The following is a 115343-nucleotide window of genomic DNA, read 5'->3' on the forward strand; positions in this document are numbered from 1 at the left end:
TGGTAACATGCTCCAAAGTTGGGAGAAGGTTCCAGCTCAATGCCACTCGTACTGGCTGAGTTGTCGCTTTTTCTAGGTAAGCGACGGCTTTTGCCGGGTAAGCAATTAAGCGGTAAGGATACAGAGGCAAGTAACAGACTGATACAAAAGCCTTTACTAATCCGTTAAAGCCTGCCATTCACCCCATAAATACTGCAACTGGCAGGATATGACTTGAGAAAACCAGGCTAATCCTGTACGTTCGATGTACACATACCTGACTCTATATAACACCTGCTGTATGAACAGGCTACTTGCGCGGTTTATTGGTTTAGTGACGCTACTACTGACAGGAGACCCAATGCCCAGCGAAGTCTGGGCTCAGGTGGTTGTGCCTGATCAGTCCTTAGCTGGCCGAATTGTTCCTGCCAATAAATTATCAGCCAATAATCTGGATTTGCGTCCATTTGCCACAATATGGATTGATACAGCCTCAATCGCGCGTTATCCTACGATTACTCAGCTAGCCCAATTGTCTCCTTTTCCGACTGGCACACTCAAAGCGTATGGAAAAAAACCGACCATTTGGCTGCGATTTCGTATCCAGAATCCACACCCAACAGACACCTTACATCGGTTGTTTTTTGGGGGCTATCACCATTCATGGGGAATCAGCCAATTCGACGCGCAAAACCGGCTGGTCGTTGCTCAGGAAAATGGCCTATTGTTCAGACAATCTGCGGAGGGCAGTGCTGATCCATTTACACTACCGTTACTAGTGCCGCCTAATCAAACCCGAACCATCTGGTTTCAAACAACTGGCTATAGCCTGTTCAGTAGTATTACGCCCCGGCTGTTTACGCGCATTGGCTATGAGCAATTCCGGAATTCTCGTTTGATGACCCAGCGTAATCATTTCGGATACTGTTGCTCCATAATTGGCATATGCCTGTTTCTGAGCATATTCGCTGGAATTCAGGGGACATACTCCCGCGATGTTACGTATGGTTACTGGTCGCTTTATCTGGCTGTCACAGGTTTCTTTTTTGTGCTTCTTCTCGATTTAGGTTTCAATCTGCAGGTCGTTGGGCCAACGGTAGCTGCTCTTTATGAGCCTATGAAATACCTGATCGAGCTAACATACCTGCTTTTTTTACTATCGTTTCTAAAACTGAATCAATACACTCCCCGATTGAACCGGTTGATTCTTGTCATGGTATGGTGCCTACCTATCGTATTTGGGCTTAATTTCTGGGGTATACTTACGCATACTATTCCGGTCATTAACTTTTTCTCCATCGTATTCATTCTGTCTCAAATTCTGATACTTTTTATTTTCGTAGTAATTAGCCGGGCCAAAGTACCGAATCGGCATTTAGTTATTACGGGCTCGCTGGGTCTAATCGTGATGGCTGGCGTGGCAACAGGACTGAATAAGGCCGAGCTAACAGATTTCGATTATTTCTGGACCGATCCAAGCGTTTGGTTTAGCCTGGGAGTTGTGTTTGAGTTGATTTTTTTTAACCTCGCTCTTAGTCAGCGGGGGCGATTGGCAGAACGTGCGAAGCAACGACTCGAGCACGAAAAAGCACTTGAAAATCAGCGTATTCATCTCATTACCGAACAATTTCAGCAGCGCATTGCTGAAACTGAAATGGCAGCCCTGCGTTCGCAGATGAATCCTCATTTCATCTTCAATTGCCTGAACTCCATCCAGTTTTTTACGGCTCAGAATGACTCCGAAAAAGCCTCTGATTACCTCACCAAGTTCTCCAGGCTTATCCGGCTCGTGCTCGAGAATTCTAAATCCGAGAAAGTTACTCTTGCCAACGAGCTGGAAACACTCCGACTTTACATCGAAATGGAAGCCATGCGTTTTGGGCAAAAAGTGCAGTATAGTATCCTGGTCAATGACCAGATTGATACCGAATTGATCCAGATTCCACCGCTATTACTGCAACCTTTTGTCGAAAACGCTATTTGGCATGGGTTGATGCACAAATCCGAAGGGGGTACTATTCAGATACACGTTGAGCAACCCCAGCCAAGCTTGCTTCATATTGAGATTAGTGATGATGGAGTTGGCCGAAAACAAGCTGCCGAGTACAAAAGCAAATCGGCTACCAAAAATAAATCGTTCGGCATGAAACTCACCGCCGATCGTATCGAACTCATCAACCAGCTGTACCAGACTCAGACCCAGGTTGACATTTTGGATTTGATGGATCAACAGGGCGATCCTTCCGGCACAAAAATCATTGTAGATATACCCATTTAACTACCTGACCACACACCTCTTTCCCCTATTCCACCCAGTTCATGACACGTGCCATTATCATTGACGACGAACCGAATGCTGTTGGGTTACTAGCTCTGCGGCTTTCGCAACACTGCCCACAGGTAGAGGTTGTTGCCTCCTGTACCGATAGTCATAAAGGAGTACAGGCCATCATTGATTATTATCCCGATGTGGTTTTTCTGGATATCGAAATGCCACAACTAAACGGTTTTCAGGTATTGGAAGCCGTTGCAGGCATTTCGTTTTCGCTGGTTTTCGTAACGGCTTACGACAAATTCGCACTCAAAGCTTTTCGCTATAGCGCCGTTGATTATCTGCTTAAACCTATTGACACGCAGGAATTGATCCAGGCAGTTCAACGGGTAGAAAAACACAAAAGAATAGGTCCTGAACAACTTGAGCACCTTAAACAACAGTTTAGTAATCCTAACAAACCCTTCCCCGATCGTATTGCACTTCCTTATCAGAATGGAGTAACGTTTGTGAATATGAAGGATATTCTTTACTGTGAATCAGACGATAACTACACTAAATTTCACTTAAGCGATAGTCAACATTACCTGGCAACCAAATCGCTACGAGAGATTCAGGATTTACTGGAAGAACGGGATTTTCTACGCGTTCATCGCCAATATTTAATCAACCTGAGTCACATCAAAAAATTCGTTAAGGGTGAGGGTAGTTACATTGTTATGTCGAATCAGCAAACTATTCCAGTATCACGTGCTCAAAAAGACCGCCTGATGGAACGCTTTGGTTGGCTATAATCGTGGTGCATGCAACGCGACTGTCCTCAATAGCTATGTTCCTCTAGTTTCACTTTCCCTCGAAAAGTCCAGAACATGAATACAGTATAGGTAGCAACGAGTGGCATCCCAATAGCGGCAAACAGGAGCATCGTCCGTAATGAGCCATCCGACGAAGCGGCTTCGTAGATACTGATGCTGCCTTTCGGATCAATAGTCGACAGCACTAAGTTTGGATACAGGCCCATCGCAAACAGGATCAGCAATAAGGCTGTGGTAACGGAAGAGGAGATAAAACCACGCCGATATTGCCGTTTTTCGATGCTCCGGCGGATGTTCAGTACAATTAGCACGGCGGCAATTCCCAGCGCAAACAGTTCTGGATATTCCTTGAAAATGGCCGTCATGTGCGGCACGTAAATAAGCGTCGCCATGGACGTAGCCATAAAACACAGAATGAAAAACTTGCTGGTGTTATTAGCAATGATCGTCAGTTTGGCATATAACCGATCCTCGGTTTTCATGAGCAGGTACATGGCTCCGTGCATCATAAACAACGACAATACAGTAACGGCAATCAGGATGGCATAGGGATTGAAAAAATCGCGCAGTCGCCCAACAAATTCGTGGTTGGCGTTGAGAGGAATACCCTGAATCAGATTTCCCAGAACCAGCCCCAGCAAGAGCGAAATGACTGTACTAGACACACAGTAGCTAATATCCCAAAGCTGGTGCCACCACTTCATTTTCTCCTTACTCCGAAATTCAATCGAGATCCCCCGGAAGATAATGGCTACCAGAAACAGCATGAACGGCAAATAAAACACCGACAGAATGGTGCCGTACACGAGCGGGAAAGCCGCAAACAGCGAACCAGCGCCAATCACGAGCCAGACTTCGTTACCATCCCAAACTGGCCCAATGGCGTTGAGCGCAATCCGGCGGCTCTGCTCTTTTCGAAAAAACAGATGTAACGCCCCCGCACCTAAATCGAAGCCATCTAAAATACCATACCCGCTGATGAGCGCGCCAATCAACAAAAACCACCAGGTGGGAAGATCTATTCCGAGAACTGTATCCATGAGTAATGGGAAAAAGAGTGAAAGAGTTAATGAGTGAAAGAGCGCATATTGCTGCCGGATGGTAACCGCTTTTTCGCTCATTAACTCTTTCACTCATTAAAAATCGGCGACATTGACGGGTTCATGCGGGACGAGGTTTCATCATCTGAAATCACATCGGGGCCGTGCTGGATTTTTTTGTTGAGCAAGTACAGAAACAAGACAAACAGCATCACATAAATGAGGGTAAACATGATAAGCGATGCCAGAACGTGCTCGGCTTTAACGGCCTGAGAAAGCGCGTCCGATGTGCGCAGCAACCCGTACACTACCCACGGTTGTCGGCCGACTTCGGCGGTATACCAGCCAACCTGATTACCGATCTGGGGCAGCAGAACCGAGAACACAAAAACGCCCATCAGCCAACGCGTTTGGAACAGTTTTTTTCGGTAGAGCATAAATAGCCCAAGAAGCGTTAACCCGATCAATGTCATACCAATAGCAATCATTGCGTGGTAGGTCTGGAACACGAAGTTGACTGCCGTTGGCCGATTTTCAGGTTTGATGCTGTTCAGTCCGGGAATAGGGGCATTAACGTCATGATGCACCAGAAAGGACAAGCCACCGGGAATTTTAAGACCGATTGTTTTCTGTTCTTTAGCATTTACCCAACCCATTAGGTACATATCGCCAGGTGCCGATTTCTCGAAGTGACCTTCCATAGCCGCCAGCTTCGCCGGTTGGTATTTCGTAACGACTTCCGCCGATTTACTACCCGTAAATAACTGTGCCAAAGCCGATATAGCTGCTACCCAAAGCGCAATTCGGAAGGCGGCTTCGGCGTGAGCGATGTACTTCTTTTTCAGAATATACCACGCACTTACGCTCAGTACCAGAAACGAACCGGCCAGCAAAGCCCCAATCAACACGTGCGAATACCGCTCGATTGACGACGGATTGAAGACCATTGCCCAGAAATCGGTAACGATGGCGCGGGCTTGCATACCTGTGCCTTCAATACGGTAACCAGAAGGCGTTTGCTGCCACGAGTTTGCCACCACAATCCAGAGCGCGGAGAAAATAGAGCCGAGTGCCACCAAGATGGTCGCCATGAAATGCACGCGTGGGCTTACCTTGTTCCAGCCGAACAAGAGAATTCCCAAAAATGCCGATTCCAGGGCAAAGGCAAAAATACCTTCGGCCGCTAGTGCCGAGCCGAAAATATCGCCAACGTAACGTGAGTAAGTGGCCCAGTTGGTACCAAACTCAAACTCCATAACAATGCCCGTAGCGACACCAATGCCGAAAATAAGGGCAAAAATCCGAACCCAGAAACGGGTCAATTCTTCATAAACTTTGTCTTTTGTTTTCAGATACAATCCTTCCATGATCACCAGGCAAACGCCTAAACCAATACTCAGGGGCGGGTAGATGTAGTGAAACGCAATAGTGAAAGCGAACTGAATCCGGGAGAGCAACTCAACATTGTCCATAACCAGCAGGATAGTCGGAAGGGGTCGCCGAGATCGCAGACAGGCAGTGCGATAAAGGGGCGAACCAGGCGAGGAAACTATCGCCCGAAAGGTACAACCAGATACTTATAAGGCGGATCGTATTTCAGTAATTTTTAGCGAAAAGCCGTGCCACGGTTTTATTGAGCATTACCAGTAACCGTGGCGCGGCTTTTCGCTAAAAATTACTCTTGTTTTAACAACCGATATGGCATAAAGAATTACATTCAACAAATTGACGGATTAATCCAGTTTCCTGTGCAGCCCATTGCCCCTCCCACCGTTTCACGACAAATCAGGAATTATGTTATCGCGTTCTACCAAACTCAGCGTAAAGCATTTCTGATCATCATTACACTGCTTATCGCGTTGTATGTCCTTACTGTTCCCGATCAGGCCGACGACATGATCAATGCCGTAACCGACGATGGTATTTTTAGCCGTTTGTTTCAGTTCATTCTGCTCAGCACCTTTATCTGGAGCTGGGTGGTTTATGGCTGTACTCGCATGATCCTGCACATTTCGCCCGTTGGTTTACGACTGAATCAGGAATGCGACTTGCTACTTCGGTGGTTGCCCAAGATCGGCGGTATGATTCCGGCGTTGATTCTGGCTTACGCCTTCTGGAAACCTGATCACTGGCAACCGTACCTGCTGCTACTTGAAAGTGCTCTGATGCTGACCGTCTTTCTGCTGGTGGAGCAATATGTACCAGTTTTTGCACTCCCCGCTCGCTGGAAATTTTCGGAGCGCTATACCAATTTCACACAGGATGTACGGGCGCTTTGGCGAAATACCCTCGGCCGGGTCGTCACAACGGGTGGGCTTGTCTTAAGCATTAGCCTGATTGCCCTCTTCAGTTTGCCCGTTGAGTGGGGAATTGCCCGAAGCTTTCGCCCGACTGCTATTATCATTTTTGGCATCACGCTCTACACATTCGTCGGTAGCCTCATCATTTATTTCAATGATTATCGCTATCGACCACTGATGCTAATCGTCCTGATCTACTTAATTGTCATCAGCGCCTTTAATGACAACACGACCGTTCGACAGGCAAGCAAGCCACCTGTTCGACCCGTTTCACAACGACCAACAATTCAGGCACATTTTGCGCAATGGGTAACTGCTCGCCGACAGGAAGAAGGAGACACGATTCCGTTAGTACTGGTAGCTGCCGAAGGTGGGGGCATTCGGGCGCTGAACTGGACCGCCGAAACGCTTATTCGACTTGATTCCATTATTCCGGGATTTAGCCGTCACGTTTATGCGCTCAGTGGCGTATCGGGCGGGGGCGTTGGAACGGTTTTCTACACGGCCTTTCTGCGCGATGTGGCCGAAACAGAGCGCACAGGCCAGTTTGAACAATTTCGAAAAGTAATTCGCGATGATTATTTGTCAGCGGTGTCAGCCGCCTTGTTATTTCCAGAGTCGATCCAGCGACTGGCCCCAACGCCATTACCAAACTTTGAGCGAGCAAAATGGCTCGAGGATTCCTGGGCCGACTCGTACAACGATAATCTGGGACTGCACACGCTCGATTCGTCGCTGACGCAATTGTATCAAACACCAACGGGCTATAATTATGATCTTCCTTCACTCCTGCTCAATGGCACCCTCGCCGAATCGGGCCAGAAAATAATCACGTCTAACCTACAACTCGACCCCGGTTATTTCAAAAACGTGGTATCTACGCTCGATGTGCTTGGTACCGATGTGCCGCTGAAAACAGCCGCGTCGTTGTGTAGCCGCTTCCCAATCCTGACCAACGGTGGTCTGATTCAGAAGGATACAACCCTCGGCAATGGTCGTAAAAAGCGATACGGCGGGCATATTGTCGATGGGGGTTATTTTGATAACTCGGGGGTTGAAACCTGCATCCAGCTTCTGAATAATCTCGTTCCATTTATTCGACAATTCGATACTACTCAGCGCGTCACCATTATTCCGTATATTCTCTTCATTCAGAATAGCCACACTATCGGCAAACTCCCCCAAAAGAAATCAATCGTACAGGCAATTCAGATACCGTTGCTGGGCTTTTTCAACGCCTGGGACAATGGCTCTTCTACCCGCGACAATATGTTCAGTTCGTTTATGAACCGCTTCGATAACCCAAAAACGAATTACCTCACCTTGCGGCTGGCCTATAATGACAAGTACCCATTAGGCTGGTTTCTGTCCGACAGCGTAGCTCGAAGCCTAAGCCAACAGGCTAAAGATTCGATTAGTCTGAAGAATAAAGAGTTAGTAAAATTGAAAGGAGCGTTCGGGAAGATGAACGTGACACGGGTCGCCAATTAATTTATCGTTGTACTTTAGCTGCCAGAAAAAATTCTGCTTCTGGTATGAATCTTCGCATCAATGGCCGCATCTGGCTGGAAACCCTATCTGACGATTCATCTGAACGATTTATGGGTATTGGTCGACTGGAATTGCTTGGACATATCCAGCGAACAGGCTCCATCAATCAGGCAGCCAAGGCAATGAATATGTCGTATAAGCGGGCCTGGGAGATGGTGCATTCTATGAATACACAAGCCGATTCTCCACTCGTAATCACCCAGACTGGGGGCGAAAAAGGTGGCGGAACGATTGTGACAAAAGAAGGAGAGAAATACCTTGCCTACTACCAGGGCTTGCAGGAACGATTTCAAAAATTCCTGTCCGATGAACTGGCTAAATTGTCTTGATACTATTTGTACGCAAATGCGTGCTGCTTAAATTTAAAAATCTGATTGTCAGTTGATTGACATATGCCATATCTTGGAGATATGGCATATGTCAATCAACTGACAATCAGATTTTTACTTTACTTCTTTGCGGTATACGTAACTCGCCAAACTTTCCCCTTCACGGAGTCACTAATGTAAAGCGAGCCATCGGGGCCTTGTGCCAATCCTACGGGTCGGGCCACAGCATCGCCGGGACTGGCGAGATCAAGTTTACCAGCATTGACGTCGGTGCCGGGCTTACCCAGTTCAGATACACCCGCAAAATTCTCAGCAAACACTTCGTACTTACCCGACGGACGGCCGTCTTTTCCGAACGGAATGAATGCCACAAAATAACCGCCCTGTTTCAACGGAGCGCGGTTCCAGGAACCGTGGAAGCAGACAAATGCGCCGTTTTTGTAGCGAGCGGGGAAGCTATTGCCCGTGTAAAACAACAGGTCATTAGGGGCCCAGTGGCCAGGAAATGCCATAATCGGTTTGTCTTTTCCAGCGCATCGGTCTACTTTGGTGCCATCGCCACCATATTCAGGGGCCAGGAATTTCTGGTTTTTCTCATGGTTGTTATAGCAATACGGCCAGCCAAAGTCCGACCCTTCTTTTACCATCAGGAACTCTTCAGAAGGTAACTCTGCACTTACCTCATCGGTAAAGACACCACCCCAGTTATTGAGGTTATCGCGACCATGTTGCAAAGCATAAAGTGTATTAGTTGCCGTGTTCCAGTCAAGAGCAACAGCATTACGGATACCGGTTGCATAGCGCTTGCCATCGGCTTTGTGCTGATTCAGTTTGTTTGCATCAAAAACCCAGATGCCGCCGTACTCTTCCAGAATCGGACAGGGGTCCATACCCTTCGAGCCTTTTTGCCGGTCTTTCTCCTGACAGGCATTGGAGGGCGCCCCAAAGTTCACAAACAATTTCCCATCGGGCGAGATCGCTAGTGATTTACTGGCATGCTGGCGTTGAAGGGTTAAACCCGTAATAATTGGTTCGGCAGGTGTTGTTTCCAGGATCTTCCCGTTGGTCAATTTATAGCGGTAAACAGAGGTATCCGATGAGGCATAGAGGTAGTCGTTATAAATGCCCATCCCCGTACCAGTATTGTTGCCAAACATAACCGTCTGATCGGCTTTTCCGTCTCCGTTGCTGTCCATCAACTCAACAATACCTTTACCATCATTAAGTTTTTCCAATTTAACGAACACTGTACCAACTTTATCGACAGCCATGTGCCGGGCTTTTCCGAGGTTATCGGCAAAAACCGACGCCTGAAAGCCATTCGCGAGTTTGATACCCCCGTTGTCAGGCGGGCTGACCGTACGGTTAGTAACTGGAGTAGGGCGTAATTTTGTAGGTTTTTGGGGTCCTGCAACAGCTACGGTTATAGCTGTCAGTAAAAGCAGAGCTGCTTTCATAATGAACGTGATTGGGTTTGCGGTATGGTTAGCTAAACGGGTGATTTGCGCTAAAAGTTTTTTAATGAAATCTGCAAACCGTTCTATTTCGGTAATTTTGGTGGGTATCTCTAGTTGCTTTGTTTCTTTTCCAGGCATATGAATAAACTTGTTACATTAATCGCTCGACAGCTAACAGCTTTATCGCTAGGTTGGCTACTGTCGGTACCTATATACGCCCAGAGTGATTTACCCCCGTTATCACTTTCTCAACTAACTAAGCCAGCTGGCTGGCAATTAGTAGGCTCCGTATCGCCCAATGCAGACGGTACATCGATGCAACCTAAACCTGGTGCTAATGTGCTGATGGGTTCCAGTGAACCCTTAACGCTCCTGACCCCATCTGCCGATTTCCGCCTGCGTTTCGACGTGCTAATGACACCAAACGCTGATGTCATGCTAACACTACCAAATGGGCAGCCAATTAGTCTGGCCCATTCGCAGGAAATTTCCCGTTTACTGAAAGCACCTGGCTTATGGCAAACCATTGATCTATGGTACAAAATTGGAAGTGGAAAGTTGCCTTCCATACTCGAAAAGCTCGCCATCAATGGAGTTACCGTTCGCGAAGGACAGACATTGGCGGGTAAGGCAAGTAGTACGCCAGGTCCCCTTACTATCATGACTAAAACAGGGACGGTAGCGATTCGTAATGTTGGGTATCGGGTTATGACGCCCCGTATCGTAGCTCAATGGAGCGGCCCTTTGAACTATACCATTGTTGAAGGTGGCTATATTCAGAATCCAGAAGATGCTGCCAAGAAGAAAGTTCTGAAACAGGACACGACCAGCCAACTGAATTATGAAGTATCGTATGGTCAATCCCGCCAATACACCATCTTTTTTTCGGGGAAATTAAATGCACTGCAAGCAGGTGATTACCGCTTCGAGCTTAACCAGGGTGGACTGGCCGCTTTGTGGATTGACGGTAAAGAAGTGCTGCCAATTAGTCACCTTGAATTGGGAATGCCGAATTCGAATACCATTCCACTAACGGCAGGTCCGCATGACGTAAAGGTGTACTTCTCCCGCTCCTGGTTCCGGCCGGGTCTGGGTCTTTATGTGTCGCAGGCCGGTACTCGGCCCCAACCGCTGCACGCGCCAACATCGCTCCCCGAACCAGACCCCGTTGCTGTTGTGAGTGTAAATCCAGACTTTGGTGATGCGGGGAATCAGGTACAGCGTATCCGCTCGTTTGTGCAACTTCCCGGCGAGAAAACGAAACGTACGCATAGCCTGTCGGTAGGTTCACCAGTTGGTATTCACTACACGGTCGACCTAAACCAGATGGCACTGATGCAGGTCTGGAAAGGCGATTTCGCGAATACTACCGAAATGTGGTACGAGCGGGGTGAACCTCAATTGCTCGCACCGCTGGGAGCGCCCGTTTACTTGCCCGCCCAAACACCACTGATGGTACTGACAAATGACACAACTAGTTGGCCCGACAGTGTTGGCGAAAACAACCTTCAATACAAAGGCCTGACGATTGATAAACAGGGAGTTCCTACGCTTACATATATGCTGGCCGGTGCTACGGTTACGGATGCAACTCGTGCAGAAGGAAATGCTCTTATTCGGACGTTGACGCTGGCAGGTTCGCCCGATGGAACGCCCTATTGCCGGTTAGCTGCCGGAACAACACTGGAAGAAGTAGGCAAAGGTTTGTATGCTGTCAACGACCGCAGTTATTACATTCGCTTCGACCCAAAAGCTAAAGTGAAGGTGCGTCAGAGCAATGGAAAACAGGAGTTACTGCTACCTATTGATATGAAAAATGGAGCAGGTTCAGTGCAGTATTCGATTGTATTTTAAGACTGGTCAATTGGTGTAGTGAGTGAAATAGATGTAGGAGTAGCTGGAATATCCACTACATCTACTTCACTCACTACACTTCCTAACCCTCCTCTGACTATGAATGACCAAATCACCTGGACAGACTTCGAGAAAGTGGAAATCCGCACGGGTACGATCATTGCGGCCGAAGCCTTTCCACAGGCTCGCAAACCAGCCTACAAATTGACAATCGATTTTGGCGAATTGGGTACTAAACGGACATCGGCCCAGCTCACCAAACTATATCAATCAGATGAATTGGTCGGCAAGCAGGTGGTGGCGGTGGTCAATTTTCCACCCAAACAAATCGCCACATTTATGAGCGAATGCCTGGTTCTGGGTGCTGTTGCTGATGATGGTACTGTAACCCTGCTTCAAACCGAACGACCAATCCAAAACGGATTACGAATTGCCTAATTTTTGACCTGTCATTCCGGCGAAAACATCGGACAAGCAATAAAAACATGAAGAAGCTATTCTTTTATATTTTCACTCTTTCACTTATTAACTCATTCACCTTCGCCCAGCGTCCGGCGAGTGAGGAAGATTATTACCGGATCGTTACGCTGCCAATTCCCGAAGACATCAAACTCGAAGTGGGTGGCCTTGCTCCATTACCCGATGGTCGTCTGGCGGTTTGTACACGCCGGGGCGAAGTCTGGATCATCAGTAACCCTTATATGCAGGGTAGCCGGGTGGCAACGTTCAAAAAATTTGCGTCGGGCTTGCACGAACCGTTAGGTCTGATGTGGCATCCAAAAGGTTATTTCCTGTGTACACAACGGGGCGAAGTCACGAAGCTGGTCGATAAAGATGGCGATGATGTAGCCGACGAGTATAGCTCATTCTATAAATGGCCGCTATCGGGAAATTATCATGAATATAGCTATGGCCCGCTGCTGTTGCCTGACGGTGACATGGTTATCACGCTCAACCTCGACTGGATTGGCTACGGAGCCAGTCTGGCCAAATGGCGCGGCTGGATGCTCAAACTGACCGAGAAAGGTGAAATGACGCCCTGGGCAACGGGCCTTCGCTCACCAGCAGGTTTCGGTATTCTGCGCGATGGCAGCATTCTATATACCGAAAACCAGGGTGACTGGGTAGGATCAGGCCGGATGACGCACCTTACTAAAGGCGCGTTTGCTGGTAACCCAGCCGGTCTTCGCTGGTCAGGTGAACCGGGTTCTCCCTTAGCGTTGAAGCCCGAAGACGTACCCAGCACAGGCAAGCCTATGTTTGAGGTGGCCAAAACGATCAAAGAATTGAAAGTTCCGGCTGTGTGGTTCCCTCACACACTCATGGGCATTTCAACTTCGGACTTCAAACAGGACACGACCAATGGCGCCTTTGGTCCTTTCACAGATCAGTTATTTGTTGGCGATCAGGGACATAGCAAAATCATGCGGGTAGCGCTCGAAAAAGTAAACGGTGAGTGGCAGGGTGCTTGTTTCCCCTTCCGCGAAGGCTTCGAATCGGGTATTATCCGTACCGTTTGGGGACAGGATGGTTCCATGTTCGTGGGCATGACGAGCCGGGGTTGGGCAGCCACAGGAAAAGAGCCCTATGGTATTCAACGGTTGGTCTGGACGGGCAAAACGCCTTTCGAAATGAAAACCATTACCTCCAAACCCGATGGTTTCGAAGTAACATTTACCCTACCCGTTGACCGCAAGACCGCCGAAAACCCTGAAAGCTACAGCCTGAACAGTTTCACCTATCGCTATCACAGAACCTACGGAAGCCCAATCGAAGATGCCAGGCCGGTGCCGATTCGAGGGGTTGTCGTTGCGCCCGATGGCCTGAGTGCCCGCATTGTTGCTGATACCGTTCTTCGCGAGGGATACATTCACGAAGTCAAAGCAGAAGGTGTTCGGTCGGCTTCGGGGAGTACACCATTGCTACATGCAACGGGCTACTATACCCTCAATGCCATTGCACCGGGCGAGAAATTGACGCTGCCAGCACGGGCTGTTGCCATTGCAAAGCATGAACATGCCGACATGGTGGCAACTGAGAAAAAAGCTGCGGTAACAGCGAATAAAAATGTAAAAGCGGTGAACGCCAAACGTACTATCGCCATGCCTGCCGACTGGACCAACGGCCCCGATCAATCCCTTACAATTGGCACCAAGCCAGGATTGAAATTCGATGTCGACAAGCTGGAAGTGAAAGCGGGCAGCAAGATCAAACTCGTGTTCAACAACAACGATGACATGCTGCACAACTGCGTTATCACGAAACCCGGTGCCGCCAATGCCGTTGGTGATGCCGCCCTAAAACTGAACCTGAACGGCCCAAAAATGAACTATGTCCCAAACTCGCCAAACGTATTGTTTCATACTAATATCCTTCAACCCGAAACGTCCGAAACAATCTATTTCCTGGCTCCTACCGAACCCGGCGATTACCAGTTCGTCTGTTCCTTCCCCGGTCACTCGTCGCTGATGCAGGGAACGTTAAAAGTCGTTAAATAGGGCTGCACTTAGCGCGCGCTCTTTCCGCTTATCATTAACTAATGACGCTTTCTATGGGAGCGTCATTATTTTTACGTCACGCTGTAGCCCAAGTGTGCATTTTTCCGTTCTATCCCTATGCGAACTGTTTCACTGCTCACCATATTCTTCTTGATATCGTTAACAATCCACGCCCAGCAACGCCGACGTGATGACGACACCTCCCATTACCGATCTGTACCCGTTCCAGCGCATTTGCTGCCTATCGAACGTGCCTTTGGATCATCGTCGCTGGGGAGTTTGTATTTCTACGGAGGTAAAAAACTCTCTTCGCCCTATTCGCTGGAGATTCCATTCTATGAACTGAATGACCCAGATGTATCCCACCATTTCCAGGCATTTCGCACCCTGACGACCTTAAGCCGTTTAACGGCAATTGCCCCACTAGCTTATATTTTATTGACCAGCAACCGAACCAATGGCACATATTGGTCGGTCTATGGTGGCTCTATAGCCGCTTCCCTGACACTCTCAATTATCGGTAATGGTCAGGTTAACAAAGCCGTTACGCGTTACAACGAAATGCTTCGACAGCCGCGCGTGAGTATATCGGCAGCGCGTATACCCATCACAGGTCAGGTTTCTATGGGCGCTGGATTAGTCTGGTCATTCTGAAAACCGTCTCTATCATTTCTATGAGAGCGCAGGCCAATGGTTTGCGCTTTTTTGTTAGCTTCGCTGAGATAATCAGCAAACACATGCAAACCAGAACGTTACTTCCTTTTTTTATTTCATTCTTTCTTCTTTCTCCCCTACTCAACGCCCAAACAATCCTAAACCGAGACCCTCAAATCGCCGATCTGGTCAGCCAGGTTTCGGCCGATAGTCTGCGTGCGCATATCAATGGACTTGTAAGTTTTGGGACCCGTCACACATTGAGCGTACCCGCCGATGCAAATGCGCAGGTTGGTAAAAAAGGGCTTGGAGCTGCTCGTCAGTGGATTCTTGGAAAGTTCAATCAATACGCCAAACAATCGGGTGGACGCATGACCGCAACGCTCGATACCTGGACGCTCCAGCCCGACGGCAAGCGTGTGGATAAGCCCGCTAACATGGGAAACGTGATGGCAACGCTCAAAGGTACTGATCCCAACGACGACCGGGTTTTCATCGTGCAGGGCCATATGGACAGCCGGGTTACCAACGTAATGAACCGCGAATCGGACGCACCGGGCGCTAATGACGATGGGTCTGGTACAGCCGCCGTAATCGAGCTTTGCCGAGTAATGAGTAAGTCTTCATTTCCGGCTACAGTCATCTTTGTCACGCTGACAGGCGAAGAACAGGGTTTATTGGGAGCCGAGCATTTGTCAGAACGGGCCGTTAAGGAGAAATGGAATCTGGAAGCCGTGCTGAACAACGACATTATGGGCAGCAATAACAGCAGCGATACGCGCATTATCGATAATACCCGACTGCGCGTTTTCAGTGAGGGGTTACCTGCTAGCTTATTAAAAGACACGACCGGACGTATCGGTCAGATTCAGCGGTTTGGGAATGAAAACGATGGAAAGGCCCGCACACTAGCCCGTTACCTGAAAGAAATTGGTGAACGCTACGTCGAAAATCTGGAAGTGGTGATGGTGTACCGCAACGACCGCTATCTGCGTGGGGGCGATCATACGCCATATGTGCAACGCGGATTTGCCGCTGTGCGGATGACGGAAATGAACGAAAACTACGAACACCAGCACCAGGATTTGCGCACCGAGAACGGTACAGAGTTTGGCGATTATCCTAAGTTCATGGATTTTGAGTACCTGCGAAAAAACACGGCGGTCAATCTGGCGACACTTGCCAATTTGGCTAAAGCTCCAATGGTACCTCAGAAAGTAACCGTCGATGTTCGGAACCTGACCAACGCAACGGTTCTGTATTGGCAGGCTCCTCAGGCAGGCAAGGTAAAAGGTTATTACGTGTTGATGCGCGAAACCTACTGGCCATTCTGGCAGAAGAAATTCTTTACGAACAAACTCGGTATGACACTGCCTTTCTCAAAAGACAATTATTATTTCGCCGTACAGGCCGTTAGCGAAGATGGAAATGAGAGCTTACCAGTGCTGCCTGTCCCGAATTTGCGGTAAAATTTATTAAACACAGAGGCACAGAGGTTAAAATTCTTTTTCTCTGTGTTTCTGTAATTAATAAAATATCATAGTAAGCGAAGAACAATCTCCTCTAAATTATTCAGTTCCCATGACCTCCCTCTCCAAACGGCAATTTCTAAAATCCCTCATCGGAACAACAGCCCTGTCGACCTGGGCGGGTCTGGAAGAGACGTTGGCCAATGTGACGCATATGTCGGCCACTACACTGGCCAATCAGGAAGAATTCTGGATTAAAATTCGAACTGCTTACCCCGTAACGAACGACTTCATTCAGCTCGAAAACGGCTACTATTCCCTGGCTGCGCAACCAGTGATGGATGGCTATCTGAAGCATATTCAGGATGTAAACTCCGTGTCGTCCTATTACATGCGGACGCGTCAGTTTAGTGATAAGCGGGAGTCCCAATCCCAATTGGCAAAGTTGTTAGGTTGCTCGCCCGATGAGCTGATCATCACCCGAAACACTACCGAATCGTTGGACACGGTTATCGGAGGTCTGAACTGGAAAGCAGGCGACGAAGCCATCATGGCTTTGCAGGATTACGGCGCTATGCTCGATATGTTCAAACTTCAGGCTCGACGGCATGGCATTGTCAATCGGACGGTTTCACTCCCCAATCATCCTAAGTCCGACGAGGAAATTGTGAACCTGTACGAAAAAGCCATCACGCCCAGAACCCGCTTGCTGATGGTGTGCCATATGGTAAATATCACTGGCCAGATTCTGCCGATTCGCCAGATTACAGAAATGGCCCATAAGCATAATGTGGAGGTGATGGTGGATGGCGCGCATGCATTCGGGCAGTTGAACTTTAAAATGGACGACCTCGGCGGGTGCGATTATTATGCCAGTAGTTTACACAAATGGCTGGGCACTCCGTTAGGCGCGGGCATTCTTTACGTACGCAAGGATAAGATAGCCCCCCTATGGCCGATGTTCGCCGATAGCAGCGTTCCTGACGACGATATTCGAAAGCTGAACCATACCGGCACACACCCTGTGGCCACCGATCTGGCGATTCAGGATGCCATCAAATTCCAGGAATCCATTGGTATTGAGCGAAAAGAAGCGCGACTTCGGTACCTGCAACATTACTGGACTGATCAGGTGCGCCACCACCCAAACATCGTACTGAATACATCCGAAGTCCCAGCTCGTTCTTGTGCCATTGCCAATGTGGGCATAGCTGGCAAACCGCCCGCCGAGCTGGCTAAATCCCTGTTTTCGACATACAAAATCTTCACCGTCGCTATTGATAACCCGAATGCCGGGGTGCAGGGTGTACGCGTAACTCCTCATCTATACACGACGACTGCCGAGCTGGATACGTTTGTGAAAGCGTTGAAAGAATTGGCGGGTTAATGTACCCATGGGCTTCAGCCCGTGTATGAGTTAGAATAAATCACGGGCTAAAGCCCGTAGGTACACACCTCATAACCGTTTATTATTCACCAACATGAACCGCATACTTCTTTTTCTCCTCATCTTCCCGACGCTAGTCAGTATGGCGCAGACACCGGCAAAAAAACGACCGATGGCGTCAAAGGATATGTACCGGCTGCAAACCGTCAGCGATCCACAGGTTTCGCCCGATGGTAAATGGGTCACCTACGGCCTGTCGACTGTCGATACAACAAAAGACAAGCGAAACTCGGATTTGTGGATGGTGAGTTGGGACGGTAAAGAATCCGTTCAGCTCACCAACAGTCCGGATGGAGAATCAAGAGCGCGGTTTAGCCCAGACGGGAAGTATATTTCGTTTGTATCGGCACGACAAGGCGCTACTAAAGGCCAAATCTGGTTGATGGATCGTCGAGGTGGCGAAGCGAAAAAACTAACTGATCTAAAAACCGATCTGGAAGATTATATCTGGTCGCCCGATGGCAAAAAGATCGCTATGACGCTGCGCGATCCCGACTATGCCGATTCAGCCAAAACTAAAGTCAGAAAACCCTACGTGCTTGACCGCTACCACTTTAAGGCGGATATAAAAGGTTATCTGGAAAAAGGTTCTGTCCACTTGTATGTCTATGATATAGCGACGAAAAAGCTCGATACGCTAACGACGGGACTCTACGACGAAACGTCGCCTGTTTGGTCGCCTGATGGATTGCAGCTGGCGTTTGTGAGCAATCGCAGCGATGATCCCGACCGAAATGAAAACACAGACATTTACGTGATGGATGCCCATAAAGGGGGTACAATGAAGCAGTTAACGACCTGGGCTGGCATAGATAATAGTCCTGTCTGGAGCCCTGACGGGAAACAAATAGCGTACCTTCGGTCAACGGCTTCGAGTAATTTCATCATGTACGATCAGTCCATTTTGGCCGTTATCAGCCGGGATGGCGGAGAACCTACGCTCCTCTCGAAAGCATTGGATCGTCCCGTTCGAAATCCTAAATGGGCAAAAGATGGGCAAACAATTGCAGTGTTAGTACAGGATGATCGCCAGACCTACGTTGGTCGATACATCTTTCCCGAAGGCAAATTTGCCGGACTAACGGGCGGTAACCGCGTATTCAGCAATCTGGAATCGGCGCCAGAGGGCAACTGGGTAGCCATGATGAGTGATCCACAAACGCCCGGCGAATTATACGCCATTGAAAACGGAAACCCCCGTCGGCTCACGCGCGTACATGACGATTTCCTCACTCCACTCGAACTGGCTACCGTAGAAGGGTTCACATCGAAGAGCAAAGACGGAACACAGGTTTCAAATGTACTCTATCGCCCGGCGAACACACCAGTCGGCAAAAAGCTTCCGACTATTTTCTACATTCACGGTGGTCCGGTATCCCAGGATGAATTTTCCTTCGACCTTACCCGGCAATTACTCGCAGCTGGCGGTTATGCCGTAGTCGCCGTCAATTACCGGGGTAGTAACGGTCGTGGCCTCGACTACAGCAAAGCGATCTATGCCGATTGGGGTAACAAAGAAGTGCTGGATATTCTGGGAGCCGCCGACTACGTTGTTGAGAAAGGCATTGCTGACCCCGATCGACTCGGTATTGGTGGCTGGAGTTACGGTGGCATTCTGACCAACTACACCATCGCCACCGACACTCGCTTTAAGGCAGCCGCCAGCGGGGCCGGGAGTTCGCTGCAACTGACTATGTACGGAATAGACCAGTACACAAATCAGTACGAAAACGAGTTAGGAGCGCCCTGGAAAAACACCGACAAATGGTTAAAATTGTCCTATCCGTTCCTAAAAGCCGACCGAATTAAAACACCAACGTTGTTTATGGCGGGTGAAAAAGACTTCAATGTTCCCTCCGCAGGTAGCGAGCAGATGTTTCAGGCACTACGCTCATTAGGTATTCCAACCCAGCTGATCATTTATCCCGGTCAATATCATGGCATTACAGTACCCAGCTATCAGAAGGATCGGGTCGATCGGTACCTGCAATGGTTTGACAAATATTTAAAACCTAAAACCCTGTAAAACAGAATTTTATTCCAGGTTAATCTATATAGACAATGACTATTATACCCTGGTGTTGCATCGAAAAGTCAGTTTTCGGCGTACTAGAGATATTGTTTTATTCGTTTTTTCCGTAGTTTACACGCTCATATCCATTTATATACTCAATCGGCTAAAGTTCACCTGATTATGAAACAGTTTATATTATTTTTCAGTCTCCTGACGGCATCTGTCGTACTGAACTCCTGCTCTAAAAGCAGCGACCCCGCACCAGACCCAGTAGTTGGATCATGGAAATTAGATCGAATTCGCACAAGTGGATTTGTAGCCCCCTATACAAGTTATAATGCTGATAATGACCCTTCTCTATTTGATTATCAGGATAGCTTCATAACCAAAACCGATAAAACGTTTACCGGAACAGTTCGCACGAGCGGTCGGGTAATCGACTATAGTGGCAACTGGGAATCAACCACTAGCTCGCTGACGCTGAAAGACACGCAGGGTAATTCAGACGTGTATACACTGGATGCAACAAAGACGCCAAACCAGCTTCTTGGCGCCGTGATTGCTACCAGCGATTCGCTCACGAATCCGACAACAAGCAAAGTAGAATTGGTTAAGTATAATATTCAACTTGTTTATACCAAGCAGTAATACTCAATTTGCCTGGCATAAAAAATGGTCACTGAATACTCAGTGACCATTTTTTATGTGGTCAAACTGAACGACTTTACTTTTCTTTAATTTACTGAAAATTACTCGTTTATCCGGCTATAAGTCATACAGCCTATTTGTTATGTACCGCCATCTCCAGCTATGGAAAGATTTACTAGCGATAGGGTCAGAGTTGGAATTTATCCAGCTACATTGAGCACCATTTACTAAATGCTCTTCAAAAATGACACAATTAAGAAATTAACATTTTTTATTTTGAGAATACCGAATTCTACTCATATAAATTTTGATCAATATATAATTAACAAAATAATTTAAAGGCGTTTTCTAGTCGAAGACGCTTTTTTATTGGCATTAATTCGTACTTTCACAAAACCCTATCTACTAAGGAGTTATATTTGTCTTTACTCTTATTTTATCCGGAATTAATACAAAAAACCATGTCATCACAACTAACTCGCCGGGATTGGCTACGTGCCAGCGGCCTTTTAACAGCCGGTCTCGGCTTGAGCCGATTTACACCCGCCGAGGCTGCTCGGCCCAACGCGCCATTGGTTTCAGGGTTCACCAATGAGTTTGCTTTTGCCGATGACCCTTTCGCCAACATGCCCAAACTTCGGGCGCGGTTGTTTGCCAACGAAAATCCACTAGGTATTTCTGCCAGTGCTAAAGACGCCATTGTGAAGGCTACTGAAATTGGCAACCGATACGCCTGGATGGAGTTCGGACAATTGAAAACGCTAATAGCAACAGACGACGGCGTAAAACCTGCCAACATCATGATGGCCCCTGGTTCGTCGGATATTTTGATGGCTGCAGCTGATCATTTCGCCAAAAGTGGTGGTACCATCCTGACCAGCACCATGACCTACGACGATCTGCTTCAGCGAGCCGAGAAATTCGGCGCAAAGATCAAGGCGTTACCGATGACGAAAGAATATAAATTTGACCTCAATGCGATTAAGGCGAACATTACGCCTGATGTGAAATTGGTCTATATCGTCAACCCGAATAACCCAACTGGAACTACCATCCCAACACCTGAGCTGGAAGCATTCATTCGGGAGGTAGCGCCTAAAGTGCCGGTGTTCATCGATGAAGCCTATATCGACTTCTATGAGCCTGCCGACCGTCCTAAACTTGGGAAACTGGTTGCCGAAGGCTTAAATGTGATCCTGGCCCGGACATTCTCAAAAATTCATGGATTTGCCGGATTACGTCTGGGTTATGCCATCGCACAGCCCGATACGCTGAAAATTCTGCATGCTTATACCAATGGCGATTTTGCAGTAAGTATCACGACACTTATGGCTGGTATTGCCAGCTACAAAGATATTGACTGGCAGAACCACTGTCGGGCCGAAAACGCCAAAGCCCGCGCCTACACGACCAAAGCACTGGCCGATCTGGGTTATGAAGTGATTCCGTCGGCTACAAATTTCATTCTGTTCCCGATCCGTATGAAAACCAAAACGTTTGAAGGGCAAATGTTCGGACAAGGCATTGGCATCCAAACCCGCGACTTTAACGGACAACCGTACTGCCGTGTTAGCGTTGGAACAATGGATGAAATGGCCATTTTCATAGATGGCTTTAAGAAGGTAGTAGGGTAACATATAGTTAGCAAGCTGATAAGTTAATAAGTAGTAAGTGGCTGTTGCAAGTTTGATTCCCGCGTCAGCCACTTACTTAACTTACTACTTATCAACTTACTAACTCACTGACTAATTTATGACGCGACGCGACTTCATCAATTCAACAAGTGCCAGTTATGCCAGTATGCTGGCGTGGGGAATGCTACAACCCGCACCAGTATCGGCAATTGATTTACCCGCCAACGGACTGAAAAGTGACGGTAAAGGCCGAAAGGTGATTATTTTAGGGGCGGGCCTGGCTGGTATGACAACCGCTTATGAACTCGGCAAATTAGGCTACGATTGCACTGTACTGGAGGCCCGTGCCCGCTCGGGTGGACGCGTCTGGACTGTTCGGGGTGGTACTAAAGAGACGGAGTTAGCTGGCGGAACCGCGCAAACCTGTTCCTTCGAAGATGGCCAATATTTTAACGGAGGAGCGGCTCGAATTCCGCACCATCACCAGATAACCCTACACTATTGTCGTGAACTGGGTGTACCGTTGCAAATCTTCAACGGGGCAAATGAGTCGGCTTATCTTTACAATGATGGGGGAACCGGTGATTTTGCCAATCGACGTATGCGCATCAGCGATTATCATCACGATATGCGCGGTTATACCTCCGAATTACTCGCCAAAGCGCTGGACCAATCGTCTCTGGATCAGCAATTAACTAAAGAAGATGTTGAGAAGTTAATTGACTTTCTGAAAAATGAAGGGGATTTAAATACGGCACATCTCTACAAAGGCACTAACCGCAGGGGGTACAAAAGTAAAAGTGATCCCGGTGCTGGTCACACTCCTGGCGCACTTACAGACCCCTACGGTCTCACTGATTTGCTACGGTCTGGCTTTATGCAACCGGTTTTCTATAATGTAGGCGATTATGCTTATGAACAGCAGTCTACGTTATTGCAACCCGTTGGCGGTATGGATGCCATTCCGAAAGCACTGGAGAAAAAACTGATGGGCAAGATTGTCTTCAATGCCCCTGTCAGTGAGCTTCGTAAAACCGAAAATGGCGTTCGGGTTGTTTACCAAAAAGATGGCAAACCGGTTGAGATTACGGGCGAATTCTGCGTGTGTACCTTGCCGTTACCCATGCTTAAAAACCTCGAATCTGATCTATCGGGAACCGTAAAGCGAGCAGCCGATTTTGTTCCATATATGAAGACTGGCAAAATTGGGTTGCAATTTAAACGACGTTTCTGGGAAGAAGATGATGGTATCTATGGCGGTATTTCGCGTACCAATATGGATATTAACCAGATATGGTACCCGTCGTTTGGCCTGCAGGGCAAGAAAGGCGTTCTGATTGGCTACTACAATTTTTACAGTCGGGCCGAAGCAGTAGGCGCTATGTCTGTTGCTGAACGCGAAAAAATGGCGTTGGCGCAAGGGAGCAAAATTCACCCGCAGTATCCTGCCGAATTTGACAATTCGTTTTCGCTCGCCTGGCACCGCATACCCTATAGCGGGGGTGGCTGGGCTGTGTATGACGATACAACCCGCAAGAAATATTACCCGTCTCTGCTGGAGCCCGATGGTAATATTTATTTTGCCGGAGAACACACAACATACCTGACCGCCTGGATGGCCGGAGCGTTCACCTCCGCTCGCCGAACAGTCGAAGCACTTCATGCCCGAGTGGGTGAGTACACGAAAAAGTAAACTGGAACTATGAAAAACAACCTACTTTCTCTCCTTATTTTCCTTGTTTGCGCCGTAACTACCCAGTTACTCAGTCAGCGCGTTTGGGCTCAGACAGCTTCGGCCTCTATGACCCTGGAGCAACTAAAAGCCATCAAAGCGATTAAAGTCGCCAACCTCGACAAAGACACTTATTTTAAATCGGGCGGTTTTATTCTGGATCGCTACGAGGAACGTCCTGCTTATGTGTTCACTTATAGCGATGGCATTACACGAAAAATTTACCTCTACAAAGTGTTCACCGCCGAAGACACCAAAGAACTTGGCTTACTGGCGATTTACCAGAACACCAAAACCAATGAGGTAAAACCCTTCGTTATTCCGGGTGCATCGGCCGACCGTAAAGCCTGGGACGCATACATTGATGATCTCAAATACGTTGGTGAAAAAGAACCTGGCTTAATGTCGACGCTAACGTTTGTATTGTCGCGCGAAATGGCCAGCCTGATGTCGGGTGGTGGCGCAAAAACTGAAGAAGGCAGTGGCAAGAAAAAAGAAGAATACAACTTCTGCTTTGCACCCGATGCGCCGGTAACGATGGCCGATGGCTCGTCGAAAAACATTAGCGACTTAGCTGTAGGTGATATTATTCTGGGTTACGATGCGAAAACGAAAACCCTAACGCCAACCCACGTTACACGTGTGGATGCACACCAGAGCACCGAGCCGTCAGGCGATTTCGCGCTGGCTGGCGTATGGCTTTCTTCGGTTAACGAACTCACGGCCGACAATCGCAACGCCTTGACTGCTCCAACTTTAGTGGAAGCAACGGCTAATCACCCCGTACTGACGGCTACTGGTCGTAAGGCATTTGGCGAGGTGAAAGCGGGTGACGTTATGTATCGTTATGATGCAGCGACTAAGAGTGTGATTGCCTATAAAGTTGTACAAACGGAGAAAAGCGTTCGTTCTGTAAAAAGCGTTTATAATTTAATTACCGAGTCTGGCGCTTACTTAATTGGCGAAACAGTCGTTCTGGATAAGTAATCGTACTTCCCGATATACAAAAGCCTGCTTTTATCCTGACGGAATAAAAGCAGGCTTTTGTATATCGTGTCAGTTGTGCATTTGGTGTTAAGCTAAAGTTCAGCTCCTCTACGAGACTAGCCATACATCCTATATCATACATCATACAGCCTAAATATTGTCCCATTCAGGTTTTGCGCGTACTTTTGTTTGATTGAAAACCGTATGCACGCATACTAATTTCGCACTAACAAAATCATGGCCGAAGCCTTCATTTATGATGCCGTCAGAACACCTCGTGGACGAGGTAAAAGCGACGGTTCGCTGCATGATGTGCAGCCCGTTCAACTCCTCACCAGCGTTTTACGCGAACTCCGCGACCGTAATCAGCTCGACACATCGCTTGTCGATGATGTGATTATGGGGTGCGTAACCCCGATTGGCGAACAAGGGGCTGACATTGCTCGTACGGCGGCTCTCGAAGCAGGATATGACGAATCGGTAGCGGGTGTGCAATTGAATCGCTTTTGCTCCTCTGGTCTGGAAGCCATCAACATGGCTGGGGCTTATGTGATGTCTGGGCAGGTTGATGCTATTGTAGCAGGAGGAGTAGAGTCGATGTCGCGGGTGCCGATGGGGTCTGATGGCGGTGCGCTGTTTATGAATCCGCAGATTGTAGCCCGTCATAACATTGTACCACAGGGTATTTCGGCTGATTTAATCGCGACTAAATACGGGTACTCTCGTTCGGATGTAGACAGTTTTGCGGCCGAATCATACCGTAGGGCGGTGGAAGCCCAGGCTGCCAATCGGTTTGCCAGAACGCTTGTACCACTCAAAGATGAAATTGGTGTAACGCTGCTCAACCGCGATGAAGGCGTTCGACCCGGCACAACGACCGAGAGCCTAAGCAAACTCAAACCTGCTTTTGAGAGTCTGGGCCAGATGGGATTAGATTCCCTTGCATTGCTTAAATATGCCCAGTTCGACAAAATCAATCACGTTCACCATGCTGGTAACTCGTCGCAAATTGTTGATGGTGCAGCTGGTGTATTGGTGGGTAATAAGGAATTTGGCGAAAAAACCGGGCTGAAACCGCGCGCCCGGATTAAAGCCTTCGCCATTGTCGGATCCGAACCGACAATCATGTTGACAGGTCCTATTCCGGCCACACGCAAAGTACTCAAACGGGCAGGCATGAGCATTAGCGATATTGATTTGTTCGAAGTCAATGAGGCTTTTGCAGCCATCCCCATGTTGTTTATGGATGAATTTGGTGTAGATCACGGGAAACTGAATGTCAACGGGGGCGCCATTGCCCTCGGCCATCCATTGGGTGCAACAGGAGCCATTATTTCGGCCACACTCATTGATGAACTCGAACGTACCGGCAAGCAATTTGGCCTCTCAACCCTCTGCATTGGGGGCGGCATGGGCATCGCAACTATTTTCGAATTGGTTAATTAAAAATGTATGATGTATGATATAGGATATATGCTGCTTGTTCAAGCTATATCTTATATCATACATCCTATATCATACATCTAATGATCACTTACACTCTCGACCAAGACATAGCCATCATCTCGTGGGAGATGACGTCGGCGCCCATGAACGTCCTTAACGACGAATCCATTCCTCAATTTGAAGCGGCTTTACAACAGGCTTTTGCAGATGATTCGGTGAAAGGGCTGATTATTACCTCGGCCAAACCTGAGTTTGTGGCCGGTGCCGATCTGAAAATGATTCTGCGTAACAACGACAAAGATCCCGCCGAGATGCTAAAAGTTTCGTCGGAGTTGAACCGTATATTTCGCAGCATTGAAACATCGGGGAAGCCAACCGTTGCAGCTATTAACGGAACGGCTCTCGGCGGCGGTTACGAAATCTGCCTGGCCTGCCATCATCGGGTAGCCCTCAATAATCCAAAGACCGTCATTGGTCTGGTTGAAGTCACTATCGGTCTGTTGCCAGGCGCAGGCGGTACTCAGCGATTACCCCGCATGATTGGCATTCAGACCGCCTTACCGCTGATTCTGGAAGGCAAGAAAGTGAGCGTTCAGGAAGCGAAGAGTCTGGGGATGATCGACGATATTGCCGATAGCCCCGCCGAGATGATGGACAAAGCCCGTGCCTGGATAGCCGCTAATCCGAAGCCACTCAAGCCGTGGGATGAGGTAGATCGGAAAACCGGAAAAATTGTTGGTAAGGATAATTTCAAGGTTCCGGGTGGCAACATTCAGAGTGTTGTCGGAGCGCAAACGTTCGGGGCTGGAACGGCGATGCTGATGGATAAAACCAAAGGTAACTACCCCGCTCCGCTCGAAATTATGGCGTGTGTCTACGAAGGCTTGCAGGTCAATATTGATCGGGGTCTCGTTATCGAAGCCAGACACTTTGTGAAAGTAGCGACCTCAAAAGTGGCCAAAAATCTGATCCAGACTATGTTTCTGGGAATGAATGAAGCCAACAAAGGTGCCAGCCGGCCAAAAGATCAACCTAAAACCGACGTGAAGAAACTCGGTATTCTGGGTGCGGGCTTAATGGGTGCGGGCATTGCCTATGTGTCAGCACAGGCGGGTATTGAGGTTGTTCTGAAAGATGTATCGGTCGAAGCAGCCGAAAAAGGAAAAGACTACTCCCGGCAGTTGCTTCAAAAAGGCGTTGAGAGGGGCAAATTTGATCCTGGTAAAGTAGACGGGATTCTTAACCTAATCAAACCAACAGCTACCGCTAAGGATTTGCAGGATTGCGACCTGATTATCGAAGCCGTTTTTGAAAATCGCGAGCTAAAAGCGCAGGTAACGAAAGAAGCCGAGCCCATGCTGGCCACCGATGGATTAAGTGTTTTCGGTTCTAACACTTCTACCCTACCCATCAGCGGGCTGGCGCAGGCATCGGCCAAACCCGAAAACTTTATCGGTATTCACTTCTTCTCTCCCGTCGATAAGATGATGCTGGTAGAGATCATTATGGGCAAACAAACGTCGGATTATGCGCTGGCTGTGGCCATTGATTTTACCCGCAAGATTCGCAAAACGCCTATTGTAGTCAACGACTCGCGCGGATTCTACACCTCGCGCTGTTTTGGCACGTACTCAGCCGAAGGGATGGAATTACTGAAAGACGGCGTGAATCCTATTCTGATTGAAAATGGCGGAAAAGACGCCGGAATGCCAGTTGGTCCATTGGCCGTAACCGACGAGGTAGCGTTGGATTTAGTCTATAAAATTGCGGGACAGGGCATTAAAGATGGAGCCATTCGCGAAGACGACACTAGCTATCAAGTCGCCAAACAATTCGTGGATCTCGGACGATTGGGTAAGAAATCGAAAGCGGGTTTCTACGACTACGCTGAGGACCGAAGTAAGAAACTCTGGCCAGGTTTACAGGATCTCTTTCCCCAGGCGACTCAACAACCCTCACTCGATGAAGTAAAAACGCGCTTGCTCTACCGGCAGGCCATTGAAGCCGTTCGATGTTTTGAGGAGAACGTTGTACGTACAAAACTAGACGCGGACCTCGGCTCTATTCTGGCCTGGGGATTTCCTGCCTACACGGGTGGAGCTTTATCGTTCGTGGATTTCGTTGGCCTCGAAACCTTCATCAACACCTGTGACCGACTCGCTGATACCTACGGCGAACGCTTCCGCCCAACGGAGAAACTGCGGGAACAGGCTAATAAAAAGGAGTTGGCTTAGGGTATTCTTGGTGTGATGTCAGTTTCTTAAAACTGACAGGTGAGGTTTCTCAAAACCTTTATTTCTATTTAAGTAGGTTTTGAGAAACCTTATTTGTCGGATTTAAGAATCCGACACCACGAAGCCTGATAGATGCTCTTTCTGATAACTCACGGGTGTGGTTCCTGTCCACCGACGGAAAGCCCTATTGAAGGCACTTAACTCATTGTATCCTAAGATACACGACACTTCTTTTATGGGATATTGGCCTGCCTGCAGGTAATGTAACGCTAAGGATTTCCGAATTGAATCGGTTAGTTGCTGATACGTCACACCTTCTTCCTGCAACTTTCGTTGCAAACTGCGACTGCTCACATTCAGATTAGACGCAATGGCATCGAGAGTAGGAACGCCCAGATACGCATTGGCCAGGAGGAAATTGTTAATCCGCTCACGTAACGATTTCGCATTGCTGTAAGCTTCATCCAACACGCTTACTTTCCGCAACAACACTGCCTGTAAGTCATAATCAGCGGCCAGAATAGGCTCGTCCCAGTATCGACCGTCGAATTCCATCACATAATCCGTGGCATTCTGAATAGAAGAACAGCGCAATACGCGCTCATATTCAGGCAGGTTTATGGGTTCTATCGGAATTCTCACGGTTGTAGGTTGTATTTTTTGCAGAATAAGACCGTCAGCCTCGTGCAAGGTAAATGCCATAAAAAAGTCCATCATCTGACGAAATATCAGCGGTGACCCGTTCCGGCTCGCGGTAGCAGGAATGAATTGAATGGTGAAGGTTTGTCCGCTACGGTTCACCTCCATCGTTAACACATCTGTAATCAAATGGGAAAAAGCCGCAGCATGGGTCAGTGCCTCGCCAATGGTGCGACTATGCCGAATCAGCTCCCCCACAACACCCAGTGCAGCCACTTGCAATGACTCACCAAAATGAAGGCCGAATAAAGAATCATGGCTTAATTCGGTCGCGTTCAGCCATAGTGCGTTGATTTGTTGCGTTGTCAGGCCAGGGCTCGACTCGCTCTTCAGTTCCGCCAACTCGACTCCCGAAAGGCTACATAATTGCGCCAGATCAGTATTTTTCTGGACAGCATAGGCCAGTAAATTCAATGCCAAGCGTTTCTGATAGTCTTGCATAAGGCAAAGCTACAGAAATAGAGATCGTCGTTTTTCTCCTGGCGTGAAATGGTAATAGGTTGGCGTGTAAAACGTGCTGTCGCGAGTATTTAAACCCCAAACTTCCGAAGGTTATAAACAAAGCTCACCAGAAAGTAGCGCGTTAATACCCGACTTTGTATGTCTTCTACATACGAGTCTCCCGTATTCCGTATTACGCTCCGGTTCTGATTCAGCAAATCGAACGCCTGCACGCGGAATTCGCCCTGTTTTGCTTTCAGAAATTGCCAGGCGAGAGCCGCATTCCAGAGGGTAAACTGCTGATTGTATCCTGCCGCCCTGCCCGTTGTCGCGGTATAAGTCAAATCGCTGGTGAGTACGAAATTGAACGGAAGCTGCCAGTGTAGGTCAGCGGTTGCGTATTGCGACCAGAAAGCGGTATTCTGCTTTGACAAGAGCGAGTACGTGGCCGTCTGGTAACTAACCGTGCCGCTAATGCCGTAATCTAACTTGCCATTATAAGCTGATTGCAACCGAAATCCCTGCCCTAGGATGACATTTCTGGCTTCGTTTGTCTGGTCGTTGATCAGGCTAATGGCCCGACTAAAACTGGCATTCGTTATCAAGCTTATACCCAGTTTGGTTGGCTGAAGCGTTCGGCCGATTGACAGCGATCCATTTGCCGACAAATACCCGCCAGTGTTAATCGGTTGAGTCGTTTGTGCGCCAGCGCTGTTGACAATTGTCGTTGTGCTGATGCGGTTATCGCTCTGATTTAGACTGGCAAACACGAACAGGCTTTTGTTTCCTGTCCCGCTGGAGCCGTTGTAGGTAAGCGTAACAGTATTGTAATATTCTGGCCGAAGCGCAGGATTCCCAAGTCGGATATTGAGCGGGTTGGTGTTGTCCACAACCGGTTGCAACTGCGTTACCGATGGCGGACTCAGCCTTGTTCGGTATTGAATTCGAAGACTACGGTTCCTCGAAAACGTATAATTGAAAAGGGCATTAGGAAGCACATTCAGGTATCGGCGACTCATACTTGTATCGACAGAACGATTATCGACCTCTAATTGAGCCTGTTGTAAATCGAAACCCAGCGCGTAGCTATACCGCAATCGGCGGGTTTGAAGCGTTGTACCCACACGGTGCGTCGCGAAAAGGCTACCAAAATTGTTGCTTAGGCTTGCATTCGGGCGGTCGTATTGGCCTGTTGCTTCATTGGCGTCGACTACATCTCGCTCGGCTCGGTTGCGATTGGTGGCGTAGGCATACCTAACTTCCAACTTTTGAGTGAGTGACAGTGGGTCCGTAAATGAGAATGTCAAGGTATTCTGAAGCGAGTAGCTATCCTGCCGATTACGTTGGTTGAGCCGGGTTGTACTCAGTGGATTTATTCCGGTTGAATCATAAAATAGATTGGTCGACTGGTTGAGTGCATTCGTCAAACCGGTTGTCAGCACTGAATTTAGATTCACAGAAAGCGTTCGTCCTTCCTTACGAAATTTCCGCATGAGCAGCAGATTATTATAGCCGTTGAGTCCATCGCCGGTTGAGCCGTAGCGGGTATCGCCATCGTTGAGCGACTGACCCGTTGGCAAATACGATCGGCTGGTTATTCGACTATCGTAGCCAGTAGTTTGCCAGGAAACGTTTGGTGTTATACGCAGACTTGTGAGTGAATCAAGCTGCCAGTCGAGTCGCCCATTGAAGCGATGGTTTGTCTGGCGATTTTGCGAATAACTATGCAGATCGGTCAGGAACGACCGATCTGGTAGTACATTCTCACGTCGGCTCTGTTGATCGGTAGTGGTGATGGCCTGATTCAAAAAATAACTCGACGATAATTCAGCACGTTTGCCCAGTTTATCCCGGTAATTTAGACCACCCGCTTTTACTTCAATGATGTTCGTAGGCGATTGATTCACTGTGGGTTCTGGGCCGCTCGGCCCACCAACACTCACAGGTCCACCCACGCCACCGCCTAACGTAAAGTTCTGTTGATTAAGGTTATTGGCTTGCCCAATAAGGGAAAGTTGACGACCATTGTTGAAGCGATTCACGTTCAGGCGCCCCTGATAGCGCGCATCAGTACCAACCCCTACTGAATTCTGTCCGAAATAGCCTTTCTGCTTGTTTCGCTTAATCGTGAGATTAATCGTGCGTTCGCGGTTACCGTCGTCGATACCCGAAAACTGCGACTGATCCGACGACTGATCATAGAGTTGGACCTTATCAATAATGTCGGCGGGGAGATTGCGGGTCGCCATCTTGGGATCATTACCGAAAAAGGGTTTTCCATTCACTAATACTCGGCTAACTGCCTGTCCCTGCGCTTTTATCGTACCATCCCGCGCCACTTCTACACCGGGCAATTTGCGAAGCAATTCCTCCACCTGCGCATTGGGTTGGGTTTTAAATGAGTTGGCATTAAACTCCACCGTATCCCCCTTGACTGCAATGGGAGCCCGTTCTTGCTTAACAACCACTTCGTTGAGCGTATTGGCCTGCTCGGTCATTCGCAATACGCCAACATCAACGGGTGTCTCACGCCCAACTGTCACCCAGAAAGAAGCATTTCGATAGCCCAGAAACGTCACCAAAAGTCGGAATCGGCCCGTACCTACATTACGTAGCCGAAACTGACCATCCCCGTTTGTGATCGTGGCATCGATATAAGCTGAATCTTTATCGGTGATTAACGAAACGGAAGCCAGTCGCAGCGGTTTGCCACTCACCGAATCGATCACGGAACCTATGATTTCGGCTTTTCCTGCCACCTTTTGGGCAAGCAAAGGTCTGCTTCCGGCTAATAGCAGGAGGATAAAAAGAGAGAAGAATTTCATGTTGTATTCAGGATATGATAGCGGGCGATCAGGGGCGTTCGCCCATCATCATTTGCTGCTGAAAATCAGCCATGGCCTTCTGGCGGAGGTCGTTTAATTGCTCTGGTGTGACGGTTTGAGCCTCTGTAGAAGGCTGAACATCTTTAGCGCTGATAGCCGACAGATTGACCTTCGTAGCCCGGAATTGCTCACGGCTACTTTCGACCAGCAGTACCACGCCTGCTTCGGGGGTCAGTTCACGAATAGGGGAATAGGTAATCGGTAACTCGGTCGTGAACCAAACGGTGTAGGTTTCTTTTTTGAACGGTACGGTGGCTTTTCGGCAGGTATAGCCCGCGATTTTTTTGGTCTGATCGGTCAGTTGCCAATCCGTTGCGCGTTGAATGGGTGCTTCAGCACGATACGCTTTAGCGTCTTTGTCTTTCCCGACAGTCAGCAACGTAACTGTCTTCTGATTAGTCAGATCAACAAATGTCTTCTCTTCAAATGGAGGGCTAAAATTTGTAGTTCGGGGTACACCACCACCACCACCCGGTCCCATTGCCTGAATGGTAATACCTGGCCGCCCATCCCGACTTTCTTTGACATAATTATTGGCAAACAGAGCATTCTGACCAAAGGTGCGTGTATCGGGAATATCAGTCGGGAAGTTAGGATCGCCGGGTTTGACTTGCTCACCGTTGATGATAATTCGTATGCCAGCTGGGTCTACTTTACGAACAACTTCGTAACTGATTTGCCCCGATGTTTGCGCCAGCATAGGGCGTGCGGCTGCCAGGAGTAGTGAAAGAATGAGGGCTAAAATACTATGCGTTTTCATAGACAATCGCTTATTTGAGTTGACCACTCAAAGGTCAGGCGATGCTTTGTAACGCACTGCTATATAGTGTTAAACAGTGTTAACGGGTGCGCAAAGGCCACTTTGACAACGTAGATTTGTTCATGAACCGGCGCATACGTTCGATTTTCTGGTTAATGACAGCCTGCATTGTGGGCATCAATGCTTTTCAGGGCTATTGGCTCTGGACGACCTACCAGCTCAACCGGGAGCAATTTGCCCATTCGGTTCAGGATGCGCTGTTTCAGGTATTGGAACATCAACAGGTAGCTGCTGCGAAGCAATTGATGAATAAACGACCATCGGGGAGTTCGACAACAGAAGCCCGTATGTCGACAGGTTCGAAGACACAAATTATTGTAAGTCGCTTCGATAAACCAGGTGAATCTTCCCATAGAGGAGAGACCCGAATTTTTATCCAAAGTGACAGCCTGCACGCAACCAAATTGCCCGAGCGACTTGTCGTCACCTACAATGCAGGTCGACCAGCTACGAAATCCGTTTCAGTACGCGCCGATACCCTCGCCCGCCGAATCTCTAAGCTGGTTTTGCTCGATTGGGCAGCTGGCGTTGATGTTAACCTCCACAAATTGACATCGGCCTACGAAAACGAACTTCGCCGACGCGCGATTGACGCCAATTTTAAGCTCGACACACTTACCATCCGATCGCAACAAACTCAGCAGCAATCCAAGAATAATGTTTTTGTCGTTCGTAAGCTATCGACACCTCAGTCCAACAAAAACGACAACATTCTGCGAACAATGCCGGAGCCACTGAATCCCGTCAAAAATCTGTTTGTACAGGCTTCATTTGATACACCAACATTTTACTTACTCCGGCGGATGGGTTGGTTACTAGGCAGTTCTGTATTTTTATTAATCCTGACAACAGGCTGTTTTCTATTTATGCTCGCCACGATTCTGCGCCAGAAGAAACTGTCGGAGGTTAAAAACGACTTCATCAATAATATGACGCACGAGCTGAAAACGCCCATTGCAACGGTGACGGCAGCCATCGAAGCGCTCCAGAATTTCGGTGCGTTGAACGATCCGAAGAAGACCCAGACTTACCTGACTATTTCGCAAAATAACCTGCAACGACTGTCGGATCTGGTCGAAAAAGTATTGAATCTGGCCATCGAAGAAAAGCGCGATCTGGTGTTGCACCCCGAACCCACTAAACTCGCTGATCTGGCCAATGATCTGATTACCAACCATCAACTTCGGGCCACCAAACCACTTCACGTTACGCTACATATACCAACCGAAACCACTGTTTCGGTCGATCACGTCCATTTTAGTAATGCCCTAAATAACCTGATCGACAATGCAATAAATTACTCTTATGATCAGGTTGATATTAGTCTTACGTTTCAGCAGAAGGCCAATGATGGCTGGAAGCTGACCGTAGCCGATAATGGCATAGGTATTCCAAAGGCATATCAGTCTGCGATTTTTGACCGTTTCTTCCGGGTACCAACCGGCGACTTACATCCCGTAAAAGGGTTCGGTTTGGGGCTGGCCTACGTTCAGCAGGTGATCGAGCGACACGGCGGCCGTATCCGTGTGCACAGCGAACCCGGAAAAGGCAGCGAGTTTATTCTAGAATTTTGAGAGATGCCGACCGTTCTACTGATTGAAGATGAACCTGCTCTGGGTATGATCGTTCGCGATAGCCTCGAAGTGCGTGGCTTTACGGTTCTGTACGCCAGCGAAGGCAATGAGGGTCTGGCACTATTTCAACAACATCAGCCCGACATTGTGGTAGCCGACGTCATGATGCCCCAAATGGACGGTTTTACATTGGCAGAACACATTCGTCAGGAGAACGCCGATGTGCCAATTATGTTTCTGACCGCTCGCTCACAAACCGCCGATGTCGTCCGCGGCTTTGAACTGGGCGGCAACGATTACCTCAAAAAACCCTTTAGTCTGGATGAGTTAATCGTTCGAATCAATGCACTACTACGCCGGAAATCAGTTCCTCAAACAACACCCACTCCACTACTGACCATCGGCCGTTATCAATTCGATCCCTCCAAACAAAAACTCCTGCTGGGTGGTCAGGCCGTACTCCTGTCGCACCGGGAAGCCGAACTGCTCCGACGACTTTACGAACAACGCAATCAGGTACTCGAACGCAGTGCCGTGTTAACTGAACTTTGGGGCGACGATTCGTTTTTCAATGGCCGAAGTCTGGATGTGTTCATTACCAAACTTCGGCGACACCTGCGCGACGACGCACAAATTCAGATTATCAACATTCGGGGTATTGGCTATAAGCTGATTGTTTGAAAAGTAGCGCCGACCGTCCCGGTCGGCAGAGAAGTGATTGGCTGCACAACCGACCGGGACGGTCGGCACTACAGTGGCGTCAAATGGTAATTGAGTGGCGGTTGAGGGTAAGAATCAGCCACCAGGTACCCTGTACTTTTGTCAAAAAAACGCCATGGAAACAGTCATAATCGCCCTCCTGCTGGTTCTGAACCAGCCTACATTATCCAATCAGCAATCACATAAACAACCCAACACAACCACTATGGAAACGCAATCAATGCAAGTCGTTCGTAACTTTTTAACCGCTGTTCAACAGGGAGATCAGGCAAAACTAGCGTCTCTTATTCATCCGGCCATTGAATGGAGTCAGCCGGGGAGCAATCGGTTTTCAGGAACCAAAAAATCAAGTACCGAAGTCTTTCAAATGGTGGGCGGTATGTTTCAGGCAACAGACAATAGCCTGGCATTGACCGACATAAAAGTACTCACCGCCAATGGAAACAGCGTAGCCTGCCTGGTTCACTGGAAAGCAGTACAACCCAATGGTGGCATCCTTGATGTCGATAATATTGATGTTTATACCGTAGACAACGGTCAGATTGTGAAGGCGAAAGTGTACTCTGCTGATGTGGCGCAGGAAGATAATTTCTGGCTGAAGTAAAAGATAAAACTCACTGTTTTCTGTCATCTCGACGCAAGGAGAGATCTCAAGGTGACGATGTTAAGATCTCTCCTGACGTCGAGATGACAGAAAATAACAGATGAAGTCCTGAACACCTTCACAGCAACCGAAAACTCATCCGATGATACTTCGTTGGGCCGAATTGACGGATGGCTTCCCGGTGAATGAGCGTTGGATAGCCTACGTTTTGTGCCCAACCGTAAGCCGGGAACTCCAGCCCAAGTTGCGTCATTAAATCATCCCGATATGTTTTGGCCAGAACTGACGCTGCTGCGATAGACAAATAATGTGCATCGCCTTTAATGATGCAGGTGTGCGGAATCATCGGGTATGGCACAAACCGATTACCATCCACTAATAGATGTTCTGGCCTGATTATCAAGGCATCTACCGCCCGGTGCATTGCCAGAAAGCTAGCTTTCAGAATATTGATTTTATCAATATCAGTATGTGACACTTCGGCTACAGCCCAAGCCAGGGCATCTCGTTCTATATCTTTTTTCAGTACTTCCCGCTGCCGATGCGATAACTGTTTCGAATCATTAAGGATCGGATGTGTGTAGTTTTTCGGAAGGATAACCGCAGCCGCCACCACTGGGCCTGCCAGACAGCCTCGGCCTACTTCGTCTAAACCGGCTTCAATTGCGTCAGCGTTGTAATATGATTTCAACATAATTACTTCTGGCTTTGTGTTTCAGGTCCAATGTTTCAGGTTTCAAATTAGTAGTCTCGGGGAGCTTGAAACCTGGAACATTGAACCTGAAACAAATTTTAATCTTCCAGTACATTACCAAAAATTGTATTCTTTAACAGCAGGGCCACTAGTAGAAACGCGATGCCCCAGTAAAGATAAACGCGGTAAAAATCCTGTACATCTTCGTAAATCCGTACATGTATGGGTGATTTTTCCAGGCGGTTAATCTGGGCAAATACAGACTGTAGTCGTCGGGTATCCGTAGCTCGAAAGAAACTCCCGTTGCCAATGGTCGCAATTGTTTTGAGAATACCTTCATCAACAGTAACCGCCTGCGATGACGACACAACTGGTCGGCCAACGGCAATCGTATAGAGTTTAATACTAAATGCCTTTGCCAGTCGGGCGGCCGTAACCGGGTCCAGATTTCCAGCGGTATTATCACCGTCGCTCAATAAAATAATTAGCTTACTTCGTTTCTGATTATCCAGGTTAGTTTCAGCCTGTGTTGTGTCTGTTGACAATGGTACTCGCTCCCGCATCCGATTTATACAGCGAGCCAGGGCATCGCCAATCGCCGTTCCTGAGGTACGAATCATTTGGCTATCTAACTCGCTCAGGTATTGCTTTAGCAAATCGTAGTCTGTTGTAAGCGGGCAGAGCGAGAACGCTTCCCCCGCAAAAACTACCAAACCGATTCGGTCATTTTTTCGGCTATTCACAAATAGCTGAGCCACTCGGCGCGCAGCTGCCAGACGATTAGGTGGCAAGTCGGTTTCGCTCATCGACTCCGATACATCTATAGCCAGCATAATATCAATGCCTTCTGATTGTTCATCGCGTTGTGTTCGCACAATTTGTGGACGAGACAGCGCTACTAACAGGAAACTGATCCCGATAAATACACTCAACGGCAACAAATACCGCAATAAACTAAGCCACGACCGTCGAGATTGAATACGTCCAGCACCAGCATAAAGCTGACCCGTCGATATATTCAGCCGTTGCTGTGCCTTTCGGTTCAGGTAATAACGAATCAAAAACAAGACCGGAACAGCCGGAATCAACGATAAAGCCAACGGGTATGCCACATGAAACTGCTGCCATTGCGCCGGACTTAACCAGTGAGGTGAATACCAGGGTTCCATTTGATCAGGAGATAGAAGGGGGTTCGGTGGTCGGGTCGATCTTCGTCTGTAAACTGGCTCGACTATTATGGTAGGCGTTTGTCGCCAATTCGCCCAATAGTCTCAAAGCAGGCAGGGATTCAGGAGAATAAGTCCCTCCATAAATTATTAGATCGGCTTCGCGAAGTGCATTTGCAACTCGTTCGTCGTTCATCTGAACAGCCAATTCAGGTGTTGTTAAGGACGTATAAGGTTGCTTATCAAGTCGCTCTAAGTAAGATTTCCATAAGATGACGGCCTGGTTCGCAATTTCAGCAGCTGTATATGAATTAATCGTCCGGGTAAGTCGGTTGTACTCGTTTAGAAAAGCCAGATGTCGGCGTTTTAGTTGATACAGTCGCCATTGCCGCCTGATGGTTCGGCCAAACAGTCCATACAACAGGAAAGCCGCCAAAGCAATTGATAAAAAACCCAAGGCTAATGCCCAATAATTAAACTGCTGTTGAAGCGTGACCAGCGTTGTATCAGTAGCTAGTTTTGGTAGTACCGATCGCAACGAATCTAACCTGGTTACCGGTAACTTCGATCGTAAAAATACCGTGTCGGTCAGCGTCCATTGCGCAGTACAGTCAACCTCATTTATGATTCGGATGGGCACGCGAAGTAACTGTATAGAATCTGTCTCAAACGAAACCAGGGTATATACCGCGCTATCACGGCTGATGGCATCAAATCCGATCCCGGTGGTTTGCGTGGCAAAAACAGTTACTTTTTGCACTCGATAAGGGGCAAAGTGATGTGCCGTATCTGGAAACAGCACATCAATGATAGGCGCATGTCGATAGGTCAACGCATACTGAAATGGGCGTCCTATTTCGACGCTATCCGTCAGGAAATAACCCCGTAATGGAGATTGTCGCAATGAAAGTTGCTGCGACGAAGATTGCCGTAATAGCGATTGTGGTACGGTAGGCCGTATCGGTTCATTCGCCCGGATTGACAGGGGCAATACGAACAGGAAAAAGAAAAGTCGTATGGCGTACGTCACAACTGCGTTATTTCCTCACTCTAAATAATTCGACAAGTTTCGGCACAAAGTCCTCCTGCGAATCGAGCGCCAGATAATTGGCGTTATACTGTTTACAAAGCCGTTCTAATCGAACCTGATTCTGGCGAAATGTATCCTGCAACCCATTTCGAAAGGATGGCGAGGATGTATTGACCCATACCGTGCGGCCCGACTCGGTATCATGCACCGGAATAATACCTAATCTTGGCAGATTCACCTCTCGCTGATCGTACAAATGAATAACGACCAGGTCGTGTTTTTTTGCCAACGCCTTGAGATTATGTTCGTAGTTGGTATCAATAAAGTCGGAGAGCAGGATCACCACACTCCGTCGCTTAAGTGCATTGAGTGTAAACAACAGCGCATCAGCAATACTCGTCTGGCCCGATTCTGGCTGTAATTTATACAGGCTCATAATCAGTTGATAACCTGTTTTCAGTCCGTTACCTGGCTTTATATAGCGCTCTTTCTGATTCGAAAAACAGTACATACCCACATGACTGGCTTCACGAATAGCCGACATCGCTAATACTCCGCACACCTCTTTGGTAGCCGCTAATTTATCGCGGTGGCGCGGGCCAACCTGCTGCGACGCACTCACATCGACAACAAAAAACACCGTCTGATCTTTCTCTTCCCGAAATACTTTCACGAACGTACCATGCCCTTTCGACGAAACGTTCCAGTCAATAGCGCGCACATCATCGCCGTACTGGTACGTCCTCAAATCACTGAATTCCAACCCAGTACCTTTAAAAATAGATCGAAAACTTCCGCGCATCTGCGAGTTAACCGCCTTACGGATGCGAATATCGAAATTACGAAGCCTGGCCAAGAACTCGTCCATACGAAACAGGCGTTATACTTTTTTAACAAGCAATCCCGAACTTTGCCTATAGGGATTAGCTTACAAAGCTATCGATTTAAACGTATGCATCTAAACCGATTTCGCCATCATCTGTGGAGTCTGCTTCTTAGTGGGTGGCTCGTTGTGGCCTGTACAGCGCCAGAAGATGAGAAACCTGACAACTTGGTTGGGATTGATAAAATGGCGGATATTCTGACCGAAGTTCACATGGCCGAATCCCGCGTGAGTCGCCTGGGCCTGGCCTCGATTGACTCCTCCAACATTGCCTATAAGCACCTGGAAACCAGCCTTTTTAAAAAATTCAACATAGATACTGCCACGTATCGTACAAGTTACATTTTCTATTCGTCGCACCCTCAGGATATGGAAGTTATCTATAAACGGGTTACCGAGAATTTACAGAAAAAGATTAGCGCGAAAAACGCGAAACAAGCGAAAGGTTCATGACGATTGGTATTATTGGCGCAGGTATTTCGGGCTTAACGCTGGCCTATGAATTACAACAACGTGGTATACCATATCATCTTTGGGAGGCTGCCAATCAACCAGGAGGCTATATCCAGTCGCGATGGGAATCGCCAGAGAAACCGGAAGGAGCAACAAATGGGCCTTACCTGCTCGAACTAGGTCCTAACTCCCTACTTGGTGATGCCGACTTACTGCATTGGCTTGATGGCCTGGGCCTTACAGATGAATTAACGTTTAGCAAACCAGTCAGTAAGGCCCGCTATATTTTTCGTGATGGAGCCTACAGGCAACTGCTTTCAGGTCCACCATCACTTTTGTTCGGCAACTTTTTTAGCTGGAAAACCAAACTGGCCATCTTTCGTGAACGGACGAACAAAACATTATCGACGGATGGAGAGACGCTGGCTCAGTTTTTTCGGCGTCGATTTTCGCAGGAGCTAGTCGATTATGCACTGGGGCCGTTTGTGGCGGGCATTTACGCTGGCGATCCAGAACAACTCCTTGTTTCTGAAACATTTCCCATACTTCTTCAGTATGAAAAAGAATATGGTTCGGTGCTAAAGGGCCTAATCAAAAATCAATCAACCACGGGTCGCCGGCAATCGTTTAGCTTTAGGAATGGCATGCAAACCCTAACAAATGCGTTAGCAGCAGCGTTGACGAACCTCTCGCTTAATGACACCGTTAAGCAGATTACCCGCACGCCAGGTGGTTGGCAAGTGACAACGGCAGGTAGTACACAAACTGTCGATAAATTAGTTTTAGCAGTTGATACCAACGCGGCTGCCCGACTGGTTGAGGCACAGTACAAAATGCTTGCCGATGCCCTTCGCGCAGTTACTTATCCACCCATGACAGTCGTTCATTCGGCTTACAGGCGTGCTGATGTGCAACACCCGCTCAACGGATTCGGTGGGTTAAATCCCGAAGTTGAAAATCGGTTTTCGGCGGGTCATATCTGGAGTAGTTCTGTTTTTGACGGACGCTGCCCTGACGATGAGGTGCTGTTTACAACAATGGTTGGTGGACAAACGGGGGCTAGCAACGCTCGGCTTGCCGATAGCGTACTGAAAGAAAACGTTCATCAGGAATTAGCGACCAGTTTTGGCATTAAAGCAACAAAGCCGGTTTTTCAGGCTATTCAACGCTGGGAGCGAGCTATTCCACAATATACTACATCCATTCAGGCCATCAAGAGGCACGTTAAAGCAATTGAAACTGATCAATTATTTGTGTGTGCCAACTGGTATGGAGGGGTATCTTTGTCTGACTGCATCCAGAAAGCCCAGAAACTGTGCCGACAATTGATTAACCCTTAATAGATTAACAATTTTTAATGATTATCTTGTACAAAAACCACCTGTTTTGGTGTTGTAAAGATAACCCCCTATTTACTAACTTACTCGTACCGTGAAAGAGCGTTTAGTCGTTATTCCGACATACAATGAAATCGAGAACATCGAGGCCATTATTCGGAAGGTGTTTAGCCTACCGGAGCCATTCGATGTACTCATTGTGGACGACGGTTCGCCTGACGGGACCGCTCAACGTGTCCGCGACTTACAGGAAGAATTTCCGTCTACTGGCTCTTCACTGCGTGGTTCACTACCCCGATTGCACTTGCTTGAGCGCCGGGGTAAGTTAGGGTTAGGGACCGCCTACATCGACGGTTTTAAATGGGCCTTATCGAGAGGGTATCAGTATCTGTTTGAGATGGATGCCGACTTCTCGCACAATCCCGAAGATCTGATTAAACTTTATCGTGCCTGCGCCGAAGAAGGGCCTGACCGTGCCGATGTGGCCGTAGGGTCGCGTTATATCCGTGGAGTCAATGTGGTGAACTGGCCAATGGGACGTGTTTTGATGTCCTATTTTGCGGGTGTATATGTCCGATTTATCACGGGCATGTCCATCATGGACCCAACCGCAGGCTTCGTCTGCTACCGCGCCGAAGTCCTGGAAGTGATTCTGCATAATCCCATCAAATTCGTTGGGTACGCTTTCCAGATTGAAATGAAATTTACCTGCTGGAAATACGGCTTCCGCATTCGCGAGGTACCCATTATTTTCACCGACCGCACAAGGGGTGTTTCCAAAATGTCGTCCAAAATTTTCAAGGAAGCGGTTTTTGGTGTGCTCCAGATGAAAATCAGCAGTTTCTTCCGGCACTATATCCCTCGCCGGGATAGCGTGAAGAAGGTAGAAGAACCTGTTGGCGTGTAAGCCTGTATTTATACAGTACAGCCAGAGTTTATCCAACTCAATCATATGCTGTAGGAATTTGCGTACTTTAGGCTGACATATAGGCATTTACACCGCACTATGGAAGATCCTAAACGTATTGTGCAACAGGGTTACGACCAATTAGGCAGTCTCTATCGAACTCATTACGAAGAGACAAATCCATTGCGTTACAGCAACTGGTTAACCACTCTGGCCCAGCTTCTGCCAGCAAAGGCTAAGGTGCTCGAATTAGGTTGTGCCGATGGTATTCCTACCGCTCGTTTCCTCAGTCAGCAGTTTAGCTATTTAGGCATAGATATTTCACCAATTCAGGTTGAACAGGCTCGAGCTAACGTTCCTGAGGCTCTCTTTCAGGTAGCCGATATGGCAACGCTTACGTTTTCCAGGCTTTCTTTCGACGGTGTTATCGCTTTATATTCCATTATTCATCTCCCTTTAGCTGAGCAGCCTGCCTTATTCAAAACTATTTACCAATGGCTTGCTCCTAACGGTTACTTCCTTTGCATTACAGGGGCTGATGAATGGACGGGCGTAGATTCGGATTGGATAAAACCTGGTACACTTATGTACTGGAGCTATGCAGATGCGGGCACCTATCGATCCTGGCTTATTGAAGCCGGATTTACTATTGTTGAGAGCCAATTTGTTGCTGAAGGTAATAGCGGGCATACATTCTTTCTATTGCAGAAAAAAGCGTAAATAAAACGATTCAATAACCATCTGCCGATAGGATACGCTCTTTACTATTTACATTATTACCGTAAACGTTAATCTCGTCCAATACGACTCGACCTGCCAAATCCTGGACATATAGTGTGTTTTTGGGAATAAATTGCTTATCCTTTTGGCGATAATCGACAAGAATGAACGAAACGGGTAAAATATAGTTGCCGGTATATCGCAGATTCAGAGAAGGTAATTTTTTTAAAGCGGCTATGATAACTGGCTCAAAACCAACGTAGGCACCTTCGACACTGTGATTAAGAATCGAAATATCCTGAATACGGCCTTTATCATCAATTGTAAATTCGGCGAAAATCCGCATATAGCTGCTTGACCACTGTGCCTGACGAGGAAATTTAAGCCGACGATTCAGAACAGTTGTAAAAACAGGGTCCTGACTAAGATTGGGACTGGCCACCTGAGCCACTGCTAATTGAGTAATAAAGGATAGGATCAGCAGTCGTAGGTAGAGCATGGTTGTTTTTTTCTAAGCTATACTTTAAAGTACATAGCATACGATTTCTACGTTTAGCCGACTAATTCAACTACCGAACACGCATAAAATCCATAAGCGCTTCTGGTACCGTAGTTGTACCGAAAGCGCTTATAGGATTCTGACTAATCTCAACAGTACCACCCTTAATTCCCTAAAAACCAATTATACTCCTCGTCGACGAGTACGGGTTATTGTTATAGGCACACATATGGGTTTGCAATCCGGATTTACTGGTGTTAAAATCGTGAAGGTCGTAGTAGCTGGCGTGCTGGTTCCTCCACTATTTTTAGCAATTGCAGTCAATGTGTGTAGCCCATCAGGTAAAGATACCGAACAACTCCAGATACCCCCCCCGGTACCTGTTGTAGAACATAATACAGTAGCCCCTTCGGTAAGCGTTACACTGGCTCCTGCTGTTACGGTTCCGCTAACGGCAATACTCGGCCCAGCCACTGTTGTATTTGTTACCGGGCTCAGAATAGCAATCGTTGGCGGAATTGCGCAATTAGCACTACCCACATTATAATTCCCTTTCCAGGCATTATAGACCGTTCCGTTTGCCCGAAAACCAAGCGCTGTCAGGTCATTGCCTACGTTAATGGGTTGCGTAGGTGGATTCGGCTGAAACAGGTCACTACTAGTCCAGATTTCAACAGGTCCTACACAAGGACCGCTATTGGTAAAGGTAAATAGAACTGTTTCCTGCGTTGCACTATACGGGATAGATGGCGCATTAGGCGTTAGACCGAAGATAAAATAATCGTAGTTCGGGCTCTGAGGAGGAGCCAAAACAGTCGTATTATTCGTCCAGCCTCCATTGGTGCTCTGCACATTGGCAACCTGAAAACTGCCTGTAGGCACTACAATCGTCACTTGGCCCGTATTAGTGATCCGGTCAGTACCCGAAAGACCCACTGTACTGGAGAGCGAGACTTGGTAAGTAACTTTATCGGGAAGCAATTTCACCGAATAGTAAATACCATTCTGGGCCAGTCCAGTCGTAAAACAGCTCACTAGTAGCAACAGTATACAAACTAATCGTAGGTATACCCATGAGTGAGTTTTATGGCGTGTATAGGTCATAAGCAATGTAGATTATAGTTTATCAATTCACCATATTACTTACCTATAGGTAACTCACAAGTAAATTTACAAACTTATTCCTAGTAATTAGTTTACTTTCAGTCCATTAGTAAGGCTATTCCGGTTTGTTGACCGGAATAGCCTTTGACCATATCAAGGGATCTGCTCCTGAACGATGTAGGTAATATCGAAGAGCGAGTTATTTGGGAACAGGAGCACCGTCGTGAAAATGATTTGCAAATCATTTTGAGCGCCCTGATACCGCACTTCGCCATCCATATTTACGTCACCTGTCAGGTATCGCTGTACGATATAAGTCGGTAGCGATGAGGTATTTCCAGCTTCTAGGAATACCTGGCTAAACACAGTTCCCAGATCATTATTGCTGCCCTGATAGATAACCTGCCGTTTAGGCTGACCACTTACAACATCAACCCCATTGGTATTACCTGGCCAGAGCAAGCGGGTTGTATTGATGGTTTGCTGAGCCAGTGTGCCATAGGTTTGAGTGGCCGGAGAAATGAAATCGACAGTAACAGCTGTACTGCTGAGCGCTACCGTATTTAAGGTCATTACGCCCAGGTGATTTCGGTGCCGTACAGATACATAGTAACTACCCGCTCCCACGTTGAATGATACTGGAGATATACCATCGACATCAACAATATCGCCATCCCGCTGTACTAAAGCCGACCGGGTTGCTACAACAGCCGACCCACTGGCTGGGTTGCGTAATTCGACAAATACCCAGTCCACAATGGCATTGGCACCCGTCGTACTAAACACAGCTGACGTCGTTGATTCGTTACCGCCACCACCAACGTGCGTAAAGCCTGTTCCTACCAGTTCTGGAGAAGAATAAGGTTCTACAAGTGGCAGCAAGTTTTTAGCCCGAAGATCATCACGCATGAGACCCGTTGTTCCATCGTAGGCACCACCCAGGAAGACTTTGGGGCGTATGAGAGCGAGCGGATCTGTAACCGTAACAGTCATGCTCGCCGTTACGCTAACTGGGCTGGCGCAGTTGACAGGCAGACTGCCATTCGTAGCCGTATAGGAAATCACATACGAACCTGCCGTGGCAAACGTAAGCGAGCCTGTTGGCGTCCCGGTACCACTCGTAACAGGGCTAACTCCCGACGTTGGACTCACCATCCAGTTTAGCACACCTGGTGTACCTCCTAAAGCGGAGACCGTAACCGTCTGACCGATAGCAAGCGATATAGCCGATGGTGTCAATGTCAGCGCAGATGGTGGCGTACAAGGCGGAGCAACTACCGAGAAGCTGGTTACAGCCGAAGCAGAACCCCCTATTGTTGTTACTAAGGCCGTTACACTCACTGGACCAGGTGTTAGCGTTAGGGAAGTACAAGACCAGCTCCCTGCGCTACTAACTGTTACGACACAGGGTGAATTGCCGGGTGCCACGACAGTTACACTTGAATTAGGTGTAGCCGTTCCACTCACAACTGGATTCAGGAAGGTTACTTCATTCATCGCTGGTGAAAGAATGGCAATCGTTGGCGGAGCAACAGCTGTAAATGTAGTTGTAGTTGTTGCCGTTCCGCCAGCGTTGCTGGCTACCGCCGTGAGCGTTACCGGGCCAGCCGTGAGCGTGAGCGAATTACAGTTCCATCCTGTACCTACCACAGTAGCAATGCACGATTGTCCACCGGGTGCCAGTAAGGTTACTGAAGCTCCTGCGGTTACTGTTCCACTCACCAAAGGTGTTGTACTGGTCAGGCTATTCGGTGCTGGAACCAGAATGGCAATCGTTGGTGGAGCAACAGCCGTAAATGTGGTTGTGGTTGTTGCCGTTCCGCCAACGTTGCTGGCTACAGCAGTCAGCGTAACCGGACCAGCCGTTAACGTTAGTGAATTACAGCTCCAACCTGTACCTACTACGGTAGGAATACACGATTGGCCACCGGGTGCGAGCAGCGTAACAGAAGCCCCTGCGGTCACCGTTCCACTTACTAAAGGTGTCAGGCTGGTCAGGCTGTTCGGAGCGGGAACCAGAATCGCGATTGTTGGCGGAGCCACAGCGGTAAAGCTAGTCGTTGCGGTAGCACTACCAACTTCGTTGACAGCTATAGCCGTTAGCGTAACCGGACCAGCTGTTAACGTTATACCCGTACAAGACCAGTTGCCACTACCATCAACCGACGGAATACAGGATTGACCTCCTGGCGCCAGCAGCGTTACACTCGCTCCTGTCGTTACAGTGCCACTAATCAGCGGAGTCAGATTTGTTTGACTGCCAGCCACCGGTACGTTAATCGTAACAGTGGGTAGTACGTGTATCAGCACCGTTGTCGAGCAGGTTCCGGTAGCCTCTCCTGAGGTAATGGTGAGTGACCGAATGCCTCGTGGGCCGCTGCCGTCGTAACTAACAGGCATCGCAAACGTAGTTTGTCCGCTCACGAGCGTTTGTGTGCTTGTGCCCGTTAGGCCATTACCTGAAATCGAAACTGTGGTTGTTCCTATCAGATTGACAGTAAGTGGGAATGTCAATGTTCCTGATGATGGGAAGCCGACGATGAACGTGCCGCTCACGGTTGAAGTCGTGCAATTGCCGAAGGTAAATGCTCCCGGACACTCATACGCCATGCCAGCAGGGAAGCTAACGATCGAATTATACGTTGTGCAGGTTTTTCCAAATTCAGCAAAACCGTAATAGATATTCGTTGTTGATCCAACGCCAACTACAGCACCTACCCGTACTTCGACTTCGTCAAACTCTTTCGTTGTCTGGAATTGCGCTTTGTATTTATTCGCTGACAGGATCGATACCGTCAACAGTCCACTCGTGCCAACTGACTCCTGAATGACGCCACCTTTGTAGGTAACAATCGTGAGTGAGTTAATGAGTGTTGCCTGCGCCAGTCCCGTATTTTCGACCACAAAACCGGCAAAATCACCAGCCAGCGCCATTCGACTCAGTTTAGCTCGAATAGATCCATAACCCAGTACGCCAACCGTTGTCGCTATACTACCAAAATTAGTCAGGCTGGCATCACCTACCTGATCGACATTTGTTATACCACAACCCACACAGGCTGTGCTGGTGAATCCACTTGCCGAAACGCCAACTGTTGTATTGTTTGCAGTAGCTGCTGGATCAACTTTTGTGCAAACCTGATACGAAAAAGCCGCTGTTCCCGAGCTTGGATCTGTTGGGCGGAAATTGATCGTGCCATCGGCATTAGCTGTTGCACTACCATTGCTAGGTTGCGATACAACGGTCACCGAGGTAGGATCTAACAGTCCTGAACCACTGGCAATATCGTTGCCCAATACCGAGAATGACTGCGGACAGGCCGTTTGCGATACGACATCGGTACACATATTAGCCGGGAATGCTATATTGAAGGCAACGGTCTGGTACTGAGGCAGTGGCTTAGCAAAGCCATAATAAACATCGGTCGTTGCCAATAACCCAACCCCTGCCGTCACACTTAACTCTACCTCATCAAAGTTCGATGTAGTTGTAGGGAAACCGATCTCATAGCGTGATCCCGTCAAAACCTGCACACTAGCCAGACCACTAACGGTATAGCTATCTTTTAAAGCACCTGCAAGATAGGTTCGAATAACCAGGGTCGGGAATACGCTGGTCGATAAAAGGCCGCTGTTGCCAATTACAAATCCGGCGCGATCACCTTTCAGTCCTGTTCCATTTAATTTGGCCCGAACCGACACTGTACCACCCAAAGCTACTGTTTGGTTGATCGTCGCAAAATCAGTTGTACTGGCACTAGTAAGGTTCGACGGATTCGAAACGGAGCATAAGGCACACGTAAGATCTTTATCTGTCTGTATTGCTGAGCTTGTAATGTATGATGTTGATGTGACAGATGCTGCTCTCAGCGAGAACGTAGCTGTACCTGCCGCCGATGTCGCTGGCTGGAAGCGTACCGTTCCGTCGCTATTCACATAGATATGCCCTGTAGCCGGCTGCGATACAACCTGAACTGTCGAGGGGTCAACCGTTCGGGGAGCAGTAGCAGTAAACGACGACAAGAGATTTAGTGGCTCACCACAAGAAGCCAGCGTTGTCAATACCGAATAGCTAGCCGTTGTGGTAGCCGTCCCACCGATGTTACTCGCAATGGCAGTCAATGTGACCGGGCCAGCTGGCAGGGCAAACGAACTACACGACCAGGCACCCGTACTAGCATTGGCCGTTGTTATACACAACTGGCTGTTGGGGCCAAGAAGTGTAACACTGGCACTGGCAGTAGCTGTACCGCTTATTGTTGGTGAGTTGTTAATCTGAGTTCCCGGCGTAGGGCTTAGAATACTGATTGTTGGTGGAGCAACAGCCGTAAAGGTGGTTGTAGTTGATGTTTTCCCACCAATGTTACCAGCCGTTGCGGTTAATGTTACCGGACCTACTGGAACGGTAATGGAATTACAAGACCAGTTACCACTACCATCGGCTGTTGTTACACAGGATGATCCATTCGGGCTTGTTACTGTTACACTCGCTCCCGGTGTTGCAGTACCACTTACCGGTGGCGACTGGCTTGTCTGTGCATTCAGTGCGGGCGCAGTGAAGGCAATGGTTGGCGGCCCCACGGCGGTAAAACTAACCGTTGCCGTATTGCTGGGTCCAACGCTGTTTGAGGCTACGGCTGTCAGGGTAACCGGGCCAGCCGTTAACGTTAAGGAATTACAGGACCAGTTGCTCGTTCCACCATCGCTAACAATACAAAACTGGCCTCCTGGCGCCGTAAGTGTTACGCTGGAGTTTGCCGTTACGGTCCCACTAACTACGGGCGTTAAACTTGTCAGACTATTGGGCGCCGGACTTAAAATAGCCACAACAGGCAGCAACGAGCAGTTTGCAGAGCCAACTCCGTAATTCCCAAGCCATGCGTTGGTAATCCCCAACTGAGCAAAACCCAATGTTGTCAGGTCATTACCTACGTTGATTGGCTGCGAAGGCGGATTCGGCTTGAAAGGATCTGTACTGGCCCAGACTTCTATAGGCCCAGCACAAGGACCTAGATTACGAAAGGTGAATAATGATATTTCTGTATTCGCGGTGTATGGAAGAGCAACACCATTATTGGTCAGACCAAAAATAAAGTAGTCTTTACTCGGGTTCTGTGATGGTGCGCGAACGGTCGTATTGTTTGCCCATTGACCATTCACGGTATTGATCGAAGTGACTGTAAAACTACCAGCAGGGGCTACAATCGTAACCTGACCGCTATTCGTTTGTTGATAGGCACCCGAAAAACTTACTGTACTCGACAATGATACCTGATAGGTGAGTCCATCAGGCTGGAGTTTCACTGTGTATTTGATTCCAGTTTGCGACCAGCCTATGGTCAAACTGGCCAGCATCAGAATACCAGCCAAACAAATTCGGCAGCACAGAGATTTAAAAAGTAGAGGTGTGCAAGGCATAGCAATTGGTAGTTGAAAGTGTTAGGGAATTTGTTCACTTACGATGTACGCTATTGAAAAAGAGGTATTATTAGGGTGTAGAAGCTCATTTAGGAAGATTACCTGTAGGTCGTTGCCCGCCCCCTGGCATATGGTTTGACCATTCAGGTCTAAGTCGCCGGTCGAGTAAGTTGTTGCGATGTATGTGAGTAAGGCATTCGTATTTCCAGGGTCTAACTGCACCTGGCTCAATACCCGGCTAACGTCATTATTACTTCCCTGATAGATTATACTCCGATTGGCATCGGCATTTCCGGCCCAGAGCACACGTTTGTTCGTAGTGGAAATTAGCTGCTGGGCATCGCTGCCATAGGTTGCGGTAGCCGGATTTGTAAAGTCTATAGCTATTGCGGTACTGCTTAGCGCCCTAGACGTCGCCGTCATTACGCCGAGGTGGTTTCGGTGCCGAACGCTGATATAGTAGCTACCTGCGCCCACGCTAAACGATAGGGGTGAGGTACCATCTGTTGCTACAATGTCGCCGTCTCGCTGTACTAAAGCCGAGTGCGTTGCTACCACAGTCGACGCACTGGCTGGGTTACGTAATTCAACAAACACCCAGTCCACAATGGCATTGGCACCCGTCGTACTAAACACAGCTGATGTCGTTGATTCATTACCGCCACCCCCAACATGCGTAAAGCCCGTTCCTACCAGAACCGTCTGTGAATAAGGTTCGGCAAGCGGAAGCAGGTTATTCTGGCGTAAATCGTCGCGCATTAAATCGGTTAATGCGCTGTAAGCACCACCCAACAACACGCGCAGATTCAGAACGGCCAATGGGTCTGTTACTGTAATGGTTGCGGTAGCCGTAACACTGACAGGGTTGATACAAGCTACTGGTACAGTGCTGTTTGTAGCGGTGTAGGTAAGGCTATAGGTTCCAGCCGTTGCAAACGTTAATGAACCGGTAGTAGTACCGGTACCGCTTGTAACCGGGCCGATCCCGGTCGTTGGGCTGACTAGCCAGTTCAGTATTCCTGGCGTTCCGCCCAATGTTGAAATCGTAATGGCTTGCCCAATTGTCAGGCTCACTGCTGTAGTGCTGAGTGTTAAGGCAGATGGGGTGGTACAGGGAGGTGAAACAGCCGTAAAACTGCGCGTTGCGGTTGCAGTACCGGCAGGATTTCCGGCTACAGCCGTTAGCGTAACTGGCCCCGCGGGTAATATCATTGACGAACAGGACCATGCGCCTGTGCTGACGTCTGCTGTTGTTACGCACGATTGTCCACTAGGCCCGCTAATAGTCAGGCTAATACCGGCCGTAGCTGTACCGCTTACCAACGGAGTAGTGCTGGTCAAGCTATTTGGCGCCGGATTCGTAAAGCTTATGGATGGGGCTGGGTAAACAGTGACCGCTGTTGAACAGCTTCCGGGGCCTGATGTAAATGATAAGGTTGACGTAATACTCAGGCTGCGAGTCCCCGATACACCCGTTCCATCATAACTGATCAGTACCGGAATCGTGGTTTGCCCATTGGTAATTGCGGCTGTATAAGGAGCAGGAGAGCTGGTAAAACCGGAGCCCGTCACTGAAAGTGATACCACTCCCGATGTAGAGCCCGTAACAGGTACTGTTAATGTACCGGATGAAGGAGTACCCGCAACGAAAATACCCGTAGTAGTTGCTGAACCACAATTGAAATTAAACGTTGCCGCTGCCTTTGATCCAAAGGCAAAATAATAGTTAACAGAATTGAATAAACTTAAAGTTAAAATACTACTACCTGTGATAATAAGTTCAACCTCGTCGAAGTCCTTTGTCGATTTAAAGGCTACTTCATTTTGCGTAGTGCCCAACAATCCCAGCACATCCAGGCTAATCAGCGAAGGGCCCGTTTTTGTTTCTTGTAACGTCCCTGAGCTATACGTTTTCAGCGTCATCGCATTGAATAAATCAACATTCAATGTTCCTCCAGACGATAGTACCCAGCCCGCATAATCGCCCGCTTTCGATACTGTCCCCGATTGAAGTTTAGCACGCACAGACGTAGATATTCCGCTCAATAAGCTAATCCCGGATATAGTAATGGTTGAAAAATCGGTAAGGCTAAGGTTCGCAACAGCAGAAGCACTGGACACACCACTCGAGCACAAAACGCTACATCCGCTTACTGAAATAGCATATTGACCCGTAGGATTTGAGAATTGTGACAGGTTATTTTTCGGTCCGTATTGCTGAGCTTGTACGGTGGTTGTAACAAGGCAAAAAACAAGTAATAGGTAGTTGACAATCTTCCATAAACAAAGCATCGAAGCAGTTTGCTCCGGCTTATTTATCAATAAACTATAGATATACGAAACCATCGTTAAGGCAACTATATATATACTACCAATTTGTAAATGGAGAAGTCAAATAGTATGCCTTACCGTTATTATATCAATAAATTTTATTTTTTCTGTACAATTATTAACCTATTTATCGAAGAAAGCGTATTTAGCACGCTATATATAGAATGCCAAATATGTTATATTATTTATTTGTATTATCCAAATTATGGTAACAAAAAATATGCCATGGAGCTTTTATATATTACCGCAATAGTCTATGGAATTAATGATATAACGAGAAGGATTATAGCGTCTCCATATAGGCTGGAAGAGACGAAAAAGTGCATCAGCAGGTAGTCGATCTGCTGTGTAATGTATGGGGTGGTACCGGGCAATTCTGAAGGAAGAATTTCTAAAAAGTATGCCCGAAATGATCGTGTAAGATTGAGCTTCGAAAGCGTTTCTGCTAGCCTATTTTCACTAAGAAACGCTCGTATATCTCCTGCGTTGTCTCAATGTCAATTCGTTTATGGGGATTAGTAAACCCGGCCACAATCGTTACGTTCGATTTGGCAATACCCAACTGTTTCGCTAGAAATTCAATTAGATAGGCATTGGCTTTCCCGTCCTGTGCGGGCGCCTTGATTTTGGCGTTGAGCTGTCCAGCAGCATCATAGAAAAGCTGGTCGACCTTGCTACCGGGCTTGACCTTCAGGTGAAGCGTCACAACTTATATAGTAATCGTATAGCTAAGCTTAATCTCATCGCCCGCCATGCCGCGAAACCCCCAGTTATGCGCCGGACTTTCCAGAATGCAGATTTCGAGGTCTGTAACAGCCAGGCCAATTTGTTCGCAGATACGGGCGTAGAGTAAATGGATCAGCTTCTTTTTAGTTTCTACCGTACGACCTTCTATCATTATGAATTCCAGAATCAGATAGCGTTCCGAAGCGGTGGCTGGCCTGAAAAAATCGTCGTTTTCAAGATAGAAAAAACGGTGTGCTCGTTTGTCGACAGGAAATTGAAGTGCCTCCACAACGCAGGAATGAATCACCTCAGAAAGCTGATTGCGGATAGGGAGCAAGTACTCCCGAACCCCATAAATTTTCACCTGGCTCACTTCTCTTTAGTAATTATGGGGTTCGGGCTTTATTTTACGATGCCGTTAGGGGTCAATTAACCACAACTCACGCTAGTTATTAGTACCTCTCTACTTTGATATGATGCAATAACCTTATCAGGACTTCCTGCGAAAGTCCTGATAATAACTACTTCAGTTGCTTCGCCAGCACTTCAATACCCTCTTCGAAGGTACGCGGATCATAACCGAGTACTGTACGGGCTTTATCCAGAATGAAACCTGTACGCGGAGGCCGACGAGCCACTTGTGTAAACGTCGACGCATCAGCCTGCGTAATCAGCGACTTATCGAGACCGAAATAATCGGCTGTTTTAATGGCCATCTCGTAAGGTGTCAGGACTTCTTTACCTGAGATATTAAAAATACCTTCGGCTTCCTGATCAGCAATAAGGTAGCAACCCATAGCGAGGTCTTCGGCAAGGGTTGGGCTGCGCCACTGATCGGTTACAACTTTAATCGTCTTACCATCTTCCAGTGATTTCTTCACCCACAAAATGATGTTGCTCCGGCTCATATCGTGCGCAATGCCATACACAAGTACGGTTCGGGCAATGGCCCATCGTAGGTCGGAATGCTTAACAGCTGATTCGCCGGCCTGTTTACTCCAGCCGTAAAAGCTGATTGGATTGGCTTCGGCAGTTTCGTCGTAAGGACCAGCAGCCCCGTCGAAAATAAAATCAGTCGAAACATGGACCAGAAAGGCATCTATCGACCGGCAGGCTTCAATGATATATTCAACCGCTGAGACGTTCTGAGCCCAGCAGGCATCTTTCTGAATTTCACACTTATCCACATCGGTCATAGCTGCCCCGTGGATAACTACGTCTGGCTTCACATCCGCAATCACATCCAGCACCTGTTGACGATCCGTAATGTCCATCGATCGATACGTATAGCCTTCTGAAAACGGCAAACGGTTATCACCTCGTGCTGTAGCCGTTAATTCAACATTAGGTTGCTTCGTAAGCAAGCCGACTAATTTCTGGCCTAGTAGCCCATTGGCACCAGTGAGAAGAATTTTTTTCATAATGTTTTGGCTCAGATAGGCACTGGCTGTTTGAGCCTAAAATTTATATCCGTATTGCTTTGTAATTTTCTTTTTCTTCACCCAATCACCCGTCATCGTCATACGAACATCTCGGTCAGGGCGATCCAGTTCATTACGAGGCTGCTTGGCAACACTGTCAACAATGGCCAGTCCATCAATTACTTCGCCAAAAACTGTGTAGTTTCCATCTAAATGCGGAGCCCCGCCAAGGGTCTTGTAAACCTGCTTTTGTTCGTCGGTTGGCAAACGCCCTTTCATCGTTTGAATCCGATCCATTTGCTTTTGCAGACCTGCATCGTCCCAAACGCGCCCTTGTACAATATAAAACTGGCAACCACTCGATGCTTTTTCAGGATTACCATCACGGGCTGCTGCCAATGCGCCTTTTTTATGAAAAAGCGATGGGACAAATTCAGCCGGAATTTTATAGCCTACATCGCCATTACCAAGTGGCTGGTCGGCCTTAGCCTTCCGTGAGTTTGGATCGCCCCCCTGAATCATGAACAATGGAATAATGCGATGAAACAGAAGGCTATCGTAAAACTTTTGATTGACGAGTTTAATAAAGTTCTCCTTATGCTGTGGGGTTTGGTCATACAGCACAAGCCGCATGGTACCAAAGGTTGTATTGAGCGAAACGAGGTAATCCTTCTTTTTCCGGTTTTGGGCCATCGAAAGGGCAGGAATCAATAAAAACAAGAGTAAAAATTTGCGCATAAATAAACCGTAAATAACGCCCTTAAAGGACAACCCTATTTTGGAATGCGTCTTTTAGACGTTGATCGTGGGTAACAACAATCAGACTAGCCCCAATTTGCTCCGATTGTTCGCGCAGGAGTTGTACAACACGATTCGTATTTTCATCGTCGAGGCTCGATGTGGGTTCATCGGCCAGGATAACGTCAGGTTGATTCATAACGGCCCGTGCAATACTCACACGCTGTTGTTCACCCTGGCTAAGTTGGTTCGTTTTCTTATTGAGTTGTTCGCTGAAACCCAGTTGAGAAGCCAGCTCCTTCGCCCGATTTTTATCCTGCGACTTGTTCGCCAGATAATTTGCCATCAGCAGGTTATCCATAACTGATAAGGCACTGACAAAGTGAGGCTTCTGGTATACGATACCTACATGTTTAGCTCGAAAAGCGGCCGTTTCGGCCACGCTCAGTTTTGTCAGGTCAATTTTATCAATAACCACCGAGCCACTTTTGGGCTTTAGCAGTAAGGCCAATAAATGAAGGAATGTAGTTTTCCCGGTACCAGACCTTCCTAAAATTAGAAGAGCTTCGCGATTAGCACATTGGACATCAGGAAACGTAAACTGTTTCGCAGGACCGTATTCAAACGTGAGTTGGTTCGTTGCCAGCATCAGATTCAGGCGAGTATCCACAAAAATAGGCAAAAGTTGTAATTCTTCCCCTTTTAGGAGGGATACTCCTCGCTACTCTTGCTATCAATGGCTCATTAACCCTTGACTTGTTACTATTCGTCGCTGGAAAGGAAGCCAACTACGCCAAATAGCATGGTTCCTATAATCTTGGGGCCAAACTTTTTTCCAGTAAATCGGCCAAATTCACTCATCCATTTGGTTGTTTCCACAACCTTATCTCCGGTTTCTCTTAAGGCGTCCGTTGCTTCTTTACCGGCATTTCTCTTTGTGAAATACATGACAGGTGCACTTATACCAGCGACAGAAATACCTAACAGCGTTCCTGCCACCGCGCCTATAGTACCGGATACCTCTTTACTTGACTCCTCCCACTGCTTCCATTTTTCTTCAAAATCATAGTCATTTGCGTTCATGGCTTATCTGATGTTTAAATGAAGGAAAAGTGACGGCTAGATGTAGCTAACTGTTGACGGCAACTAATTTCAGCAAAATTTTTGTCGTTATAATTTTATCCCTTGAATTAAAATTGATGTCTTAATTGATTGATCCTTAAGGTGCAAAAAATTCTTACGATCTTCATCCCGCATGAAGTTTCCAAAATCTTGTTCTGACTCAAATTTTACAAGGTGTATTTCGTAGGGTTTGTCAATATGATGTTCAATGAAAGAGTTATCTACAGGCCTTACTCTTAGCAGAAGTTGGCCGTTATATTTTGCAATTATTGGAATGGCAATGTCTTCAAACTGATGAAATACAGACTCCTGGCCTTCTTTGATGTAAATTAATTGCGTTATGTAGATCATTTTTTCTATGAATTTTAACGTTCCGATCATTCCACTCAACATTCGTGGGAGTTGGTAGCACTGGAAGCAAGTTAGAAAAACGCATTTTACTGTCACATAGGCCCAATCAGGAATTTTCGCCGGACGCTAAATGTATACTACCTAATGGGCGCTGAGCTACATTCTACTAATACAGTATTCCTTTTGCATAAACCATCAATTCTATTGAAACGCCTTGTTCTGTTTGCTTCCGGTTCTGGCTCAAATGCCGAAAAAATTGCCGATTATTTCGCGGGTAACACCGAAGTCGAGATTTCGCTGATTGTGTCGAACAACCCCAAAGCAGGCGTTATCGAACGTGCCAGACGTTTGCATATACCCGTTTTACTCTTCGACCGGACAACTTTTTACAATACTAATCGCATTACTCAACTCCTTCTTAACCAATCTGTTGATCTGATCGTACTAGCGGGTTTCATGTGGCTGATGCCGGGCGATTTAGTGCGGGCATTTCCAAATAAAATTATTAACATTCACCCGGCTTTATTACCTAAATTTGGTGGAAAGGGGATGTATGGGCATTTTGTTCATGAAGCCGTTGTGGCAGCCGGAGAAACTGAATCCGGCATCACAATTCACTACGTGAACGAACATTACGACGAAGGGCAAATTATTTTCCAGGCCAATTGTCCGGTTGCACCAACCGATACGCCCGACGATGTAGCTAAAAAAGTACAGATACTGGAGCACGAACATTATCCGAGAATAACCGCAGAAGTACTATCGGGAACGATTTAAACGAGCAATTATGAACAGAATAGCTACATTTCTCGTGTTGGTATTAGCCTTAACAGGCTGTTTTCAACCCATTGTTTTCCTAAATCATAAGACTCATTACCCGGTCGATGTATTCTATGACAACCAACGGCCCGATCGCCCGTTTGCACCCATGCAAGACCTGGAAGTAAAGGGCGAAGTTCCCCTGACCCAACGGCAATCGAGTAACCAGCGTATGGTTAGTCGGGGAAACGATATGCAGCAAAAAGAGTTGATGTTAGCCCGCCTGACTATGCAGGCCAAGAAGCTTGGGGCCGATGCGCTGGTAGCGGTAAAGTATACGTACTACACCTCGACAACCGATAACGGCTATCTAATGACTGGCGTAGCGGTAAAGTATAAAAAAGAAGAAGAGACTACCGCCAATTAACGAAGCCCGCCAAACTGTTTGGCGGGCTTCGTTAATTTATATAGAAAACATTATTTAACTTCCTCGTAGTCAACGTAATCCCCGCCCTTATACCGCGAACTACTTTCTTTTGGCGAGCGATTATCTACCCGAATATCACCTTCCCGGCGACCTCCCCGACCAGCGGTCTGCTGCTTCTGTTGCTTAATCAACTGGCGGCCAACTAATAAATAAAATACAAATCGTCGTACCGGCGGTACGAACAAAATAATGAGGGTGATGATAAACAGATATTTTAGCAACATATCAGGGTGTCGTTAATACTCAATAAACGTCAGGTTGGGCCGTTTAGTTTTCCTTTACGTTAGACGGTTCTTATTCGGGTTGACCGGTCTATGGCCCACTTCTGTAAAACGCAGGCGTACCTAAATCCTACTAATATCCGTATAGCGCTTTTGCAGCTGCTTCGTATTTATCTCCTGCCGACCATTGTGGGCGCATGGGTCGATTAGCAATCAGACGAGCCGAATGGGCATACGCCTGACAGAATCGGAGCACATAATTAAAGTTCAATGATTCGGGGTTGTCGATAGCCTGATGGTAGTATTTTGCGATTGCGGCATCAAACGATTTAAGCCCCGGCGCAAAGTCTGGGGCAGGGATTCCTTTAACGGCAAAATTCACGTTATCCGACCGGTCAAATAATCCTTGCTCTGGAGCAGGCTCAGCAAAGACGTTCAAGCCGAACGCTTTAGCTCCCGCTTCGATTTCGGCTTTTGCTCCCGTCCGCTCAAGGCCAATAATTGATATAATAGTTGTGTCGCTATACCCCGCACCATCGGTATTCAGATCAAAAACGGTTTGTTTTAACGGCACTAATGGATGCTCCGCATAGTATCTACTGCCTAATAATCCGACTTCTTCACCCGTTAAGGCCAACACGAGTATAGATCGGCTGGGACGCTGCAATGTCAACGCCTTGGCTGCTTCCAGAATCGCCACTGTGCCTATTCCATTATCGCGCGCGCCATTAAAAATACTGTCGGTAGGTTGATAGGGACTACCACCTTGTTTACCGACGCCCACATGATCAAAGTGAGCAGATAGCACAACGTATTCATCTTTCAGCTTAGGGTCAGTGCCTTCAATAATGCCAGCCACATTAGACGAGATCGCACTGGTACGTATCCGTCCCGATGTTTGAAACGAGATATGCTGTCCCCCCTCTTTCAGTTGTTTGTATTTGTTGTTGGCGTTATTAATCCACAAATGGGCTATGGGCGAGGCACTATTATCGCCCGTTGCAATACTCATTTGTTCACGATTGAGATACTGGCTTACTAAGCCCCACGGAGTCGGTTCGCTATAGAGTTCAATCAGAGCAGCAGCCCCTTTTTCACTCGCCAGTTTCCGTTTTGTTGCCGATGCGCCGAAGATTTCGCGGGGACTTTTCGCATCGGGCGAACCACCTTGTGCTATCAAGATCCGCCCTTTCACATCACGACCTTTGTAGCCGTCTTCGCCATCGGTCAGGCCGTAACCCACATACACGACCTCGCCTGAAATAGACGTTGGACCACCTGCCATCACTAGAATGTCTTTGCCAAGCAGAAGCGTGTCTTTACCCACAACCATTGTTGCCATACTGGCAGCCTTAACGCGTTCAAATGGAATGGATTGTAGATAATCCTGCTGACTACCAGTCATCACAGCGGGCTTCAGGCCCATCAGTCGAAACTGCTCAGCTATATACCGTGCAGCAACTCGGTTTCCCTGTTCACCTGTCCGGCGCCCCTCCAGTTCATCGGAAGCCAGAAAGCGCATGTGCGCTTCAACCTCAGTGCGGGACATGGTAAATTCAGGAAATTTCGGTGTAGCAGCTATTTTTTTAGCAGATGAACCAGCCTTGACAGCCTGGGCTTGCACCTGCATTGTAGTGGTGCTCAGAACGATGGCTATCAATAAACGTATTGTAGACGGTGTTTGCATGATGATTGAGTTTCACCTGTAAAAGTACGAAAACCCAATGATTCACTCATCGTCCAGCCATCTCAGCGAATTTCAGTACTTTTGTAGCGGTTAACCTTATAGATTTTTCAAACCACAACGGCGGCCCGGCTATAAGGTTTGGTCATTACTATGCCTCCTCGTTCATCCTCCGAAAAAACCTATCTGCTCGTTGCCATTGGCTTATTGGTACTGTACATTTCTCCATATATCTGGCTCGGCGAAGGTGCGCACTTAACGATTCATGATAACTTAGACAGTGATTTTCTGTACCTGTACCTCCTTAAGCTCACCAAAACCGCATTTGATTTTGACCTAAAAACTGTCATTCTGAATATGATGAGTGGGGGGGCATTTCAGGGTATTCCGCGCTCAGCGTTTCGGACGGGACTGAATCTCGAGGTACTCTCATTTTGGCTGCTACCTCCTTACGCAGCCCAGGTAGTCAACTTCGCGGCTGTGCACGGCATTGGGTTTGTAGGCATGTATTTGCTGCTCAAAAAGCACGTCTTACCTGAACCCAATTGGGCGTTTACACGCGTTGCGCTGGCCTTTCTGTTTGCACTAGTGCCGTGTTACATTGTCCATGGTGCGTCGGTAACGGGACAACCGTTGTTGCTAGTTGCCTTTCTAAACTTGTTGCAGAAGCGCTCGCATTGGTCTGATTGGCTCATTATTGTCTTATTTCCCTTCTACTCCTTTTTCGTTTGGGCGGGTTTATTCATCTGCATTGCGCTGGGTGTAATTGGCTTAGTGAACATGCTTCGCCTTCGACAACTCAACTTGGGTTATATCAACGGTCTGTTCCTGCTTGCACTCTTATATATAGCCAGCGAATGGGAATTGATTTACGGATTCATTAACCAGACGTATATCTCGCAACGTGTTGAGTTTGATTATAGTCAATTGCGTTCCACCAAACTTGTGGACAGCCTGCGCCGAAGCATCGATTTATTCATTTGGCCGATGTTCAACACGGGTGCATTCTTTACCGCAGGAATTGTGATAGTAGCGGGCGTAAGTGCCTGGCGAGCCTATCGACGACAGGATTTTCGGGCTATGCGTTGGCTCATTGGTTTACCAATTCTGGCATTTGTCATTTGCCTGATTCACGGGTTTTATCACTACCTGGTTATCTGGCTTGGAGATAGTTCATTAGGGCTAAAGTTCCGGGTCTTTCAGTTCGACCGATTCTATTTCCTGCTCCCGACGCTCTGGTTCTTCCTCTTCGCCGTAGCCTTGCGACAATTTCGGGCGAATGGGAGTTTGAGTCGATTATTTCTAGCCACACAGCTAGTGTTGATGATTTTCGCCAACAAAGAGTGGCGCATCAATATTGGGAAGATGACGGGCTCTATTACTGAAGCCAAACAGCCCTCTTTTCGGGCGTTTTTTGCAGAAAAGCAGTTTGCCCAAATCCGTGACTACATTGGTCGACCACAAGCTGATTACCGGGTTATTTGCCTGGGTATGCATCCATCCGTTGCACAGTTTAATGGATTCTATACCCTGGATAGCTATCAGAACAACTACCCTCTCCCCTACAAATACGCTTTCCGGAAAATCATTGCGACCGAGTTAGCCAAAGGTACACGGCAAATGCGCGTTTATTACGACGCCTATGCCTGCCGGGCTTATCTCTACACAGCTGAGTTAGGCATGAATTATTTGTTTGGGAAGACACAAAACAAAACCGTCAATAACCTGCAAGTCAATACAGATGCATTAATTGCCCTGAATGGCCAATACGTGATTTCGGCCGTACCTATTCGCAATGCCGCAGCCAATCGCCTAAAGCTGGAGAAAGTGTTTGATGAACCCGAAAGTTACTGGCGTGTGTGGTTGTATAAGGTGGAGTAGTGATTGGTGGAGTAAGTACTTCAACTAAACTACTTACTGCACTTATTTTACTTACTCCACCAATCATTAACCTCGCTTATAATGCTGCCGGGCGAAGCGCATGAACGTATCTGCTAGCCCTTCACTAACGCCCTGAAGCTGAATCGAATACAAATCTCGTTGAATCGAAAGATTCTGTACATCGAGAATTTTTAACGTACCGGCCTGCAATTCATGCTGCACCGCAAAGACCGACACAAACGCCATACAGCGTGAGCTTCCGAGATAGGATTTGATACTTTCGGTACTACCTAGCTGCATTTCGACAGTTAAATCGGTAAGCCGAAGACCAACGCCCCGGAGTGCGTGTTCAATCACTTCCAGTGAACCGGAGCCACGTTCGCGCAGGACAATCGGGACATCACGCAGTTCATCCAGGGTAATCTCATCACGGTCGGCTAGTGGATGATCGGCGCGGCAGATGAGCACGAGTTCGTCCTTTACGAAAGACGTATAGCGAATATCACTGTGGTGGGTTCGGCCTTCTACCAATCCTAAATCGATATCGTTATTGAGTAGTCGCTGCTCAATTTGCTCAGTATTGCCGCTCAGAAGCGAAATGGCCACATCGGCAGATTGCTCATGAAAGCGAGCCAACACTGGCGGGATCACATATTGAGCTACGGTCGTGCTGGCTCCTACCCGAAGCGCACCCGCAGGTTTACCTTTGAGTGCGTTCATGTCGAACTCCAGTTGGCGATATGTTGCCATGATGGTTTCAGCATGAGTGAGCAGCAGGTTCCCGGCGGCTGTCAGACTAATCTGGTTACCACGCCGGTCAAACAGCGCCGTACCGAACTGGTGTTCAAGTTCCTGAATGTGTTTCGTGATAGCTGGTTGTGTTACATACAATTCGGCAGCGGCTTTTGTAAAACTAAGCCGCTTGGCAACCGTGTAGAAGACGTTCAGGCGAAAATCGAGCATGGAACAATTTATGGACGAATGATGGTCCAGCCTTCCTGATCACGAATGATAAGTTCACCGTTGGCGCTGGGTACATAACTGACAATCGGGAACAACTCCTCACGGCTGATCTTCCGCATCCGCATGGTATTCTCGCACATGGCCATGATGACTCCCTGCTTGTGCAATTTTGCAATATCCTGCTCAAAATAAGGCTTGTCTTTCCGATAAACGATATTGGCACCGCCATACACCACTAATTCAACCTCTAGTTTCCCTTTGAGCCGAGGATCATTCAGCGCATTTTGAATGTTGGCCAACGCATGACGAATTGTTGCCGTATCGGCTGTATTTAATTGGTAAACAGCACGATAGTGAGACTTCGTTGGCTGTGCCCCCTGAAACGAACCAGTTTCACTTGTTTGCGCCATAGAAGGCACCGCAGCACATAGGAAAGCCAGAACGAACAGATAGCTGAATTTTTTCATGGTTGTTTAGTTTTTGATTTGTAGTAAAGTTACTTCGCTTTTCGCGCATCGGCAATTGGTTGATATGGTCCGAATTTATGCTGTCTTTCGCTGAATGAGTCGGCATAGGGGCCAAATGGGAAATCAACGGGTTTGCTGGCGATCTTGGGCCAGTCGCTACTTTGGTCTTTGTGCGGCCGGGGCATCGAATTGATGAAAGCCGCTACGTCCCAGGCATCCTCGTCACTCAGTTGTGGGCTTTCGTAATTGGCACCAAAAGGCATGTTGTTTTTCACGTATCCCGCAAAGCCCGACAGTCGGAATAATCCTGCCCCATCGTTATAGCTGTTGGGTCCCCACATGGGCGGGTAGACATATTCGGTCGAGCCAGCCACCTTCATCCCTTCACCTTTTACGCCATGGCAAACCTGGCACTTCGCGACATAGACCAGACGACCTTTTGTTGAGTCGGCTGCCCTATCCAGGTAATCGAGTTTTGCCAATCCTACGCCGTCGGGTCGTTGGCCTTTGGGGACATCCGTACCCAGCCATTGCATATAGGCCACAATGGCTTTCATCTCTCGACTCGTGCTATCGGGTGCTTTACCGGCCAGACTTCGCTCAAAACAGTCAGATACGCGCTTCACAATTGTCTCGACAGCCCCCGAACGATCGCGGAATTTTGGATACGTCGAAAACACCGCAGAGTAATTGTTACCCAACACTTTCGTCCCAGCATCGAGATGGCAATTCTGGCAATTCATACCATTGGATAGTTTCTTCACAGAACCCTTTGGTCCGAGGTATTTGGCCGTGTGCGCAATCAACTCACGCCCATACCGGATTTGTTTACCAAGCTCACCAGCCGGGATGCGACTATCAGCAGGTGGATGCCAGTAGGTTGGCGGTGTGAGGGCGAGTAATGCAGTTATTAGACTGAGGGAAGTGAAAGCAATAGCTCTAGTAAGTAATTTACGGCCTTTCACCTCACCCCCGGCCCCTCTCCTAAAACAGGAGAGGGGAGAAAATGGGGTAGTTGTGCTCCCTTCACCTGTTTTAGGAGAGGGGCTGGGGGTGAGGTGAAACGCTCGAAATCCACTAAAGAGGTGGGTAAACAGTTTTTTCTTCATAATCTACAATACATCAACCTTCACTAGATTATCATCAGAAACACGGTCTATCAACTTGTTATACGGATCAATTCCTGCTTTCACAGGCTTGCCTTTTACGGTCACTTCAATAATGTGCTCACCGGGCGAAAGACTGCGTTTTTGCATCAGCAAAGGCACTTTGGTGGTTAAGCCATCTTTGTTTTTGCCATCGTCGGTTAGCACAGCAATATCGGCAATTACAGGGCCTTTTCCTTTGGCCAGTTCTTTACCGGTCTTGTCGTAATACTCGGTGGCGGTTCGGATGTAGAGCTTCACGCTGTATTTGCCGTTACCTATCGACTTGGCTTCGGCTTTGGTAATACGGTTATCGTAAAGCGTCAGCTTCTCAAAATTATCCGTCAACCAGGGTTTTAACGAATCGGGGGTGGCGGCTTTCAGGAAACTGTACCATTCCAGCGAGGTTGTGAACGGCGCTTTCTGACGGAAACGAGCCGCTTTCATGTAATCGTTCATGGCCTGATTGACGCGGTCTTCGCCAATGTAATCCTGTAAGGCATACATCAACATCGATCCTTTCTGATACCAGACATAGGAACGCGTATCGTTGTCGAGCATATTGGCCTCGAACTTATCTTCGTTAGCGCGGCCACGCAGGTAGCGATCCAGACTGTATTTCAAAAACTTCGGCATAGCATCGGCCCCGTAGCGTTGCTTGAGCACCATCAGTGCCGAGTATTCGGCCATTGTCTCCGAAATCTGGTTGGCACCTCGCGTCCGACTTGGCATGATCTGATGCCCCCACCACTGGTGCGCCACTTCGTGAGCCGTCACGTAGTAGGCGTAGTCGGTCTTGTTCGGATCATGGAAATCGCCCACCCAGCCAAATTCCTCCGAATACGGAACCGTTGTGGGGAATGACTGTGCAAACGAGGCATAACGTGGAAACTCCAGCACCCGCAACACGGGATACGGGAAAGGCGCGTAGTTCTTCGTGTAATAGCTTAATGATGCTTTCATGCTGGCCATAAACCGATCAAGGTTACGATCGTGACCGGGATGATGATAAACTTCGAGAGCTACTTTCTTACCATCGGGCCCAGTCCACGTATCACGTTTTACACCATAGCGAGCGGAGCACATGCTGAAGAAGTAATCCGAAAAACCGGGCAGCTTGTACTGGAAGTATTTGCGAGGTTTACCATCTGAGCCATTAGCCGTCCAGGTTTTCAGCAATTGACCAGGCATAATGGCCGTCTGATCAGGCGTAGTTGAGATTGTCCCTTCGAAGGTTACCCAGTCGGCATCGTCGGTGAACAGGAAGTCACGCAGACCCAGCGAGTCGGTTTGGGCAGGAGCCGTCCATTCTTTGATGGGCAAACTATACTTTTTGCGGTACTTATCGCTACTCAACTCCTGACCCGCATCGTAGCCGAAGCCGGGAAAAATGCCTACGTTGAAAAAAGTACCATTCGAAACAACATCCCGGCTGTCGCCAGCATTGGAAAATCCAACGTATTGACCCGTCACGGTCATATCCATTTGGGCCGTATCGCCGGGGTTCATTCGCTTGGGCAATCGGTAGATGTAATAGCCTAAGTCCGAATCGTCGAGAATCATTTTTGGGGCTTGGCCATCTATCAGAAACTTAGACAGTTGCCGATGAAAATTGTCGGCGGGCATTGTCAGGTGCAGCGAATCAATGGGCTGATGACCCTTATTGACAATCATAAACACACCCGACGCCACAGCTTTAAACTCATCCGGAAACACATCGACATTGAGTTTAGCGCTGGTAATTTTGGGTTGTAGCACATCGACGTATTTATGGTATTTTTTCTCAAACGTCGACTGTAATTCCCGTTGTTGATCGGCAGATAGATAGTGATTTTTTACACTAACGTTGGTGTAAATCCAGGCGCCCATACTCACAAACACAACTAAGGCAAGCGCAAACAAAACCATCGATAGTCGTCCCATTCGCTGCTTAGCCAGTTGCCAACGGGATTTAAAGGCCGTATCGGCACCCCGGTTCCAGAACCAGAGAGCCAATACCAGCAACATGCCTCCGAACGCGTACCAATACAGCCGGAACGACGCCAGAGCAGTCAGGTAATGTCCAAATCCGTTCATATCGGAAATCTGAACCGTTCCGCCCGAGAACGGAATGGCCAGTCGGTAATTGAACTCGGCAAATTGAGGAACCGCCCAGATGACGATATAGGTGGCGAGTGTAACGATATGGCCCACAAACTTCTGGTTGACCATCGTGTGCACAAAAAACGCCAGCATTACCAACTGAAAATACTGTGTAAATGCAATGCCGTAGATGTCGCGGAAATAGAGCGAAAACTCGTAGTTGAAATAACCTTTGATGGTCTGGTTCAACACGCCGGAAACCATAATTAGTGTACTCAACAACAAGCAGACATAGGTCATTGAGAGCAACTTGGCCCCGTAATTCATCCAATCAGGTACAGGTAACGCATCGGCAATGGTATCATAATGAACGACTTTATCGCGGTGAACAACTTCGCCCGTATAGAAAATCAGGACAATAAGCACGAAAAAGAAAAACGTACCATTACGTGCTTCGAGCATGGCGTAGGTGGTTGGCAACGAGGGCGTACCATAGGTCTCCGAAGCGAACCAGCCATCCAGAAAGAGGAATAAAACCGCACCAAGCAGAATGGCGATGAAATAAGGATCGCGAACAATACTCCGAAATTCCAGACCAGCTTGCTGGAACATCTGCCGGACATAAGCCCCGACCTGAAATACGGGCGTTGGGGTTGGTAAACTCGCCAGCGCCGGAGCTTTTTCAGACTCAACCTCATCTTTCGCCTTTTTGCCCAGCTTAATGGCCAGGAATCGGGGAAAGCTAAAGCGGAGTACAGAAAAAGCAAACACCAGTAATGCTACACCAAACCAGATCAATCGGTTAGTCAGCAGATCGCCCTCTAGCGGTGCCAGCAACGTGTTTTGCTCCACAGGCGACCAGTATTTAGTCGCCGTATCGTAGGCATAGGAACCAAACGGATCGAGCAGGTTTACGAGTTGCTTGTTCTCTAAATCCTGCGATAACGTAGAGCCCAGCAAATAGGCGATAAATAACAGAATACTACCGGCATAGGTCGTAAAAACCTGTTTCGAAAAGGCGACCAAGCCAAAGAAAATACTGCCTACCAGAAACATATTCGGCACGACAAACAGCAGAAACGGATAGGCATAGTCGCGGAAACGAATGGGACCAAAGCGTTCGGTATTATCAGCTAAATTAAAGATCGGGCCTAATAGCGAGCCGATAACAATCCCCAGCATCCCGACTGCCATAATGCCCAGCAATACGACAAACGACCCAAAGTACCGGCCCAACACATAGCCCCGCTCGGTAATAGGAAAGCTGAAGTAGTAGTTTTTGGTGTTATGCTCAATGTCGCGATAGATAGGCACACCCATGATGGCCGAGGCTACCAGCATACCGAAAATGGTCATTACCACCACAAACTGGCTGATGGCATAAGGCGAGTTAATATTCGTTTTCTCCGATGCCGGGCCATTGCCATAAATGACGAAGAGAAACGTAAACAGGAATAGAATAAGCGCGTAGAGATAGGTAGCAGGTCGTTTCAACCGATACGCTAGCTCAAATTTGAAGATTTCGAGAAACATAGTCTGAGTCTTTATACGGTTGTTACTTCCATCTTCTCGGTAATCTTGGCGAAGTACAAATCCTCCAGATCGGGGGATACAGGGTCGAAGTCGGCTAACGGTACGTCGCTATAGGCATGAATCCGGGTCTTGCCACCTTTGAGTTGGGTCGAGATAACCCGATGTGTTTTTCGATAGGTATCAATCTCTGTTTTTTCGACAAATTTCTGCCAGATTTTTCCCGTCAGGTCTTTCACCAGATCATTCGGGTTGCCCGTTGCGACCACCTCACCGAGGCAGATAATGGCCATATCGGAACAGAGATTCGTGACGTCTTCCACAATGTGTGTCGACAGAATAACAATCGTGTTTTCTCCGATTTCGGAAAGTAGGTTATGGAAACGATTTCGTTCAGCGGGATCTAGGCCCGCAGTAGGCTCATCCACGATAATCAGTCTTGGAGTACCAATCAGTGCCTGCGCAATGCCGAAACGCTGCTTCATCCCTCCCGAATACGTACCGAGGTTTTTCTTTCGAACGTCATACAGATTCACCTTCTGCAATAGCCCCTGTACAATCTCTTTCCGCTCTCGACTATTGGCAATGCCCTTGAGCGAGGCAATATGATCGAGCATAGCCTCAGCCGTTACGCGCGGATACACACCAAACTCCTGTGGTAAATAGCCCAAAACGCGACGCACAGCATCTTTTTGCGTCAGTACATCCAGGTCTCCTTCGGGTAAACCTGTCAGGCGGGCACTGCCGCTGTCGGCCTCCTGTAGTGTAGCAATAGTCCGCATGAGCGATGACTTACCTGCTCCATTCGGCCCCAACAAGCCAAACATACCTTGTGGAATAGTGAGTGAAACGCTTTTCAGCGCCCGAACGCCGTTAGAATATGTCTTGGAAAGATCTTTTATTTCGAGTTGCATATAGAAATGGAGGGACTATTCGGTTTAAGGTAAGAAAAAGCGAATATGATAAAAGTACTTGAAATCTATTGCCAAACTTTCACAGATGGTTGGTATTGGGGGTAAAAGGCATAAAAAAACTCCGCTTGTTGGCGGAGTTGATGTGTTTCACTATCCTACCCTTTCGGGCGTTTATAGAGCGGCACCGTGCTACAAGGCTCGCCAAAAAGCAGGCTTTGGGCAACAGGACGTAATAAGCGTGTGATTTCGACATAGGCCGCTATCGGAACCGGAACTTTCGAACAGCCTTTCACGACAACGCGAGCATCACGATAAGCTTCTGGTTTGATTTGGGCGATCGCGTCGAAGTAGAGTTTTTCTTCCAAATCGGTTTGATTACCAAATACGATGGTGTTGGCGTAGGGCTGCAACTGAATCGTCAGCAGCATATAGGCCCAGGTTGGTACAATGGCATCTTCGGTGCAGGTTAGGGCTACGTTTTTGCCCGCGTATTGACTCCAGTCATGCTCTTTTAGAAAAGCCCGAAAGTCTTTCTCCTTCAGGATCAATCCCATGAACAGGTTATCTTTCAAGTCATAAACGATCCGCTCACCAGGGTGGTAATAGTCTTCCAGATCGAGCGTAACAAGACCACTATTGGCAACGCGATTGACGATTTCAGCTTCCATTTTTTCAGGTATCAGTAATCCGTAAACAGTAAGCGTTGGCCGACCGTTCACTACCCTCCATTATCTGCTTTCGTTTATTAAAATCTGAACAAGCTGTCGGCTTTTTTTGCTACTTTTGTTCTCATATACATTAATGAACTGCCTTAGACAATTGGCCCATGAAATTTATAGTTTCCTCATCTGTCCTGCTTAAAAACCTTCAACATATAAATGGGGTTGTCGCTACCAACCCCATTGTGCCAATTCTCGAAAACTTCCTGTTTCGCATTGAGGATGGGACACTTACCGTAACAGCATCGGATCTGCAAACGACCATGACGACGCAGATTCCGGTTGATGCCAGCGAAAATGGAGCCATTGCCATTCCCGCCAAATTACTGCTGGATACGCTCCGCAGTTTGCCTGAACAGCCTGTTACTGTAAATATCGATACCGAAACGTTTGGTACCGAAATTCTGACCGACAATGGTCGCTATAAACTTTCAGGCGAAAATCCGATTGACTTCCCAAAACTGCCGACTGTTAACAAAAATATGTCGGTCGAAATGACGTCAGATGTGTTGCTGAGCGCTATTAATAACACCGTTTTCGCGACCAGCACTGACGATCTACGTCCAGCTATGACAGGTGTGCTTTTGCAGATAAATGATGAAAATGCCACGTTCGTAGCTACTGATGGCCACCGACTCATTCGTTACCGACGTACCGACCTTGGTTCATCGGCCAGCACGTCGATCATCATTCCCCGAAAGGCGCTGCAGTTGTTGAAGGCATCACTGCCTGAGAGCGTGCCTGTCATTGCTGAATTCAGTCAGGCAAACGCGTCGTTCACATTTGGTCCAACCCAGCTGATTTGCCGCCTGATTGATGAGCGCTTCCCAGATTACGAAAACGCGATTCCAACAAACAATCCAAACGTGATGACCATTGGCCGTACAGATTTGCTCAACTCACTGAAGCGGATCATGATTTACGCCAATCGCACCACGCATCAGATTCGGTTGTCGCTCAAAACGAACTCATTGACGATCTCGGCCGAAGATTTAGACTACTCTAACGAAGCCAACGAGAAACTCCTTTGCGAGTACGACGGCGATCCGATGGAAATCGGTTTCAACGCCAAGTTGATGTCTGAAGTATTGAGCAACCTGAGTGCTAAAATGATTTCGCTCGAAATGTCGGCTCCGAACCGCGCGGGCCTGCTCATTCCCGCCGATAAAGAAGAAAACGAAGACATCCTGATGCTGGTAATGCCTGTGATGTTGAATACATACGCTTAAGTTAATGAAGAGTGAAGAATGAAAAGTGAAGAATAGACTGCTGCGTCAGCTTTTTATTTTTCACTCTTCATTCTTCACTCTTCACTTATTACTCTTCATGGCTTCCAAACGTACCGCTCCGGCCCTCATTTTCATTTTCATTACGCTTCTGATTGACGTTACGGGATTAGGAATTATTATTCCCGTTTTTCCGAAACTGATTGAGCAACTCATTCACGGTAACATCAGTCAGGCCGCTAGTTGGGGTGGCTGGCTATCGTTCTCCTATGCCGGGATGCAGTTCCTGTTCTCTCCTGTATTAGGTGGATTGAGTGATCGCTTCGGGCGTCGGCCGGTGCTGCTGTTTTCGTTATTTGGGTTTGGCGTCGATTACGTATTCCAGGGTTTTGCACCAACCATCGAATGGCTGTTTGTCGGACGGCTCATTGCGGGTATTACCGGAGCCAGCTTCACAACTGCCACCGCTTACATTGCCGACATTAGCACACCCGAAAAAAGAGCTCAGAATTTTGGCTTAGTCGGCGCTGCATTTGGTGTGGGATTCATTCTGGGGCCAGCCCTCGGCGGATTTTTAGGGCAATATGGTGCTCGTGTACCGTTTTTCGTAGCAGCGGGATTAACGATGATTAATTTCCTGTATGGCTTCTTTATCCTCCCCGAATCACTTGCTCCCGAGCACCGTCGTCCTTTCGATTGGCGACGCGCTAACCCAGTTGGCTCATTGATGCGCCTAGGCAAATATCCCGTTATTCTGGGGCTGGTCGCTTCATTAGTATTGATTTACATCGCCGGATTCGCCGTGCAGGGAACCTGGACGTTCTACACCATGGAGAAGTTCAAGTGGGATGAAAAGACCGTTGGCTTGTCGCTGGCGACCATTGGCTTATCCTTTGCCATTGTACAGGGCGGCCTTAGCCGTGTGCTCATTCCCAAATTAGGTCAGGAGCGTTCGGTGTATGTCGGTATGATGTTCAGTGCTATTGGTTTCGCCTTATTTGGTCTCGCCAACCAAAGCTGGATGATGTTTGCCTTCATGATCGTTTACGCATTAGGCGGTATTGCCGGGCCATCTATCCAGGGAATTATCTCGAATCAGGTTCCGGCAAATGAGCAAGGTGAACTACAGGGTGCACTAACTAGTCTGACCAGCACGACGTCTATTTTCGGGCCGCTCATTATGGCCAATCTGTTTTCGTTTTTCACATCTCCGGCAGCACCTGTTTATCTGCCTGGAGCACCATTCTTTTTAGCTTCGTTACTGATCATCATTAGCGCTACGTTAGTGGGTCGTGGGTTGAAACGGCAGACGGTGGCGGATTGATTTTATACCCACCCCAACCAGCCCAGACCAAAGCTTACAGCATTGCACGTAAAACCAATCAGCAGACTATAGGCCCAGGAGGTCTTCCAAAGTGAACGTACCCAAAAGCCCTCCACTACTGCTACAAGTAGTTCAAGCAGGAAGATATTGCCGCCGAAATTGTACCAGTAATAGACCAGAAATGTCCAGGTTGAAGCGCTGATTAATAGTCCCAGCCACAAGATATTAATAGGTCGATCTATTTTCCACAGGAACAGAAATAGAATCGGTATTTCAATCAGCCAGGTTTTCAGAAGATTTATCCACATACTAACGACAGGAATAGGCTCTCTTTTACATCTGCTTCCGCTTACGAACCCGACGTACAATCAGCAAAACAACTACCGCAACAACGCCGATAATCAGGGTATAATCTAATGAAGGATTACCTGTTGGCGCAGTACTCACTACGTCAGTAAGTGAACGAGAGGAATTAAGGGGCAGCAATAGGACAAGCGCATATTTTTTCATGGCAGTAGATATTAAGGTTTATAAATAGCTTTATTTTCAGGATTACTTATGCAATGTTGATTGTTGTGTAGCGCCTGACCAGAACAAATAGTACAAACCCCAGGTCAGCATGCCTAACAGAATCAGTTGATAGAACAGTGGGAAATAAGCGTCTAGCGGAACAAACGAGATTAATCCGCCCAACGCGATCGCCAGCCCAAAAGTCGCACCACTTACAGCAGCAGGCATGGTCGGTAAAAGTCGTTGCAAGGCAACCACACTAATGGGCGTCAGCGACTGCAGTAAGCCCGTTCCCAGAAGCAACCAGAACAATTTTCGATGGCCCCACGCTAATGAAGGGATCGCAATGCTCAACGCCACAAGGGCATATACTTTCCAAGGAATGCGGTCAGTCAACCAGCCACCAATGAGTTTTCCAATCATAGCTGCCATTGCCATATAAATAAGCCAATCATATTGTTTGACATAGAGCAGCTGGACAACATTCCACACGGCCGACCGAAGGGCAATAGCGACCAATAATAAAATCATCAGGTAATCATGGTTATCAAGGTGGTGGTTCTTAGTAACGAACTCCTGCTTTTGAGCAAGCGGGAAATTAGCCTTTAGCAATCCAAGAAGTAATGCGATTAGACCGGTCATTAATCCAAAGCCGACACCATACCAATGCATTGTACCGGCCCATCCACCCAGTGCCAAACCCATTACCCCAAAGGCGGAGAAGATACCTGTATAGTATGATTTTCCGGGAAAACTGACAAGCGTTACTGCTCCACCCGATACATGAAAAATAGCCGAACTTATACCCGCTATGACAATGGCAACCCAGAAAAACTGGAAGCATAAAAGTCCTAAAGCCAATACCATTCCCAGTAAAGACAATACGGCAGGTTTACGATAATGCCCGATGCGATCTAACCAGATTCCGGCAGGCAATTGACCACCGAAGGCCAACAGATTATAGATCATCACAGCACTCCCAATCTGAACAAAGCTAGCATTATGCGACAAATTGCCGATCAAATAGCCAGCTGCAGCATCGGAAAATCCGTGACCAATACCTAAACCCAATACGGTAGCCTGGTATCTTGATTTCCAGATAGATACACTGATCATTGTGTTCATTTTTGCCAGTTGCTATATGTGAAGCGAACATAACAAAGGTCGAACAGAGGAAACAATTTTGAAATCAGGGAAAACCTATATTTTGAGGCAGAGAAACCTGTAGTTTTTTATTTTCTGTCATGGCTCCAGCGGTTGTCATTTCGACGTCAGGAGAAATCTCAAGCTTGACTAATAAGAAACTTGAGATTTCTCCTGACGTCGAAATGACAGGAATAAGCTATTGTATCCTTCAATAGCCGCACGCTACGATTCCTTTTTAAACTCCAGCCCGTCAAAAATCAGTGTGTCGACTTTTCCTGATATACCCAGAATGAAACGGGCTCTGGCTTTTCCGTACCAGGCTTTTTTATAAGGGCCGTAAAATGTATCATAATGCCAGTGCGCTAGGTTGGCATTCAGGCTATTATCATTCACATTAATAACTAGTTGATTGCCCTGAACACTTACTTCTGCCCGACCATATAAAGGGCTGGTATACTTTCCGGCATAGGCTGTTAGCGGCAATGAAGGCGACGTATTGAGTACTCGCTTGTCAATAAATGCTTTTTCTGCCTTTTTGCCTTGCTCTTTTAAGCCATCATATAGCTTCTTAAACTCGGTACTCCAGTCACGATTACCGCCTAGTGCAAACCAGTCGAAGGTTTTATAAACAAGGGCGTGGCGAACTTCGGCATGGTCGTAATTCCCGAATACATAGACACCCAATTTCTCGTCGGGCAATTGGGCAGTGATGGCCGTAAGGCCCGAAAGACTACCCGTATGAAAATTCACTTTATGACCTTTGTAATCATGCTGATACCAACCCAAGCCATAGGTTCGCCAGTTGGGTTTCAGGATTTGCATAGTCGGATATTCGTCTTCCGGAAAAAACGTTTGTGGCGTAAACATTTCAGCCCAGGTTTCGGGCTTTAGCAAACGACCACCGTTGTATTTACTACTGTCGAGCATACAGATAACCCACTTGCTGATGTCATCAGCCGACGACCAAACTGCACCCGCAGAGCCTATTTCGCTATCGGCACCATACTCAATCACTCTTATCGTATCGTTGATATTAAAGTGCGGTTTGGTCAGGTTATCGTCTTTGATATAGCCGCGCTTGGGAGCTGTCCGATCCATTCCCAGGGGTGTAAAGATGCGCTCTTTCAGAAACTCAGCCCAGGTCTTTCCGGCAATCCGTTCGATTACGCGTCCGGCTGCGGAGTAAAACGTGTTCTGATAGGCAAACCCAGCCCGGAATGGATAGCTTGGTTTCACCATTTCCATACGCCGAAACATCTCATTGGCCGAGATTGTCATGGCTCCGGTCATAAAATCGGTGCTGCCAATACCGGTATCGTGAATGAGTAAATCACGAATTTTCAGTTCGCGGGTTACGTAAGGATCGTAGAGTTGCAGCTCAGGTAAGTACTTCGAAACGGGATCGTTCCAGGCGAGTTTTCCTTCATCGACCAACATACCCATCAAGGCAACGGTCATCGCCTTCGTTGTCGAAGCGCAGGCAAATAAGGTCTGGGTATCAACGGGATCGGGTTGGTCGGACGCGACCCCGGCTACCTCACGCACACCGTATCCTTTCTTAAAAAGAACCTTATTGTCTTTGACGACGGTGATCGATAAACCGGGCACATTCCATTGCTTACGAGCAGCTTCGACATAGGCATCGAATTCCTGAATTTGTTTGGGGGAAATTTGCTTTTGGGCAGAGGCAGTAATGGAGGCAAGCGCAAGAAGAAGTATAATTATTTTTCTCATATAGGCGTATAAGTATCGTATGCTAAGTTCAATGTACGAACAAGTCAACTTCACTCAGAAACGATTACAGGATTTACTGGACATCTCCTAGAAAATATCCCGTAAATCCTGTAATTCTGTCGAAAAAGCCAACCTTGTTCTGCATTAATTTTAAGCGCACATCAAACCTCTCGCCTGACAAATAATCACGTAAATTGAGATTAACCTGGTGTGTGACCCCAATGGGGTCAAAAGTTTATAGTAAGATTATCGATGCTATAAACATCTGACCCCATTGGGGTCACACCCTATATCGTTCAATGTAATTCTCCTTACTTCTACAAACCAAACACTACATCGAATTTAAGCGTCATTGCATCCTCGGTCTTTAGACCCATCAAAGAGGGCCGCTCAATATTATGGTCGGTCATACTAACCGGAAACTCGCCTGTCAATGTCATTTTACCACCGGCGTCTTTACGAGTAGCTTCTAAGGTAATGGGCTTGGCAACACCATGAAATGTTAGCGTACCTTTAGCGGTCAATGTACCATTTTCACCCGCTTTAATATCCGAACTTACGAATGTGACGTTTGGGTATTTCAGCCCTTCCAGTACTTCCATTGCGTGCGAATCACGGTTGTTATTGTCGCTATCGAATGATGATACCTTTATGGAAACAGCCACATTTTCGGGCTGTTTGGTCTCGTCATTGTAGATGATTGCACAGTTTACATCTTTACTCACCCCTTCCCACTTATGCAGCGGATGCTTGGCCGAATAGGTGACCGTCGATAAGGCTTTATCAGCCATAATCTTGCGCTTGGCCATCGGTGCCGAACTAAAGGCAAACAGAATCCCAATGGCTAACAAATAGCCATACTTAAGCGTGTATTTCATGGTCTTAGAACGTTAAGGAAAGTATCGAAGCCGCATAGGCTCCAAACGTTGTGTAAGCAGCTGCCCGGTGTATGGGCTTCAGGTCCGGATTGTTATCAATCATATGGGCCAGAATATTGGTGGCTACCATTCCCGTCAAGTGAACAATTGCCAGATACTTATGCAGTTTAATAGACGTAAAGCCTTTTTTTGCTCCCACCACAGGTGGAGGTGCTGTGAGCGACAGAAGTAGCGTAGTACCGTAAGTAATGTTGATAAACGTAGCCGATCGTTCGTGCCACTTCTTCGTATCCAGATAATCCTGCCCTTTGGCGTTATAGAGTTTCGCGCCAAGCAGCCCCTGAGCAACAAAGCCTGCTAAGGTTACAAAGCCCCCAATTTGGTGCGCTACAAGCATAGTACGACGCACTTTCAGTTCGTGCACACGCCCTTCAGATGTCAGTGGAGCAATATTTGTAGTTCGCAGTAAGCCTTTGGGGCCCCAGAACACCCGTTGTGTAAAAATCATTTTGTGGGGCAACAACGGTTGCGATTCGGTCGAATCCGTAAGGCCAGCCAACAAGTCAGTAGCCGAGGCATCGGTTTTCGCTGGCGCAATAACTGTATCCCGACGAATAGCCGTCGAATCCTGGGCTCGGAGCCCTCCTATCCCGAGCCACAGGAGCACGGCAAAATGAATATACTTCATCGAGCAAAATTTAGTTGTTAGGCAGTTATCGTAAGTTTAGTACTATCTGTACTAAGCGAAGTCCTATAGACTTTCATGGCAGCCTGACCTGATTCAGCAGCTACTTTCACGCTGCCATCGGTACGAAATTCTGAACCATGTGCATCGCATAAAAAATCATCGTCTGCAAGCTGATAAGAGACCCGATCATTCTGCTGATGGGTGCAAAGGCGTTGAAGCGCTACGTAACCATTTGCTTTCGTATCAGCAATAAGCACATCGCCCACCTTTAACGTGTTGCCTACTGTTTTGAGTGCTGTAAAATCTGCATTGGTCAAATCAATCGTAAAACTGATGGCTCCTTTGCTCGTTTGTGTATTGCCTGTTAAGCCACTGCTGGTCGTAGGCACTGTGGTTACTGTTCCCGAGGTTACCACGCCAGTTTCTGTACTAGTGCTAGGCGTAGGGTCATTACTGCTACTTTTTGAGCATGCCGTTAAGCCTGTTCCCATGCAGTAAAATGCCATCAGGGTTGCGCTACTTAGGCCGAGACTCCGAATAAATTCTCCGCGATTCATTTGGTCGGTCATTGGATTGCTTTTCATTTGGTTGTTCGTTTTCATGTAGTTACATTAATTAATAGCCTCCTGTAGACTACCATTCGTAAACGTGTTTTTCATAACTTATAGCGGAGAGAGAAAAATGCGCCTGTACTTAATAGATTAACTTTAAAAAAACCGACTCCCTTAAGCGGAGCCTTCATAAACGGCTCAACCTGCCACGATAATCGCCGACTAATTGATCGTTCGTATCCTACCGATAGGTTTAGATTACTGAAGCCATAGCCGCCCGTATTTGTGCTCCATTCTGTAGGTTGGTTATACGTATGAGCTGGATACGTATAATAGTAATCTTCCTTCTTCATAATGTAGCTGGTTACGCCCCCACTCACAAACCAGCGGCTCGGCAAGCGTCCATCCAATCGAGGTTTTACGACAACATCGTAGCGAATATTAATCGGGATATCGAACATATTACAGCGTCCATCAACATAATCCGGCGACTTCATGGGAGGTTGCCACCAGGTTTCTGGCGCAGTGTATTCACTTGGCAATGTCTTGTATACTTTCGTACTCTTAATTACCCCCGCCTGAATACTCCACCTGGATGCCAACCGGTATTCCAGCAGCAACCCCACATTTGTACCAGGACGAGCGAAGTTTTTTAATCCAACCGTACTCAAATCTGGCGCTACTACAAACCGAACACTCAGGCCCCGCATTGGCGGCAGCTTCGGCGCAACTCGCTGTGCAGTAGTATCAGGTTGAGCTTCTACAGGTCTTCCTGTAAATGCCAATGATTTTGGCCAATGTGCTGGTCGAATCGCCAGTTCATTTATAGTTGGCAATACCACTGAAATAGCCTCATTCGATTCGGGTGAAACTATATTTCCTGCCATAGATGAGATATCTGGCGGACTAGCTTCCCGGCTATTTATTGCAGACCGTTTAGCAGACGATGGCGTAGATGATAACGCATACCCTGTTGTCGAAAAAGCGACAGGATTGTGACTGGCATTACGCTGTTTTCGTACACTTATACTTGCTTTATTTTTAGGTGTGGACGATAGGCTCAGACGATCCGCTCGAGTCTTTTCATCTGCTTTCTTTAGCCTATACGACGATGTTACTGATTTCGTTGCACTACCTACTTTAGACTTGATTAGGGCCTTCGTGGGCGATGCCTCGGCATTAGCCCGTTCTGTTGCATCACTTACTTTAGGCAAAATTATCTCCGTCGGCCTGGTTAACGACTTACCAGTATGATTGTCTGGATTACCGGACTCATTGACCGTCTCCCCCCGATCAGCCACCTGTCCAACTTCACCACCCGTTTGTTCTGGCAAACTCGCGGGCTTTTTATTTGATCGTTCAGTATCGGCTAATCGGGGCGTTTCGGCCTGAGGTATTCCTTTCGTTATACCTGTTAATTCTGTTCTGGAATTTGCTGCCTTTGGGGATGGGGCAGCAATACGACCAGAATTCGCTTTGTGGTAAACAAACCAGCCACCACCCGTCAGCAACAATAGTAGTGCAACAGGCAGGCCCCAACGGAGCAGGTTTTTCCAGGTTAATGCACCGCTGGGTGTGGTGCGGTCGTTGGCATCCAGGCGGGCTTTCATGTCCTGCCATGCTGCCGGATCGAACGGGGTATCGAACTCTTCAACCGACTTTCTGAAGAGCCCGTCCAATTGGTCATCGGTTAGCTCTGGCATACTCATCGTAGTTTATGTGTTTCAATAATTGGCGCAGATTCTCGCGCGCCCGAGCCAGGTTCGATTTCGACGCACCAACCGAAATGCCGAGTTGTCCGGCAATTTCTTCGTGCGTAAATCCATCCATAACATACAAGTTAAAAACAAGCCGATAGGCCGGTGATAAGCGCTGAACGAAGCCCAGTAATTCTTCGTACGATAATTGGCTAAATGCATCTGCTGCTTCTGAAACAGCTACTTGTGCAACCTTATCAACATCTTCGTGCTGGTGACGCACTTCCTGTCGATAATGGTCGATAGCAGAATTAATCAGAATACGCCGAAGCCATCCTTTAAATGGTTGCGCCGGATCATACTGGTCCAATCGTGTAAAGACTTTTAAAAATCCGTCATTTAATACTTCCAAAGCCTCATCGCGGGTGGGTGCATAGCGCAAACAAACGCTCATGGCATACCCGTAAAACTGCCGATAAAGCAATTCCTGACTTCGCCGGTGGTTGCGTAAGCACCCCGCCAAAATGTCGGTTAAAGCTGGTATGTTAGGAGCGTTGGACAAAGCAAGTCAATCTATGGGTTGCCGATTACGTTTTAGGGCTCAATGGTCGTCTATTGCGCAACCAACTATACCAAGAAAAAGGTAAACAGTTCACTAATTCGGCGCATCGACCGATGTAGCATTCACTACTGGCCACACACCTGGTTTTGGAAAACTCACTCCTTTTGTACTGCCTCTCTGCCCAGCATCCGAGCCGAAATAATAAAGTGGCCAGCCTTTGTATGTAAGTTGTGTTTTTCCAAAAACCGTGATTGTCGCAAAATCTGTTTTATTCAATGCAGAAGGAACTTCTCCTAGTATAGACGAGGTCTGAAATATAGGCCAGATTCCATCATTGCTAAAATCAGCTTTTGTGTACTTGTTTGTTTTATTTTTATCAAAAGAGAATGCGTAGAGCGTACGGCCAAGGCTATCCGTCAAAAAAATAGAATTGCCAGTACCTTCTTTCGTATCAAATGTATAGCTTTTGCCGTCACTACCAACCAGTTGTCGTGAGGCAAGTAATACCGTATAATTTGGCTTGGCTACCATCCATACGTTACCAACATTCTCACCAGCTACATCACCTGCTTTCGCATCATTCTTAAAATAATAAAGCGGCCATCCTTTAAAGGTTGTCTGTTTGTTACCATCAGCACGAGTAATCGTAGCAAAATCGGCAGCTTTCAGACCTGTACCAAGCGTAGGGTTTTCCTGATAAAAGATTGGCCAGTTATCCTTACACGCCCCGGAACAGTTTGCATCACCAGCCACATCGGGTGCAAAAAAGTATAGTGTTCTGCCCCCCTCGCCGGTTAGTACTTTACCAAGTGCAGTTGTTGTTACATCCACAGCAGGTACTGTTACCGGGTTTTCTTCATCTTTCTTGCAACTAAGCAATGTCACTACCGACAAAGCCGTCAGCAATACTACGCGATTAACGTAATTGTAAAGCTTCATTGTATCAACTGTGTTTTTAGGTTGAAAAAAGAACAGTTGAACCGGTTCAGTTGGCAATACGGGAAGCCGTAAAAAAGGGTTGCGTGAAGGTTAAAAAGTTTTGTATAAATACTCAGGTATTGTCAGGGAATGGCCAGGTATAGTAGTAAAATTCTACGCTTGACTACTCCTGACCATTATTATCTGCCCGTCGATCGGCCCGGATTTCGGGAATTGTATCAGGGTCAATCAGACCCAGCGAGGCCGCATGTTCGGCGGCTGCCACCGTGTCATTTACCAGTAGCATCGGAACATTATAAGCCGCTGTGGTTCGGATGAGTTCGCGGACAGCCTCGTCCCGTCGATCTTCCGATACATCGCGGATATAAATGGCCAGGATTCTACCTGGATGCTCGCGAACAACCTGTGCATAAATTTCAGGATCTTGCTGGCCACTGTCTCCAATAAGAACAAATGGCAACTCTGGATTTACGCCCATCACCTTCTTAATCATGGCCAATTTATGGGTATGATGGCCTTCGGAAGAGAGAAAGTCGGGAGACAAACTGAAATCACGCAGTAGAATCGGGCCTTTGGGTATCCCCTGAATTCGAAAAAAGTCCACTAAAAGATCGTATAAATTCCAGGGACTGCTCGATACAAAGTAGATGGGATTGAACAGAGTTGTAACGGGACCACTTTGTAACGCTCTATAAAAAGCCGCAATTCCGGCAAACGGCAATCGGGTATAAGCATTGCCCAAAAACGTTAGCCGGGCAGTCTGAAGCAGATTCGTAGCATCAGTTACGAGTACCGTATCATCAATGTCGGAAATAACGCCAAACTGACTGAACGGTGGCGAAATCATCAGATAACCATCTTTAACGACAGGCCGATCGTCGCCTATTTCCGCCGAGTCAGGCTGCATAATCCCATCTAACGAATAACGAACCGGAAACCACACTCGACCAGCTGATAAGTCTGTAGGCGGGTGAATGGTCACCTCAAAATAGCCATCGTTATCCGTCATGGTTGTATATGTCTGGCTAAAAGCATCTACACGTACCACAACACCTGCAACTTCATCACTCTCAAAGCGTTGGTAAGTGGCCAGTAAGTTTTGCCAAAATGTATCCCGATCGCTAGGCGTACTCAAGTCACGCTGGCGCAAAACGCGACCTTTCAGCCAAACCGAGCCTGGAGCTGGCCCACCGAAACCACGATAATAAATAATTCGATAAGGCTTTTCGGCATCAAGTCGACCAAAGAGCCGGTTTTTGAGACGGTCAAACTGCGTTTCAACGTCGGCTGATGTATTTACTAAAAAATCTTTCCAGGAAGACATAAGTAATAGTCAATAAGGGGTTAGTGCTCGTTTTTTAGCGAAGATAATGGAGCGATTTTCGGCCATCCGGGGTTTAGTGGTAACTTTGGCAGTCGATAGACTATCGTATCCAGTAAGAATCAAGATCACTACCTATCGACAAATCACTACTAAAAACTATGAGCAAACAAATTGTTTATACCGATCAGGCCCCGGAACCCATTGGGCCTTATAGTCAGGCCATTAAGGTGAATGTAGCATCTGGTACAGGAATGCTGTTTGTATCTGGTCAGGTAGCCATTGATTTAGCACCCAAAGGCGATATCCAGGCCGAGACGCAAAAAGTAATGGAGAACATCGGCGCTATTCTGAAAGCCGCTGGCCTGGACTATAGCAACGTTGTTAAATCCACCATTTTCGTGAAGGATATGAACAACTTTGCGGCTATCAATGAAGTGTACGGGCGTTTCTTTACCAGCGAACCTCCTGCACGTGAGACAGTTGAAGTGGCTCGATTACCTAAAGATGTTAATGTTGAAATTTCAGTGATAGCTGTACAATGAGTGAATGAGTGAATGAGCGAATGAGTGAATAAAACATGCGTCAGCTATTCACTCATTCGCTCATTCACTCATTCACAATTATTACTCTCTTATGTCAACTCCTATACGCGTTCGTTTCGCGCCCAGCCCAACCGGCCCGCTGCATATTGGCGGGGTGCGTACTGCGCTTTATAATTACCTGTTCGCCCGAAAAATGGGCGGCAAAATGCTCCTTCGTATTGAAGATACCGATCAAAACCGATTTGTGCCAGGAGCTGAAGACTACATTCTCGAATCTCTACGTTGGGTAGGCATTCAAATTGACGAAGGCCAGGGCGTTGGTGGCCCTCATGGTCCTTACCGTCAGTCGGAGCGTCGGGAAATTTATCAAAAAGAAGCCCAACGATTGATTAACGAAGGTAAAGCTTACTATGCATTCGACACTGCCGAGGAGTTGGACGCCATGCGCAAACGGCTTGAAGAAGCGAATGCGCCCGCAGCTCAATACAATGCGATCACACGAATGCAAATGCGCAACTCACTGACAATGAAAGCAGATGAGGTTCGTACTCGTATGGACGCTGGTGAGCCCTACGTAATTCGGCTAAAAACGCCCCGTAAAGAGGAGGTCCGGCTTAATGACCTTATCAGAGGTTGGGTGAATGTGCATTCATCAGCTATTGACGACAAGGTGTTGTTGAAATCCGACGGCTTGCCGACTTATCACCTCGCCAACATCGTGGACGATCACCTGATGGGCATTACGCACGTAATTCGGGGTGAAGAGTGGCTACCCTCGGCTCCGCTCCACGTATTATTATATCGCTATTTAGGCTGGGAAGATACTATGCCTCAGTTCGCTCACTTGCCATTATTACTGAAGCCCGAAGGGAATGGTAAGCTTAGCAAGCGCGATGCTGATCTCGGTGGCTTCCCGATTTTCCCTCTACAATGGACAGATCCTACTACAGGGCAGGTGGCGCGGGGTTTCCGCGAAGACGGCTATCTACCTGAAGCCACCATTAATTTTCTGGCCCTACTTGGCTGGAATCCCGGTACAGAACAGGAACTCTTTACAATGGACGAGCTAATTGCCAGTTTCGACATTGCACAAGTGCACAAAGCAGGTGCAAGGTTCGATATTCAGAAGGCCCAGTGGTTCAATCATCAGTACATTCGTCAGCATTCGGATGCTGATCTGGCACCTGTCGTCCAGCAACAAGCTGAGAAAGCGGGATTTGTCTGTTCATTAGAAAAAGCGGAGAAGCTAGCTGCCCTATTGAAAGGTCGAGTCAATTTTGCCCACGAGATCTTTACTGAAGCTGGAACAATTTTCAACGCACCAACTTCATATGATGAAGCCATCGCCACAGCCAAGTGGAATGACGATGCCATTCGCGCTGTAACGGCCTTTAGAGACGCGTTGCAATCATTTGATGGTGAATTCCTGGCGGACAACATAAAGCATACGCTATCAGATGCCATGCAACAGGCAGGTATTAAGCAGGGTAAAATTATGCAGGCCATGCGCCTGGCTCTCACAGGTTTGGGAGCAGGACCAGACCTAATGCTGACCATGGAAATAATCGGTAAAGAGGAAACGATTGAGCGATTGGAGAAAGCGATGGCAACGTTAAAGATCAATGTATGATATCAGATATATGATGTATGTTTAAGTATCCAAATTACCACTTAAACATACATCGTAACTAATGGCGCAAAAAACGAATATTACAAAAGACAAAAGTTTTGCATTTGCGATACGCATCATTAATCTGGAACAATACCTTCGTAGAATAAAAAAAGAAACTGTATTAAGTCGCCAACTTCTTCGGAGCGGAACATCGATTGGTGCCAATATCCGGGAAGGTTATAATGCTGAATCAGACGCCGACTTTATTCACAAGCTTGGAATTGCGCAGAAAGAATGTGACGAAACATGTTATTGGCTAGAGTTGTTAAATGCCACAAACTACCTGGACGAAAAGCAGTTTGTGTCGATATACGCTGATGCAGAAGCGCTACTTAAAATCATCAAGAGTGTAATTTTGACAAAAAAGAAAAATCGCACTCTTTAAAATATATCATACCTCATATATCATACATCATTGAGACATGGCAAAGAAAAAAACGAATCCCGATGAAAACGATAAACCTCGCGTTCATAAAGAACTCGAAGGCTTTGATATTCAGATTAACTCATTCGGTGAAATCACGACGAGTTTTGATATCGACCGAATTAATCAGTTTTTGAATAAGACGGTCGATGACAAGAAACTCCGCCACCGTACCGATCTGAATCTGAAGGGTGAACCAGAATCTGACGAAAAGGATGAAGACTCGGACGACGATCACCTCTTCGATGAAACGGATAACGATTTGCCTGACGACATCAACCAACGCTAAAAGCCCGACCTGCGAAAATGCCCGGTCGGGCTTTTTTTGTACCGCTTGTCAGAAAAACTATTCGCAGATTGCGCGGGTTTACGTAGTTTTCGTTTACAAATAAACGCTCCGGCAACCCAGTCATAACGAACCAATAACCACTAACGACGCTCCGTATGTATTCTCACGAAATCGACTACAAAATCATTGGTGAAGACATCCAAATTGTAGAAATCGAACTAGACCCTAACGAAACCGTTATTGCCGAAGCTGGCTCCATGTTGTTTATGGAAGATGGTATCACCTTCGAAACAAAAATGGGCGACGGTTCGCAACCCGACCAGGGTTTCTTAGGTAAACTGTTACAGGCTGGGTCGCGTATGGTTATGGGCGAGTCATTGTTTATGACTCACTTCACGAACCGGGGTGTTGGCAAACGAAAAGTAGCATTTTCAGCGCCGTATCCAGGTACAGTTATGCCTGTTAATCTGGCGAATGTATACGGCAATACGCTCATTGTCCAGAAAGATGCTTTTTTGTGTGCAGCGCTGGGGACAAAGCTGAGTATTCAGTTTAACCAGCGACTGGGAGCTGGCTTCTTTGGTGGAGAAGGATTTATTCTCGAAAAAATTCAGGGCGACGGTATGGCATTTATCCATGCTGGGGGCGTCGTGATCGAGCGAACGCTCAATAACGAAACGTTACGTGTCGATACAGGCTGCGTAGTTGGTTTCGAGCCGAGTATCAACTTCGACATTCAGCGAGCAGGTGGCCTGCGGAGCATGGTATTTGGTGGTGAAGGCTTGTTTTTAGCCACACTACGCGGTTCGGGGAAAGTGTGGATTCAGTCGATGCCAATTTCTAAACTTGTTCAGCGACTGTCGCCTGGTAGTGCCCAAAGTCATAAAGAAAGTGGCTCTGTATTGGGGCAATTAGGGAATTTGTTTGAAGATTAGTCTGAACCTGGATTTATTTGATTTCACTAATTTCCTTGACTTTCCCGGCAATCAAATAATATTTGACTACCGGGACATTTTCAGCAAAAATCATGTTAATCACTAAAATCTGATAAATCCCGGTTCAGACATATGGAAGTTATTTGCACAAACGACAATTTTCCCGCACCCGTACTGGCGTTTTACGCGGAGTTTGGTGTGCAAACCCCAAAACGCGATAAAATGTACACGATTCGTCAGGTAAAACGGCATACCACTGGCGAAACAGGTGTTTTATTGAACGAGATTAAGAACCCTGATGTACCTGTAAAACATCCGGTTATGGGCGAAGTTTGGTTTGAACCTACCTTCAACATTAACCGGTTTGCTACGCTACTGGGTCAGCCTGTAAAGCAGGAAGAACTAGAAGATGTAAACGCCTGATTTATAATCCCAACTACGTCTATACAAAAGCCCAGCACCAAAACGCCGGGCTTTTGCGTTGTTATGTCATCTGATTTGGTTGTCAATGCAGCAACCAGATTACGTCCAATTCATGATTAGATATTCACTCGCTCTTTTCATTGGTCTGTTACTTGCGGCTTGTGGTAGCAATTCAGCAGACAACTATGTTCCAAAGCCAAAGGGATTTCCCCGTTTCGATCTGCCCACACCGAGCTACAAACTCCTAGACCCCACCCATCCATATCAGTTCGAGTATAACAGCATTGCCCGAGTTTTACCCGATACATTCGCTCGCTCAGAGCCGCATTGGATTTTCATTACTTACCCGATGTATCATGCCAGTGTTCAGTTAACTTATAAGCCTATTCTGCATGACGTTAATCGTCTGCGTGCCATGCTCGAAGATTCGTACAAACTAGCAGCTCGGCATAATATCAAAGCATATGCTATTGAACAGCGGAAATTACATTTAAAGTCGGGGCTGGAAGCGAGCATTATTGACTTGTCGGGCGAAGTGCCAAGCCAGGTTCAGTTTGTCACGACCGATTCGACGACTCATTTTCTGCGGGGGGCATTGTATTTTAATACAGCTACCGAAAACGATTCACTGCAACCTGTTATTCAGTACATTCGCAAAGACATTCTGCATATGCTGAATACATTGAAATGGAGAAAATGAAAACCTTACTAACTCTTTTTGCCTGTTTGTCTTTATCCGTTGCCATTGCGCAAACAAAGAAACCAGTTGGTAAATCAATTCCTAAACCGGCAGCAGCAACGAAAGCCCCCGGTCAGCTCATATATGAGCAAAACTGCCTCACCTGCCACCAGGCAAATGGCTCTGGCGTACCCAATCTGAATCCGCCCCTACGTGGTACCGATTGGGTATTAGGCGACAAAACCCGACTCATCAATGTTTTATTGAAAGGCTTACAAGGGCAGGAGATTGAAGGGGATATGTACGATAATGCTATGCCTGCCCACGATTTCCTGACCGACGTCCAAATAGCCGACGTGCTCACTTATATACGAAGCAGTTTTGGCAATAAAGCCGACGCAATTACTGCCGACGAGGTGAAAATAGCACGAGGAAAATAGTCGTTTGTTTCAAACAACTATGTTTGAATCACGCCAACGGAGAAAGACTTCGTGATGGGCGCGTGATTAGCAGCGGCAATCCCTTCGGAGAGAATTTGACGAGTTTGGAGCGGGTCTATAACGGCGTCGACCCAAAGCCGAGCGGCCGCATAGTAGGGTGATAATTGTGCGTTGTATTGATCTGTAATTTTGGTCAACTGTGCTTGTTCCTCTTCCAATGTCATAGGCTGACCTTTTGCTTTCTGAGCCGCTACCTGAATTTGAAGCAATGTTTTAGCAGCAGATGCCCCACTCATTACGGCCATCTGTGCCGTAGGCCAGGCTAACATCAGACGTGGGTCGTAGGCCTTTCCACACATAGCGTAGTTACCTGCACCGTATGAATTTCCCACGACAACCGTAAACTTTGGCACGACGGAGTTGGCCATGGCGCTAACCATTTTGGCCCCATCCTTGATAATTCCGCCTTGTTCGGCTCGGCTACCCACCATAAAGCCCGATACGTCTTGCAAAAACACCAGGGGAATTCGTTTCTGATTGCAATTCATAATGAATCGAGCTGCTTTATCAGCAGCATCACCGTAGATAACGCCACCCATTTGCATTTCGGTTGGCTGGCCGGTTCTGCCCTTTGCCTTTACTACTTTGCGCTGATTAGCCACAATACCCACCGCCCACCCGTCGATTCGGGCATAGCCACATAAAAGTGACTGGCCGTAACCGGGTTTATAGGCATCGAACGCTGAGTTATCTACAAGTCTATCCACAATTTCCTGCATATCGTAGGGTTTGACCCGATCAGCAGGAAGGATTTGATAGATTTCGTCAGGATTTTTAGTCGGAAGAACTGGAGTAATACGGTCGAAACCAGCCGATTCGTGATGACCGAGTTTGTCAAAAATCCGTTTGATAGCATCCAGGCAGCTTTTATCGTCAGGATATTTGTTATCGACGACTCCTGAAATATCGGTATGAGTTGTAGCTCCACCAAGGGTTTCAGCATCGACATCTTCGCCAATGGACGCTTTCACCAGGTAAGGGCCAGCCAGAAAAATAGAGCCGGTTCCTTCTACAATCAGGGCTTCGTCAGACATGATGGGCAAATAAGCACCACCCGCCACACAGCTACCCATAATGGCGGCCACCTGCAAAATACCCATTGCCGAAAGATGTGCGTTGTTACGAAATGTTCGTCCAAAGTGTTCCTTGTCGGCAAAAACCTCATCTTGTAAGGGTAAATAAACCCCCGCGCTATCAACGAGATAAATAATAGGCAGGCGGTTTTCCATAGCAATTTCCTGCGCCCGGAGGTTCTTTTTAGCCGTAATCGGAAACCAGGCCCCAGCCTTCACGGTAGCATCGTTGGCTACAATGACGCATTGACGCCCCGACACGTAGCCAATACCGACAACCACTCCACCCGATGGACAACCTCCATGTTCGGCATACATGCCTTCGCCTGTGAACAGGCCAATTTCAACAAAGGGCTTATCGATATCAGTGAGGTAAGCAATACGTTCGCGAGCGGTCAGTTTGCCCTTCCGATGCTGGTCTTCAATTTTTTTCGATCCACCACCAAGCTGAGTTTGAGCGGTTCGTTGGGCAAGTTCATCGAGAAGGGGCTGCATGAATAGGGTATTATATATAGAGACGCAAGGCTGAGTCTCTACTTTTTGGACGAATCGGCGGGAATAACGGTTGTGATCGTCGTACTGGCCGCTGGCGATACATACGGCTTTTCTTTCCGGCCAAATACCGAGAACTGCACATAGCGCTTGGGATTCTCACGCAGATCGGTCAGCAGCTTTTCAAGGCTGGCAGCCGTTTTATTAACATTGCTGTAAAGCGCTTCGTCGGAAGTCAGTTTCCCTAACGAACCACGGCCATTATTCACGTCAGCCAATATGCGCTGTAGACCTTCGACCGTTTTGTTGACCGTTGCTAGCGTTTGTTTCAACTGTAATCCCTGAAGTGAATCAGCGAACGTATCTGCTTTAGCCAAAATTGGTTTGAGTTGCTTCTCCGTTTCGACCAACGAAGCAGCCAAATGGCTTACACTGGCAAGTGTTGCTTTTAAACCGGCCCGATTTTCGGCGATAGTTAAATCCAACGTTTTTACACCTGCATCAGCACTTTTCAGCGTCCGATTCAGCATAACTCCCGTTTGATCGAACTGACTTACAACGCGATTAAGCTGGTATGTCAGCGAATCTACATTGTTAAGAACCGGTAGCGTTTTCTCCTTAATCAATGCTGATAGCCCCGTTTCTTTAACGGCCAAGAGCATTCCTCCATCTTCGAGTTCAGTTTTTTTAGGATCTATTGTGAGCTGAATCAATTTACCACCCAGCAACCCATCGTCTACTAAAATGGCCTGGGTTCCCTGCGTAACACGGATGTCTTTTCTTAACTCAACAGTAACCAGAAGTTTATTTCCCTTATCCTGTAAAATTTCTATCGATTTAACTCGACCTACCGACAAACCATTGATTCTAACCGGGTTAGATGGCACCAAACCATCAATATTATCGTAAATAACTCGATACTTATTCGTTGAGTTGAAGAAATCAGACCCCTTTAGAAATCGAAACCCAAAGTAGAACATCGTCAACGAGACGACGGCTAGTAAACCTACTTTTACTTCCTGCGAAACTTTCATGCGTTGTGTGAAGGTGAACCGCCCGATGGGCTTTACCAACCAGATTGGTTGGCTATATAACCAACTTTTAGGTCCATTTGTCCCAGAAGTCAGGGAATTTAGTGGAGTGGTTTATTAAGTGAAGTAGGCTTACTGAGTGGAGTAAGTCCCACTATCATCACCTATGCTACTTACTCCACTCAGTAAACCTACTTCACTTAGCCACCAGCTTCAATCTCTTCTTTATACCGTAGAAATGCCTTGTAGATTGCATCAGTCATTTCTTCCTGGCCTTCATCTGATCGTAAATAGTCTTCCTCATCAGGGTTGGTCAGGTAGCCACTTTCAATTAGTACACTAGGCATGGTCGTTTTCCAGAGTACAATAAAACCAGCCTGTTTTACCCCATTACTTTTTCGGCTGGCATTATATCGAAAGCTCCGCTCCAGCTTTTCGGCAAAATTAATACTACTGGCAATAAACGCATGCTGATAATTAGCCAGCATGATAGTGGCTAAAGGTGAATTTGGATCAAACCCTTTGTAAGTCTGTTGATAGTTCTTTTCCTGTAAAATAACTGCATTTTCTCGCCGAGCCACATCAAGGTTGCTTTGGGTTCTATGCAGTCCTAACGTGTAGGTTTCAGTACCGTAGACCCGGCTGCTCGATGGGCTGGCATTGCAGTGAATAGAAATGAATAAATCGGCCCGATTACGGTTGGCAATAGCTCCCCGTTCAAATAAATCGACAAAATGATCGGATGATCGAGTATAAATAACCCGAACATTTGGATGCTTCTCCTTAATTTTCCGTCCTAATTGAAGAATTAGCTCCAGATTGATCGTTTTTTCTTTAGCATATCGGCCATGCGTACCGGGGTCTTTCCCTCCGTGACCCGCATCAAGTACAACCGTACGGAGTTGATTAGGAGCGTCCTGCGCCGGTGCAGTTGTTTCGGTATCCTGAGACCCAGCCCGACGAATAGTGTCCTGCTTTAGATCAGAAAACAGAAAATCTGGTGTGGTTAAGGCAAATAGAGGAACTACAGCCAAAACCAACGTTGTCATTATTCCGGGAGTCGGCAGGTTCATGGGTTTAATAATATTTAACAGCCTAAATCGTCTCAAAGCGATAGGTAGGATAACTGTTCGTGGATACCTTTGTAAGCCATAGACTTAACGGACTTTTGGCAAATATAATTTTTTTAATAACCTCGAAAAAAGCATACTTTATTTTGTGGTTCTTACGCACACGACTTATATGGATACAGACTGCGCTCAGTCTTGCTCTGTTATTGTGTACCCTTAATGTACAGGGGCAGGGTAAGCCGTCAACCAGAAAAAGAATCAAACCATCGACAACGACTTCTCCGCGCTCCCAGACAACCGTACCAACTTCTTCTCAGGAAAGTGATCTGGAACGCGAGCTTAATCAGAAATACTCCGTTCCAAATCGACTTGGCCCTAGTCCTTCTAATAAGAATACGGCGCCGACCAATGTGATCTCACCAGCCGTTCGCGACACCAACCGACTTCGTCAGGCAGTTACTGCGAACGATTCTGCACAATTCAAATCCCTGAATAAGTTTCAGGTTTCAGAATTGGCCTCCAAGGGTATTCAGCCGATTCAGGTATTATTACCTGCTTTATCATCTAACCTAGTCCAGCCACCAATCCCACAGCGCATTAACTTCGATTCGCTTCGAGCTGTTCAAGCTAATCTAATGCAACGTGAGTCCATTAAAGCGATTCAGGTCGCCCAAGTACAGCCTAAACGTATTCTGCTTAGCTCTCTACAACCTCGCCTACTTTCGACAGCGATGGTACGTACTGATCGTGTGCCTATTATACGATCAAATCCAGCGCGTATTGTAGCCAAGGATTCTGTTCAAAAAACCACTCCGGTTAAAAAACCAGCCATAGCCCAGCTAGCCCCAAAATCAATTCCATCGGGACAAGTGCAGCCAGGGATTGTATCACCCAATATAGTTCGTCCACAGAGCCAGATTAAGCCAGCCCAAACCAAGTTAAGTAGGGCGAAACAAAGCCAGACTAAATCAACTCAACCCAGTAGCGTTACAGGACGTAAACCAACTGTACCAGCCGATTCTTCCCAGATTGCTACCACAGACTCTGCCCGAGTTGATTCGACTCAGTCGGCCGATGCGTTTAAAACAACTGTCAACTATCAGGCCAAAGATTCAACTATTTATGCGGCTGATGGGCAGACTGTTGAATTATTCGGTGATGCCAGTGTGGTTTATGGAGACATTTCACTCAAAGCTGACTATATCCGACTGAATTACTTAACGAACGAAGTCTACGCGAAAGGCCGATACGATTCGACAGCTAAAAAAATGATCGGTCGACCTGTTTTTCAGGATGGAGAGGGGAAGTACGATGCTAAAGAGATTCGCTATAATTTCCAGTCCAGAAAAGGGCGAATTCAAGGAGTAGTTACGCAACAAGGTGAAGGGAATATACGGGGCACGACCGTTAAGAAAGACGCCGAGGATAATCTCTATATTGGAAAAGCGATTTATACAACCTGTAACCTGGCGACTCCTCACTTTCATATCAATGCCAGTAAACTAAAAGTCATTCATAACAAACAGGTAGTAGCCGGGCCTTTCAATCTGGTTATTAACCAGATTCCTTTACCCATTGGCTTGCCCTTTGGCTTTTTCCCCTTTCCGAAACGAAAAGAAATTGGGGTATCCGGAATCATTGTGCCGCAATATGGCGAAGAACCCAACGGGCGGGGGTTTTATCTTCGCGATGGCGGCTATTATTGGGCCGTTAGTGAAAATCTTGGCCTACAGTTTAAAGGGCAAATTTATTCGCGCGGAAGTTGGGGCTTAGGCGTTTCATCGGCTTATAATAAACGGTATCGTTACAGTGGCTCTGTCAATCTACAATTCAACCGTAACCGCTCTGGCGACCGGGTAGATACAACCCAGACTCCACGTAACGACTTTTCGTTTACATGGTCGCACTCACCGGTACCACGTGGACGGGGTAGTTTCTCGGCCAATGTCAATGTTAGCAGCAATAGCTACAATCAGTTTAACTCTTATAGCACACAGTCGTATATTTCCAACGTAGCCGGATCATCGATACAGTACAGCCGCACGTTTGGGCAATACGTGCGAGCAGGTGCCAACGTACGGGTGAATCAGCAATTTGGGCAAGTGAATCAGGTAACGGGCGTTCGGGCCAACGGTAAAACCGATGTCTCGTCAGATTTTAACCTGGGCATTAATCAGATTGCCCCTTTTGCGCTTAAAGGAGGAACCGGCCGATGGTACGAAAGTTTTCGGGTAGGGTTAGATCTCAGCGGATCGATTGCCGTAAGTAACACCATTCGGCAGCAACTCGATACAACAGGCTTAGGTTTCCCGGTTATCACCAGCTTAAAAACTATTAACTCAATTCAGCGCTATCAGGATAGCCTAAAACGTGCCCAAGATCTTCGCCTGGGAATTGTAGAAGCAGATCCTAATTTAATTGCTTTCAGCGTAGCGAATGCCAATCGAATCTGGCAAAACCGTGTAGTGCAGGCGCGGTATAGCATTCCCATTTCGTTACCGAACGTTAAATTGCTGCGTTACATAAACCTGACCCCTGGTTTCTCACTGCAAGGCAATATTTACAGTAAAAAACTACAACCTGATTTAGTCTATAATGCCAGTCATGACTCGGTAAAGATTGACACCGTACGAGGATTTTTTCCGTCGTATAATTTTTCGATCAACGCCAGTATGAATACGCGCTTCTATGGCACTTACTTTATCCGGGGGAAACGCATCGAGGCTATCCGCCATACAGTTGCCCCTTCCATTTCATTCAGCTACATACCCGATTTCACGAATCCATCGTATGGCCAGTTCTTTGTCCTGGATGCGAAAGGATCATTAGCTAACCTCCCTCTTTATCGCCGGACAATTTCTGTATTCCGGGGTATCGACGGGAATAGTAGCAGTGGGGCAACCAGTACGCAATCCGCTTTTATTTCATTCGGAATTGTGAACCAATTAGAAATGAAAGTTCGAACCCGGAGTGACTCCTCGGGACAGGAGTTTAAGAAGATTCCAATTTTTGACAACCTGAGTATCAATGGAAGTTATAATTTCCTGGCGCCCGATTTTAAACTCTCCCCTATCGCAGTCAGCGCTAACACACAGATTTTCAAGAATATAAGCTTCAATTTTTCGTCAACATTTGACCCCTATGCTTACCGGGCTTATGGCGGTACGGCACAATATTATTTTCCGACAACCAGTACAGCGCTGACTCCATTGTCGTATTCACCCTCTATTCAGGCCTTACGAGCCGGGCAGGAGTACGCTGATCAGCAATATATCCGGGTTCCCAATCTATACGCATTTCAGGCCGGACAGGGGTTACTTCGAATGACAAGCTTACAAGCCTATGTGAGTGCCCGCTTTGCACCCAAGCAGGCCGACAAGAAGAAAACTAGCCCGAACGCGTCCGAGGCAACATTGAAAGCCATTAATAGCAATCCAGAATTGTATGTTGATTTCAACGTCCCCTGGTCGATGAACGTCAGTTATACATTCGGTCTGACTAAACTAACCCCGCAACTCTCGCAGGTGGTGCAGGCGTTGACCTTAACCGGCGACTTAAGCCTAACGCCCAAATGGAAGGTGACGATCAATACGGGTTATGATTTTCAATACAATAGCCCAACGCTAACAACTATCGGGATTAATCGAGATCTGCACTGCTGGGAGATGGCCTTCAACTGGACCCCCTATTCCGGCAATAATTTCCGCTCTGGCAACTACTCGTTCGATTTGCGAGCGCGGTCATCAATTTTACAGGAGCTCAAATTGAGTCGTCGCCGTAGTTTCTACGATCGGGGCGGATTTTAGACTTCATAAGCAATTGATTTGTTTGTACTTATCAATTGCTTATGAGCGATAGGCGAATGCTTTGCTGACAAAAATGCACTAACTCAAATAGCGTGTAAAGCAACAAGTCAAAAAATAGTAACTTGCCCCAATAATGCTTTTCTCAGAACAACTCCGATGACTGACCGGGACAAACAACGCCTTGACGAACTGGAAGTAAAAACGGCTTATCTGCTGGCTCGACAAGATCAGCAGGACGCTAAAATGAGTCAGATCATGGCTCGCTTAACCTATATTGAGGCTCGGCAGTATCGGCTAATGAAGGAACTCGGCATTAAGCCAGAAAAAATTGATACACCCCAGGCGGCTCAGGATGATGCGAAGACTATCAACTTAACGAGCATTCCTGAACAACGACTGAATTAATGAAAACTGACCTATGAATAACATAGGTCTGGGGATTCTTTCGTTATAGTCCGTATGAAATCTGCTTTCTCACGCACGCTTCTTATTATCGCGGTATTAATTGCCGTAAACGTGCTATCGGCCTTTGTATTTTTCCGGCTCGATTTAACCCAGGAAAAACGGTATACTCTTTCCGAAGCCACTCAGACATTACTTGCTGATTTACCCGACGATATTCATATTGATGTATATCTGACTGGTGATTTGCCACCGGGTTTCAAACGGCTCGAGAACGCTGTTCGTGAGACCTTAGACGGATTCCAGGCTGAAGCTGGCCAAAAAATTACCTATCGATTTATTAATCCCGACGACGAGACTAGTCCCGACGCGAAGAATAAATTGATTGATAAATTACAAAAGCGGGGTTTATTACCAACCAACTTAGTAGATAATGAGGGAGGGAAACGCACCGAAAAACTCGTATTTCCCGGCGCAATTGTTTCTTATAAAGGAAAAGAAGCGGCTGTATTATTACTAAAGGGAAATAAAGCCGCTTCGCCCGAAGAACAACTAAATCAGTCCTATGAAGGCGTTGAATTTCAATTAGCCTCGGCCATCAGGAGTTTGACGCAGGCTAAAGATAACCGCCGACGAGTGGGTTTGTTGTATGGTCATACTCAAGTCCCGCCATCGCGCTTTTCAGATTTGCTAGCCTCTGTTCAGCAGAATTACGAATTGTTTTTTATTGACATGACCAAGCCCGGCCCTATTGCTGGTCTGGACCTGGTACTGGTACTGAAACCCGACAAAGCCTTTTCGGAAGATGAGATTTTTAAACTCGATCAGTTTGTCGTAAATGGTGGACGGGCGTTATTTTTTGTGGATGGGCAGCGGATCGATAGTGTTAGCAATGAAGGGAACTATGCCCAACCGTTGAGCCTGAATCTCGATAATTTATTCTTTCGCTGGGGCGTTCGCATCAATCGCGATGTGGTGAAGGATTTGTACTGTGCATCCATTCCGCTTAATGTGGGTAACCTCGGCGACAAGCCCAATATTCAGTTGGTACCCTGGCGGTTTTATCCAAGGCTTAATGATTTTGGGACGTCTGGGAACCCTATTGTTCGTAATCTGGATGCGGTATTAGGTCGGTTTGCGAGCACACTCGATACAGTTCGGTCGCTGGGTATTCAAAAAACGCCTTTGCTGTTAACTTCACCTTATACCAAGCTACTGAAAACGCCAGCATTGATTTCCTATAACGAAGCTCGTCAACAACCAGACCCGCAGACATACAACGAAGGGACTCATATCATCGGTTGTTTGCTTGAAGGTAAATTCCAATCACTGTTTGCAAATCAAATTCTACCTGGTGATCCACGTGCAAATGGGTTTAAAGCAGAAGGTGTGGCCTCCCGGATACTAATTTGCTCTGATGGGGATCTGATTGTAAACGATGTCGATTATAAACGTCAGACCCCTTATCCGCTGGGCTTTGACCGATATACGCATACGACCTTTGCAAACAAAGATTTTGCGTTAAATGCCATTGATTATTTGATTGATCCCACCGGCGTTATTGAAGCTCGCAATCGAACGGTCACCTTGCGTCCTTTAGACAAAATTCGTGTCGATGCAGGCCGCACTGGCTGGCAGATACTTAACCTTATAGGACCACTGGCTTTACTGGGTATTGTAGGCCTGGTTTGGCAGGTAGCCCGACGCAAACGATATGGAGTCTGAGTAAAGATTCTATAAACGCAGCGAGACGGAGAACACAGAGTAATTTAGACGTTCTATTGCTCTGTGTTCTCCGTCTCGCTGTCTACTAATTATTTATCCTACTCTACTGAAAATTTCACTAACCACTGCGCCACCGTTGTGCTGGTAAGATTAAAAATCAGATTCGGGAATATACCCAGCAGCAATGCCATTAATCCCAAAGGGATTAGCATGAGTTTTTCGCGGGCATTCAAATCGGAGAGAACAGACGTTGATCCAGCTTGAGGCTCGAAAGGGCGAACCCAGGTTGATCCGAAAAACATGCGCTGGAGTGTCCAAAGGAAATACGCAGCCCCAAGTAGTATTCCCAGTGTAGCGATGGCCGTCATCCAGCCCGGCAACCAGTCCGACTGAAATCCACCCATGAGTGTGAATAATTCACCGACAAAACCTGAAAAGCCAGGCAAGCCCAATGACGCAAAAAACGCTATGACTGTTAAAGTAGTATATCGGGGCATGGGTTGCATTAGTCCCCGGTAAGAGTCAATCCGTCGATCATGCGTACGATCATAGAGGACACCCACAATGAGAAACAACATAGCAGACAGCACGCCGTGGCTTACCATTTGGTAAATGGCTCCATTAATACCCTCAGCCGTCAGCGAAACTATGCCTAATAACACAAAACCCATGTGCGACACAGACGAATAGGCGATCATCTTTTTAAGGTCAGTCTGAGCCAGCGCATTCAATCCACCATATACAATCGATAAGACCCCCAATCCACCTAGTATCCGGGCATATTCGGCAGCACCATCCGGAAAGAAATCCCAAGCAATCCGTAGAAAACCATAGCCGCCAATTTTGAGTAACACGCCCGCCAGAACCACTGATACAGGCGTGGGCGCTTCAACGTGCGCATCCGGTAGCCAAGTATGTAGTGGTACAATGGGTAACTTGATCGCAAACCCAATAAACACCGCCCAAAACGCCAGCATCCGAGCAGGTAAACCTAGTATAATTGGTTCAGCAGCTGGATTCAGGAAGGCATCTGGCAGGTAATTAGAGCCATCAGACAGGTAGCGCATATCGAAGGTGTGAACAATCTGGGCAGAGTCTAGCTGTCCATTTTGCATATATCTTTGTAAGGTGTGGACGATATCAGTTGTTACCGCCGATGGATCAGCTACTAACCCGGCAGCAACCGCAGTACTCACGGGGTCCATCACAGATAGGTACAAACCAATCATCACCAACAAAATCAACAGCGACCCCAATAACGTGTAGAGAAAAAACTTAATAGACGCATACTCCCGGCGCGGCCCGCCCCACAAGCCGATCAGGAAGTACATCGGTAGAAGCATAAACTCGAAAAACAGGAAAAACAGGAAGAAATCGAGCGCTACAAAGCAACCCATAATGGTACCTGTTAGCAACAGATACAGTGAGTAATAAGCTTTAGTCCGATGTGTCAATGGCCATGAAGAAACCACACCTATCAACATTACTACTGCCGATAGCACGACTAGGGGTAAACTAATACCATCAACGCCAACCAAATAGTCAATAGAAGCAATACCCAGCCTCCCAAGCGGCAACGTAATCCAGTTGGCTTGCTCAAGAAGTTGATAACCCGTAATCGTTGTATCAAATATTATATAGGCTGCACCCGCCAAAACAACTTCAACAAGCGTTATCAGCAAGGCAATCCAACGGAACCCCACTGACTGGCTTGCAGGAAGCAAAGCCACTACCAGTGAGCCGAGTAACGGAATAAAAATAAGTAGTGAAAGAATCATAAATACTTTACAGAATCCACCAAAGTACCAATAGCAATCCAACGACAGCCGCCGTAATGTACGACTGCACCTGGCCATTTTGCACGGAGCGCGTCATTCGCCCCAGTCGGCCCGCCAACCAGGCGATACCATTCACTAAGCCATCAACACCTAAGCGATCAACCACCCGAGTTAAATGAGCCAGAACAACCGTTGAGATACCCGCTCCATTTACCAGTCCATCGATTACTCGCCTGTCGGCCCGGCTCAAAAGAGACGCCAGCCTGTGCGTTGGGCTAATTACGATGTATTTGTAAACTACATCTAAAAAACCGTACGAAATCGAAATTTGAACAAACACAGAATTAGTATGGGGTTCGGGCATTCGGAAACCAACCCAGCCACCCACTAACACCAGTCCAATAGAAATTGGAGCCAGCCACCAAAAGGAAGCCTCCTCTGTTATTGGAAGAATCTGAAAAAACCAGCTTCCATGAGCCGAAAGCGGATTGATTGAAAACCAAAGTCCGATCGAAAAAATGGCTAATAAAATCACCGGCCCGCGCATGAACCAATCCGGTTCGTGCGCCTGAGTTAATGGAATATCTTTATTACGATAATCGCCAAAGAAAATGAGCCGCCACTGCCGGGCCATATATAAGGCCGTTAGCCCCGATGAAAGCAAAAGTAGTACTGGAACAAAATAGGCAAGTTTACTACGCTGATCACTTGCCCAGGCGAAGGCCTCGCCCAGAATTACTTCCTTTGATAGAAATCCTGATAAAAAGGGTAGCCCGGCCAATGCCGCAGAGCAGATAGTATAACCAATAAAAGTGGTTGACAGAGTTTTCCGTAGCCCACCCATATGACGCATATCCTGCGTATGAACGGCATGAATAACAGCACCCACACTTAGAAATAATCCTGCTTTAAAAAAGGCATGTGTCAGCAGATGAAACATTGCTCCGCTTACGTTTCCGGTTCCCATAGCGGCCACCATCAAGCCCAGTTGAGAAACCGTTGAGAAAGCCAGAACCTTTTTTATATCCATTTGAAAAAGTGCTGAATACCCTCCCCAAACGGCAGTAATGGTACCAATTAGAGCAATTACAACCAGGGCATCGGGAGACAACAATGGGTGAATTCGGGCAAGCAGAAAAATTCCAGCAGCTACCATCGTGGCTGCGTGTAATAGAGCAGAAACAGGCGTCGGACCTTCCATAGCATCGGGAAGCCACGTCAGTAGTGGAAACTGGGCTGACTTACCAACGCAACCCATAAATAGGCAAAGCCCCAGTACAGTCGGTGCAATCGCACTCGCGCCTTTTAGCGACAGAATCTCAAAATCGAGCGTATGGAAATAATAGTACGTGAGGAAGATACCAAGTAGAAAACCAATATCTCCTACCCGATTCATCAGGAATGCTTTCATAGCCGCTTTCGATGCCGCCTGCCGTTCGGCATAAAAGCCAATCAACAGATAAGATGCCAATCCTACTAATTCCCAGAAGGCATACATGACCAGCAGATTACCAGCCATAACAATGCCCAGCATGGAGCCAATAAACAACTGTAGATAGGCAAAATAACGGCGTAGTTTCGGTTCATCGTGCAGGTAGGAAATTGAATAGATTTGCACTAACAGAGCCACAAAGTGCACCAAAATAAGCATCATCGCAGCTAACGCGTCGACCCGAAGACTTATTGGAAACGATACCCCCGATAAAATAGCCCAATTCGCCAGAAGAGTTATCGGTTGTTTCGATAAACTCAACGCCAGCCCAATTGACAAAATCAGCCCTATGCCAGTCAATGCGATAGCCAGAATACCGGCTATTCGGCGGCTTGCCACAGCCAATGCCAGAAATCCAGCAAAAGGTAGTGCAGGTAAGACGATCGTCAGCAGGTGAAGCAGTTGGGGAGTAGCAACGGGCATTCGTAGTCGTTCGGAATTGGCCGCAAATATCCCCATTATACTGTGGGGAAGCAAACTGCTTTTTAGCCCGTTTTCAACCAGCCCGTAATACTTAGACGTTCGCGAGTAGCAGGTAAGACTTCGTGTTCCAGTCGACCGCTCTCAAAACAAACTAAGCGACCACCTGTTGGAGTAATTGTAAGTTGACGTTCGGCTTCTCCATTCTGGTCAGGAATGTAAAGAGCTAATTGGCCACCGTCGGCTTCTTGCCAGTCGGTATTGAGGTAACAGATAACCGAAAGCTTCCGGCGTGAATCGCTCCGAAACTGATCCAGGTGGCGTTTATAAAACGTGCCAGCCGGGTATCGGGCATAATGAAACTCAAACTCTCGCAGGCCTAAATAGCAGGTTTGGTTAACGTATTGAACAAACTCTCCAATCCGTTTCAGAAAAGCACTTTCCGCCAGTGTAGCCGAGGCTTCGTCGATCCACAAAATTTCATCACCACGAATGGCATTTTCGACTAGTACTTGCTGATTTCCAATGCCAGCCGCCCGAAACTGCCCTTCCATATGCCTTTTGTGGAGTTGATTAGCAAGAGCCTTAACTTCGACTGGATTCAGGAAATTATCAGCCATGCCATAGCCATCGGCCAGAATGCCCTCAATGATGGGTTCAAAAAGTGGATTCATTGTTTTAATTCGTTCAATTCATCCAATTGTGCTGTGCGGAAATGGCGGTACACCTGTAGCACAATAGCCAATGCCACCGCCGATTCTGCAGCGGCTACAACCATAACAAACAAAGCCAGCATCTGCCCTTGTAAACGATCAGGATCATATTGGCTAAAGGCAACAAGATTAATGTTTACAGCATTCAGCATTAACTCAATACCCATCAGTACAACAATGGCATGACGTTTGAGGAGTACCACGGCCAACCCAATGCTGAACAGAGCGGCTCCAACGATTAAAAATAAATGGCTATCAACGGGTTGCATTTCGAGATGATTTTGCCAGAGGTGATGCTAAATAAGTAGCTCCTATGAGCGCTGCCAGCAGGAGGATACCTGCCAGTTCAAACGGAACCACGTACTCGGTCATGAGTTGCTTACCAATTGTATTTACTGTGCTTTGCCAGCCAACGGGCTGATTTAATAAGGCAAAATTTGCCCGCACCAGCAATGTAAACAGAGCGGCAAACAAACAACCCGTCACCAACACCGCTACTATCCACCCCGACCCGTTTCTGGAACGATTTAAGGATGCAATACGGTTGGGTTGTTGGCTATTTACATCGCCAGGGGGTTCTGGTTTGTGCGTAAGCATAACTCCAAAAATGACCAGCACTAACACGCCCCCTACATATATCATAATTTGGGCAATTGCCAGGAAATCAGCACTAGCGAGTACAAATAATCCGGCCACTCCCAGTAATGTCAACAGCAGAAAGAAAGCAGCATAGAGTACATTCCGAGTGAACAGAACAGCCAGCGCCCCAATAAGGCTAAGGCCAGCAAACGCATAAAAGGCAATTTGGATCACTGATTCGTCAGTTTTTTTAGTTACGCCGATTCCCCATCGTCAGGCTTCGGTTTAGGCTTCATCGTTGGCCGAAACGCAGGCTTCGGTTTGGCAGGCTCAGCAATAGGCTCGTCGTCTTTTTTAATAATCTCTCCTGTTGAAGCTACCGGGCTATCTGTATCTGATGCTAATTCGTCAGCCTTAGGGGTTGGTGCAGTTGGTTTCATTGTTGGGCGAAACGCAGGCGGTTTAGCCGCTGGTACAACCGGTGTTGTTGATTCCGAAGACTCGCTTACTGGACCCTCCACTGGTTTTACGGGTTTCATCGTCGGTCGAAAGCCTGTTACCTTAGGAAGAGATGCTTCAGGAGCGATTGGTATATCTGATTCCTCTGGTTTCGCCACGGCTGGCTTCATCGTTGGCCGGAAAGCAGGTTTAGCTTTAGGCAGCTCTGAAGTCGATGCTACCTCCTCTGGTTTAACAATTGCCTCCTCCAGCTTTACTACCTCATCTGGCTCACTTGACTGCTCCGCTAATTTTGTCGGCTTCATCGTTGGCCGAAACGCAGGTTTAGGTGCAGACTCCTCAGAGAGGGCTGGCAAATCTTCCTTCGATTCTTCTGGCTTTGACACCGCTGGTTTCATCGTAGGTCGGAAAGCGGGCTTAGCTTTAGGTGGTTCGGAAGACGATAGTTCTTCACCTAATTCTTTCTCCTTCACAGGAGGTTTCATTGATGGGCGGAATGCAGGTTTGGGCACTATTGACTTTTCAGACGTTACCGACTTTTCAGCTTGTAGCCCATCGGCAGACACGTCTGTAACATGGATTATGGGTTTCTGAGTCGGTTTAAAAACTGGGTGCTTGGTGGTTTCTATAGCTCCTTGGGCTATCTGTTGCATTTCCTGCGGAGTGGCATCCGTTAGTGGATGTTCAATAGCTGGGTCTTCAGAGTTCGCAGGTTCTACTGGCTCAATTTTGGCAACAGGCTTTGCCGTTGGCCGGAATACAGGCCGGGCTGGACTAGGTTTGGGTGTAACTGGCTGATCGTCCGCATTGGAAGTCTGAGTTGTCGAGGCTGCCTTTGCTGCTAACTGAGCCGCTTTAGCGGCTTCTTTCTCAAACAGGAATTGCTCATACAACGACCGTTTTTCATTGGCTTCTTCCTCGCTCAGGTTCGAAAAATTATAGGTCAGTTTGCCTAACTCAAACTCACTATAATCAAATTTTTTATCCATCGTCAGGCATTCGGTAGGGCATACTACCGTACAAAGGCCGCAATAGCAGCACTTGGCCATGTCGATGTCAAACTTGGCAGCATACAATCGAATGGGCGAGCCATCCGATGCTCGACCGACTTCTTCAGTCGCTTTTATAGCGTCAATTGTAATGCAGTCAACCGGGCACACTTTGGCGCATTTATCGCAAACGATACAATCGTCGATCTCATTACGAAGTCGATAACGACCATTGTCAGGAATAGGCAATTGTTCGTGCGGGTACTGAAGCGTGACTAAGCCATTCTGAAGGTCAAAATAGTTATCACTCGCAATACCCTCGGGAGTCCGTCGATGGGTAGCATTTCGAAGATGCCTCAACGTGAGACTTAATCCCTTGAGCGTTGTTCGTATACCCGATTGTATGTCCTTGAAGTATGGCATTTTTAACGAGTGAAAGAATGAAAGAGCGAAAGAGCGAATTTTCGGCGTAAACCTTCTCACTCTTTCGCTCTTTCATTCTTTCGCTAAATTTCTGGAAACCGCTCTGGGTCGGATTCACTCATGAGTTGATAGACCGTTTCGATTACATCGTCAACATTTGGTTTTGAGAAATAATCTCCATCGGAGCCATATGGAGGCCGATGCGGCTTTGCCGATAAAGTACGCGGAGCCGAATCTAAGTAGCGATAGGCGTTCTGACCTTCAATAACTTGTTGCATCATATAAGCAGATGCTCCACCCGGAACATCTTCATCTGCAAAAAGAACACGGCTCGTTTTTTTAATGGATTCAACAATACCGTGATGTACGTCGAATGGCAAGAGCGTTTGCACGTCAATAACCTCAACACTAACACCCATCTGTGCCAGTTGATTGGCAGCTTCCAGGACAATTCGGCACATTGACCCATAGGTAACCACCGTTACGTCAGAACCAGAACGAAGTACGTCCGGAACACCCAGTGGCACACAAAATTCGGCCAGATTACTGGGTAACAATTCTTTGAGCCGGTATCCATTTAAGGATTCAATGAGCAGAGCTGGGTCATCGCCTTTGATAAGCGTATTATAAAAACCAGCCGCCTGTGTCATATTGCGTGGCACCAGAACGTGTAAGCCGCGCAAGCTGCCCAGCATCGCCCCCATCGGCGAACCCGAATGCCAGATACCTTCTAATCGATGGCCACGCGTTCGGATAATAAGCGGGGCTTTTTGTCCACCTTTGGTTCGATATAGTAGTGTCGCTAAATCGTCGGTCAGCGTGGCTAGCGTATAATAGACGTAATCGAAATACTGAATTTCGACAATTGGGCGTAGACCACGCATAGCCAAACCTATGCCCTGACCAATAATGGTTGTTTCCCGAATACCCGTATCCGTGATGCGTATCTCGCCAAATTTCTCCTGTAAACCAGCAAAACCTTGGTTTACGTCACCAATTTTCCCAACATCTTCGCCCAAAGCTACTACGCGCGCATCACGGGAAAACAAGTTATCAAAATACTTTTGGAGAATCTGGTAGCCGTCCAGATGTAGGCTATCGTCAGAAAATGTTGCTGGTACCGCTTCTACCCGCATGGGCGAATCGGGCGACTCGCTGTATAAATGAGAGCTAAACCGGTCATTATTTTCGGCATTCGTACGATCCAACCAAGCTTTTAAGCGTTGATTAGCACTACTTGAGTCGGTTCGTAGCAGGCGGAGAGCTTTCCGTATAGCCGCCACAGCATCCCTACGAATTGGCGTAAACGTTTTCCTTAACTCTTCCCGAATCGCCATCAATTCAGCTGATTTTGGATTATGCCGAGCCGCTTGTTGAAGCAGGTCAAGCGCTTCGTCAAAATCAGCCTTCATCGAACCCTGAAATGCATTCCAGGCTTCAATTCGAGCTTGTTTAGTGGCTTGTTTAGCCTCCGCTTCGATTGCTTCCAGTTCTTCATGAGAAGCGTATCCATTCTCCAGAATCCACTCCCGGAATACTCGATTACAGTCGTATTCAGTCTCCCAATCCAGCCGTTCTTTTGATTTGTAACGTTCATGCGAACCCGATGTCGAATGGCCTTGCGGTTGAGTAAGCTCTTGTACATGAACCAGCACGGGAACATGTTCTTCACGACAAATATGAGCAGCCTGCTGGTAGGTCTCGAACAAGCCAACGTAATCCCAACCTTTTACAGTGAAAATTTCCAGGCCTTTGTCATTACTATCCCGCTGAAAACCAGCCAGTGCTTTTGAGATACTACCTTTAATAGTCTGGTATTCAACGGGCACAGAAATTCCATAGCCATCATCCCAGACCGACATAAGCAAAGGTACCTGTAATACCCCAGCTGCGTTCATAGTCTCCCAAAACATGCCCTGTGATGTAGACGCGTCGCCAATCGTTGCAAAAACGATTTCATTTCCGTTGTGCGAAAAATTCGTCAGATCACTCAGACCAGGATTATTACGGAATAGTTTAGACGCATACGCCAATCCCAGCGAACGAGGAATTTGGCCAGCTGTAGGCGCAATATCACAGACAGAATTATAAAGTTCGGTTTGGTTCCGCCAAAGCCCTTGCTCATCGAGCCAGCGGGTAGCGAAGTGACCATTCATAGAACGACCGGCCGTATTAGGTTCTGCCTCCAGATCTGTGTGGGCATAGAGCTGGGCAAAAAACTCTGTCCAGCGCAATTCACCCAGAGCCGCGACAAATGTCTGATCCCGGTAATAACCTGACCTGAAATCCCCTCGGTTAAATGCACGAGCGGCCGCTAACTGAGCAAGTTCTTTTCCATCACCAAAAATGCCGAACTTGGCCCGGCCCCCCATAACATCACGTCGACCTAACAGACTAGCCTGACGACTTTCATACGCCAACCGGTAGTCCGATAGGATTTTTTCACGACTTAAAATATCAGTCGAGCGGAGTTGTTCGTTTGCTATCACAACAGAGCTACGGATTGAAATCGTCTAACAATCTATTAATCGATGAAGTGGCTGGCACCGAATATCTCGATTACCAAACGAAAGTAAAAGTAAGGTAAAACAAGACAGCTTTCAAAAAAACGATTTTTTGAGTTTCTTTGTTAACCGAACAACAACCTGCAAGAATTGGCAAAGTGTTTGCTATGATTGGGGTTTGTAAGGGATAAGCATCTTAACAACCAAATCATAATTCCGTTTAGTCCAATGAAAAAGATTTTTTCACTTTTCGTAGCTTTATTTGTATTTGTTGCAGTTGGCTACGCCCAGAAAGGAGTTCTGAAATTTGCGAAAGAAACGCACGATTTTGGCAAAGTTGAGCAGGGCAAACCAGTAACGTATGTATTCGAGTTCAAGAATACGGGTACCGATCCGGTTGTTATCAACGATGCACAGGCATCTTGCGGTTGCACGAAGCCAAGCTGGACTCGTGAGCCTGTTTTACCTGGCAAAACAGGTACTGTATCGGCTACATTTAACGCTGCTGCTGCTGGTCCGTTCAACAAATCCGTAACGGTAACGAGCAACGCTGAAGCTGGACAAACGGTTCTGTACCTGAAAGGTGAAGTAGTATCAGCTGCTGCTGCCGCTGAAACAGCCGCTGCACCCGCTGCCGCTCCTGCAGTTAAAGACAAGAAAAAAGGTACAAAAACTTCACGCTAATCTACTGAAGGGTTAATAGTGTGGTCAAGAAAGGCATCTGGTAGTTTACCGGATGCCTTTTTTTGTGCCTTATAATCCATTATCCGCTCCGGCAACCGACTGACAAATCGGGTATCCGTTCCTCCTATATTGATTTTTTAAACGCTGATATTCAACTACATTTGGTTCGTCTTCTGATTATAACAGTTTATGACTCCGCCCCAACGCCAGTAAAGCTGGCTGTATCTGTCCTCTCTTCGTATTAATCTTAATCTAGTTCACCAACAGCCGTTCTGTTGGAACGGCTCATTTTCATTTACACCATGTTTTTCATTATTCTTGGTATTCTGGCGTTAATCGCCGGATTTGCCATTAATACCCCTGCGCTGACTTTTTCGCGCTTTTCCAGGCCTGCTAAGGTAGTTGGGCTTATTCTAGTTGTTCTTGGCGCGCTCACTGCCAGTGTTCGGCAAATTGATGCTGGACAAGTAGGTGTAATTTCCTTATTTGGTAACGTTAGTGACCGTACTCTAAATTCTGGATTGAATTTCGTTAATCCACTGGCAAATGTGACCGAATTCAACTTACAGACCCAGAATTACACAATGTCGGCCTCACATGACGAGGGCCAGAAGCAAGGTGATGATGCAATCCGTGTCCTCACTGCCGATGGGCTGGAAGTTGTTATCGATCTAACTGTGTTGTATCGGGTTGTAGCAACTGATGCTCCTAGAATTTACCGCGAAATTGGCGAAGATTATACCGATAAAGTTGTTCGTCCTATTACCCGCACTCGTATTCGTGACAATGCCGTTTACTATGACGCAGTTGCTTTATACTCGACGCGTCGTGACGAGTTTCAAACGCGCATCTATAAAACGATTGAAGCCGACTTTCAGAAGCGGGGATTGTTGCTGGAGCAATTGTTGATTCGGAATATTGACCTGCCTGCTTCTGTTAAAAAGTCCATTGAATCAAAAATTAATGCCGAGCAGGATGCACAAAAAATGCAGTTTGTTTTGCAAAAAGAGCGTCAGGAAGCAGAACGCAAGCGTGTTGAAGCGCAGGGTATTGCTGATTACCAAAAGATTATATCTACTGGTCTAAGCGATAAACAATTACAGTACGAACAGATCAAAGCGCAACGAGAACTAGCGGCATCCCCAAATGCTAAAATTGTGATTATGGGTGGGCGCGGAAACATACCTTTGATTTTGAACGATAAATAACAAAGGCGATTTCATATCATGCTCAAGCCCTGTTTGCCAGCCTAAATTGACTGGTAAACAGGGCTTGAGCATGATATCTTAAATTATGGTTTGGGGGTCGTTAAAGCCGTTAACCATGCTTTACAGGCGTCTGGCCATGTATTAAGTGATCCAAATTTGGCAGTACGCATGCCAAAACCATGCCCACCAGTAGGATACAAATGCATTTCAACGGGAACTGCATTTTTTAGACAAGCTAAGTAAAAACCTATACTATTTTCCACTGGAACGGCTTTATCATCTTCGGCATGTACAAGAAATGTAGGGGGCGTTTGGGCCGTTACCTGTAATTCGTTGGAATAGTAAGTTACCATTTCTGGAGATGCATTCAATTTTCCCAACAATTTATCGCGCGAACCAGTATGAGCTTTCTCGCCAAAGGTGACTACTGGATACAGTAAAATCGCAAAATTTGGTTTGGCCAAATCGCTGGCTTTTGCTCCACGATTGTAATGTGTGGCAAGAGTCGATGCCAAATGTCCTCCAGCCGAGAAACCCATCACGCCTATTTTAGCTGGATCAATCCCATAGCGAGCTGCATTTTGACGAATAAGGGTCATTCCCTGCATAGCATCCATTAGCGGAACTTCCTGCTGGTTAGTCATAATTTCAGGATTTGGCAGACGATACTTTAGTACGAAAGCAGCTACCCCCATTTCATTGAACCAACGAGCGATATCAGATCCTTCATGACTTGCTGCCAAAATTCCATATCCCCCACCAGGGCAAATCATGACAGCAGCACCTGTCATTTTCTCCTTCTGAGGTATGTAAGCCGTTATAGTTGGAACAGATACATTGCTAATTCGAAGAATACCGTTGGCATCAGTTTCTGATTTTTCAGTAATCTTAGCTCCGGGAATTGAGTTAGGAATGGCCTCATCTGGCCAGAGTTTAGTTACTTCCTGCGATAAGGCTAGTTGAGGTAATAGAGTACCAAGGATCATACTAAAAAAGAAGTGACGCATAAAAATAATAGCGATAGAGCTAGTGATCGAGTTAATAACCGAAAAAGCCGACCTATTGGTCGGCTCTACTCATATTTCAACCTCGCTATCGGAGTCTGATGTCGTGTCATTCGAGCCCCCATGCAGCACATCTATTAGTTCTTTAACACGATAAACCGTTGTATTGTAGCGATTCCCAAGAATGATGATAACATATTCATCTTTAGGACTAAACCAAAACATCGAATTATATCCCTTCCACCAACCTGAATGATAAATATATTCGGGTTGGTTTGTGTCATTTAACATCATGCGAAACCCATAACCATAATTTTTGGCGCCTTTTCGTTCGAAGCTACGCGGAATAAATGCTTCAGCCAGCATTTTTTTCGGCAACAGACAATCACCATTCAATGCACGATACCATCGAAATAGATCGCCTGTAGTGGAATAGATACCCTTATCGCCAACGACATCGTCGTAATAGTCTTTCGGAATCCGGCGATTCCATTGATAGCCCGCTGTCTTATGATGGTTGATTGAGTCATTTTTAGTCGTTGCCACAAATGTCTGATGCATTCCTAACGGCTCGAAAATAGCCTTATGAATAAAAGTCTCATAGCTCTGTCCAGTCGCTTTCTCAATGATGGAGGCCAATACCATATAATTGGTATTGCTATAACTGAAACTACGTCCGGGAATATTGTAGGCTTTTGGGGTTGGCTTTACAGTCGCAAACCAATGCATAATAGTGGCATTGGAAGGATATGGTTTTTCTTTTTTATAGAAATTCACCTTCATACTATCGTCGAAGGCATATTGGTAATTAGGCAATCCACTACGATGGCTTAATAATTCACGAATAGTGATGCCATGATAAGGGAAATCAGGATAAAATTTCTGAATAGTATCCTCAAATTGCAGTTTCCCAGCTTCAATCAATTTTAAAGTACCAACTGCCGTAAATGTCTTCGAGAGCGACGCCAATTGGAACTTAGAATCGTCAACTAATGTATCGCGCTGATTGCGTTCAAAATGCCCCAGTCCAAAGCAATGTTTATACAGAATGATTCCCTTCTGAGCTACTAACACATTGCCATTTAGTCCTCCCCGAACTTTCTGCTGAAATATCTCATCAATTTGTTGCGCTTTCTTATCCGCGTTGATTTGCTGCCGAATGGCCATTTCTTCGTTTGATGTGAATACCTGTCCATCAGCACAACTACGCATTTCCTTCGCTGATCGGTTAAGATTTTTCTGGGAATCTTGTCCACATGAAATCCCGATTCCGATTACAATAAAAATACTTAACCAACTCCACATTTTATTCGTCCACACCATCCTCACACACATTTTTCATAGTTATTATATCGACCAAGTTACAGGAAAAGTAGGATTTACCGCAGGTATTGGCCCTTGTTTTCTGTTAAAATCGCATGAAAGTTTGTTAATGGTCTCAACTGCAACAGCTTACTTAATATCCTCTGCGAGGTGAAATAGTTACCGTACGCTTACTCTTTAACAGGCCCGTCTTACGCAAACTAACATAACCGCCCACGCTGTTAGGCAGTAATTCACCCGCATCCACCGCAATTGAACCATTCAAAACCGTACCCCCCAGTAGATTTAGAGGTACAGAAGCTGTAAGAAGACCTGAAAACTGCACTGGGATAGAGAGATAAGGTATTTGATAAGTGCCTGCATTTTTGCTATATGACAGGCGGGCTATTATATCCACTTTATTGAAAGCTAAAGCGCTAAGGCCAAGATGAAACACACTAACTCGGTTGTTTGCAATTCCATATCGGGGCGGTAGCGATGCACTTACTTCTTGTTGAGGAGTCAGAAAGGGTGTTCCTATAGTATGACCAAAATAGGTCCACCCATCTAGATATTGACTATGATTAAAATAATCGTCCCGGCCTCTACGCTTTGGATCATCAATAATAAATACATCTCCTCCCTGACTACCTGTAAATAGATACTCAATTGTAACTTGTCGTAAAAAAAAGCCTGTCTCAGTTGGTTTCCGACGATTCTTGATACGTAGTCCATTTAATCCATCTTGAAGATTCGTTCCATAAAATAAGGATCCATCATCATAGGGGAATTGTCTATATATAAAAATATTCCAATTAGTTATGTCTATATCAGTAGCCAGGTCGAGAGACCCTAAATGATTCCCGATACGATTATCTTCGAACGAAGTCAAATTTTTATCATTCACATAGTCAGCTCCACGTGTCCCTAACACTACTGCTGGATAGTAGCGAATCGCTGATGGAAGTTGTCCATTAACGGCCACAGTGGAATCCAAGGAACTTGAATGTCCGGCCCAGATAACCTCATGATTGAAGCCTCCGTATAATCTGAATCGCCATGATGGCTTTCCTATTCGACCATAAATATATGATTGATGCAAATAAGAGCCAGTTACCAATCGATCCGAATTTTCAAACCAACCGTGTGCAAATCCCCCCATAACAGCAACTACGCCTTTCGTAAAAGGAATAGCTGTATAAGCAGGCAGACCAATCTGAATTTTAGGTATAGGAAGCGCATTGCCCGACCAAGCATAGGCACCTGTTGTTAAAAGTGTATCGACTAATCCAATAATTTCTTTTCGGCGCCCAATATATAGTTCAAAAGCGCCTAAACGGCCTTTTATATAGGATTCTGAGAGCAAAAACTGATTGGTCGCTCCTATATTAGCGACGACATTTAAACCATAGCCCCAGTCGGTTTTTGGTTTATATCCAATACTATCAATAGGCTGATAATCTAGGTGAAGCCCAGCGTTTAGTCGTAAAGCCGGATTTTTAAGAGGAACCGTTCCATATTGATTAGCTCTTAACCAGAAGGGCGTTGAGCTTGATGAAGCTAATCCTCCTACCTCTAATTGATATTGATTAACTCGCTGCGCATACAGTAATGTACAACTGGCAATGGTAATTAATCCATACCAAATCCATAAACACAAAAATCTCATAGAAGCTAGCCCGGCTATGCCATTAGTTAGGTGATGACAATCACTTACCACGGCCTTGGGCCATTACCCGAAGCGTTTGGGCAATGATCCACATATCAAATAGAAACGACCGTCTTTTGGGGTAAAGAAGGTCATAGTGGAGCCTTTGTACCATCTCATCAATATTGGCGGCATAACCATACTTAATTTGACCGATAGAGGTGATACCAGGTTTTACTTTTAACAAAGAATGGTACTCTGGCGCAATTTCAACTATTTGGTCAATAAAGTACTGACGTTCTGGTCTAGGTCCTACTACAGACATATCTCCAATAAGTACATTATAGAACTGGGGAATTTCATCAAGTCGAGTTTTACGCATAAACCGTCCCCATGGCGTAATCCGGTCATCAAGCAGTCCACCCGATAAAACTGGCCCTGATTTTTCCGCATCTACATACATGCTACGGAACTTATAAATCTTAAATGGTTTTCCTCCCTGCCCAATACGTTCCTGCGCATAAACTATTGGGCCAGAAGATGTGAACCGTGTTATAAGAGCCATAACAAGAAACAAGGGCATACCTAAACCCAAAGCCATCAACGAAAAGATAACATCAAATGATCTCTTAAATACGCTTACTCGTAAATCGGAAAGTAAGTTTGGAGATAGATTCAAAACGGGTAATACATCATGGTATTCAACTGATGTGCTCCGAGCTAAAAATCCTCTAAAATCTACTAAGATTTTTACCTGATAATCATATATTTCAGCATTATCAGCAATAGATTTTAAACGTTCATTATCCATATAGGGCATACAGCAATAAACACAGTCAATGCTATGAGTATGAGTATATTCTAGTAGGGTCTCATATCCTCCCTGGAGGAATCCGCTGTTCTCTGAGGTCAGTTCGTCAAAATAGCCACAAAAGTGAAAGCCCATTTCTGGATGCGCATCATAAAACCCTCGAATTGTATTGGCTAACTTTCCGTAACCAACAATAATATAGCGTCGATTGTTATAACCTCTTGCTCTATATTCTTTAAGAAACAATACACCACCAATTCGGAATCCTACTCCAAGGGTTAGAAATAGTATATACGTAACCAGAAGTTGTTCTCGCGAGTAATAGTAGCCCTGGATAGCTACCCAACATACAGCAATAATAGATACATGAATGAATGTCAATAGCAGCAACTGTCTTACTAAATGACCAGACTTGAATAATTGTCGAGGATATATATAAGGTTTTAGTAGTAGTATTTCTATTAACCAGATTATATTAAAAAGCCACCAAAGTGACGCATATGGAGCTTCTGCAACCGCTTCGAGCGTCTGAAATTTCATCCAGTATGCGCCGACAAAAGCAGTATTAAGGCTCAGGAAATCAATGATTACATGGAGCGGAAAAAATAGTATGGAATAGCGATGCCTCATACCCTTCAGGTTTACTCATCAAAGCCAGGCAAAATTATTTATTGTTCAGCTAGGTACGCTAAAATAATAAATCAAACTGATGAGTTAATACGAATATTATCCTATGGTTCAAAAACCGAACCGCAAATTAGTGACAATTATAGTATTAAAAAAATCCAATATATCAATAGCTAGTTTGGCCAAGCGATCTAGCTAGTTTGTATGCCATAGCTTCCGTATACTAATAAAGGTCCCAACACTATTCTGGTAAAGTGTACCTGCATCGATTGCAACGTTCGCTGTGAGTTGAATACCGCCTAAAATTTCCAAAGGAGCTATCACGGAAGCATAAGCCGAAAACTGATTACGAATAGGCTGGTATGGATTATCATAGGTGCCTAGATTTCGGCTGAATGATAATTTGACTTGGTAATTAAGTGGGCCTGATAATTCTCGCCAATGAATTGGCAAACTCCCTGCAATACCGGTATGAAATACATACACTCGATTATTAGCGGTAAAAGTGCCGTATGGGTACTGATCCTGAGGCCCTAGAGCAGGAGCAATAAAGGGTGTACCAATTGTATGATTTCGGTAAGCCCAACCGTCACGATACTGTTGATGATTAAAATAATCGTCCTTACCCCGGCGATTTGGGTCATCAAATATAAATGCTGGACCGCCTTGGCTGGTGGTATTTAGAAACTCAAACAGAATATCACGAACAATTGCCTTCGAATCATTTCGTCGCAGGCGTACTCCATTCAAACCATCTGCAATATTAAGTAAATAAAATAATGAGCCATCTTCGTATATATTTTGCCTATATATATATAATGTATGGCGCACTAAATCGATTTCAGCCGCCATATCAACTGAGCCAAGATGATTACCAACACGATTCGTCAAGTCAAAAAAGGTATATTGATTAGTATCTGTGCGACCAGAATTAAGAGTTGTAAACACATAAAAATAGTTTAACAGCCCATTCGGCAATTTTCCTCCAACAGGAATTATACCCGGGATACCTGTTGGATCAGTGGCCTGTCCTCCCCAAACAGCCTGATGATTTATGCCCCCATATACGCGAACCACATCCCGCTCGCGTCCCAATCGCACATAAAACGATTTCTGATGTAGCATTGTATTTTGAATATAGCCAGATGCATTAAGGTAGCCATGAGCAAGTGTGCCTTGAACAGCTACCCACCCTTTTGTAAAAC

At 46.9% G+C, this 115343-nt stretch carries 97 protein-coding genes (1 of these 97 only partly in view); 42 read left to right on the forward strand and 55 right to left on the reverse strand.

The window, feature by feature from the left end; all coding sequences use genetic code 11:
- Positions 1-280 precede the first annotated feature (280 nt).
- Together GO755_RS05415 and GO755_RS05420 are read left to right on the forward strand one after the other, a co-directional pair.
- The gene (locus GO755_RS05415; protein WP_198174760.1) at positions 281-2257 is read left to right on the forward strand and encodes a sensor histidine kinase; all 1977 of its coding nucleotides are present in this window, start codon (positions 281-283) and stop codon (positions 2255-2257) included.
- Between the two features lie 41 nt (positions 2258-2298).
- A complete protein-coding gene (locus GO755_RS05420) occupies positions 2299-3045 on the forward strand; it encodes a LytR/AlgR family response regulator transcription factor (RefSeq protein ID WP_157583722.1) in 747 nt (248 codons plus the stop codon).
- 26 nt (positions 3046-3071) lie between these two features.
- Here GO755_RS05420 and cydB read toward each other — a convergent pair whose 3' ends face one another.
- Both cydB and GO755_RS05430 read right to left on the reverse strand, forming a co-directional pair.
- Positions 3072-4106 (reverse strand): cytochrome d ubiquinol oxidase subunit II, encoded by a 1035-nt coding sequence (gene cydB / locus GO755_RS05425; protein ID WP_198174761.1) that lies wholly within the window; start codon positions 4104-4106, stop codon positions 3072-3074.
- A gap of 89 nt (positions 4107-4195) precedes the next feature.
- The gene (locus GO755_RS05430; protein WP_157583723.1) at positions 4196-5578 is read right to left on the reverse strand and encodes a cytochrome ubiquinol oxidase subunit I; all 1383 of its coding nucleotides are present in this window, start codon (positions 5576-5578) and stop codon (positions 4196-4198) included.
- 276 nt (positions 5579-5854) lie between these two features.
- On the opposite strand from GO755_RS05430, the gene GO755_RS05435 reads away from it, so the two are divergent.
- The gene (locus GO755_RS05435) at positions 5855-7897 is read left to right on the forward strand and encodes a hypothetical protein (RefSeq protein WP_227686866.1); all 2043 of its coding nucleotides are present in this window, start codon (positions 5855-5857) and stop codon (positions 7895-7897) included.
- Between the two features lie 44 nt (positions 7898-7941).
- Positions 7942-8286 carry a winged helix-turn-helix domain-containing protein gene (locus tag GO755_RS05440; RefSeq protein ID WP_157583724.1) on the forward strand — a complete coding sequence of 115 codons (345 nt, stop codon included), beginning with the start codon at positions 7942-7944 and terminating at the stop codon, positions 8284-8286.
- Positions 8287-8405: 119 nt separating this feature from the next.
- On the opposite strand, the gene GO755_RS05445 is transcribed toward GO755_RS05440, so the two are convergent.
- Complete coding sequence (locus tag GO755_RS05445) at positions 8406-9743, reverse strand: PQQ-dependent sugar dehydrogenase (RefSeq protein WP_157583725.1); 1338 nt, start codon at positions 9741-9743, stop codon at positions 8406-8408.
- A gap of 138 nt (positions 9744-9881) precedes the next feature.
- Here GO755_RS05445 and GO755_RS05450 point away from each other — a divergent pair, with 138 nt between their 5' ends.
- From GO755_RS05450 to GO755_RS05510, 13 genes are all read left to right on the forward strand, one after another.
- Positions 9882-11597 carry a PA14 domain-containing protein gene (locus GO755_RS05450; protein ID WP_157583726.1) on the forward strand — a complete coding sequence of 572 codons (1716 nt, stop codon included), beginning with the start codon at positions 9882-9884 and terminating at the stop codon, positions 11595-11597.
- A 99-nt stretch (positions 11598-11696) separates the two neighbouring features.
- Complete coding sequence (locus GO755_RS05455; protein ID WP_157583727.1) at positions 11697-12035, forward strand: tRNA-binding protein; 339 nt, start codon at positions 11697-11699, stop codon at positions 12033-12035.
- A gap of 47 nt (positions 12036-12082) precedes the next feature.
- On the forward strand, positions 12083-14095 hold the full coding sequence (locus GO755_RS05460) for a plastocyanin/azurin family copper-binding protein (protein ID WP_157583728.1): 2013 nt from the start codon (positions 12083-12085) through the stop codon (positions 14093-14095).
- Positions 14096-14212: 117 nt separating this feature from the next.
- Positions 14213-14749: a hypothetical protein gene (locus GO755_RS05465; protein WP_157583729.1), complete on the forward strand. Its 537-nt coding sequence runs from the start codon at positions 14213-14215 to the stop codon at positions 14747-14749.
- Positions 14750-14832: 83 nt separating this feature from the next.
- Entirely contained in the window at positions 14833-16218 is a 1386-nt protein-coding gene (locus GO755_RS05470; protein ID WP_157583730.1) for a M28 family metallopeptidase, read from the forward strand.
- A 112-nt stretch (positions 16219-16330) separates the two neighbouring features.
- Complete coding sequence (locus GO755_RS05475) at positions 16331-17605, forward strand: aminotransferase class V-fold PLP-dependent enzyme (protein ID WP_157583731.1); 1275 nt, start codon at positions 16331-16333, stop codon at positions 17603-17605.
- A gap of 94 nt (positions 17606-17699) precedes the next feature.
- On the forward strand, positions 17700-19691 hold the full coding sequence (locus tag GO755_RS05480) for a S9 family peptidase (RefSeq protein WP_157583732.1): 1992 nt from the start codon (positions 17700-17702) through the stop codon (positions 19689-19691).
- Positions 19692-19859: 168 nt separating this feature from the next.
- Positions 19860-20327 (forward strand): hypothetical protein, encoded by a 468-nt coding sequence (locus GO755_RS05485; protein WP_157583733.1) that lies wholly within the window; start codon positions 19860-19862, stop codon positions 20325-20327.
- A 461-nt stretch (positions 20328-20788) separates the two neighbouring features.
- A complete protein-coding gene (locus GO755_RS05490; RefSeq protein ID WP_157583734.1) occupies positions 20789-21961 on the forward strand; it encodes a pyridoxal phosphate-dependent aminotransferase in 1173 nt (390 codons plus the stop codon).
- Positions 21962-22079: 118 nt separating this feature from the next.
- A complete protein-coding gene (locus GO755_RS05495; protein WP_157583735.1) occupies positions 22080-23654 on the forward strand; it encodes a flavin monoamine oxidase family protein in 1575 nt (524 codons plus the stop codon).
- Positions 23655-23663: 9 nt separating this feature from the next.
- Positions 23664-24680, forward strand: a complete 1017-nt coding sequence (locus tag GO755_RS05500) for a Hint domain-containing protein (RefSeq protein WP_157583736.1) — start codon at positions 23664-23666, stop codon at positions 24678-24680.
- Between the two features lie 237 nt (positions 24681-24917).
- Entirely contained in the window at positions 24918-26126 is a 1209-nt protein-coding gene (locus tag GO755_RS05505; RefSeq protein WP_157583737.1) for an acetyl-CoA C-acetyltransferase, read from the forward strand.
- Positions 26127-26206: 80 nt separating this feature from the next.
- Positions 26207-28360, forward strand: a complete 2154-nt coding sequence (locus GO755_RS05510; protein WP_157583738.1) for a 3-hydroxyacyl-CoA dehydrogenase NAD-binding domain-containing protein — start codon at positions 26207-26209, stop codon at positions 28358-28360.
- A gap of 102 nt (positions 28361-28462) precedes the next feature.
- Here GO755_RS05510 and GO755_RS05515 read toward each other — a convergent pair whose 3' ends face one another.
- The 3 genes from GO755_RS05515 to GO755_RS05525 all read right to left on the reverse strand — a co-directional run bounded on the left by GO755_RS05515 (position 28463) and on the right by GO755_RS05525 (position 33145).
- Positions 28463-29500: a helix-turn-helix domain-containing protein gene (locus tag GO755_RS05515; protein ID WP_157583739.1), complete on the reverse strand. Its 1038-nt coding sequence runs from the start codon at positions 29498-29500 to the stop codon at positions 28463-28465.
- A gap of 89 nt (positions 29501-29589) precedes the next feature.
- Positions 29590-32325, reverse strand: coding sequence for a TonB-dependent receptor (locus tag GO755_RS05520; RefSeq protein WP_157583740.1), 2736 nt, complete (start codon positions 32323-32325; stop codon positions 29590-29592).
- Positions 32326-32353: 28 nt separating this feature from the next.
- A complete protein-coding gene (locus GO755_RS05525; RefSeq protein ID WP_157583741.1) occupies positions 32354-33145 on the reverse strand; it encodes a GLPGLI family protein in 792 nt (263 codons plus the stop codon).
- A gap of 122 nt (positions 33146-33267) precedes the next feature.
- Here GO755_RS05525 and GO755_RS05530 point away from each other — a divergent pair, with 122 nt between their 5' ends.
- The 3 genes from GO755_RS05530 (at position 33268) to GO755_RS05540 (ending at position 36103) form a co-directional block, all read left to right on the forward strand.
- A complete protein-coding gene (locus tag GO755_RS05530; RefSeq protein WP_157583742.1) occupies positions 33268-34779 on the forward strand; it encodes a sensor histidine kinase in 1512 nt (503 codons plus the stop codon).
- 3 nt (positions 34780-34782) lie between these two features.
- A complete protein-coding gene (locus GO755_RS05535; protein WP_157583743.1) occupies positions 34783-35460 on the forward strand; it encodes a response regulator transcription factor in 678 nt (225 codons plus the stop codon).
- 154 nt (positions 35461-35614) lie between these two features.
- Positions 35615-36103, forward strand: coding sequence for a nuclear transport factor 2 family protein (locus tag GO755_RS05540; RefSeq protein ID WP_227686867.1), 489 nt, complete (start codon positions 35615-35617; stop codon positions 36101-36103).
- Positions 36104-36221: 118 nt separating this feature from the next.
- On the opposite strand, the gene GO755_RS05545 is transcribed toward GO755_RS05540, so the two are convergent.
- The 4 genes from GO755_RS05545 to GO755_RS05560 form a co-directional block, all read right to left on the reverse strand.
- Positions 36222-36797, reverse strand: a complete 576-nt coding sequence (locus tag GO755_RS05545; protein WP_157583744.1) for a ribonuclease HII — start codon at positions 36795-36797, stop codon at positions 36222-36224.
- Positions 36798-36895: 98 nt separating this feature from the next.
- Positions 36896-37966: a VWA domain-containing protein gene (locus GO755_RS05550; protein ID WP_157583745.1), complete on the reverse strand. Its 1071-nt coding sequence runs from the start codon at positions 37964-37966 to the stop codon at positions 36896-36898.
- Positions 37967-37970: 4 nt separating this feature from the next.
- Entirely contained in the window at positions 37971-38993 is a 1023-nt protein-coding gene (locus GO755_RS05555; protein WP_157583746.1) for a hypothetical protein, read from the reverse strand.
- 7 nt (positions 38994-39000) lie between these two features.
- Positions 39001-39861 carry a DUF58 domain-containing protein gene (locus GO755_RS05560; RefSeq protein ID WP_157583747.1) on the reverse strand — a complete coding sequence of 287 codons (861 nt, stop codon included), beginning with the start codon at positions 39859-39861 and terminating at the stop codon, positions 39001-39003.
- Positions 39862-39945: 84 nt separating this feature from the next.
- Between GO755_RS05560 and GO755_RS05565 the strand changes: the two genes are divergently transcribed.
- The 4 genes from GO755_RS05565 to GO755_RS05580 all read left to right on the forward strand — a co-directional run bounded on the left by GO755_RS05565 (position 39946) and on the right by GO755_RS05580 (position 43293).
- Positions 39946-40329 (forward strand): DUF4296 domain-containing protein, encoded by a 384-nt coding sequence (locus GO755_RS05565; protein ID WP_157583748.1) that lies wholly within the window; start codon positions 39946-39948, stop codon positions 40327-40329.
- On the forward strand, positions 40326-41669 hold the full coding sequence (gene hemG / locus GO755_RS05570) for a protoporphyrinogen oxidase (RefSeq protein ID WP_157583749.1): 1344 nt from the start codon (positions 40326-40328) through the stop codon (positions 41667-41669). Before GO755_RS05565 ends, hemG begins: the two co-directional genes overlap by 4 nt.
- A 91-nt stretch (positions 41670-41760) precedes the next feature.
- The gene (locus tag GO755_RS05575; RefSeq protein WP_317165796.1) at positions 41761-42573 is read left to right on the forward strand and encodes a polyprenol monophosphomannose synthase; all 813 of its coding nucleotides are present in this window, start codon (positions 41761-41763) and stop codon (positions 42571-42573) included.
- A 99-nt stretch (positions 42574-42672) separates the two neighbouring features.
- The gene (locus tag GO755_RS05580; RefSeq protein WP_157583750.1) at positions 42673-43293 is read left to right on the forward strand and encodes a class I SAM-dependent methyltransferase; all 621 of its coding nucleotides are present in this window, start codon (positions 42673-42675) and stop codon (positions 43291-43293) included.
- Between the two features lie 10 nt (positions 43294-43303).
- Here GO755_RS05580 and GO755_RS05585 read toward each other — a convergent pair whose 3' ends face one another.
- The 11 genes from GO755_RS05585 to GO755_RS05635 form a co-directional block, all read right to left on the reverse strand.
- Positions 43304-43792: a hypothetical protein gene (locus tag GO755_RS05585; RefSeq protein ID WP_157583751.1), complete on the reverse strand. Its 489-nt coding sequence runs from the start codon at positions 43790-43792 to the stop codon at positions 43304-43306.
- 183 nt (positions 43793-43975) lie between these two features.
- Positions 43976-44896 (reverse strand): hypothetical protein, encoded by a 921-nt coding sequence (locus GO755_RS05590; RefSeq protein WP_157583752.1) that lies wholly within the window; start codon positions 44894-44896, stop codon positions 43976-43978.
- 153 nt (positions 44897-45049) lie between these two features.
- Positions 45050-50314 carry a beta strand repeat-containing protein gene (locus GO755_RS05595; protein ID WP_157583753.1) on the reverse strand — a complete coding sequence of 1755 codons (5265 nt, stop codon included), beginning with the start codon at positions 50312-50314 and terminating at the stop codon, positions 45050-45052.
- Between the two features lie 21 nt (positions 50315-50335).
- Positions 50336-52339: a hypothetical protein gene (locus GO755_RS05600; RefSeq protein ID WP_157583754.1), complete on the reverse strand. Its 2004-nt coding sequence runs from the start codon at positions 52337-52339 to the stop codon at positions 50336-50338.
- 751 nt (positions 52340-53090) lie between these two features.
- Entirely contained in the window at positions 53091-53351 is a 261-nt protein-coding gene (locus GO755_RS05605; protein ID WP_317165797.1) for a DUF167 domain-containing protein, read from the reverse strand.
- Positions 53352-53354: 3 nt separating this feature from the next.
- A complete protein-coding gene (locus GO755_RS05610) occupies positions 53355-53744 on the reverse strand; it encodes a tautomerase family protein (RefSeq protein WP_317165798.1) in 390 nt (129 codons plus the stop codon).
- A 148-nt stretch (positions 53745-53892) separates the two neighbouring features.
- Positions 53893-54792, reverse strand: a complete 900-nt coding sequence (locus GO755_RS05615; RefSeq protein WP_157583755.1) for an SDR family oxidoreductase — start codon at positions 54790-54792, stop codon at positions 53893-53895.
- A gap of 36 nt (positions 54793-54828) precedes the next feature.
- On the reverse strand, positions 54829-55530 hold the full coding sequence (locus tag GO755_RS05620) for a peptidylprolyl isomerase (protein WP_157583756.1): 702 nt from the start codon (positions 55528-55530) through the stop codon (positions 54829-54831).
- A gap of 22 nt (positions 55531-55552) precedes the next feature.
- Entirely contained in the window at positions 55553-56179 is a 627-nt protein-coding gene (locus GO755_RS05625; RefSeq protein ID WP_157584142.1) for an ABC transporter ATP-binding protein, read from the reverse strand.
- 113 nt (positions 56180-56292) lie between these two features.
- A complete protein-coding gene (locus GO755_RS05630) occupies positions 56293-56613 on the reverse strand; it encodes a hypothetical protein (RefSeq protein ID WP_157583757.1) in 321 nt (106 codons plus the stop codon).
- A gap of 87 nt (positions 56614-56700) precedes the next feature.
- Positions 56701-57003, reverse strand: coding sequence for a DUF1330 domain-containing protein (locus GO755_RS05635; protein ID WP_157583758.1), 303 nt, complete (start codon positions 57001-57003; stop codon positions 56701-56703).
- 204 nt (positions 57004-57207) lie between these two features.
- On the opposite strand from GO755_RS05635, the gene purN reads away from it, so the two are divergent.
- Both purN and GO755_RS05645 read left to right on the forward strand, forming a co-directional pair.
- Complete coding sequence (purN, locus tag GO755_RS05640) at positions 57208-57780, forward strand: phosphoribosylglycinamide formyltransferase (RefSeq protein ID WP_157583759.1); 573 nt, start codon at positions 57208-57210, stop codon at positions 57778-57780.
- A 10-nt stretch (positions 57781-57790) separates the two neighbouring features.
- Positions 57791-58189 carry a YbjQ family protein gene (locus GO755_RS05645; protein ID WP_157583760.1) on the forward strand — a complete coding sequence of 133 codons (399 nt, stop codon included), beginning with the start codon at positions 57791-57793 and terminating at the stop codon, positions 58187-58189.
- A 50-nt stretch (positions 58190-58239) separates the two neighbouring features.
- Here GO755_RS05645 and GO755_RS05650 read toward each other — a convergent pair whose 3' ends face one another.
- A complete protein-coding gene (locus GO755_RS05650) occupies positions 58240-58473 on the reverse strand; it encodes a DUF4834 domain-containing protein (protein WP_157583761.1) in 234 nt (77 codons plus the stop codon).
- Between the two features lie 130 nt (positions 58474-58603).
- Positions 58604-60157 carry a M28 family peptidase gene (locus GO755_RS05655; protein WP_157583762.1) on the reverse strand — a complete coding sequence of 518 codons (1554 nt, stop codon included), beginning with the start codon at positions 60155-60157 and terminating at the stop codon, positions 58604-58606.
- Between the two features lie 150 nt (positions 60158-60307).
- On the opposite strand from GO755_RS05655, the gene GO755_RS05660 reads away from it, so the two are divergent.
- Positions 60308-62035 carry a DUF6044 family protein gene (locus tag GO755_RS05660; protein WP_227686868.1) on the forward strand — a complete coding sequence of 576 codons (1728 nt, stop codon included), beginning with the start codon at positions 60308-60310 and terminating at the stop codon, positions 62033-62035.
- Between the two features lie 66 nt (positions 62036-62101).
- Here GO755_RS05660 and GO755_RS05665 read toward each other — a convergent pair whose 3' ends face one another.
- The 6 genes from GO755_RS05665 to GO755_RS05690 all read right to left on the reverse strand — a co-directional run bounded on the left by GO755_RS05665 (position 62102) and on the right by GO755_RS05690 (position 69804).
- Positions 62102-62998 carry a LysR family transcriptional regulator gene (locus GO755_RS05665; RefSeq protein ID WP_157583763.1) on the reverse strand — a complete coding sequence of 299 codons (897 nt, stop codon included), beginning with the start codon at positions 62996-62998 and terminating at the stop codon, positions 62102-62104.
- Between the two features lie 8 nt (positions 62999-63006).
- A complete protein-coding gene (locus GO755_RS05670; protein WP_157583764.1) occupies positions 63007-63465 on the reverse strand; it encodes a DsrE family protein in 459 nt (152 codons plus the stop codon).
- Positions 63466-63494: 29 nt separating this feature from the next.
- Positions 63495-64574 (reverse strand): c-type cytochrome, encoded by a 1080-nt coding sequence (locus GO755_RS05675; protein WP_227686869.1) that lies wholly within the window; start codon positions 64572-64574, stop codon positions 63495-63497.
- Positions 64575-64577: 3 nt separating this feature from the next.
- Positions 64578-68225, reverse strand: a complete 3648-nt coding sequence (locus GO755_RS05680; RefSeq protein ID WP_157583765.1) for an ABC transporter permease/M1 family aminopeptidase — start codon at positions 68223-68225, stop codon at positions 64578-64580.
- A gap of 11 nt (positions 68226-68236) precedes the next feature.
- Complete coding sequence (locus GO755_RS05685) at positions 68237-69136, reverse strand: ABC transporter ATP-binding protein (RefSeq protein ID WP_157583766.1); 900 nt, start codon at positions 69134-69136, stop codon at positions 68237-68239.
- 155 nt (positions 69137-69291) lie between these two features.
- Positions 69292-69804, reverse strand: a complete 513-nt coding sequence (locus GO755_RS05690; protein ID WP_157583767.1) for a DUF2480 family protein — start codon at positions 69802-69804, stop codon at positions 69292-69294.
- Between the two features lie 158 nt (positions 69805-69962).
- On the opposite strand from GO755_RS05690, the gene dnaN reads away from it, so the two are divergent.
- Together dnaN and GO755_RS05700 are read left to right on the forward strand one after the other, a co-directional pair.
- Positions 69963-71084, forward strand: a complete 1122-nt coding sequence (gene dnaN / locus GO755_RS05695; protein WP_157583768.1) for a DNA polymerase III subunit beta — start codon at positions 69963-69965, stop codon at positions 71082-71084.
- A 97-nt stretch (positions 71085-71181) separates the two neighbouring features.
- On the forward strand, positions 71182-72405 hold the full coding sequence (locus GO755_RS05700; protein WP_157583769.1) for a TCR/Tet family MFS transporter: 1224 nt from the start codon (positions 71182-71184) through the stop codon (positions 72403-72405).
- A gap of 2 nt (positions 72406-72407) precedes the next feature.
- Here the strand turns inward: GO755_RS05700 and GO755_RS05705 are convergent, their stop codons facing one another.
- The 11 genes from GO755_RS05705 to GO755_RS05755 form a co-directional block, all read right to left on the reverse strand.
- Positions 72408-72713, reverse strand: a complete 306-nt coding sequence (locus tag GO755_RS05705) for a hypothetical protein (RefSeq protein ID WP_157583770.1) — start codon at positions 72711-72713, stop codon at positions 72408-72410.
- Positions 72714-72738: 25 nt separating this feature from the next.
- Positions 72739-72915: a hypothetical protein gene (locus GO755_RS05710; RefSeq protein WP_157583771.1), complete on the reverse strand. Its 177-nt coding sequence runs from the start codon at positions 72913-72915 to the stop codon at positions 72739-72741.
- 42 nt (positions 72916-72957) lie between these two features.
- Positions 72958-74040, reverse strand: coding sequence for an MFS transporter (locus GO755_RS05715; protein WP_157583772.1), 1083 nt, complete (start codon positions 74038-74040; stop codon positions 72958-72960).
- 243 nt (positions 74041-74283) lie between these two features.
- Positions 74284-75795 (reverse strand): serine hydrolase, encoded by a 1512-nt coding sequence (locus GO755_RS05720; protein WP_157583773.1) that lies wholly within the window; start codon positions 75793-75795, stop codon positions 74284-74286.
- 317 nt (positions 75796-76112) lie between these two features.
- Positions 76113-76673 carry a YceI family protein gene (locus tag GO755_RS05725; protein WP_157583774.1) on the reverse strand — a complete coding sequence of 187 codons (561 nt, stop codon included), beginning with the start codon at positions 76671-76673 and terminating at the stop codon, positions 76113-76115.
- 4 nt (positions 76674-76677) lie between these two features.
- The gene (locus GO755_RS05730; protein ID WP_157583775.1) at positions 76678-77361 is read right to left on the reverse strand and encodes a hypothetical protein; all 684 of its coding nucleotides are present in this window, start codon (positions 77359-77361) and stop codon (positions 76678-76680) included.
- A 17-nt stretch (positions 77362-77378) separates the two neighbouring features.
- Positions 77379-77963, reverse strand: coding sequence for a Rieske 2Fe-2S domain-containing protein (locus GO755_RS05735; protein ID WP_157583776.1), 585 nt, complete (start codon positions 77961-77963; stop codon positions 77379-77381).
- A gap of 53 nt (positions 77964-78016) precedes the next feature.
- Positions 78017-79615, reverse strand: a complete 1599-nt coding sequence (locus GO755_RS05740; RefSeq protein ID WP_157583777.1) for a hypothetical protein — start codon at positions 79613-79615, stop codon at positions 78017-78019.
- Positions 79596-80171: an RNA polymerase sigma factor gene (locus GO755_RS05745; protein ID WP_157583778.1), complete on the reverse strand. Its 576-nt coding sequence runs from the start codon at positions 80169-80171 to the stop codon at positions 79596-79598. Before GO755_RS05745 ends, GO755_RS05740 begins: the two co-directional genes overlap by 20 nt.
- Before the next feature lie 93 nt (positions 80172-80264).
- Positions 80265-81110 carry a hypothetical protein gene (locus GO755_RS05750; RefSeq protein ID WP_157583779.1) on the reverse strand — a complete coding sequence of 282 codons (846 nt, stop codon included), beginning with the start codon at positions 81108-81110 and terminating at the stop codon, positions 80265-80267.
- Between the two features lie 163 nt (positions 81111-81273).
- A complete protein-coding gene (locus tag GO755_RS05755) occupies positions 81274-82434 on the reverse strand; it encodes an App1 family protein (protein ID WP_157583780.1) in 1161 nt (386 codons plus the stop codon).
- A gap of 158 nt (positions 82435-82592) precedes the next feature.
- Here GO755_RS05755 and GO755_RS05760 point away from each other — a divergent pair, with 158 nt between their 5' ends.
- The 8 genes from GO755_RS05760 to GO755_RS05795 all read left to right on the forward strand — a co-directional run bounded on the left by GO755_RS05760 (position 82593) and on the right by GO755_RS05795 (position 87838).
- Positions 82593-82976 carry a Rid family detoxifying hydrolase gene (locus GO755_RS05760; protein WP_157583781.1) on the forward strand — a complete coding sequence of 128 codons (384 nt, stop codon included), beginning with the start codon at positions 82593-82595 and terminating at the stop codon, positions 82974-82976.
- A 91-nt stretch (positions 82977-83067) separates the two neighbouring features.
- Positions 83068-84606 carry a glutamate--tRNA ligase gene (gltX, locus tag GO755_RS05765; protein ID WP_157583782.1) on the forward strand — a complete coding sequence of 513 codons (1539 nt, stop codon included), beginning with the start codon at positions 83068-83070 and terminating at the stop codon, positions 84604-84606.
- 61 nt (positions 84607-84667) lie between these two features.
- Complete coding sequence (locus GO755_RS05770) at positions 84668-85033, forward strand: four helix bundle protein (protein ID WP_157583783.1); 366 nt, start codon at positions 84668-84670, stop codon at positions 85031-85033.
- 37 nt (positions 85034-85070) lie between these two features.
- Positions 85071-85361, forward strand: a complete 291-nt coding sequence (locus GO755_RS05775) for a hypothetical protein (RefSeq protein WP_157583784.1) — start codon at positions 85071-85073, stop codon at positions 85359-85361.
- A 155-nt stretch (positions 85362-85516) separates the two neighbouring features.
- Entirely contained in the window at positions 85517-86296 is a 780-nt protein-coding gene (locus tag GO755_RS05780; protein WP_157583785.1) for a TIGR00266 family protein, read from the forward strand.
- Between the two features lie 132 nt (positions 86297-86428).
- Positions 86429-86719, forward strand: coding sequence for a hypothetical protein (locus GO755_RS05785; RefSeq protein ID WP_157583786.1), 291 nt, complete (start codon positions 86429-86431; stop codon positions 86717-86719).
- 112 nt (positions 86720-86831) lie between these two features.
- Positions 86832-87419 (forward strand): gliding motility lipoprotein GldD, encoded by a 588-nt coding sequence (gene gldD / locus GO755_RS05790; RefSeq protein ID WP_157583787.1) that lies wholly within the window; start codon positions 86832-86834, stop codon positions 87417-87419.
- The gene (locus GO755_RS05795; RefSeq protein WP_157583788.1) at positions 87416-87838 is read left to right on the forward strand and encodes a c-type cytochrome; all 423 of its coding nucleotides are present in this window, start codon (positions 87416-87418) and stop codon (positions 87836-87838) included. Before gldD ends, GO755_RS05795 begins: the two co-directional genes overlap by 4 nt.
- Positions 87839-87855: 17 nt before the next feature.
- Here the strand turns inward: GO755_RS05795 and GO755_RS05800 are convergent, their stop codons facing one another.
- The 3 genes from GO755_RS05800 to GO755_RS05810 all read right to left on the reverse strand — a co-directional run bounded on the left by GO755_RS05800 (position 87856) and on the right by GO755_RS05810 (position 91543).
- On the reverse strand, positions 87856-89466 hold the full coding sequence (locus GO755_RS05800) for an acyl-CoA carboxylase subunit beta (protein ID WP_157583789.1): 1611 nt from the start codon (positions 89464-89466) through the stop codon (positions 87856-87858).
- Between the two features lie 38 nt (positions 89467-89504).
- The gene (locus GO755_RS05805) at positions 89505-90497 is read right to left on the reverse strand and encodes an MlaD family protein (RefSeq protein WP_157583790.1); all 993 of its coding nucleotides are present in this window, start codon (positions 90495-90497) and stop codon (positions 89505-89507) included.
- Between the two features lie 197 nt (positions 90498-90694).
- Positions 90695-91543 carry an N-acetylmuramoyl-L-alanine amidase family protein gene (locus GO755_RS05810; protein ID WP_157584143.1) on the reverse strand — a complete coding sequence of 283 codons (849 nt, stop codon included), beginning with the start codon at positions 91541-91543 and terminating at the stop codon, positions 90695-90697.
- A gap of 752 nt (positions 91544-92295) precedes the next feature.
- Here GO755_RS05810 and GO755_RS05815 point away from each other — a divergent pair.
- The 3 genes from GO755_RS05815 (at position 92296) to gldG (ending at position 97497) form a co-directional block, all read left to right on the forward strand.
- The gene (locus GO755_RS05815) at positions 92296-95370 is read left to right on the forward strand and encodes a putative LPS assembly protein LptD (RefSeq protein WP_449448581.1); all 3075 of its coding nucleotides are present in this window, start codon (positions 92296-92298) and stop codon (positions 95368-95370) included.
- A gap of 156 nt (positions 95371-95526) precedes the next feature.
- A complete protein-coding gene (locus tag GO755_RS05820) occupies positions 95527-95775 on the forward strand; it encodes a hypothetical protein (RefSeq protein ID WP_157583792.1) in 249 nt (82 codons plus the stop codon).
- A gap of 54 nt (positions 95776-95829) precedes the next feature.
- A complete protein-coding gene (gene gldG / locus GO755_RS05825) occupies positions 95830-97497 on the forward strand; it encodes a gliding motility-associated ABC transporter substrate-binding protein GldG (RefSeq protein ID WP_157583793.1) in 1668 nt (555 codons plus the stop codon).
- A gap of 98 nt (positions 97498-97595) precedes the next feature.
- Here the strand turns inward: gldG and GO755_RS05830 are convergent, their stop codons facing one another.
- The 7 genes from GO755_RS05830 to GO755_RS05860 all read right to left on the reverse strand — a co-directional run bounded on the left by GO755_RS05830 (position 97596) and on the right by GO755_RS05860 (position 106839).
- The gene (locus GO755_RS05830; protein ID WP_157583794.1) at positions 97596-99275 is read right to left on the reverse strand and encodes a complex I subunit 4 family protein; all 1680 of its coding nucleotides are present in this window, start codon (positions 99273-99275) and stop codon (positions 97596-97598) included.
- A 7-nt stretch (positions 99276-99282) separates the two neighbouring features.
- Complete coding sequence (locus GO755_RS05835) at positions 99283-101190, reverse strand: NADH-quinone oxidoreductase subunit 5 family protein (RefSeq protein ID WP_157584144.1); 1908 nt, start codon at positions 101188-101190, stop codon at positions 99283-99285.
- 62 nt (positions 101191-101252) lie between these two features.
- Complete coding sequence (locus GO755_RS05840) at positions 101253-101861, reverse strand: 2OG-Fe(II) oxygenase (RefSeq protein ID WP_157583795.1); 609 nt, start codon at positions 101859-101861, stop codon at positions 101253-101255.
- Positions 101858-102169, reverse strand: coding sequence for an NADH-quinone oxidoreductase subunit NuoK (gene nuoK, locus GO755_RS05845; protein WP_020596990.1), 312 nt, complete (start codon positions 102167-102169; stop codon positions 101858-101860). Before nuoK ends, GO755_RS05840 begins: the two co-directional genes overlap by 4 nt.
- Complete coding sequence (locus GO755_RS05850; protein ID WP_317165799.1) at positions 102156-102713, reverse strand: NADH-quinone oxidoreductase subunit J family protein; 558 nt, start codon at positions 102711-102713, stop codon at positions 102156-102158. Before GO755_RS05850 ends, nuoK begins: the two co-directional genes overlap by 14 nt.
- Before the next feature lie 20 nt (positions 102714-102733).
- Entirely contained in the window at positions 102734-104350 is a 1617-nt protein-coding gene (locus GO755_RS05855) for a 4Fe-4S dicluster domain-containing protein (RefSeq protein WP_157583796.1), read from the reverse strand.
- 83 nt (positions 104351-104433) lie between these two features.
- On the reverse strand, positions 104434-106839 hold the full coding sequence (locus GO755_RS05860; protein WP_317165800.1) for an alpha-ketoacid dehydrogenase subunit alpha/beta: 2406 nt from the start codon (positions 106837-106839) through the stop codon (positions 104434-104436).
- A 243-nt stretch (positions 106840-107082) separates the two neighbouring features.
- On the opposite strand from GO755_RS05860, the gene GO755_RS05865 reads away from it, so the two are divergent.
- Both GO755_RS05865 and GO755_RS05870 read left to right on the forward strand, forming a co-directional pair.
- Positions 107083-107538: a DUF1573 domain-containing protein gene (locus GO755_RS05865; protein ID WP_157583797.1), complete on the forward strand. Its 456-nt coding sequence runs from the start codon at positions 107083-107085 to the stop codon at positions 107536-107538.
- 302 nt (positions 107539-107840) lie between these two features.
- A complete protein-coding gene (locus tag GO755_RS05870) occupies positions 107841-108746 on the forward strand; it encodes a prohibitin family protein (protein ID WP_157583798.1) in 906 nt (301 codons plus the stop codon).
- An 83-nt stretch (positions 108747-108829) separates the two neighbouring features.
- Here the strand turns inward: GO755_RS05870 and GO755_RS05875 are convergent, their stop codons facing one another.
- The 5 genes from GO755_RS05875 to GO755_RS05895 form a co-directional block, all read right to left on the reverse strand.
- Positions 108830-109732 carry an alpha/beta hydrolase gene (locus GO755_RS05875; RefSeq protein ID WP_157583799.1) on the reverse strand — a complete coding sequence of 301 codons (903 nt, stop codon included), beginning with the start codon at positions 109730-109732 and terminating at the stop codon, positions 108830-108832.
- A 90-nt stretch (positions 109733-109822) separates the two neighbouring features.
- Complete coding sequence (locus GO755_RS05880; RefSeq protein WP_227686871.1) at positions 109823-110962, reverse strand: serine hydrolase domain-containing protein; 1140 nt, start codon at positions 110960-110962, stop codon at positions 109823-109825.
- A 244-nt stretch (positions 110963-111206) separates the two neighbouring features.
- Positions 111207-112721, reverse strand: coding sequence for a capsule assembly Wzi family protein (locus tag GO755_RS05885; protein ID WP_157583801.1), 1515 nt, complete (start codon positions 112719-112721; stop codon positions 111207-111209).
- Between the two features lie 40 nt (positions 112722-112761).
- The gene (locus GO755_RS05890; protein WP_157583802.1) at positions 112762-114141 is read right to left on the reverse strand and encodes a sugar transferase; all 1380 of its coding nucleotides are present in this window, start codon (positions 114139-114141) and stop codon (positions 112762-112764) included.
- A gap of 192 nt (positions 114142-114333) precedes the next feature.
- Positions 114334-115343 carry the 3' portion of a capsule assembly Wzi family protein gene (locus tag GO755_RS05895; protein ID WP_394351008.1) on the reverse strand. It continues 232 nt past the right edge of the window, so the window shows 1010 of its 1242 coding nt (coding positions 233-1242); its start codon lies beyond the right edge, outside the window; it ends in the stop codon at positions 114334-114336.

Origin of the sequence: Spirosoma arboris (assembly GCF_009754945.1) — a bacterium.
GTDB lineage: Bacteria > Bacteroidota > Bacteroidia > Cytophagales > Spirosomataceae > Spirosoma > Spirosoma arboris.

Coding starts and splice junctions, on each gene's coding strand:
- GO755_RS05415 (WP_198174760.1), top strand. CDS start 281: ATGAACAGGCTACTTGCGCGGTTTATTGGTTTAGTGACGCTACTACTG.
- GO755_RS05420 (WP_157583722.1), top strand. CDS start 2,299: ATGACACGTGCCATTATCATTGACGACGAACCGAATGCTGTTGGGTTA.
- cydB (WP_198174761.1), bottom strand. CDS start 4,106: ATGGATACAGTTCTCGGAATAGATCTTCCCACCTGGTGGTTTTTGTTG.
- GO755_RS05430 (WP_157583723.1), bottom strand. CDS start 5,578: ATGGACAATGTTGAGTTGCTCTCCCGGATTCAGTTCGCTTTCACTATT.
- GO755_RS05440 (WP_157583724.1), top strand. CDS start 7,942: ATGAATCTTCGCATCAATGGCCGCATCTGGCTGGAAACCCTATCTGAC.
- GO755_RS05445 (WP_157583725.1), bottom strand. CDS start 9,743: ATGAAAGCAGCTCTGCTTTTACTGACAGCTATAACCGTAGCTGTTGCA.
- GO755_RS05450 (WP_157583726.1), top strand. CDS start 9,882: ATGAATAAACTTGTTACATTAATCGCTCGACAGCTAACAGCTTTATCG.
- GO755_RS05455 (WP_157583727.1), top strand. CDS start 11,697: ATGAATGACCAAATCACCTGGACAGACTTCGAGAAAGTGGAAATCCGC.
- GO755_RS05460 (WP_157583728.1), top strand. CDS start 12,083: ATGAAGAAGCTATTCTTTTATATTTTCACTCTTTCACTTATTAACTCA.
- GO755_RS05465 (WP_157583729.1), top strand. CDS start 14,213: ATGCGAACTGTTTCACTGCTCACCATATTCTTCTTGATATCGTTAACA.
- GO755_RS05470 (WP_157583730.1), top strand. CDS start 14,833: ATGCAAACCAGAACGTTACTTCCTTTTTTTATTTCATTCTTTCTTCTT.
- GO755_RS05475 (WP_157583731.1), top strand. CDS start 16,331: ATGACCTCCCTCTCCAAACGGCAATTTCTAAAATCCCTCATCGGAACA.
- GO755_RS05480 (WP_157583732.1), top strand. CDS start 17,700: ATGAACCGCATACTTCTTTTTCTCCTCATCTTCCCGACGCTAGTCAGT.
- GO755_RS05485 (WP_157583733.1), top strand. CDS start 19,860: ATGAAACAGTTTATATTATTTTTCAGTCTCCTGACGGCATCTGTCGTA.
- GO755_RS05490 (WP_157583734.1), top strand. CDS start 20,789: ATGTCATCACAACTAACTCGCCGGGATTGGCTACGTGCCAGCGGCCTT.
- GO755_RS05495 (WP_157583735.1), top strand. CDS start 22,080: ATGACGCGACGCGACTTCATCAATTCAACAAGTGCCAGTTATGCCAGT.
- GO755_RS05500 (WP_157583736.1), top strand. CDS start 23,664: ATGAAAAACAACCTACTTTCTCTCCTTATTTTCCTTGTTTGCGCCGTA.
- GO755_RS05505 (WP_157583737.1), top strand. CDS start 24,918: ATGGCCGAAGCCTTCATTTATGATGCCGTCAGAACACCTCGTGGACGA.
- GO755_RS05510 (WP_157583738.1), top strand. CDS start 26,207: ATGATCACTTACACTCTCGACCAAGACATAGCCATCATCTCGTGGGAG.
- GO755_RS05515 (WP_157583739.1), bottom strand. CDS start 29,500: ATGCAAGACTATCAGAAACGCTTGGCATTGAATTTACTGGCCTATGCT.
- GO755_RS05520 (WP_157583740.1), bottom strand. CDS start 32,325: ATGAAATTCTTCTCTCTTTTTATCCTCCTGCTATTAGCCGGAAGCAGA.
- GO755_RS05525 (WP_157583741.1), bottom strand. CDS start 33,145: ATGAAAACGCATAGTATTTTAGCCCTCATTCTTTCACTACTCCTGGCA.
- GO755_RS05530 (WP_157583742.1), top strand. CDS start 33,268: ATGAACCGGCGCATACGTTCGATTTTCTGGTTAATGACAGCCTGCATT.
- GO755_RS05535 (WP_157583743.1), top strand. CDS start 34,783: ATGCCGACCGTTCTACTGATTGAAGATGAACCTGCTCTGGGTATGATC.
- GO755_RS05540 (WP_227686867.1), top strand. CDS start 35,615: ATGGAAACAGTCATAATCGCCCTCCTGCTGGTTCTGAACCAGCCTACA.
- GO755_RS05545 (WP_157583744.1), bottom strand. CDS start 36,797: ATGTTGAAATCATATTACAACGCTGACGCAATTGAAGCCGGTTTAGAC.
- GO755_RS05550 (WP_157583745.1), bottom strand. CDS start 37,966: ATGGAACCCTGGTATTCACCTCACTGGTTAAGTCCGGCGCAATGGCAG.
- GO755_RS05560 (WP_157583747.1), bottom strand. CDS start 39,861: ATGGACGAGTTCTTGGCCAGGCTTCGTAATTTCGATATTCGCATCCGT.
- GO755_RS05565 (WP_157583748.1), top strand. CDS start 39,946: ATGCATCTAAACCGATTTCGCCATCATCTGTGGAGTCTGCTTCTTAGT.
- hemG (WP_157583749.1), top strand. CDS start 40,326: ATGACGATTGGTATTATTGGCGCAGGTATTTCGGGCTTAACGCTGGCC.
- GO755_RS05580 (WP_157583750.1), top strand. CDS start 42,673: ATGGAAGATCCTAAACGTATTGTGCAACAGGGTTACGACCAATTAGGC.
- GO755_RS05585 (WP_157583751.1), bottom strand. CDS start 43,792: ATGCTCTACCTACGACTGCTGATCCTATCCTTTATTACTCAATTAGCA.
- GO755_RS05590 (WP_157583752.1), bottom strand. CDS start 44,896: ATGACCTATACACGCCATAAAACTCACTCATGGGTATACCTACGATTA.
- GO755_RS05595 (WP_157583753.1), bottom strand. CDS start 50,314: ATGCCTTGCACACCTCTACTTTTTAAATCTCTGTGCTGCCGAATTTGT.
- GO755_RS05615 (WP_157583755.1), bottom strand. CDS start 54,792: ATGAAAAAAATTCTTCTCACTGGTGCCAATGGGCTACTAGGCCAGAAA.
- GO755_RS05620 (WP_157583756.1), bottom strand. CDS start 55,530: ATGCGCAAATTTTTACTCTTGTTTTTATTGATTCCTGCCCTTTCGATG.
- GO755_RS05625 (WP_157584142.1), bottom strand. CDS start 56,179: ATGCTGGCAACGAACCAACTCACGTTTGAATACGGTCCTGCGAAACAG.
- GO755_RS05630 (WP_157583757.1), bottom strand. CDS start 56,613: ATGAACGCAAATGACTATGATTTTGAAGAAAAATGGAAGCAGTGGGAG.
- GO755_RS05635 (WP_157583758.1), bottom strand. CDS start 57,003: ATGATCTACATAACGCAATTAATTTACATCAAAGAAGGCCAGGAGTCT.
- GO755_RS05645 (WP_157583760.1), top strand. CDS start 57,791: ATGAACAGAATAGCTACATTTCTCGTGTTGGTATTAGCCTTAACAGGC.
- GO755_RS05650 (WP_157583761.1), bottom strand. CDS start 58,473: ATGTTGCTAAAATATCTGTTTATCATCACCCTCATTATTTTGTTCGTA.
- GO755_RS05655 (WP_157583762.1), bottom strand. CDS start 60,157: ATGCAAACACCGTCTACAATACGTTTATTGATAGCCATCGTTCTGAGC.
- GO755_RS05660 (WP_227686868.1), top strand. CDS start 60,308: ATGCCTCCTCGTTCATCCTCCGAAAAAACCTATCTGCTCGTTGCCATT.
- GO755_RS05665 (WP_157583763.1), bottom strand. CDS start 62,998: ATGCTCGATTTTCGCCTGAACGTCTTCTACACGGTTGCCAAGCGGCTT.
- GO755_RS05670 (WP_157583764.1), bottom strand. CDS start 63,465: ATGAAAAAATTCAGCTATCTGTTCGTTCTGGCTTTCCTATGTGCTGCG.
- GO755_RS05675 (WP_227686869.1), bottom strand. CDS start 64,574: ATGAAGAAAAAACTGTTTACCCACCTCTTTAGTGGATTTCGAGCGTTT.
- GO755_RS05680 (WP_157583765.1), bottom strand. CDS start 68,225: ATGTTTCTCGAAATCTTCAAATTTGAGCTAGCGTATCGGTTGAAACGA.
- GO755_RS05685 (WP_157583766.1), bottom strand. CDS start 69,136: ATGCAACTCGAAATAAAAGATCTTTCCAAGACATATTCTAACGGCGTT.
- GO755_RS05690 (WP_157583767.1), bottom strand. CDS start 69,804: ATGGAAGCTGAAATCGTCAATCGCGTTGCCAATAGTGGTCTTGTTACG.
- dnaN (WP_157583768.1), top strand. CDS start 69,963: ATGAAATTTATAGTTTCCTCATCTGTCCTGCTTAAAAACCTTCAACAT.
- GO755_RS05700 (WP_157583769.1), top strand. CDS start 71,182: ATGGCTTCCAAACGTACCGCTCCGGCCCTCATTTTCATTTTCATTACG.
- GO755_RS05705 (WP_157583770.1), bottom strand. CDS start 72,713: ATGTGGATAAATCTTCTGAAAACCTGGCTGATTGAAATACCGATTCTA.
- GO755_RS05710 (WP_157583771.1), bottom strand. CDS start 72,915: ATGAAAAAATATGCGCTTGTCCTATTGCTGCCCCTTAATTCCTCTCGT.
- GO755_RS05715 (WP_157583772.1), bottom strand. CDS start 74,040: ATGAACACAATGATCAGTGTATCTATCTGGAAATCAAGATACCAGGCT.
- GO755_RS05720 (WP_157583773.1), bottom strand. CDS start 75,795: ATGAGAAAAATAATTATACTTCTTCTTGCGCTTGCCTCCATTACTGCC.
- GO755_RS05725 (WP_157583774.1), bottom strand. CDS start 76,673: ATGAAATACACGCTTAAGTATGGCTATTTGTTAGCCATTGGGATTCTG.
- GO755_RS05730 (WP_157583775.1), bottom strand. CDS start 77,361: ATGAAGTATATTCATTTTGCCGTGCTCCTGTGGCTCGGGATAGGAGGG.
- GO755_RS05735 (WP_157583776.1), bottom strand. CDS start 77,963: ATGAAAACGAACAACCAAATGAAAAGCAATCCAATGACCGACCAAATG.
- GO755_RS05740 (WP_157583777.1), bottom strand. CDS start 79,615: ATGCCAGAGCTAACCGATGACCAATTGGACGGGCTCTTCAGAAAGTCG.
- GO755_RS05750 (WP_157583779.1), bottom strand. CDS start 81,110: ATGAAGCTTTACAATTACGTTAATCGCGTAGTATTGCTGACGGCTTTG.
- GO755_RS05755 (WP_157583780.1), bottom strand. CDS start 82,434: ATGTCTTCCTGGAAAGATTTTTTAGTAAATACATCAGCCGACGTTGAA.
- GO755_RS05760 (WP_157583781.1), top strand. CDS start 82,593: ATGAGCAAACAAATTGTTTATACCGATCAGGCCCCGGAACCCATTGGG.
- gltX (WP_157583782.1), top strand. CDS start 83,068: ATGTCAACTCCTATACGCGTTCGTTTCGCGCCCAGCCCAACCGGCCCG.
- GO755_RS05770 (WP_157583783.1), top strand. CDS start 84,668: ATGGCGCAAAAAACGAATATTACAAAAGACAAAAGTTTTGCATTTGCG.
- GO755_RS05775 (WP_157583784.1), top strand. CDS start 85,071: ATGGCAAAGAAAAAAACGAATCCCGATGAAAACGATAAACCTCGCGTT.
- GO755_RS05780 (WP_157583785.1), top strand. CDS start 85,517: ATGTATTCTCACGAAATCGACTACAAAATCATTGGTGAAGACATCCAA.
- GO755_RS05785 (WP_157583786.1), top strand. CDS start 86,429: ATGGAAGTTATTTGCACAAACGACAATTTTCCCGCACCCGTACTGGCG.
- gldD (WP_157583787.1), top strand. CDS start 86,832: ATGATTAGATATTCACTCGCTCTTTTCATTGGTCTGTTACTTGCGGCT.
- GO755_RS05795 (WP_157583788.1), top strand. CDS start 87,416: ATGAAAACCTTACTAACTCTTTTTGCCTGTTTGTCTTTATCCGTTGCC.
- GO755_RS05800 (WP_157583789.1), bottom strand. CDS start 89,466: ATGCAGCCCCTTCTCGATGAACTTGCCCAACGAACCGCTCAAACTCAG.
- GO755_RS05805 (WP_157583790.1), bottom strand. CDS start 90,497: ATGAAAGTTTCGCAGGAAGTAAAAGTAGGTTTACTAGCCGTCGTCTCG.
- GO755_RS05810 (WP_157584143.1), bottom strand. CDS start 91,543: ATGACAACGTTGGTTTTGGCTGTAGTTCCTCTATTTGCCTTAACCACA.
- GO755_RS05815 (WP_449448581.1), top strand. CDS start 92,296: ATGGTACGTACTGATCGTGTGCCTATTATACGATCAAATCCAGCGCGT.
- GO755_RS05820 (WP_157583792.1), top strand. CDS start 95,527: ATGACTGACCGGGACAAACAACGCCTTGACGAACTGGAAGTAAAAACG.
- gldG (WP_157583793.1), top strand. CDS start 95,830: ATGAAATCTGCTTTCTCACGCACGCTTCTTATTATCGCGGTATTAATT.
- GO755_RS05830 (WP_157583794.1), bottom strand. CDS start 99,275: ATGATTCTTTCACTACTTATTTTTATTCCGTTACTCGGCTCACTGGTA.
- GO755_RS05835 (WP_157584144.1), bottom strand. CDS start 101,190: ATGCCCGTTGCTACTCCCCAACTGCTTCACCTGCTGACGATCGTCTTA.
- GO755_RS05840 (WP_157583795.1), bottom strand. CDS start 101,861: ATGAATCCACTTTTTGAACCCATCATTGAGGGCATTCTGGCCGATGGC.
- nuoK (WP_020596990.1), bottom strand. CDS start 102,169: ATGCAACCCGTTGATAGCCATTTATTTTTAATCGTTGGAGCCGCTCTG.
- GO755_RS05855 (WP_157583796.1), bottom strand. CDS start 104,350: ATGCCATACTTCAAGGACATACAATCGGGTATACGAACAACGCTCAAG.
- GO755_RS05865 (WP_157583797.1), top strand. CDS start 107,083: ATGAAAAAGATTTTTTCACTTTTCGTAGCTTTATTTGTATTTGTTGCA.
- GO755_RS05870 (WP_157583798.1), top strand. CDS start 107,841: ATGTTTTTCATTATTCTTGGTATTCTGGCGTTAATCGCCGGATTTGCC.
- GO755_RS05875 (WP_157583799.1), bottom strand. CDS start 109,732: ATGATCCTTGGTACTCTATTACCTCAACTAGCCTTATCGCAGGAAGTA.
- GO755_RS05880 (WP_227686871.1), bottom strand. CDS start 110,962: ATGCGTAGTTGTGCTGATGGACAGGTATTCACATCAAACGAAGAAATG.
- GO755_RS05885 (WP_157583801.1), bottom strand. CDS start 112,721: ATGAGATTTTTGTGTTTATGGATTTGGTATGGATTAATTACCATTGCC.
- GO755_RS05890 (WP_157583802.1), bottom strand. CDS start 114,141: ATGAGGCATCGCTATTCCATACTATTTTTTCCGCTCCATGTAATCATT.